General features: G+C 65.4%; 100 protein-coding genes, 1 pseudogene and 1 riboswitch. Of the genes and pseudogenes, 32 read left to right on the forward strand and 69 right to left on the reverse strand.

The features are described 5' to 3' along the window. On the forward strand, positions 1–285 hold a 285-nt coding region (locus tag V6M37_RS03940), incomplete at its 5' end, for a DUF6394 family protein (RefSeq protein ID WP_332671201.1). Between the two features lie 62 nt (positions 286–347). Next, positions 348–2,069: an NAD-binding protein gene (locus tag V6M37_RS03945; RefSeq protein ID WP_332671306.1), complete on the forward strand. Its 1,722-nt coding sequence runs from the start codon at positions 348–350 to the stop codon at positions 2,067–2,069. A gap of 46 nt (positions 2,070–2,115) precedes the next feature. Here the strand turns inward: V6M37_RS03945 and V6M37_RS03950 are convergent, their stop codons facing one another. Then, the gene (locus tag V6M37_RS03950; RefSeq protein WP_332671202.1) at positions 2,116–2,334 is read right to left on the reverse strand and encodes an RNA-binding S4 domain-containing protein; all 219 of its coding nucleotides are present in this window, start codon (positions 2,332–2,334) and stop codon (positions 2,116–2,118) included. A gap of 100 nt (positions 2,335–2,434) precedes the next feature. Between V6M37_RS03950 and V6M37_RS03955 the strand changes: the two genes are divergently transcribed. Beyond that, positions 2,435–3,304, forward strand: coding sequence for an ATP adenylyltransferase family protein (locus tag V6M37_RS03955; RefSeq protein WP_332671204.1), 870 nt, complete (start codon positions 2,435–2,437; stop codon positions 3,302–3,304). 16 nt (positions 3,305–3,320) lie between these two features. On the opposite strand, the gene V6M37_RS03960 is transcribed toward V6M37_RS03955, so the two are convergent. The 5 genes from V6M37_RS03960 to V6M37_RS03980 form a co-directional block, all read right to left on the reverse strand. Beyond that, positions 3,321–3,683, reverse strand: a complete 363-nt coding sequence (locus V6M37_RS03960) for a YkgJ family cysteine cluster protein (RefSeq protein ID WP_332671205.1) — start codon at positions 3,681–3,683, stop codon at positions 3,321–3,323. 50 nt (positions 3,684–3,733) lie between these two features. After that, positions 3,734–4,063: a YkgJ family cysteine cluster protein gene (locus V6M37_RS03965; protein ID WP_332671206.1), complete on the reverse strand. Its 330-nt coding sequence runs from the start codon at positions 4,061–4,063 to the stop codon at positions 3,734–3,736. Positions 4,064–4,174: 111 nt separating this feature from the next. Further along, entirely contained in the window at positions 4,175–4,900 is a 726-nt protein-coding gene (locus V6M37_RS03970; RefSeq protein ID WP_332671208.1) for a UPF0149 family protein, read from the reverse strand. A gap of 13 nt (positions 4,901–4,913) precedes the next feature. Next, complete coding sequence (gene trmB / locus V6M37_RS03975) at positions 4,914–5,627, reverse strand: tRNA (guanine(46)-N(7))-methyltransferase TrmB (protein WP_332671209.1); 714 nt, start codon at positions 5,625–5,627, stop codon at positions 4,914–4,916. 4 nt (positions 5,628–5,631) lie between these two features. Beyond that, positions 5,632–6,630, reverse strand: a complete 999-nt coding sequence (locus tag V6M37_RS03980; RefSeq protein ID WP_332671211.1) for a tRNA dihydrouridine synthase — start codon at positions 6,628–6,630, stop codon at positions 5,632–5,634. Positions 6,631–6,782: 152 nt separating this feature from the next. Between V6M37_RS03980 and rpmE the strand changes: the two genes are divergently transcribed. The 3 genes from rpmE to pgi all read left to right on the forward strand — a co-directional run bounded on the left by rpmE (position 6,783) and on the right by pgi (position 10,470). Continuing rightward, positions 6,783–6,998 carry a 50S ribosomal protein L31 gene (rpmE, locus tag V6M37_RS03985; protein WP_332671212.1) on the forward strand — a complete coding sequence of 72 codons (216 nt, stop codon included), beginning with the start codon at positions 6,783–6,785 and terminating at the stop codon, positions 6,996–6,998. Positions 6,999–7,205: 207 nt separating this feature from the next. Continuing rightward, positions 7,206–8,846 (forward strand): ArnT family glycosyltransferase, encoded by a 1,641-nt coding sequence (locus V6M37_RS03990; protein WP_332671213.1) that lies wholly within the window; start codon positions 7,206–7,208, stop codon positions 8,844–8,846. Then, on the forward strand, positions 8,839–10,470 hold the full coding sequence (gene pgi / locus V6M37_RS03995) for a glucose-6-phosphate isomerase (protein WP_332671215.1): 1,632 nt from the start codon (positions 8,839–8,841) through the stop codon (positions 10,468–10,470). The genes V6M37_RS03990 and pgi overlap by 8 nt, the downstream gene beginning before the upstream one ends. 31 nt (positions 10,471–10,501) lie before the next feature. Here pgi and orn read toward each other — a convergent pair whose 3' ends face one another. Then, complete coding sequence (gene orn / locus V6M37_RS04000) at positions 10,502–11,053, reverse strand: oligoribonuclease (RefSeq protein ID WP_332671216.1); 552 nt, start codon at positions 11,051–11,053, stop codon at positions 10,502–10,504. Between the two features lie 73 nt (positions 11,054–11,126). Between orn and V6M37_RS04005 the strand changes: the two genes are divergently transcribed. Together V6M37_RS04005 and rsgA are read left to right on the forward strand one after the other, a co-directional pair. Further along, positions 11,127–12,401 carry a M48 family metallopeptidase gene (locus V6M37_RS04005; RefSeq protein WP_332671307.1) on the forward strand — a complete coding sequence of 425 codons (1,275 nt, stop codon included), beginning with the start codon at positions 11,127–11,129 and terminating at the stop codon, positions 12,399–12,401. Further along, entirely contained in the window at positions 12,398–13,342 is a 945-nt protein-coding gene (gene rsgA / locus V6M37_RS04010) for a ribosome small subunit-dependent GTPase A (RefSeq protein ID WP_332671217.1), read from the forward strand. The genes V6M37_RS04005 and rsgA overlap by 4 nt, the downstream gene beginning before the upstream one ends. Positions 13,343–13,511: 169 nt before the next feature. On the opposite strand, the gene V6M37_RS04015 is transcribed toward rsgA, so the two are convergent. Together V6M37_RS04015 and V6M37_RS04020 are read right to left on the reverse strand one after the other, a co-directional pair. Beyond that, positions 13,512–14,693 (reverse strand): acetyl-CoA C-acyltransferase family protein, encoded by a 1,182-nt coding sequence (locus V6M37_RS04015; RefSeq protein WP_332671219.1) that lies wholly within the window; start codon positions 14,691–14,693, stop codon positions 13,512–13,514. Between the two features lie 24 nt (positions 14,694–14,717). After that, positions 14,718–15,644: a CobD/CbiB family protein gene (locus V6M37_RS04020; RefSeq protein WP_332671308.1), complete on the reverse strand. Its 927-nt coding sequence runs from the start codon at positions 15,642–15,644 to the stop codon at positions 14,718–14,720. Positions 15,645–16,033: 389 nt separating this feature from the next. On the opposite strand from V6M37_RS04020, the gene V6M37_RS04025 reads away from it, so the two are divergent. After that, positions 16,034–16,813, forward strand: a complete 780-nt coding sequence (locus V6M37_RS04025; protein WP_332671221.1) for a DODA-type extradiol aromatic ring-opening family dioxygenase — start codon at positions 16,034–16,036, stop codon at positions 16,811–16,813. Between the two features lie 187 nt (positions 16,814–17,000). Here the strand turns inward: V6M37_RS04025 and V6M37_RS04030 are convergent, their stop codons facing one another. The 14 genes from V6M37_RS04030 to V6M37_RS04095 all read right to left on the reverse strand — a co-directional run bounded on the left by V6M37_RS04030 (position 17,001) and on the right by V6M37_RS04095 (position 36,017). Continuing rightward, complete coding sequence (locus tag V6M37_RS04030; RefSeq protein ID WP_332671222.1) at positions 17,001–18,932, reverse strand: ATP-dependent metallopeptidase FtsH/Yme1/Tma family protein; 1,932 nt, start codon at positions 18,930–18,932, stop codon at positions 17,001–17,003. A 468-nt stretch (positions 18,933–19,400) separates the two neighbouring features. Beyond that, positions 19,401–20,309 carry an NAD(P)/FAD-dependent oxidoreductase gene (locus V6M37_RS04035; RefSeq protein ID WP_332671224.1) on the reverse strand — a complete coding sequence of 303 codons (909 nt, stop codon included), beginning with the start codon at positions 20,307–20,309 and terminating at the stop codon, positions 19,401–19,403. A 120-nt stretch (positions 20,310–20,429) separates the two neighbouring features. Then, positions 20,430–21,488 carry a U32 family peptidase gene (locus tag V6M37_RS04040; protein WP_332671225.1) on the reverse strand — a complete coding sequence of 353 codons (1,059 nt, stop codon included), beginning with the start codon at positions 21,486–21,488 and terminating at the stop codon, positions 20,430–20,432. Between the two features lie 128 nt (positions 21,489–21,616). Continuing rightward, positions 21,617–22,684, reverse strand: coding sequence for a hypothetical protein (locus V6M37_RS04045; RefSeq protein ID WP_332671227.1), 1,068 nt, complete (start codon positions 22,682–22,684; stop codon positions 21,617–21,619). An 80-nt stretch (positions 22,685–22,764) separates the two neighbouring features. Beyond that, entirely contained in the window at positions 22,765–23,862 is a 1,098-nt protein-coding gene (gene peaD / locus V6M37_RS04050; protein WP_332671229.1) for a quinohemoprotein amine dehydrogenase subunit beta, read from the reverse strand. 3 nt (positions 23,863–23,865) lie between these two features. Beyond that, positions 23,866–24,186, reverse strand: a complete 321-nt coding sequence (gene qhpC / locus V6M37_RS04055; RefSeq protein ID WP_332671230.1) for a quinohemoprotein amine dehydrogenase subunit gamma — start codon at positions 24,184–24,186, stop codon at positions 23,866–23,868. Then, positions 24,183–25,610, reverse strand: a complete 1,428-nt coding sequence (gene peaB / locus V6M37_RS04060) for a quinohemoprotein amine dehydrogenase maturation protein (RefSeq protein WP_332671232.1) — start codon at positions 25,608–25,610, stop codon at positions 24,183–24,185. The genes qhpC and peaB overlap by 4 nt, the downstream gene beginning before the upstream one ends. Positions 25,611–25,623: 13 nt before the next feature. Continuing rightward, entirely contained in the window at positions 25,624–27,195 is a 1,572-nt protein-coding gene (peaA, locus tag V6M37_RS04065; RefSeq protein ID WP_332671234.1) for a quinohemoprotein amine dehydrogenase subunit alpha, read from the reverse strand. Between the two features lie 98 nt (positions 27,196–27,293). Next, the gene (locus tag V6M37_RS04070) at positions 27,294–28,796 is read right to left on the reverse strand and encodes an aldehyde dehydrogenase family protein (RefSeq protein WP_332671236.1); all 1,503 of its coding nucleotides are present in this window, start codon (positions 28,794–28,796) and stop codon (positions 27,294–27,296) included. 80 nt (positions 28,797–28,876) lie between these two features. Beyond that, positions 28,877–29,386 (reverse strand): tellurite resistance TerB family protein, encoded by a 510-nt coding sequence (locus V6M37_RS04075; RefSeq protein WP_332671238.1) that lies wholly within the window; start codon positions 29,384–29,386, stop codon positions 28,877–28,879. Next, positions 29,383–30,357 carry a WD40/YVTN/BNR-like repeat-containing protein gene (locus V6M37_RS04080; protein WP_332671240.1) on the reverse strand — a complete coding sequence of 325 codons (975 nt, stop codon included), beginning with the start codon at positions 30,355–30,357 and terminating at the stop codon, positions 29,383–29,385. Before V6M37_RS04080 ends, V6M37_RS04075 begins: the two co-directional genes overlap by 4 nt. Before the next feature lie 13 nt (positions 30,358–30,370). Further along, on the reverse strand, positions 30,371–32,734 hold the full coding sequence (locus V6M37_RS04085) for an efflux RND transporter permease subunit (protein WP_332671241.1): 2,364 nt from the start codon (positions 32,732–32,734) through the stop codon (positions 30,371–30,373). Positions 32,735–32,794: 60 nt separating this feature from the next. Next, positions 32,795–34,612 carry a DUF1302 domain-containing protein gene (locus V6M37_RS04090; RefSeq protein ID WP_332671243.1) on the reverse strand — a complete coding sequence of 606 codons (1,818 nt, stop codon included), beginning with the start codon at positions 34,610–34,612 and terminating at the stop codon, positions 32,795–32,797. A 25-nt stretch (positions 34,613–34,637) separates the two neighbouring features. After that, the gene (locus V6M37_RS04095; protein WP_332671244.1) at positions 34,638–36,017 is read right to left on the reverse strand and encodes a DUF1329 domain-containing protein; all 1,380 of its coding nucleotides are present in this window, start codon (positions 36,015–36,017) and stop codon (positions 34,638–34,640) included. Positions 36,018–36,727: 710 nt separating this feature from the next. Between V6M37_RS04095 and V6M37_RS04100 the strand changes: the two genes are divergently transcribed. Next, positions 36,728–37,771 (forward strand): helix-turn-helix domain-containing protein, encoded by a 1,044-nt coding sequence (locus V6M37_RS04100; protein WP_332671245.1) that lies wholly within the window; start codon positions 36,728–36,730, stop codon positions 37,769–37,771. Positions 37,772–37,800: 29 nt separating this feature from the next. Here V6M37_RS04100 and V6M37_RS04105 read toward each other — a convergent pair whose 3' ends face one another. Then, on the reverse strand, positions 37,801–39,819 hold the full coding sequence (locus V6M37_RS04105; RefSeq protein ID WP_332671246.1) for a methyl-accepting chemotaxis protein: 2,019 nt from the start codon (positions 39,817–39,819) through the stop codon (positions 37,801–37,803). Positions 39,820–40,163: 344 nt separating this feature from the next. Next, a riboswitch (cobalamin riboswitch) is annotated at positions 40,164–40,300 on the forward strand. A gap of 249 nt (positions 40,301–40,549) precedes the next feature. Between V6M37_RS04105 and V6M37_RS04110 the strand changes: the two genes are divergently transcribed. Further along, complete coding sequence (locus V6M37_RS04110) at positions 40,550–41,293, forward strand: energy transducer TonB (protein WP_332671247.1); 744 nt, start codon at positions 40,550–40,552, stop codon at positions 41,291–41,293. Positions 41,294–41,308: 15 nt separating this feature from the next. On the opposite strand, the gene V6M37_RS04115 is transcribed toward V6M37_RS04110, so the two are convergent. Continuing rightward, positions 41,309–41,518, reverse strand: coding sequence for a heavy-metal-associated domain-containing protein (locus V6M37_RS04115; protein WP_332671248.1), 210 nt, complete (start codon positions 41,516–41,518; stop codon positions 41,309–41,311). Positions 41,519–41,545: 27 nt separating this feature from the next. Continuing rightward, positions 41,546–43,957 carry a heavy metal translocating P-type ATPase gene (locus V6M37_RS04120; protein ID WP_332671249.1) on the reverse strand — a complete coding sequence of 804 codons (2,412 nt, stop codon included), beginning with the start codon at positions 43,955–43,957 and terminating at the stop codon, positions 41,546–41,548. A 125-nt stretch (positions 43,958–44,082) separates the two neighbouring features. Here V6M37_RS04120 and V6M37_RS04125 point away from each other — a divergent pair, with 125 nt between their 5' ends. Further along, a complete protein-coding gene (locus V6M37_RS04125) occupies positions 44,083–44,562 on the forward strand; it encodes a MerR family transcriptional regulator (RefSeq protein ID WP_332671250.1) in 480 nt (159 codons plus the stop codon). A 152-nt stretch (positions 44,563–44,714) separates the two neighbouring features. On the opposite strand, the gene V6M37_RS04130 is transcribed toward V6M37_RS04125, so the two are convergent. Beyond that, a complete protein-coding gene (locus V6M37_RS04130; protein ID WP_332671251.1) occupies positions 44,715–45,428 on the reverse strand; it encodes a sulfite exporter TauE/SafE family protein in 714 nt (237 codons plus the stop codon). Positions 45,429–45,553: 125 nt separating this feature from the next. Then, a complete protein-coding gene (gene hemN / locus V6M37_RS04135; protein ID WP_332671252.1) occupies positions 45,554–46,945 on the reverse strand; it encodes an oxygen-independent coproporphyrinogen III oxidase in 1,392 nt (463 codons plus the stop codon). 123 nt (positions 46,946–47,068) lie between these two features. On the opposite strand from hemN, the gene fnr reads away from it, so the two are divergent. Further along, positions 47,069–47,809 carry a fumarate/nitrate reduction transcriptional regulator Fnr gene (gene fnr / locus V6M37_RS04140; protein ID WP_332671309.1) on the forward strand — a complete coding sequence of 247 codons (741 nt, stop codon included), beginning with the start codon at positions 47,069–47,071 and terminating at the stop codon, positions 47,807–47,809. 130 nt (positions 47,810–47,939) lie between these two features. On the opposite strand, the gene V6M37_RS04145 is transcribed toward fnr, so the two are convergent. From V6M37_RS04145 to V6M37_RS04155, 3 genes are read right to left on the reverse strand one after another with little or no spacing between them, the layout of a single operon-like run. Continuing rightward, entirely contained in the window at positions 47,940–48,491 is a 552-nt protein-coding gene (locus V6M37_RS04145; protein ID WP_332671253.1) for a hemerythrin domain-containing protein, read from the reverse strand. Further along, positions 48,491–48,886 carry a SirB2 family protein gene (locus V6M37_RS04150; RefSeq protein ID WP_332671310.1) on the reverse strand — a complete coding sequence of 132 codons (396 nt, stop codon included), beginning with the start codon at positions 48,884–48,886 and terminating at the stop codon, positions 48,491–48,493. The genes V6M37_RS04145 and V6M37_RS04150 overlap by 1 nt, the downstream gene beginning before the upstream one ends. Before the next feature lie 5 nt (positions 48,887–48,891). Then, positions 48,892–50,130: an NnrS family protein gene (locus V6M37_RS04155; RefSeq protein ID WP_332671254.1), complete on the reverse strand. Its 1,239-nt coding sequence runs from the start codon at positions 50,128–50,130 to the stop codon at positions 48,892–48,894. Between the two features lie 86 nt (positions 50,131–50,216). Between V6M37_RS04155 and V6M37_RS04160 the strand changes: the two genes are divergently transcribed. Then, positions 50,217–50,906, forward strand: a complete 690-nt coding sequence (locus tag V6M37_RS04160; RefSeq protein WP_332671311.1) for a Crp/Fnr family transcriptional regulator — start codon at positions 50,217–50,219, stop codon at positions 50,904–50,906. A 178-nt stretch (positions 50,907–51,084) separates the two neighbouring features. Here the strand turns inward: V6M37_RS04160 and V6M37_RS04165 are convergent, their stop codons facing one another. Then, on the reverse strand, positions 51,085–52,722 hold the full coding sequence (locus tag V6M37_RS04165; protein WP_332671312.1) for a PHA/PHB synthase family protein: 1,638 nt from the start codon (positions 52,720–52,722) through the stop codon (positions 51,085–51,087). Positions 52,723–53,182: 460 nt separating this feature from the next. Between V6M37_RS04165 and V6M37_RS04170 the strand changes: the two genes are divergently transcribed. After that, positions 53,183–53,626, forward strand: coding sequence for a universal stress protein (locus V6M37_RS04170; RefSeq protein WP_332671255.1), 444 nt, complete (start codon positions 53,183–53,185; stop codon positions 53,624–53,626). 64 nt (positions 53,627–53,690) lie between these two features. On the opposite strand, the gene V6M37_RS04175 is transcribed toward V6M37_RS04170, so the two are convergent. From V6M37_RS04175 to V6M37_RS04235, 13 genes are all read right to left on the reverse strand, one after another. Next, positions 53,691–53,927 carry a hypothetical protein gene (locus tag V6M37_RS04175; protein ID WP_332671256.1) on the reverse strand — a complete coding sequence of 79 codons (237 nt, stop codon included), beginning with the start codon at positions 53,925–53,927 and terminating at the stop codon, positions 53,691–53,693. 32 nt (positions 53,928–53,959) lie between these two features. Continuing rightward, the gene (locus tag V6M37_RS04180) at positions 53,960–54,187 is read right to left on the reverse strand and encodes a DUF3149 domain-containing protein (RefSeq protein ID WP_332671257.1); all 228 of its coding nucleotides are present in this window, start codon (positions 54,185–54,187) and stop codon (positions 53,960–53,962) included. After that, complete coding sequence (locus V6M37_RS04185) at positions 54,118–54,627, reverse strand: FixH family protein (RefSeq protein ID WP_332671258.1); 510 nt, start codon at positions 54,625–54,627, stop codon at positions 54,118–54,120. Before V6M37_RS04185 ends, V6M37_RS04180 begins: the two co-directional genes overlap by 70 nt. Positions 54,628–54,642: 15 nt before the next feature. Further along, the gene (gene ccoG / locus V6M37_RS04190) at positions 54,643–56,073 is read right to left on the reverse strand and encodes a cytochrome c oxidase accessory protein CcoG (protein WP_332671259.1); all 1,431 of its coding nucleotides are present in this window, start codon (positions 56,071–56,073) and stop codon (positions 54,643–54,645) included. 81 nt (positions 56,074–56,154) lie between these two features. Beyond that, on the reverse strand, positions 56,155–57,057 hold the full coding sequence (gene ccoP, locus V6M37_RS04195; protein ID WP_332671260.1) for a cytochrome-c oxidase, cbb3-type subunit III: 903 nt from the start codon (positions 57,055–57,057) through the stop codon (positions 56,155–56,157). Between the two features lie 3 nt (positions 57,058–57,060). Further along, positions 57,061–57,240 carry a cbb3-type cytochrome oxidase subunit 3 gene (locus V6M37_RS04200; protein WP_332671261.1) on the reverse strand — a complete coding sequence of 60 codons (180 nt, stop codon included), beginning with the start codon at positions 57,238–57,240 and terminating at the stop codon, positions 57,061–57,063. A gap of 18 nt (positions 57,241–57,258) precedes the next feature. Next, positions 57,259–57,891, reverse strand: coding sequence for a cytochrome-c oxidase, cbb3-type subunit II (gene ccoO, locus V6M37_RS04205; RefSeq protein WP_332671262.1), 633 nt, complete (start codon positions 57,889–57,891; stop codon positions 57,259–57,261). A gap of 15 nt (positions 57,892–57,906) precedes the next feature. Then, positions 57,907–59,331: a cytochrome-c oxidase, cbb3-type subunit I gene (gene ccoN, locus V6M37_RS04210; protein WP_332671263.1), complete on the reverse strand. Its 1,425-nt coding sequence runs from the start codon at positions 59,329–59,331 to the stop codon at positions 57,907–57,909. A gap of 389 nt (positions 59,332–59,720) precedes the next feature. Then, entirely contained in the window at positions 59,721–59,918 is a 198-nt protein-coding gene (gene ccoS, locus V6M37_RS04215; protein WP_332671264.1) for a cbb3-type cytochrome oxidase assembly protein CcoS, read from the reverse strand. 8 nt (positions 59,919–59,926) lie between these two features. Further along, on the reverse strand, positions 59,927–62,407 hold the full coding sequence (locus V6M37_RS04220; protein ID WP_332671265.1) for a heavy metal translocating P-type ATPase: 2,481 nt from the start codon (positions 62,405–62,407) through the stop codon (positions 59,927–59,929). A 183-nt stretch (positions 62,408–62,590) separates the two neighbouring features. Further along, entirely contained in the window at positions 62,591–63,358 is a 768-nt protein-coding gene (locus tag V6M37_RS04225) for a 3-hydroxyacyl-CoA dehydrogenase (RefSeq protein WP_332671266.1), read from the reverse strand. 72 nt (positions 63,359–63,430) lie between these two features. After that, positions 63,431–64,033, reverse strand: a complete 603-nt coding sequence (locus tag V6M37_RS04230; protein WP_332671267.1) for a CoA pyrophosphatase — start codon at positions 64,031–64,033, stop codon at positions 63,431–63,433. Positions 64,034–64,068: 35 nt separating this feature from the next. Further along, positions 64,069–64,677 (reverse strand): retropepsin-like aspartic protease family protein, encoded by a 609-nt coding sequence (locus tag V6M37_RS04235; protein ID WP_332671268.1) that lies wholly within the window; start codon positions 64,675–64,677, stop codon positions 64,069–64,071. Positions 64,678–64,933: 256 nt separating this feature from the next. On the opposite strand from V6M37_RS04235, the gene V6M37_RS04240 reads away from it, so the two are divergent. The 6 genes from V6M37_RS04240 to V6M37_RS04265 are packed head-to-tail and all read left to right on the forward strand — an operon-like array spanning position 64,934 to position 71,465. Then, positions 64,934–65,371: a type IV pilin protein gene (locus tag V6M37_RS04240; protein WP_332671269.1), complete on the forward strand. Its 438-nt coding sequence runs from the start codon at positions 64,934–64,936 to the stop codon at positions 65,369–65,371. Further along, positions 65,371–65,841, forward strand: a complete 471-nt coding sequence (locus V6M37_RS04245) for a GspH/FimT family pseudopilin (protein ID WP_332671270.1) — start codon at positions 65,371–65,373, stop codon at positions 65,839–65,841. The genes V6M37_RS04240 and V6M37_RS04245 overlap by 1 nt, the downstream gene beginning before the upstream one ends. A 2-nt stretch (positions 65,842–65,843) precedes the next feature. After that, positions 65,844–66,431 (forward strand): type IV pilus modification protein PilV, encoded by a 588-nt coding sequence (gene pilV, locus V6M37_RS04250; RefSeq protein WP_332671271.1) that lies wholly within the window; start codon positions 65,844–65,846, stop codon positions 66,429–66,431. A gap of 5 nt (positions 66,432–66,436) precedes the next feature. Then, positions 66,437–67,474, forward strand: coding sequence for a PilW family protein (locus V6M37_RS04255; protein ID WP_332671272.1), 1,038 nt, complete (start codon positions 66,437–66,439; stop codon positions 67,472–67,474). Then, positions 67,471–68,043 (forward strand): hypothetical protein, encoded by a 573-nt coding sequence (locus V6M37_RS04260; protein ID WP_332671273.1) that lies wholly within the window; start codon positions 67,471–67,473, stop codon positions 68,041–68,043. The genes V6M37_RS04255 and V6M37_RS04260 overlap by 4 nt, the downstream gene beginning before the upstream one ends. A gap of 29 nt (positions 68,044–68,072) precedes the next feature. Continuing rightward, the gene (locus tag V6M37_RS04265; RefSeq protein WP_332671274.1) at positions 68,073–71,465 is read left to right on the forward strand and encodes a pilus assembly protein; all 3,393 of its coding nucleotides are present in this window, start codon (positions 68,073–68,075) and stop codon (positions 71,463–71,465) included. 63 nt (positions 71,466–71,528) lie between these two features. On the opposite strand, the gene V6M37_RS04270 is transcribed toward V6M37_RS04265, so the two are convergent. The 7 genes from V6M37_RS04270 to V6M37_RS04300 form a co-directional block, all read right to left on the reverse strand. Continuing rightward, a complete protein-coding gene (locus V6M37_RS04270) occupies positions 71,529–72,185 on the reverse strand; it encodes a GspH/FimT family pseudopilin (RefSeq protein ID WP_332671275.1) in 657 nt (218 codons plus the stop codon). A 147-nt stretch (positions 72,186–72,332) separates the two neighbouring features. Continuing rightward, the gene (locus tag V6M37_RS04275) at positions 72,333–72,818 is read right to left on the reverse strand and encodes a YajQ family cyclic di-GMP-binding protein (protein WP_332671276.1); all 486 of its coding nucleotides are present in this window, start codon (positions 72,816–72,818) and stop codon (positions 72,333–72,335) included. A 12-nt stretch (positions 72,819–72,830) separates the two neighbouring features. Beyond that, positions 72,831–73,154: a pyrimidine/purine nucleoside phosphorylase gene (ppnP, locus tag V6M37_RS04280; RefSeq protein WP_332671277.1), complete on the reverse strand. Its 324-nt coding sequence runs from the start codon at positions 73,152–73,154 to the stop codon at positions 72,831–72,833. A gap of 13 nt (positions 73,155–73,167) precedes the next feature. Beyond that, a complete protein-coding gene (locus V6M37_RS04285; protein ID WP_332671278.1) occupies positions 73,168–73,398 on the reverse strand; it encodes a DUF2788 domain-containing protein in 231 nt (76 codons plus the stop codon). Between the two features lie 12 nt (positions 73,399–73,410). Beyond that, positions 73,411–74,640 (reverse strand): argininosuccinate synthase, encoded by a 1,230-nt coding sequence (locus V6M37_RS04290; RefSeq protein ID WP_332671279.1) that lies wholly within the window; start codon positions 74,638–74,640, stop codon positions 73,411–73,413. Positions 74,641–74,709: 69 nt separating this feature from the next. Continuing rightward, complete coding sequence (gene argF / locus V6M37_RS04295; protein WP_332671280.1) at positions 74,710–75,633, reverse strand: ornithine carbamoyltransferase; 924 nt, start codon at positions 75,631–75,633, stop codon at positions 74,710–74,712. 10 nt (positions 75,634–75,643) lie between these two features. After that, a complete protein-coding gene (locus V6M37_RS04300) occupies positions 75,644–76,816 on the reverse strand; it encodes an aspartate aminotransferase family protein (protein WP_332671281.1) in 1,173 nt (390 codons plus the stop codon). A gap of 282 nt (positions 76,817–77,098) precedes the next feature. On the opposite strand from V6M37_RS04300, the gene V6M37_RS04305 reads away from it, so the two are divergent. After that, entirely contained in the window at positions 77,099–77,383 is a 285-nt protein-coding gene (locus V6M37_RS04305) for a DUF3579 domain-containing protein (protein WP_332671282.1), read from the forward strand. 95 nt (positions 77,384–77,478) lie between these two features. On the opposite strand, the gene rpsT is transcribed toward V6M37_RS04305, so the two are convergent. Further along, positions 77,479–77,745: a 30S ribosomal protein S20 gene (gene rpsT, locus V6M37_RS04310; RefSeq protein WP_076601256.1), complete on the reverse strand. Its 267-nt coding sequence runs from the start codon at positions 77,743–77,745 to the stop codon at positions 77,479–77,481. Between the two features lie 177 nt (positions 77,746–77,922). On the opposite strand from rpsT, the gene murJ reads away from it, so the two are divergent. Together murJ and V6M37_RS04320 are read left to right on the forward strand one after the other, a co-directional pair. Beyond that, positions 77,923–79,461, forward strand: a complete 1,539-nt coding sequence (gene murJ / locus V6M37_RS04315; RefSeq protein ID WP_332671283.1) for a murein biosynthesis integral membrane protein MurJ — start codon at positions 77,923–77,925, stop codon at positions 79,459–79,461. 100 nt (positions 79,462–79,561) lie between these two features. Further along, a complete protein-coding gene (locus V6M37_RS04320) occupies positions 79,562–80,188 on the forward strand; it encodes a YbhB/YbcL family Raf kinase inhibitor-like protein (RefSeq protein ID WP_332671284.1) in 627 nt (208 codons plus the stop codon). A gap of 29 nt (positions 80,189–80,217) precedes the next feature. On the opposite strand, the gene V6M37_RS04325 is transcribed toward V6M37_RS04320, so the two are convergent. The 7 genes from V6M37_RS04325 to V6M37_RS04355 form a co-directional block, all read right to left on the reverse strand. Beyond that, positions 80,218–81,474, reverse strand: a complete 1,257-nt coding sequence (locus tag V6M37_RS04325) for a 6-phosphofructokinase (protein ID WP_332671285.1) — start codon at positions 81,472–81,474, stop codon at positions 80,218–80,220. Positions 81,475–81,542: 68 nt separating this feature from the next. After that, entirely contained in the window at positions 81,543–82,196 is a 654-nt protein-coding gene (gene adk / locus V6M37_RS04330; RefSeq protein ID WP_332671286.1) for an adenylate kinase, read from the reverse strand. Positions 82,197–82,260: 64 nt separating this feature from the next. Beyond that, complete coding sequence (kdsB, locus tag V6M37_RS04335) at positions 82,261–83,037, reverse strand: 3-deoxy-manno-octulosonate cytidylyltransferase (RefSeq protein ID WP_332671287.1); 777 nt, start codon at positions 83,035–83,037, stop codon at positions 82,261–82,263. Positions 83,038–83,039: 2 nt separating this feature from the next. Next, positions 83,040–83,231 (reverse strand): Trm112 family protein, encoded by a 192-nt coding sequence (locus V6M37_RS04340; RefSeq protein ID WP_332671288.1) that lies wholly within the window; start codon positions 83,229–83,231, stop codon positions 83,040–83,042. After that, positions 83,212–84,225: a tetraacyldisaccharide 4'-kinase gene (gene lpxK / locus V6M37_RS04345; RefSeq protein WP_332671289.1), complete on the reverse strand. Its 1,014-nt coding sequence runs from the start codon at positions 84,223–84,225 to the stop codon at positions 83,212–83,214. Before lpxK ends, V6M37_RS04340 begins: the two co-directional genes overlap by 20 nt. A gap of 44 nt (positions 84,226–84,269) precedes the next feature. Continuing rightward, complete coding sequence (locus V6M37_RS04350; protein WP_332671290.1) at positions 84,270–84,689, reverse strand: ExbD/TolR family protein; 420 nt, start codon at positions 84,687–84,689, stop codon at positions 84,270–84,272. Positions 84,690–84,696: 7 nt separating this feature from the next. After that, positions 84,697–85,305: a MotA/TolQ/ExbB proton channel family protein gene (locus tag V6M37_RS04355; RefSeq protein ID WP_332671291.1), complete on the reverse strand. Its 609-nt coding sequence runs from the start codon at positions 85,303–85,305 to the stop codon at positions 84,697–84,699. A 315-nt stretch (positions 85,306–85,620) separates the two neighbouring features. Between V6M37_RS04355 and xseA the strand changes: the two genes are divergently transcribed. Next, positions 85,621–87,078, forward strand: a complete 1,458-nt coding sequence (gene xseA, locus V6M37_RS04360) for an exodeoxyribonuclease VII large subunit (protein ID WP_442880991.1) — start codon at positions 85,621–85,623, stop codon at positions 87,076–87,078. Between the two features lie 46 nt (positions 87,079–87,124). Then, positions 87,125–87,709: a superoxide dismutase gene (locus tag V6M37_RS04365; protein WP_332671292.1), complete on the forward strand. Its 585-nt coding sequence runs from the start codon at positions 87,125–87,127 to the stop codon at positions 87,707–87,709. Between the two features lie 129 nt (positions 87,710–87,838). Here the strand turns inward: V6M37_RS04365 and V6M37_RS18710 are convergent. The 4 genes and pseudogenes from V6M37_RS18710 to V6M37_RS04385 all read right to left on the reverse strand — a co-directional run bounded on the left by V6M37_RS18710 (position 87,839) and on the right by V6M37_RS04385 (position 89,353). Then, positions 87,839–88,293, reverse strand: a pseudogene (locus tag V6M37_RS18710) (PAS domain-containing protein). Then, positions 88,221–88,670, reverse strand: coding sequence for a PAS domain S-box protein (locus V6M37_RS04375; RefSeq protein ID WP_332671294.1), 450 nt, complete (start codon positions 88,668–88,670; stop codon positions 88,221–88,223). The pseudogene V6M37_RS18710 and the gene V6M37_RS04375 overlap by 73 nt, the downstream one beginning before the upstream one ends. 40 nt (positions 88,671–88,710) lie before the next feature. Continuing rightward, a complete protein-coding gene (locus V6M37_RS04380; RefSeq protein WP_332671295.1) occupies positions 88,711–89,070 on the reverse strand; it encodes a response regulator in 360 nt (119 codons plus the stop codon). An 82-nt stretch (positions 89,071–89,152) separates the two neighbouring features. Beyond that, positions 89,153–89,353, reverse strand: a complete 201-nt coding sequence (locus V6M37_RS04385; RefSeq protein ID WP_332671296.1) for a hypothetical protein — start codon at positions 89,351–89,353, stop codon at positions 89,153–89,155. A gap of 175 nt (positions 89,354–89,528) precedes the next feature. Between V6M37_RS04385 and V6M37_RS04390 the strand changes: the two genes are divergently transcribed. The 6 genes from V6M37_RS04390 to tal all read left to right on the forward strand — a co-directional run bounded on the left by V6M37_RS04390 (position 89,529) and on the right by tal (position 94,016). Then, the gene (locus tag V6M37_RS04390; RefSeq protein ID WP_332671297.1) at positions 89,529–89,927 is read left to right on the forward strand and encodes a hypothetical protein; all 399 of its coding nucleotides are present in this window, start codon (positions 89,529–89,531) and stop codon (positions 89,925–89,927) included. A gap of 211 nt (positions 89,928–90,138) precedes the next feature. Beyond that, positions 90,139–90,405 (forward strand): PepSY domain-containing protein, encoded by a 267-nt coding sequence (locus V6M37_RS04395; RefSeq protein ID WP_332671314.1) that lies wholly within the window; start codon positions 90,139–90,141, stop codon positions 90,403–90,405. A gap of 26 nt (positions 90,406–90,431) precedes the next feature. Continuing rightward, positions 90,432–90,953 carry a cytochrome b/b6 domain-containing protein gene (locus V6M37_RS04400; RefSeq protein WP_332671298.1) on the forward strand — a complete coding sequence of 174 codons (522 nt, stop codon included), beginning with the start codon at positions 90,432–90,434 and terminating at the stop codon, positions 90,951–90,953. A 55-nt stretch (positions 90,954–91,008) separates the two neighbouring features. Further along, on the forward strand, positions 91,009–91,986 hold the full coding sequence (gene cysK, locus V6M37_RS04405) for a cysteine synthase A (RefSeq protein ID WP_332671299.1): 978 nt from the start codon (positions 91,009–91,011) through the stop codon (positions 91,984–91,986). 153 nt (positions 91,987–92,139) lie between these two features. After that, a complete protein-coding gene (locus V6M37_RS04410) occupies positions 92,140–92,868 on the forward strand; it encodes a pseudouridine synthase (protein ID WP_332671300.1) in 729 nt (242 codons plus the stop codon). 71 nt (positions 92,869–92,939) lie between these two features. Next, the gene (gene tal / locus V6M37_RS04415) at positions 92,940–94,016 is read left to right on the forward strand and encodes a transaldolase (protein WP_332671301.1); all 1,077 of its coding nucleotides are present in this window, start codon (positions 92,940–92,942) and stop codon (positions 94,014–94,016) included. 62 nt (positions 94,017–94,078) lie between these two features. Here tal and V6M37_RS04420 read toward each other — a convergent pair whose 3' ends face one another. From V6M37_RS04420 to V6M37_RS04440, 5 genes are all read right to left on the reverse strand, one after another. Beyond that, positions 94,079–95,989, reverse strand: coding sequence for a chemotaxis protein CheA (locus V6M37_RS04420; protein ID WP_332671302.1), 1,911 nt, complete (start codon positions 95,987–95,989; stop codon positions 94,079–94,081). A gap of 66 nt (positions 95,990–96,055) precedes the next feature. Beyond that, positions 96,056–96,925 carry a protein phosphatase CheZ gene (cheZ, locus tag V6M37_RS04425; protein WP_332671303.1) on the reverse strand — a complete coding sequence of 290 codons (870 nt, stop codon included), beginning with the start codon at positions 96,923–96,925 and terminating at the stop codon, positions 96,056–96,058. Positions 96,926–96,961: 36 nt separating this feature from the next. Continuing rightward, a complete protein-coding gene (cheY, locus tag V6M37_RS04430) occupies positions 96,962–97,363 on the reverse strand; it encodes a chemotaxis response regulator CheY (protein WP_312657411.1) in 402 nt (133 codons plus the stop codon). A 37-nt stretch (positions 97,364–97,400) separates the two neighbouring features. Then, positions 97,401–98,351: a chemotaxis protein gene (locus tag V6M37_RS04435; RefSeq protein WP_332671304.1), complete on the reverse strand. Its 951-nt coding sequence runs from the start codon at positions 98,349–98,351 to the stop codon at positions 97,401–97,403. A gap of 11 nt (positions 98,352–98,362) precedes the next feature. Then, the coding region (locus V6M37_RS04440) for a response regulator (RefSeq protein WP_332671305.1) at positions 98,363–98,960 on the reverse strand (598 nt) is incomplete at its 5' end.

Below are 98,960 nucleotides of genomic sequence, written 5' to 3' on the forward strand. Positions count from 1 at the left end.
GATATCTATGAGCTCTTCGCCGCGATCGTCGTCAGCCTGATCGCCACGGTTCTGAAGTTCGGGGACCGCACGCAGATCGGCGCGGTGCACCTGTCGACGAGCCTCGTCGCGGACCTCCAGCTGCTCGCCGCAGCGATGGTGTGGGGCTATGCCGCTCACGTGTCGAGCCAAGGCGTCACGACGGACATGGTCGCCCGGATCGTGTCGCTGTCCGGCGGCGCGCTGTTCGCGAACGTCGTGTCGGTCATTATCCTGATCGCCGAAACGATCATGCAGCGGCGCTGAACGCCCGAAGCGCTCCGGGAGACCCGCCCGTGCTGCGGCATCACAGCAGTATCTTCCTGATCATGCGCCGCCTGCGGGCGCCGCTGATCCTGCTCATCAGCATCATCGCGATCTCCGTGCTCGGGCTCACGCTCACGCCCGGCGAGGACGCGGACGGCAATCGCACGTACCTGAGCTTCTTCCACGCGCTCTACGTGATGAGCTACACGGCGACGACGATCGGGTTCGGCGAGATCCCATACGCGTTCTCCGACCAGCAGCGCCTGTGGGTGACGCTGTGCATCTACCTGTCCGTCGTCGGCTGGGCCTACACGCTGGGGACGGTGTTCGCGCTGCTGTCCGACCGCAGCCTGCAACAGGCGATTCGCACGCAGACCTTCCTCGGCACCGTCCATCGCCTGCGCGAACCTTTCCTGCTCGTCTGCGGCTACGGTGAAACCGGGCGGCTGCTGTGCGCGGGGCTGGACCACCTCGGCTACCGTGCCGTCGTCGTCGAGGCCGATGAGGTGAAGGTCGGGGAAATCGAGCTGCACAGCTACCACGCCGACATTCCCGCCCTCACCGCCGATGCGCGCAATCCCGAGATCCTCAAGTTCGCGGGCCTCGATCACCCGTCCTGCATCGGCGTCGTCGCGCTGACCGATGACGACAGCGCGAACCTCGCGATCGCGATCGCCGCGCGCCTCCTGGCGCCGAAAATTCCGGCGCTGTGCCGCGCGTCGGCCCCGGAAGTCGCCGCGAACATGGCCTCGTTCGGCACGCGCCACATCATCAACCCGTTCGAGAAATTCGCGGAATATCTCGCGCTCGCGCTGCATGCGCCCGCGGCCTGGCAGCTGCTGATCTGGCTCACCGGCCTGCCGGGTTCGACCGTCGAGCAGCAGCGGGATCCGCCGAAGGGTGAATGGATCGTCTGCGGGCACGGGCGTTTCGGGCAGATGCTGGTGCACGCGATGGAACGCGAATCGGTGCCGCTGACGATCATCGACCGCTTGCCACCGGACGACCTCACCCACCGCTGGGTGCAGGGCGACGGCACGGGTGCGCCCGCGCTGGAGCAGGCCCGGGTCCGCCACGCGGTCGGCATCGTCGCGGCGACCGGCAACGACGTCGACAACCTGTCGATCGCCGTGACCGCGCGCGAACTCAACCCGGCCCTGTTCGTGATCCTGCGTCAGAACCACTACGCGAATCGCGCGCTGTTCGAAGCCTACGACTCCGACGTCGACGTCGTGCCGAGCAAGATCATCGCGCACGAATGCCTCGCGATCCTGACGACGCCGCTGCTCGTCCCGTTTCTCGACGAAGTGAAGCGACGCGACGAAGCATGGTGCGACAAGTGGCTCACGGCGCTGACCGGCCGCTTCGGCTGGCAGGTGCCCGCGGTGTGGAGCGAGCGGCTGAACATCTCCCAAACCCCCGCGCTGTACCGCGCACTGATGGACGGCACCGAAGTCGAACTCGCGCAGATTCTCCGCTCGCCGGCGAACCGCGTCGACCCGCTCGGCTGCGTCGCGCTATTCCTGCGTCGCGACGACGGCGATCACCTGATGATGCCCCCGGCCGACACGCGACTGCGCGCCGGCGACGAACTGCTGTTCATCGGCACGCCTGAGGCCAGAAGCGAACTGAAGCTGACTCTCTCCCACGAGCACGTGCTGGCGTATGTCCTGACCGGCCGCGAACAGCCCGGCGGCTGGGTGTGGGAGAAGCTCGCGCGCAGGAAAGAAGCGAAGGCCACTCGGGCCGCAGACTCCGCGGCCCCGCGCCACGTTCCGCGCTAGCCGATTCCGGCGAACGTCGGCGGGCCGCGGCCGGGTCGGGCCGCAGTCAGGCCGCCGGAATGAGCACGACGGTCTCGCCGCCAAAACTCACCGTCTGGCCCGGTCTCAGCTTCGCGCGCTTGCGCGACTCCGCCCGCCCGTCGACGCGCACCAGTCCGGCTTCGACCGCCGAGTGCGCAGCGCCGCCCGTCCCCGTGAGGCCCGTCGCCTTGAGAAGCTGATCGAGCTGGATATATTCGCCGCGCACGGCAAACGAAATCGTCATTGCATCCTCCGGCGCGCCTCGTTCCGGGCGCGCAATCGACATTGATCGAAGCGAAGCCGTCAGCCTACACTCGCAGCTCACTTTCCGCGGCGATTCCCACATGACGGCTCTTCTTCTGCCCCGAATCGACCAGACCCACGACGCGGCCAACGCGTCCGGCGCGCTCCAGCCGATCCGGACCGAGCGCGAGATCATGCAGGACGGCGGCATCGATTTCACGATCCGCTGGGTTTCCTCGCTCGAGCGCAAGGACTCGGACCGGCTTTCGGCCGCGCTGCGCCGCGACCCCGATTTCGACCCGTTCCTGCCGCCCGACCCGGACCTGACGGTGGGCCCGCTCGGCGACAAACATCTCGCCGTGCTCAACAAGTTTCCCGTGATCGCCCGCCATCTCCTGATCGTCACGCGCGACTTCGTGTCCCAGACGCTGCCGCTCGACGTCGCCGACTTCACCGCTCTCGCGCAGGTGATGAGCGAGCTCGGCGGGCTCGGCTTCTACAACGGCGGAACCGAAGCCGGCGCGAGCCAGCGGCACAAGCACCTGCAATGGATTCCCGAAGCCGCGAGAGGCGCGAAACTGAGCGCGTTTACCCACGGACTGCCCGAGGAACTTCCTCCCGGCAGTACGACCGTTCGCGACGATCTGCCGTGGCGACACTGCTTCGCCCGTCTTCCGACCGCCGTCGGCAGTAATGCCGAGGACCTCGGGATCGCGTTCCACACCGCTTTCGTCCGCGCATGCGACGCGCTCGGCCTGCCGAGCGCCCGCGACCCGATGCCGCCCTACAACCTGCTCACCGGCAACGGCTGGCTGGTCGTGATCCCGCGCAGCCGCGAGCATTGCGAGAAGATTTCGGTCAATGCCCTCGGCTTCGCAGGCGGACTGTTCGTGCCGCGACCCGAACTCATCGACACGATCCGGACGATCGGCCCGCTGAAACTGCTGACGTCGGTCGGCCTCGCGCGGTAGCGGACCCGAGCGGCGCTCAGGCGGCGCATAACGACGGAGCGAGCGGAAACAGCGCCCGCAACCCGTTCGCCGCGCGCAGTTCGTCGCACTTCGGGTTCGGCATGCCGTCCTCGAGGTGCGACGGAAACTCGCGGCACGGCGTGGGCCGGTTCTCGTAGATCGTGCACGCGACGCGCTCGCCGGGCTGCCCCGCCAGCGCCGAGCAGCGGCGCGGGGTTTGATTCGTGCCTTTCATGCACCGCAGATGATGACCGAGCTTCTCGGTCATGCCGGCGGGCACGAATCCTTCCGGCCCGTCGTCGGCCTCACCCCAGTAGAAGGACACGCGGAAGTGAACGCAGCACAGGCCGCAGTCGAGACATGGATTCGGGTCGCTCATTTGTGAGGCCGGGACAAGCAGTGGTTGCAGGTTCGAGGTGCGGCTCCGGATCAGAGCGGAGGCAGGCCGTGACGCGATCGCGCGCGGTCGCAAGCGTCCTCGCCGATGCCGAGGGCTGCGTATGGGGCGAAATCACGGCATGGCGACGGACGGGACGCGTACAGGGTGCAACGCACCCGCTCGCCGATCTGCCCTTCGAGCGCGATGCAGCGCGCGGCCGCCGCGTCTGTCCCGCGCATGCGCACGAGATTCGCCGTGACCGCGACGGCGAGCGCATCCGGTACGCCGCCGGGCGTCGTGCTCGCGAGTTCGGACTGATGGAAGTCGACGCGGAACGCGGCGCAGCAGGCGCCGCAACGGGTGCAGTGATCGTCGTTCATTCGTGAGGAAACGCGGTATCGGGTGCGGACCGGGCGCATCGGCCGCGACGCGGCCTTCGTCGCGTCGCGGTCCGCATCCGGCGTATGCCTTCGGTGCCGTACCCTTCAGTGCTAGACGGCGGCTCCGCAGCATTTCTTGTACTTCTTTCCGCTGCCGCACGGGCACGCGTCGTTGCGCCCCGCGGCCGCGGGAGACGGAGCAGCCGGCGCGTCGGTCGGGAGCAGTTCGACCTGCCACATTTCCAGCGCTTGCCACCGGCCGATGATCACGCCGAGTCCAGCGACGGCGACTTCCAGCCACTTCAGACGCGTTTCGTCGTCCGCTTCGGCGGCCGAGTCGTCCGCCCACGGCGCGAGGATCGTCTCGATCATCTCGCCGACCGCTTTCGCCGCGTCCTCGGGAACCGTCTTCTCCCAGCCTTCGGGCCAGAGTTCGAGACCCTGCGCGAAGCCCTCGACCCATTCCTCGCCGATGCCGAGCGTGTCGCCTTCGCTTGCCGCGTAGCAGAACGGCTCCCAGCCTTCGGGGTCGCCGAGCGCCGTCGCCAGTTCGTTGTAATAGCGGCGGACGAGCCTTATGGCCTGCTGCATCTGACTGCCGGAGCCGAACGACACGTCCTCGCCGTGTGCCGACCAGACGTCCGGGAGCCATTGCTCGGGCGCGACGCGCGTCGGCGACGCGAGCACCGCCGCGAGGAAGCCGTCGAGCATCTCGAGGTCCATGCAGTCTTCCGGCACCGCGTCGGAGGTCAGCAATTCCTCGAGCGCCTCGAACTCCGCGTCGTCGAGCAGATGGGGATCAGGCGCGTCGGCCGCGCCAGCTACGTCAGCAGTCATGGGTCGTTCTCCGTCAGGTCCGCGAGAGTGAGCCATCGCGCGCCGCCGCGCAAGCGTCTTCATTCAGGTCGCGGATGAGACGATACAGCGGCTGCCCCGAGTCGCGATACTTGCGTTCGAACGGGGTAAGCGGCACGGGCGCCTCGAAAATTTCCCACGCGGTTTCGCGCCCGGTCGCGAGCGACAGCGCGCACGCGAATTCCTCGATGTACACGCGCCAGTTCGTGCGGCACTCAAGCACGCCGCCGAGGCGCGGGATGAATGGAAACACCGGATGGGCGTGCCAGCGCCGCGCGAGGTGGCCGATCTTCGGCCACGGATTCGGATAAAGGATGTAGTGCCGCGCGAGCTTCAGGCTCGCGTCGCAGCAGAGCCGCCAGTAATCGACGAGATCGGCGCGGACGAACACCATGTTGGTCGGCAGCAACGCGTCCGGGTAGGGCTTGCGTCGCTCGAGCCTGTCCTGCGACTGGTCGACGCCGATGACCCAGTGATCCGGAAAGCTGCGCGCGAGCTGGATCGTGCTGTGGCCGACGCCGCAGCCGGCGTCGAGGATCAGCGGCGCGCGGCTGTCCCAGCCTTCGAGGCTCGCGACGAACGCGGCGCGGTTGTATTCCGCGTAGGGCTTGCGGAACGGCTCGACGAGGTGGCGCTCGACACGGCGCACGAGTTGCTCGTGGATGCCGGACTGGGCGCTCGCGGGGATGCGGGAATTCGCGTAACTCATGGCTTCAGGCGGCCTGCGCAACGTCATCGCGAACGATGCCGTGGCGCAGCAGGACTTGGTCGATTTCGGCGGGCCGGCGCAGCGGTCGCAGTTCCTGGTAAAGGGTTTCGGCGCGCGGAAAATTCCGTCGCAGCAGGTTCAGCCACTGCTTGACGCGGCCGGGCGCGTGGGTCGGCTGCACCTTCTGTTGCACCTGTTGCCAGAACAGCGCGAGCAGCGGACGCAACTCGTGCCACTCGACCTCCCGCCCCGGGGGGGCTTCAGTGTGCACGGGCACGCCTGCCGCACTCTCGCGGATGCGCCGCGCGAGAAAGGGATCGGCGACCGCGCCGCGTCCGATCATGACGTCGCGGACGCCGCTTCCGGCACGGCAGCGCCGCCAGTCGGGTTCCGTCCACACCTCGCCGTTCGCAATCACCGGAATCGACACGGCGTCGGCGACGCGCCCCACCCATTCCCAATGCGCCGGGGGGCGATAGCCGTCGAGTTTCGTTCGTGCATGAACGACGAGCTCCTCGACTCCGCCGTCCGCGAGCGCCCGCGCGCAGTCGAGCGCCCGGCTCGCGTCGGCGACACCGAGCCGCATCTTCGCGGTGAATGGCGTCCCTTGCGGCACCGCCTGCCGGACGGCGGTCGCGATCGCGAACAGCAGTTCCGGCTCGTCGAGCAACACGGCGCCGCCGCGATGGCGGTTTACCGTCGGCGCCGGGCAGCCGAAATTCAGATCGATCCCCGGCGGAGCGAGGGCCGCGAGATGCGCCGCGTTGTCGGCAAGACAGGCCGGATCCGAGCCGAGAAGCTGCACGCGCACCGGCGTGCCCGCGCGGGTCGCACCGCCGAGCACGAGTTCCGGACAGATCCGCTTAAAGACGCGGTGCGGCAGCAGCGAGTCCGAAACGCGGACGAACTCGGCGACTGCCCAGTCGTAGCCCTCCACGCGTGTGAGCACGTCGCGCAGCACTGCATCGAGCAAACCTTCCATCGGCGCCAGGACGAGCCGCACGCGAACCCCCTTCGGAAACCGCGCATTGTAAGAGCAAATGCGCCGGCGGACGCGGCCTTCGCTTGCTTTCGCTCCTCCCATCCTCGATAATCCCCGGTTTCCACCGTTTCACAGGGCGGCCACATTCACCGCCCGCTGCTCGAGGATCTACCATGAAAGCGGACATCCATCCGAACTACAAAGAGGTCGAAGTGACCTGCTCCTGCGGCAACATCTTCACGACGCGCTCCACGCTCGGCAAGCCGGCCCTGCACGTCGAAGTGTGCGCCGCGTGCCACCCGTTCTACACCGGCAAGCAGAAGATCGTCGACACGGCGGGTCGCGTCGAGCGCTTCCGCCAGAAGTACGGCAACGTCCAGCGCGGCTGAGAGCACCCGGGTTTCGTCAAAAGGCAGCTTCGGCTGCCTTTTTTGTTCGCCCGGCCGCTTTTGCCGCCATCACGCGCCCGGCCCGTCGTTCGGCATATGCCGCCCATGCAGGGCGGTTGGCGACTAGAATTCCATCCCGGGCGGCTCATCCACCCGCTACGACATCCGCACGCTTTCCGGAACGGCCCGATCCACGACCGATATCGAATGACCGGCGACCCACGCTCTCCTTCCCTTATGCAGCAGCGAATCTACGGCGCGGTCGGGCTCGCGCTGCTCGTCGCGCTGTATCTGCTTTCCGGCCTTGTCGGGCATGACCCGTGGCGAGGCGCCGATGCGCGCCACTTCGGTCCGATCTTCGAGATCCTCAACGGCAACGGACTGCTGTTTCCTTCGATCGCGGGCGAACCCTCGACAAGCTTTCCGCCGCTCTATTACTGGACCGGCGCGGTTTTCGCGGCGCTCTTCGGCTGGCTGCTGCCCTTGCATGATGGCGCCCGGCTCGCGACCGCGCTCTACACGGCGCTCGCGATCTTCTGGGTCGCGCGCGCCGCGTCCCGGCTCTACGGCAAGCACACCGGCACTCCCGCCGCGCTGCTGATGCTCGGCACGCTGGGGCTGGTGCTGCACGCGCACGAAACGCAGCCGCTGATCGCGTTGATGGCGACGCAGGCGATGACGCTCGCGGGGCTGTCGCTGATACCGACGCGCCCTGCCCTCGGCAGCGTCCAGGCCGGGAGCGGCGCGGCGCTAGCGTTCCTCGCCGCGGGGCCGGAAGGAATGGCGCTGACGCTGCCGCTCTTCCTCTCGATCGTGATCTGCTCGCCGGAATGCCGGAACCCCCGCGCGACCGGCGGCTTGATCCTCGGCCTGAGCCTCGCCCTCGGCGCGGCGGCCGTATGGCCGCTGGTCTTGCACTACGATGCGCCCGAATTGCTGACGCTGTGGTGGCGCGCGGAATGGGCGCCGCTCGGTTCAGGGATGCTCCCGGCCGCGGAACTCCCCGAACTCGTCGAGCTTTTCGGCTGGTTCGCGTGGCCACTGTGGCCGATCGCGCTGTGGTCCGTGTGGCGGATGCGGCGGCAGCTGCTACGCATCTCGTGGATGCTCCCGATCACCGCATTTCTTCTGTCGCTCGGTTGGATCATCATCGCCGGCAACGTGCGGCAGGCGACGATGCTGCCGCTGATACCGCCGCTGGCGCTGCTCGCCGCCGCCGGTGTTCCGATGCTTCGACGCGGCGCCGCGAGCGCCTTCGACTGGTTCGCGGTGATGACCTTCATCGTGTTCGCAGTGCTGGTCTGGATCGCGTGGACGGCGCAGGTGTTCTCCTGGCCGCCCGGACTCGCGCGCCATGTGGAACGGGTCGCCCCGGGCTTCGAACTGACCGGAACGTTCAAGCAGGGCTTCGTCGCGGTTTGCATCGTCGTCGCGTGGATCGCGCTGATCTGGCGACTGCCGCGCGGAGCGAGCCGCGGCCCGGCGAATTGGGCGATGGGGATGACGATGCTGTGGTGCCTGGCCGTCGTGCTGCTGATGCCGTGGTTCAACCATGACCGCAGCTACCGCCCTGTCGCCGACTCGCTTGCGGTCGCGCTCGCCGGCGAGCGCCCGGATTGCGTCGCCGCGATCGGCCTTTCGCCGAGTCATCGTGCTTCGTTCCACTACTTCGCCGCCCTGCGGCCCGTCTCCGTCTCCGGTAACGAAACTTCTTGTCCTTTCCTGCTCGTCTATGATGAGCGCAGCCCCGCGACGATCCGCCCAGCGGCCGAATGGCAGCAGATATGGCAGGACAGCCGCGGGGGCGGCAAACAACTCGAGATCTTCCGCCTCTACCGCCGTGACTGAATCCTTTATCCCGCCGCAGCACCTGCCCGCCTGGACCTCGCTCGAGCGCCACGCGGCCCGGCTCGGCCAGACGCGCCGTATCGTGCTTTTCGAACGCGATCCGGCACGCTTCGACACGCTGTCTTTCCGCCACGACGGCCTGCTGCTCGACCTGTCGAAGCAGGCGCTTGACCTTCCCGCGCTCGCTACGCTCGTGGAGCTTGCCGAGCAGTCGGGACTGCGGACCGGCATCGGCGAACTGTTCGCCGGCCGACCGCTCAATTTCACCGAACGCCGCGCCGCGCTCCACATGGCGCTGCGCGGCAGCTGCCCGGCGCCGGACAACGGCGCGGCGGAGCTGTCGCACACGCACGAGCGGGTGCGCGAGTTCGTCGCGGCACTGCGCGCAGGCCGCTTGAACGGCGCCACGGGCGAGCGCGTCCGGCTCGTCGTCAACCTCGGCATCGGCGGCTCCGACCTCGGCCCGCGGATGGCCGTCGAAGCGCTTGCCGGTCCCCGCAACCGGAACGATCCCGAAGTCCGGTTCGTCGCGAACGTCGATCCGCGCGACCTCGACGAAGCGCTCGCCGACGCCGACCCCGCCAGTACGCTCTTCATCGTCTCGTCGAAGAGCTTCTCGACCGCGGAAACGCTCGCGAACGCCGCCGGCGCGCGCGCATGGCTGCAAGCAGCGCTGGGAGCCAGCGTCGACCTCGGGCCACATTTCGCTGCCGTGAGCAACGCGACCGACGCGGCCGTGGCGTTCGGCATCCCGCCCGAGCGCGTGTTCCCGCTTCCCGAATGGGTCGGCGGGCGCTATTCCGTCTGGTCGGCGATCGGCATGCCGCTGATGCTCGCGATCGGCGAAGATGGATTCGACGAGTTCCTCGCCGGCGGACGATCGGTGGACGAGCATTTCCGCGACGCTCCGCTCGCGCACAACCTTCCCGCGCTGATGGGCCTCACCGGCCTGTGGAACACGGACTTCCTCGGCATCGAGACCCTCGCGCTGCTGCCCTACGCGCACGGTCTGCGCAGTTTCGCCGCGTGGCTGCAGCAACTGGAAATGGAAAGCAACGGCAAGCGCTGTCTGCGCGACGGCTCGGCGAGTGCGGTCCCGACATCGCCGATCGTCTGGGGCGGAGTCGGCACGGTCGGCCAGCACGCCTTTCATCAGCTCTTCTATCAAGGCACCCGCAAGGTCGCGCTCGACTTCCTCGTTCCGGTCGGCGACGACGATCCGCGGGAACGCGCCCTCGTGGACAACGCGCTCGCCCAGGCGGCCGCGCTGATGACCGGGCGCGATCATGACGCGGCGTTTGCGGGCTTGCGCGACAAGGGGCTTGCGGAAGCCGAGGCGGCGCGCCTCGCACCGCACCTCGTCTGCCCCGGCGACCAGCCGGGCACGACGCTGCTGCTGCCGGAACTGACTCCGTACACGCTCGGCCAGCTAATGGCGCTGTATGAACACAAGGTGTTCGTGCAGGGGTGGATATGGGGCATCGACAGCTTCGACCAGTACGGCGTCGAGCTCGGGAAAGAGATGGCGCGGCAGGTCGCCGCGGGCGGCAGCCGCGAGCAGGATTCCTCGACCGCCGGCTTGCTCGCGGCGGCCGCGTCGATGCGCAAAGGGCGCGCCAGCTGAGCGTCGTTTCATCCCGCCAAGGCGGGGACGCTCAAGCCGTCAGGCGCAGGAAGTTGTCGCGGTAATGGCGCAGTTCGCCGATCGATTCGTGGATGTCGGCGAGCGCCTCGTGCTTGCCTTTCTTGTCGACGCCCTTGTACACCTCCGGCCGCCAGCGCTTCGCCAGTTCCTTCAGCGTCGAAACGTCGAGGTTGCGGTAATGGAACCACGCCTCGAGCGCCGGCATGTAACGCGCGAGGAAACGCCGATCCTGGCAGATCGAGTTGCCGCACATCGGAGACGTGCGCGCGGGAACGTATTGCTGCAGGAACGCGAGCATCTGCGCCTCGGCGTCCGCCTCGCCGATCGTCGACGCCTTCACGCGATCGACGAGTCCGGATTTGCCGTGCGTGTTGCGGTTCCACTCGTCCATGCCGTCGAGCACGTGATTGGGCTGGTGCACCGCGATCACCGGTGCTTCGGCGACAACGTTCAGTTGCGAGTCGGTAATCACGATCGCGATCTCGATGATCCGGTCGCGATCCGGCTCCAGCCCGGTCATCTCCATGTCGAGCCAGATGAGGTGGTTCTGATCCTGTGCCATAATCTTTTCGGCCCGGTTAAGCAAACCGGGATTGTGGCATAGAAGCATGCGCCACACCCTCCAGGGCTCCCGGATGTCTTCTCAAGTGTTTTCCGTCCTGTTCGTCGTCGCTGTACTGCTGACGCTGCTCGTCAAGCTCGCGCTGATGCGCCGGCAGATCCGTCACGTCCGCGCCCGGCGCGACGCCGTGCCCGCCCCGTTCGCCGAAGCGATCGGACTCGAATCACACCGCCGCGCCGCCGACTACACCGCCGCGCGAATGCGGCTCGCGATCGTGGAAGTCGTCGTCAACGCCGGCTTCGTGCTCGTGCTCACCCTCGGCGGCGGGCTGCAGCGGATTTACGGCCTTGCGGGAACGTGGTTCGACGCGGGCGGCATCGCCCACGGTGTCGCGCTGCTCGCCACCGTCGCGGTGCTCGGCTGGGTCGTCGACCTGCCGTTGTCGCTCGCGCGCACCTTCGGGATCGAGAAGCGGTTCGGCTTCAACCGCATGACGCCGCAGCTCTTCGTCGCCGACCTTGTGCGCGAAGGGCTGCTCGCCGCGGTGATCGGCCTGCCGGTGCTCGCTGCGGTGCTGTGGCTGATGGGCGCGATGGGCGACCGCTGGTGGCTGTGGGTGTGGCTGTTCTGGATCGGCTTCAACCTGCTCGCACTGTTTGCGTGGCCGGCATTCATCGCGCCGATGTTCAACAAGTTCACGCCGCTCGCCGACGAAGCGCTGAAAGCGCGGGTCGAAGGTTTGCTCGACCGCTGCGGCTTCCGTTCGCGTGGGCTGTTCGTGATGGACGGCTCGCGCCGCTCGGCCCACGGCAATGCGTATTTCACCGGCTTCGGGGCCGCGAAGCGCATCGTCTTTTTCGACACGCTACTCGAGAAGCTGCTACCGGAGGAAGTCGAAGCCGTGCTCGCGCACGAGCTCGGGCATTTCCATCACCGGCACATCTGGAAACGGTTTTCGGTGATCGCGGCGGCGAGTCTCGGGCTGCTGTGGCTCCTCGGCTGGCTGATGGAGCGGCCGTGGTTCTTCACCGGGCTCGGGATGGACGGCGCGACGGGCGGAACAGCGGTCGCGCTCGCCCTGTTCGCCCTCGCGTTGCCGGCGTTCACGTTTCCGTTCGGTCCGCTAATGAGCCATTGGTCGCGCAAGCACGAGTTCGAGGCCGACGCCTACGCGGCGCGTCACGCGCACCCCGGGGATCTTGCGAGCGCGCTCGTGAAGCTCTACCGCGACAACGCGTCCACGCTGACGCCCGATCCGATGTACTCCCGCGTCTTCGACTCCCATCCGCCCGCGTTGGTGCGCGTCTCGCGCCTGCGGCCGGACTTCCGCGAGCCGTCGCCGACGTGACTTCCTCTGTCCGACGCCCTGGGGACGGTCGGCTCGACGGCGTGATCACCGCCGCGTTCGGCCGTCATTACGAAGTCGAAGTCCCGCCTTCCTCCGGCGCCGGAAACGGCGAGACGGCAGCGCTGAAATGCTATCCGCGCGGCAAGAAGAGCGTGTTCGCATGCGGTGACGAAGTCGAAGTCACGCAGACCGCGGGCGACCAGGGGGTGATCGACCAGCTGCGCCCTCGGCGCAACCTCCTGTGGCGCTCCGACGCCTTCCGCGAAAAGCTCATCGCCGCGAACCTGACGCAGGTCGTCATCGTCGTCGCGACCGAACCGGGTTTCTCGGACATGCTGATTTCGCGCTGCCTCGCCGCGGCCGAGAGCCAGCAGATCAAGACCCTGATCGTGCTGAACAAGGCAGACCTGCAGGAGCAGCTCCCTACGGCGAGAACGCTGCTCGCCCCTTTCGAACGGCTCGGCTATCCCGTGCTCGAGTTAAGCGCACGCCAGGGCGCCGACGCGCTACGGCCCAAGCTCGCCGGGGAGCGCAGCATCCTCGTCGGCCAGTCGGGCATGGGTAAATCGACGCTGACGAACGCACTGATTCCCGCCGCGCGCGCCGCAACCCGCGAGATTTCCGAAGCGCTGAACAGCGGAAAACACACGACGACCTTCGCCCGCCTCTACCCGATCTACAACGGCTGGCTGATCGACAGCCCCGGACTGCAGGCTTTCGGGCTTGCACACCTCGGCGCAGACGAGTTGGCGGATAGCTTCATCGAATTCCATCCCTACCTCGGCCAATGCCGCTTCCGCGACTGCCTGCATGAAGCGGAACCCGGATGCGCGCTGCGGGCGGCGATCGCGGCGGGCGCGATCGATGCGCGTCGCTTCGAGCACTACCGCCAGATCCGCGACGAAATCGCCGTCGCGAAGCGGCAGTCGCAAGGCTGGTAGCTTTTCTTTCCGAACCGGGCGAAGTCCCGTCCCGCCGCCGGAGCCGCGCATATGTGCGCGGCGGTTTTCGAATGTTGTCGTGCCCCCGCGCCCGCAACATTCCGGCTCGCGGAAGCCGGACGAAAAAAAACCCCGCCGGAGCGGGGTTTCGTTTCGCCGACTTGCGGGATCAGACGCGTTCCCAGATCGTCGTGATGCCCTGGCCACCGCCGATGCACATCGTCGCCATGCCGTAACGGCCGTTCGTGCGAATCAGCTCGTGCAGCAACTTGGTGATGATGACCGCGCCGGTCGCGCCGACCGGGTGACCGAGCGCGATCGCGCCACCGTTCGGGTTGGTCTTGGCCGGGTCGAGTTCGAGACCCTTATTGACCGCGATCGACTGCGCAGCGAACGCTTCGTTCGACTCGATGACGTCGATCTTGTCGAGCGACAGGCCGGCGCGTTGCAGCGCCAGCTTCGACGCCGGGATCGGGCCTTCGCCCATCACGTCGTTCGGCACGCCAGCGATCGCGTAGGCGACCAAGCGGGCGATCGGCTTGTGGCCGCCGGCCGCGGCTTTCGCCGCATCGGCGAGCACCAGGAACGACGCGGCGTCGTTGATGCCCGACGCGTTGCCGGCGGTCACCGAACCGTCCTTCTTGAACGCCGGCTTCATCTTGCCGAGCGCTTCCATCGTCGTCATGCGCGGATGCTCGTCGGTGTCGAACACGACCGGGCCCTTGCGCGTCTCGAACGTAATCGGAACGATCTGGCTCTTGAAACGGCCATCGGCTAGCGCGGCCGAGGCGCGGTTTTGCGACTCGAGCGCGAATGCGTCCTGCTCTTCGCGGCTGATGTTCCACTTCTGCGTCAGATTTTCAGCCGTGATGCCCATGTGGCCGACGCCGAACGGGTCGGTCAGCACGGCGACCATCGCGTCGATCGCCTTCGTGTCGCCCATGCGCGCGCCGGTACGCAGCGCCGGCATCAGGTAGGTGCCGCGCGACATCACTTCGACGCCGCCGCCGATCGCGAAATCGGCGTCACCGAGCATGATCGCTTGGGCGGAGTTGACGATCGCCTGCTGCGCCGAACCGCACAGACGGTTCACGGCGAATGCGACCGAATCCATCGACATGCCGCCCTGGATGGTCGCGACGCGCGCGACGTACGGATAGCGCGATTCGGTCGGGATGCAGTTACCGACGGTCGCAAACGTGACCTGCTTCGGGTCGACACCGGCACGGGCGATCGCTTCCTTGACGATGACACCGCCCAACTCCGCGGGCTCCATGTCCTTCAGCGAACCGCCGAATCCGCCGACTGCCGAACGCACTGCACTCAGAACCACTACTTCACGATTTGCCATCTCTATACTCCCTCCTCGAAACAGTTAGCGACCTACCCAGCCGGCGATCACGACCAACGCCAGCATTAACAGGCAAAGCACGAGCGCCCGCCATACCAGACCGACGGTACTCTGCATGTAGTCCGCGTCAGCCTCCTCTCCCACGCCCATTTCGGGCCGCTCGATAATTTCGCCGGATTGATGCACCGGCATTCCGAGCCGCACGCCGAGCGCGCCCGCGCCCGCCGCGATCAGGATCCCGGAGGCCCTTTCGCCCCAGAGCATCGCCTGCGTGCGCCAGCAGAAAATCGCGTCCTCGAAGTCGCCGACGACCGAAAACGACGCGGCCGTCAGTCGCGCGGGGACCCAGTCGATGACCTCGAAAGCCTTTCTGGCGAAACGGCCGAAGTCACCGAGTTCGACATCGCGCCGCGCGCCCCATTCCTCACCGAGAAAACGTGCGAGCCGATACAGCACCGCGCCGCTCGGCCCGGGCATCACGATGAACCAGAACACGACACCGAAAACGTTGCGGTGCGCGCCTATCAGCGCCTGCTCGATCGCCAGCCGCGCCACTTCGCTCGAACTCGCGGTGAAGTACTGGCCGCCGCGCCATTCGCCGAGCAGCGCGCGGGCCCGGTCGATCTCGCCCATACGGAGCGCGAGATGGATGTCGGTAAAGAAGTGGCTTTCCTGCCGGAAACCCATCGTCAGGTACAGCGCGCCCACGTTGAACGCGAACGCGAACAGCGGATGAACCGTCCACAGCAACAGGAAGATCGCGACGCTGCCGATCACCCCGGTCAGCATGATCAGCCACCACGCGACCGTGCCGTTTCGGGCCTGACCGTCATTGAAGCGATCAAGGACGTGCGCGGACAGCCGGTGGAGGGGGTCCAGAACGAGTTGCCGGGCCCGCAACGGGCGAACCTGCTCGATGAGCAGCGCGACGATCAACGAAAAAAGGGTCATTCCGGTCGGGGTGGGTAAAAAATGCCTGCTAGTCGTTTGTTTTTGGGCAAGATACCACAAAAGACAGGCCTTATTGCGCACTGCGGCATCGGCGGCGGCGATCATGTATTCATGTTCCGGGAGTCGCACCCGCTGCAGTACGGGGTTCCAACCCGAGGCACCGCAACATGGTACGCATGCCATCGGTTTACCGGTGGACGAACACAACCCCTCGCGCGTACGACCCCTTGATCCCGGAGGTGTCCACACGCGTTCCGACAGGAGCAATACGGAAGCGCGATTGTTGCGGTTCTCGAAACAGTAAGCGCGCGCGGGTCGTGTTCATCGCGCTCCGAACGGGGCTAGACTGAATCCCTCTTGCTTCGTATGTAACCTGTGGAGGAACCTCCATGTCGATGCCCACCCTCTTCGTCTCGCATGGTGCGCCGACCTTCGCGCTCGAACCCGGCGATGCCGGACGGCAACTTCGCACGGCGGCTGCGGATCTGCTGACGCCTCGCGCGATCCTGATTGCGTCGCCCCACTGGATGAGCAACCGGCTGCTGCTGACCACGTCGGCAAACCCGGAAACGATCCACGATTTCGGCGGTTTTCCCGAGGCGCTGTACGAACTCCGCTATCCGGCCCCCGGCGCGCCCGAATGCGCCCGGCGCGCGATCGAACTGCTCGACGCCGCTGGCTTCCCGGCTGACGAGGAGCCGACGCGCGGACTCGACCATGGCGCGTGGGTCCCGCTGATGCACCTTTTCCCCGACGCGACGATCCCCGTCGTCCAGATCTCGCTGAGGCCGCGGGAGTCGGCAGGCTATTTCTTCGACCTCGGGCGCGCGCTCGAACCCCTGTGCCGCGACGGCGTGCTGATCATCGGTTCCGGCAGCATGACGCACAACCTGTACGAGTTCCGCGGACCGCGCGAGACGGTCGAGCCTTACGTCACGGCGTTCACGACCTGGATCGCCAACACTCTCGCGGCGGGCGACGTCGAAGCCCTCCTCGACTACCGCCGCCGCGCCCCCCACGCCGAGCGTGCCCATCCGACCGACGAGCACCTCGTGCCGCTGATGTTCGCGCTCGGCGCCGCCGGTGAAGGGGCGACGATCCGGCGCTTTGCGGAGCAGGACGTGCGCTACGGGATGCTCGCGATGGACTCGTACGCGTTCGGGATGTGAACCGCGTCTGCGGCCAATCGTCTGTCACGCAGCCGGAATAACGGGAAACTACCAGCATTCGCTTCTATTGAACGAATCTGGAGATCCCGATGAACGTCAGCCGCTTCGCGGCCGACAAGCGCTCCACGCTGACGCGATTTCGATCGCAACCTGACCAACCCGCCGTCCGCCCGCCTGATGACGGGCTTCACGCCGGTGCGGATGCGGTTTCCATCGCGACGCGCAGCGCGGCGGCGTCGTTCGCCGCGCCGGCGTGGAAATCATGCACCGGCAGCATTTCGCGCAGCAGCGCGCCGGACACCGTGTCTTCCTTCAGCAGCGCCGTGGTCAGCGCGTGCAGCACATTGCGGTAACGCTCGAGCGTGTCGCGACAGGCCCGCTGCGCGGTTTCTAGCATCGCGCGGGCCTCGCCGAGCGCGCGTTCCTGAATGTGCGGGCCGACGAGCGCTTCGGGCACACCCTGCAGGCTCAGCAGGCCGAACTCGTGCGAGAACCCCATCGCGCTGACCATCTCGATCGCGAGTTCGGACGCGCGCTTGAGGTCGTCAGAGGCGCCCGACGTCGTATTGCCGTAGCTCATCAATTCCGCCTCGCGGCCGGCGAGCAGCATCGACAGGCGCGCCTTCAGCTCGCGCTCGCCGTACAGCGGCACCTCGTCTTCGCGGCTGACGAACGTCACGCCCAGCGCCTGACCCCGCGGCTCGATGCTGATCCGTTCGACCCGCCCCGCCTTGAGCACGTGGGCGACCAGCGCATGGCCGGCCTCGTGGACCGCGATCCGTTCGCGGTGCGTCTCGGTGAACACCGCTTTCAGGCTCGACACTTCGCCGCCGAGCTGGTGGCTCTCGAGTGCGCGGTGCACGTGGCCCTGGGTGACTGCGTCCGCGCCCGTTTCTGCGGCAAGCACGGTCGCGCGGTTCACGATGTTCGTGATGTCGGCGTGCGACAGGCCGCTGCTCGCGCGAGCGAGGCCTTCGGTGTCGATCCGACCCGCATCAGACTTGACGCGACTGAGGCAGAGCTCGAAGAGCTCGCGCCGGTCAGTCACAGTTGGCAGGGCGACGCGGGCGACCAGATCGAAGCGCCCCGGCCGCTTCAGCGCATCGTCGACGTTACCGACGTGGTTCGTCGCGCCGATCACGACGATGTTGTCGGACGCCGAGAAGCCGTCCATCTCGACGAGGAGCTTGTTGATGATGCGATTCTCTTCGGACTGTCCGCCCTCGACCTTCGCGCCGCTCGCACGCTTGCCGATGCCGTCGAACTCGTCGATGAAGATGATGCACGGCGAATTCTTGCGCGCGGTCGCGAACAGCTCACGCACCTTCGAGATGCCCTGGCCGTAGAACATGCTCGAAAAATGTGAGCCGTCGACGGCGATGAAGTTCGCCTTGCATTCGCCGGCGAGCGCGCGGGCGAGCAGGGTCTTGCCGGTTCCCGGCGGACCTTCGAGCAGCACGCCGCGCGGCGGCTTGGCGCCGAGCGCGAGATATTTCTGCGGGTCGCGCATGAACGCGGTGACCTGCTGGAGCGACGTCTTCGCGTCCGAGGCGCCGACCACATCGGCGAAAGTCGTGTCGGGCTTCTCGGCGAGCTTCGCCTTCGCACCGCCACCCATCGCGCCCTGGCGCACCAGATACACGCCCAGACCAATCATCGCGGCGACCGTCAGCAGCGTGACGAGGCGTTCGAGCACGCTCCCGGTGCTCGCGGCAAGCCGCTCGCCGACGGTGCGTGGATCGACGGTGACGCTCGTCAGGGCGAAACCCTGTTCGCGGCTGAGCGTTTCGAGACGAGTCAGCAGGCTCTGCTCGCCGCCGACGAGCTCGGTACTGAACCGTTCGCCGCCGCGCGTGGTCGCCAGCACGCGCTGACCATCGACCGCGAGCGCCGCGATCTCGTTGCGTTCGAGCCGTTGCGCGAACGCGGAGGCGTCGAGCGGGTGGTCGAGCCACGCCCGCGGGGCGGCTTCGAATTCCTGCGCCAGCGCGGTCTTGCCGACTAGGCCGGGCGCGTGGCTCCGATAGTCAACGGCGACCCAGGCAGCGACGACGGCAACAAAGGAAAAAACGGCGAACAGGACTTGGACCCAGCGGGGCCAGGCGGAGAAAAGCTTCATCGACGATCCGGGACTCAGCCCCGAATAGGACCGTCGGAAGGTCCAGGCAGGGCCTGCAATATGGCGGCGCGAACCGCCGGGTTCAGCTTCGAGCGCGACGCGTTCGTGTCGGTTCGCGCCCTCGAATGTTCCTACCGCGGAAGCAGTATTTTTGTGCGGTGAAGCATTCTTTCCCAGCCACGCCCAGCCCGCAACCGCTGGGCCGACGTCGCAACGATGACGTTCGCGCACTTCGCCGCGCCGCCCCGGTGGAAGCACCAGATGACGGCCGGCCATACGCGCCTGAGGTATGCGATCGTTTTCACTGGCCAGGCGGACGAACGAAACACATTCTTACAGTTCACCCGCCACGATCCGACGGACTGAGATCACGACCGGTCGCCGCTCCACGCCCACCTGCCCCCATCCTCGGTCGACCGCAGCCCGGCGCCCCGAGCCAGCCATCCTCGGTCCGTCGCCGCGAGCGGCTCACCGGTCGCGATCCTCGCCCCGCCGCAGCGCGAGATGCATCGCCGCGGCAGCGATCGCGGCGTCGCCCATCGCCACCGTGATCTGGTTCAGCCCCTGCAGCACGTCTCCAGCGGCGTACAGCCCCTCGATGTTTGTCTGCCGTCGGCGATCGGTGACGAGGTAGCCGTCCTCGTCGCGCTCGGCGCCGGGTGCGAGTTCCGCGTGAATGCGCATTCCGAGCGCGCTATACACCGAGTCGCAGCGCGTCTCCGCGTCGCCGTGCCGCACGACGATCGCGCCGTCCGACAACCGAACGCTGGCGATTGGATCTTCGACGAGGTGGATCTGCGCCGCGGCGAGCATGTCCCGGTTCGCCTCATCGAGGCAGTTCTCGCCCGACAGCAGGAAAACCGTCAGGTGCGGCGTGAAATGCCGCAGGTAGAGCGCTTCACGCACGCCCGCCGGCCCGTCCGCGATGACGCCGACGTTCCGGTCGATGACTTCGAACGCATCGCAAACCGGGCAGTAGCGCACCGCACCGCTGCGGACCGCTTCGGCGAGGTGGGAGACGGCCGACTCGATGTCGCTCGTCCCGGTCGCGAGCAGAACCACGCGCGCCAGGATCTCGCCGCCCGGCCCGCGCGCGGAAAAGCGGTCCCCGGTCTTCTCGAGCTTCTCGACCCGCCCGTCCGCGAACACGACGCCGTAACGCTCGGCCTGCCGGTGTATCGACGACATCAGGTCGGCCCCGACAACCCCGTCCGGATAGCCCGGCATGTTGTGCGTCCGCGGAATGCGCAGCGCGCGGCTGCGGCCATCGTCGATGACGAGCACGCGGCGGCGAAAGCGCGCGAGATACAGGCCGCCCGTCAGTCCGGCCGGGCCTCCGCCGATGACGAGAGCGTCGAACTTCGCGGGAGCGGACATCGCCATCCATCGGGGAATCGGAATACGCCGGCGATGCAAGATCGGCGCCCGCCCCGGTGGGGAAGATCCGGGACTGGCGTCCGCTTCCCGCTCCCTTTTCCGCTGCCGACGAGTCGCCGCTCAGTCTGCCGACTCGAGCACTGCAGCCGATTGCGGCGAAGCCTCTCCCTCGCACGCCGAACCCCGTTTTTCCGGGTAGTAGCACATGTACCCGCTCGCGCAGTGCCCCGGCGCGTCGCGCAGACCGACGGCGAATTCGCGGACTTCCGCTTCGGACTCGCCGGACTCGATCTGCCGCAGCACCGCGGCGACGAGTTCGACGCTGCGGATTTTGCGTTCGCTCGCGCCTTCGCGGCCGGCGATCTTCACCGAATGCACGCCGGCCTCGTGCATCGCCGGCATCGCGCAGACCCCGCACGGCCCCCACGGGTAGCCGTTCGGCGCGACCGAAAAACCGTTGCCGAAGCGGTACCACAGCCAGCGCTTGTAATCCTGGTCGTTCCGTTCGAGGCGCCGCAACGCGCGGGGGGCCGGGGTGTTGCCCTCGGCCGTGCGGTACTCGAACGCGTAGTTGTCGATGCAGATCGGGCCGCCCTTGCTCATCGGCAGGTGCACGGTGTGGCAGCTGCCTTCCTCGAACACGCAGCCATCGTTGAGGACGAAGGCTTCGATTTCGAGTTCGGGGAGCGCGGCCGAAATCGCCGAGATTTCGCCGACGGTGACATCCCGCGGCAGGATGATGCGGCGCGCGCCGAGCCCGGCGAAAAAGCGCGCCGATTCGACGTTGCGGCAGGTCGCGACCGAACTGACGTGGATCGCGAGGTCCGGCACGTTCGCGGCGAGCGACGCGATCAGCGAAACGTCGGCGACGATCGCGGCCTCGCCGCCGATGCTGCGAAAGCGTTCGGCGATCCCGGTCAGCGCATCGAGATGCTGTTCGCCGTACTGCTGCGCATTGAGGACGAGGAAGACGGCCGCGTCGAGCGCATGCGCCTTCTCGACAACGCGTTCGAGATCCGCATAGCCGTTGAGGTTGCCGAACACGCGGCGATTGACGCCCGACGTGTTGAAGCGCTGGACCCAGTCGGGCGGCACTACGCCGCAGTAAAGCTCGGTCGCGCCCGCGCGGACGAGCGGTTCGACTTCCGCATGGCTGCTGATCGGGGCGGTAATCTTCATGTCAGGCCTCCCGTCGCGCCTCGGCGGCGCCCGGCGCGGCCTCGCTCCGACGAAGTTTGTGGTTCACGCCGCCCTGCGAACTGCTCACCAAACGGCCCTGCACGAATAAAAGGACGCAAAGTGTCATCTCAGGCTCCCGAAAGAACGATCCGGTTGACCCAGCCGTTCGCGACCGCGTCGGCGAGCGCCGCGGCCATGCCCGCGGCGTGGCGGTAATACATCGTGTTGCCGCGCTGCGACGTGTGAAGTTCATGCGTGCCCGGCCGCGCGCCGACTTCGGAAAAGCCCAGACATTCGCGCCGGCACTGGTGGCCGACCGAGAACTTCTCGGGCGTGTCGAGGGACAGCGAGCCGAGCTTGCAGAGCCGTCCCTTCGCGATGTAACCGTACGGCGCGCGCACGCCGACCGGGAAATCGATGCCGGCGTACATGTCAGCGGCGCCGAAAGGCGGGAAGTCGAGTTCCAGGCGGCCGATGCCGAGACCGTCGAGAATCTCGCGGAACGGGCCCGCGCGCAGCCCGTTCGGGTACATCCTCGCCCAGGTCGCCGACGGCAGGCGCGGGTCCTTGAGCATCTTGCCGAGCAGCCGCCCGGCGACCGGGCGCAGATCGGGAAACTCGCGCTGCACGAGACGCGCGACGCCCCAGTCGTTGACGGTGACTTCGGCGCCCGCGGGCAGGCGCGCGAGCGCGGCGCGCAGCGGGTCGAACAGGCCGTCGCAGGCGGTCGGCGTGACGAGGCCGAAAGTCAGTCCCCAGCGCTCGCACAGCGCGACCGCGCGGTCGATCGACTCGACGCTTGGCAGCAAGTGCTCGCAGAACTCGCTGCCGAGGAAGAAATGGGTGAGCGCGGCGTCGTCGGGCAGCGCGACGCAGGCGCGCGCCTCCCCCAGCGCCGCGAGGCAATCCTCGCGCGTGAGGCGCTCGTGCAGCGCGAGGGCCGCCAGCTCGCGCTCGTCGACGAGCGCGAAACCGAGCTCGATCGGGCGACGGGCGAGAACCGGGTCCGGATTCGGATTCGGCGTCGGATCCGGATTCGGGCTCGGCGTCGGATCCGGATTCGGGCTCGGCGTCGGATCCGGATTCGGCCGCGGCGTCGGGTCCGGATTCGGCGCGGGAGTCGGGTCCGGGTTCGGCCGCGGCGTCGGATCGCGAGGAGTCGGGGGGGCGGCCGTGGCGGTATCAGTGCTGGTCATGAATCGATCTCCACGATTCTTCGGTTTTCGGCATGCGCCTCCTCTGCCGGCATCCGGCGGAAGGCGCTTCGCTCCTCGCGTCAGCGTTTCACGACCCGCATCCAGCCGATCGACTGGTCGGCGCCGCCCGGCATCATGATCTCGCCGGTTTTCTCGAGCGTCATCGCATCGTGAATCGCGATCTTGTCGAGCGCGCCGCCGATGTACACCTCCTTGCCGTCGCCGGAGATGTTGACCGCATAGAAGGTCTGCTCCACCGGCACGCGCTTGATGACGCGCCCCGACTCCCAATCGACCTTCGTCAGCTGGTTCATCACGAGGAAGGCTTCATTGCGCGCGGCCGGGTTGATCACCGACGAGAACATCGCCGTCTGCGCGTTCTCGAACTCGACCGTCTTCAGCGTCTCGGTATCGAGATCGAACACCGCGAGGCCGGCCTTGAACGCCTCCAGCGAATCCGGCGCGACGTCGGTCCTCGCGACGTAGTACGGCGTCGACAACGCGCGCGCCTGCTCGAACGTGCCCCACATCGCCAGCACGTCGGGCTCGCCGATCCCCGGGCGATCCCAGTGGCGGATCGGGAAAGTCTTCTCGATCGCCCCCGTCTTCGTATTGAAGAGGTACATGTCCCAGCCGAGCGCGAGCAGGTGGTCCGGGTTGCCCGTCGGCGCGAGCAGGCTGATGCGGCGCGGCGCCGGGAAGCTGCGGCGCGGCTTCGCGGTCATGCCATCCGACGTGTCGAACACCGCAATGTAGGTGTCCTCGACCTGGTACTCGGAACGTCCGAGCCGGACCGGCGCCTGGTGCACGTACAGCTCGCGTCCGTCCTCGCTGACGGCCGCGGCGAAGAACCCCTTGACGCGCCGATCGGGCGTCGAGAAGTCGGCACGGAACACCGTCTTGCCGCTGTCGAGATCGACGCCGACGACGCTCTCCATGCGGTTCGTCAGCACGTAGGCCGTCTTGCCGTCCCTCGGCACCGCGATCGCCCCCGGCACACCGTCGCCGGGGAGCGCGATCGAGCGGACGACCGCGCGCTTCGCGGGGTCGACCACGTGGAGGTTGTTCGGGCGGGTGACGGTCAGCAGATACTCGGCGGCGAGGCTGGACGCCGAGGCGGCCGCACAGCACAGCGCGACCAAAGCGATTCGCGCCTTGTTCAGGGCAACGGTTTTCATCGCTCAGTCTCCCGGGAACAGCGTCTGCAGTTCGCGCCAGTCGCGCAGCGCCGAGTTCTTGCCCTCGGTCCAGTCGCGCGCCGTATTCAGGCCGTCGGCGAGTTGCGCCGGCCACCAGCACGGGTCGGTGCAGCCATAGAGGTCCGCTTCCATCGGCTGGCACAGGCTCGCCAGGCCGCCGAAGGCGTCGACTTCCCAGCCGGGGTCGAAGGTCGTCGTGCAGCCGACGACGCTGCTCATCAGCTGCACCTCCTCCTTGTGGCCGTCCTGCGTCGCCTGCTCGAGCAGGTGCGCCTTGTGGTTCAGGGCTCGCAGTCGTTTCATTGCAGGGCACTCCTTTGTTCGATGGCGGCGTTGAAGAACGCCGGATTGGCGAGGGCAATCTCGCCGAAGGCTTCGAGGCCGAATGCCGTCCATTCGCGAATCTGCTCGCAGTACTCGAAGGTCGGCAGGAACGGGTCGCCGGAGCGGGAATACGATTCGTGGTAGCAGCCACCGGCGCACAGGCTGCGCGCGGGGCACGCCTGGCAGGCCGAATGCGGCGCCTGTGCGCGGGTCATGAACACGGACAGCGCGTCGCGCTCGATGCCGCTCGTCACGTCGCCGAACGTCTCGAGATCCGATCCGGTGAAGCGGTGGCACAGCGAGATCTTGCCGCCGGTGCCGACCGCGAGCAGCCCGACGCCGGCGCCGCACGGCAGGACCTTCCTCGTGCCCATCCACAGGTCGGTCATCAGCTGCTGCATGTTGCCGAATCCGTGGCGGCGTCCGCGCTTGGCCTCGGAGACGTACTCGCGGCCGAGCGTCTTGAACGCTTCGAACACGATGTCGAGTTCCTCCCGGCTCAGCCCGACCGGCGAGTCCGGACCGGCGGTCGCCGGCGCGAAGCCGACTTCGAAGAAGCCCAGTTCGTCGTGCAGGTGCTTGTAAATGGCGGAGACATCGAGGTTGCCGGTCGCGAGCGTGACGCGCGCGCCGACCGGTTTCGACTGGTAGCGCTCGAGCAGGCGCTTCACGCGCATCGCGACCGTCTTGTACGTGCCGCCGCCGGCGATCGTGCGCCGGTGGCGGTCGTGCTGAGCCTGGTCGCCGTCGATGCTGACGGTAATGCCGAAGCGGTGCGCGTCGAGGAAGTCGATGATCTCGTCGGTGAGCAGCGTCGCGTTCGTCGTCAGCGAGAACTCGACCGCCTTGCCGACCGCGGCGGATTTCTCCTCCGCGTACTCGACGAGATCGCGGATCACCGCGATGCGCGTCAGCGGTTCGCCGCCGAAGAACACGATCGCGACGCGCTCGTTCTCGCTCGCCTCCTGCATCAGCAGGTCGATCGAGCGCGTGCCGGTCTCGTAGTCCATCACCGCCGAGTGCTTCGGCGAGGTCAGGTCCTCGCGGTAGCAGTAGCTGCAGCCGAGGTTGCAGCCGGTGGTGAGCGTCAGCACGAGCGTCTTCAGCGGCGAGCGCTCGACCACGCGCGCCGGGATCTCGTAGTGCTTCGGCTGCGGCGCGACGATGCCGAGGTCGATGAAGTCGCTGAGGCTGTCGCACAACTCGCCCGGCGAATAACGGCCGTCGAAGCGCGTTTGGATGTCGTCCGGCGCGACCGCGGGCGTCGATTCGAACAGCCCGAGCAGGTCGGACGCCGCCGGGTCGAGTTCGAAGATCGACGTCGTCGGCACGTGCAGCAGCACTTGCCGGCCACCCGAACGGATCGACCGGTAGTTGTGCGGCTGGATCTGAAGTGTCGTCATGTCAGGCTCTCCGTTAGCGCAGCGTGGTCGGGTTCCAGCGCTGCACGGTGACGATCAGCTGGCCCTTGGCGTCGAGCGAGTGCTCGCCGTCCTTGACGGTCGCGACGACCGCGAGGTTGCCGACGTTGTTGACGTTGCCGCGCGCCGGGTTCGGCCCGGCGAACGACGGCACGAAGCGGCCGTGCGGCTCCATGTAGCCGGCGAAGCGCACGTCGTCGTCGTGCTTCGCGCGCTCGTCGAACGGCGCGGTCGACCACTTTGCCGGCACGCTGCCGAGGCGGATGTCGTCGTCCGTGCCGGACTTGCCGTCGGGCCCGTCGAGGAACGCGACCGCGTCGAACTGCGCGCTGACCGGCGCGATCGTGCCGCCGCCGAGCCGCGCGACGCCGTACGCGGGTTCGACGCGGACGCTGTCGAAACTGCGGTAGACCGCGACGGTACGGTCCGACGGGCGGCCACCGACCGCAACTTTGTGAACGCCTACCGGCGCGTTCGGCGCGACCTTCACGCGCAGCCGCAGCTCGTTGGCCGCCTTGTTCAGCCATTCGACGACCTCGACGCCTGCGCCGAAATCGACCGCCGGGTCGAGCCCGGCACCGGTCAGCGTGACGTCGACGACGTCGCCCGCGCGCAGCATCCGCGGCGTGACCGACACGAGCGCGTTCTTCGTCGCCTCGTCGGCGCGCACTGCTTCGAAGCTCGCGCCGATCTCGTCCGCCCCTTTCAGGAACCACCGCCCGCCGATGCGCGAACCGTCCTCGTTCAGCGCGAAGACCGAGCGAGTGTCCTCGTTGCCGAGCTGCGCCGAGCCGCGCCATTCGTAGCCGGTGTAGATGATCGCGTCGCCGTGCCCGCGCACGGTGTTGCCGGCGCGGAAGCGCAGCTCGTAGCGGACGTCGTAGCGGTCCTGCCCCTGCGCGACGACCGTCATCGTGCCGGTGTACGGCCCCCAGCCCGCGCGCTCGCCAGCGACGACCCAGCGTCCCGCGGCGTCCGCGGGCTTTTTGGCGCTCCAGTCGCGCCACGCGTCGGTGTTCTTCGGATAGAGCGCCGCGAGCCTCGAAGGCATCTTGTCGCGCGCTATCTCCCACCAGTTGCGGTCGCGCCCCATCGCCGAATACTCGGCGCTCGGAAACTGGCCGAGATGGGTGTGCATCAGCTTGAGCCATTCCCCCTCGTCGCGACGCTGCAGCGCGACGCGGCCGAAGCTGTGGCAGCGCCCGCACATCTGCGCGAGCTCCTCGTCCGGCGGTGTGTCTTGCATGTTCGGCCGGCGCTCGGTGAGGAAGCGGAACGGCGCGCTCTCGGACGGCGCAAGCCCCTGCCGGTCGGCGAGATATTTCACGACCTGCCGCCGCTCATCCGGGGTCAGCTCGACCTTGTGCCAGATCCCCATCCGCACGACCGTCATGTCCCAGCCTTCGGGCGACTTGCGAATCTCGGGAATGCGGTCGAGCTTGCCGTTGTCGAGGTGACAGGCGCCGCACTTCGACTCGATCAATTTCTGCCCGGCGGCGTCGTCTCCGGTCGCCGCCGTCGCCCCGAACGCGCCGAGCGCCAACGCGAGCGCCCCCGCCTGACGCACACGGCGTCGAATCCATCCGTTCCCCTGCCCTTTCACATCAGCCTCCATTTCCCTGTGTTCCGGTGACGATCCGGGCCGCGCGACGGCGGCCCGCGCGCTCACAGCGCCATGATCACGGACTTGGTTTCGGTATACAGGTCGAGCACCGCGCGACCCATCTCGCGCCCGATCCCCGACTGCTTGAAGCCGCCGAAGGGCATCGCGTTGTCGAGGATGTTGTGGCAGTTCACCCACACCGTGCCGGCCTTGATCTTCGGGATCAGGCGATGCACGCGGGCGAGGTCGTTCGACCAGATGCTCGCGGCGAGGCCGTACGGCGTGTCGTTCGCGCGGCGCGCGACTTCGTCGAGGTCGTCGTACGGCATCGCGACAACGACCGGGCCGAAAATCTCCTCGCGCACGACCTTCATGTCGTCGGTCGTGTCGACAAGCACGGTCGGCTTGACGAAGAAGCCCGCTCCCTCGCCCGCTGCACCGCCGGTCGCCGCGCGCGCCCCTTCGCCGAGTCCGCTCTCGATGTAGCCGAGCACGCGCTTCTGCTGCACCGCGGACACGAGGGGGCCGACCTGCGTCGTCGGGTCGATGCCTGCCCCGAGCTTCATGCCCGCGGCGATGCCGGCGAGCCCTTGGACGACCTCGTCGAAGCGGCTCTTGTGCACGAAGAGGCGCGAACCGGCGGTACACACCTGCCCCTGGTTGAAGAAGATGGCCTGCGCGGCGCCCGCCGCGGCCGCCGAGACGTCGGCGTCGTCGAGCACGATCACCGGGCTCTTGCCGCCGAGTTCGAGCGACATCCGCGTCATGTTGTCGAGCGCGGCCTTGCCGACGAGCTTGCCGATTTCGGTCGAACCGGTGAAGGCGACCTTGTCGATGCCCTTGTGCGACGAGAGCGCGGCGCCGGCCGTGTGGCCGAGGCCGGTCACGACGTTCAGCACGCCCGCGGGATAGCCGGCTTCGAGCGCGAGTTCGGCGAAGCGCAGCGCCGAAAGCGGGGTTTCCTCGGCGGGCTTGAGCACCATCGTGCAACCAGTCGCCAGCGCCGGGGCGACCTTCCATGCGGCCATCAGCAGCGGAAAATTCCACGGGATGATCGCGCCGACGACGCCGACCGGCTCACGCCGCGTGAAGCCGAAGAACTCGCTGTCGCGCATCAGCGGCACCGACAGGTCCATCGTCGAGCCTTCGATCTTCGTCGCCCAGCCCGCCATGTAGCGCAGGAAGTCGACGACCAGCGCGACGTCGACGTGACGGGCCATGACGATCGACTTGCCGTTGTCGAGCGACTCGATCTCGGCGAGTTCTTGCGCGTTCGATTCGACGAGGTCGGCGAACTTCAGCAGCAGGCGCTCACGATCGACCGGGCGCATCTTCGGCCAATCGCCGGATTCGAACGCGCGACGCGCGGCGGCGACCGCGCGGTCGATGTCGACCGCGCCACCGGCCGGCACGGTGGCGAAGGGCTCCCCGCTCGCGGGGTCGATGACCTTCAGCGTCTCGCCGGTAGCCGAGTCGACCCAGTCGGCGCCGATCAGCATCCGCCGCGGCTGCGCGAGGAATCGCCGCGTCGCGTCGCTCAACAGTTGTCCGGGGTACCGCTCCATATGTTCGTCTCCTGTGGTCTTGTCGTTGTATTCGCCGCCATCGCCGCGGCCGGGGCAGCCGGGCGCTGGCGGGATTTTTTTCAGTTGCCGGCTGCGCCGTCGATCAGCAGGCCGGCGCGGGCGACGGCGGTCGCGCGGGCGGCATCGGACGCCTCCGCGTCGAGTTCGAGCTGCTCGGCGAGCCGGTTCAGCAGCCGGTCCTCGAGCACCACGAGGTTGCCGTCGGCGTACGCGACTTCCCATAGCATCGTCAGCACTTCCTGGCGCTCGGCCGGAGCGAAGCCGGCGCGCACCGCCTCGGCGAACTCCCAGTCGTCGAGCACTTCGGCGTAGCGCTCGTCGGCGACCGCGATCAGCTCCCGCACCGTCTCTTCGGGCAGGTTGAATCGCTCGCGCAGCAGTCGGTTCACCGCGGCATGCTCGCGCTCGCTCGCGCGGTGATCGACGTACATCGCTTCGAGCAGCAACGCCGCGACCGCGACGTGGCGGCGCTCGAACGGGCCGGTCTCGGTGCTGCGCGCTTCGAGGTCGCCCGTCAGCAGGGCCATCAGTCTTGTCAGCACATGGGGCTCCGGTTTCTTGTGGTTCATCGGGTGCGCTCCAGCCGCTCGACGCCGAGCTGGCCCGCGAGGACGACGTTGCCGGCCGGCGCGGCGGCGACCGCGGCGAGGTTCTGCCGATCGGCGCGAATCTCGAGTTCGAACGGACTCCCCGCCCTGCTCCGCAGCATGACGCCGCCGGCACCGACGACGAGCAGTCCGCCGTCGGCAAGCACGACCCCGGCGGTCAGCGACTGCTCGGTGCCGGTCTCGCGGGATTTCCAGGTCTCTCCGCGGTCGCGGCTCGCGATGACCTTGCCGGTCATCCCGAGCAGCACGACCTCGCCGTCGGCGCTTTCGAATCCGCTCCACAGCGAGCCGGAAACGTCGGTCGCGAGCTTCGTCCAGCTCGCGCCCTGGTCGTCCGAGCGGAATGCGAGGCCCGCCTCCGCGGCAATGAAGAGCGCGCCGCCGCGCGTCGAAAAGAGGTGGTTAAGGTGCATGTCGGCGTCGTTGCCCTCGCCGACCGCCATCGGCTCCCAGGTCGCGCCGCCGTCGTCGCTGCGGAATGCGGCGCCGTACGCACCAACCGCGTAGCCGCGGCGCTCGTCCACGAAATGCACCGACAGCAGCACCGGGCGCTCGTCGAGGACCGTCTGAAGTTGCCACGTCGCGCCGCCGTCGGAGCTTGCGAGGATCACCCCGCCGTGCCCGACTGCCCAGCCGCGGCGCTCGTCGACGAAATGCACCGACGTCAGCGGCGAGCTGACGGGGACGCGCGCCTGCTGCCAGGTCCTGCCGTCGTCGGTCGAGCGGATCACCGTGCCGTAATCACCGACCGCGACGAGCGCGGCGCCCGCCCGTACCAGCGCCGTAAGCGGCAGCTTCGCGGCGAGCCGCGCCGTCATCGCCGGAATCGGCGTGACCGGATTCGCCGCGAGCGCGGCCGGGGCGCCGACGAGCATCGCGGCGAGCGCGGCGCCGAGGATCGGCAGAGGATGTCCGAAAGGCTTCGTTCTCATCACCGGCATCTCCTCAGTGCGCCATCAGCGGCGCGCGGACCGGGCCGCGGCGCGGAATCAGCATGTCGATCGTCACCGCGAGCGCGGGCAGCAGCGTGATCGCCATGATCATGTTCATCATGAACATGAAGGTCAGCAGCATCCCCATGTCGGCCTGGAACTTGAGCGCCGAGAACGACCAGGTCGCGACGCCGATCGACAGCGTCACCGCGGTGAAGACCGTCGCGACGCCGACTTCGCGCAGCGCCTGCTTGAACGCGGTGACGATGTCCTCGCCGTGCGCCATGTGCATCTGCAGCCGGTTGTAGATGTAGAACGCGTAATCGACGCCGATCCCGACCGCGAGCACCATCACCGGCAGCGTCGCGACCGTCAGGCCGATGTCGAGCTCCTTCATGAACCAGTAGCCGAGGAAGGTCGCGAGCGTCAGCGGCACGCAGCACGCGACCATCGCGCGCCAGTCGCGATACACCGCGAACACCAGCGCGAGGATCGTCGCGTAGACGTAGAGCATCATCGGCAGCTCGGAGTGTTCGACGACTTCGTTCGTGGCGGCCTGCACGCCGGCGTTGCCGCTCGCGAGACGCACCGTGACGCCGGGGAACGGCTGCGTGTCGCGGAAGTGCTTCACCGCGGCGACGACGTCCTTGATCGTCGAAGCCTTGTGGTCGGCGAGATAGAGGTTCACCGGCAGCAGCGTGCAGTCCGGGTTGTAGAGCCGCATCCCCTCCGGCACCTGGCGCACCGCCTCGCCGAGTGTCAGCTCCTCCTGCGGCAGCGCGGCCCACTTCGGGTTGCCTTCATTGACGCCGGACGCGGCGAGCTTCGTCATGCCCGGCAGCGACTGCGCGGACAGCACGCCCGGCACGTTCGCGAGATACCAGCTCAGGCGGTCGAGGTAGCTCATCACGTCGTGGCGGTAGCAGCCGTCGGCGGGCGTTTCGACGACGACGGTCAGCATGTCCAGGCCGAGCGCATAGCGCGCGACGACCGCCTCGACGTCCTGGTTGTAGCGCGAATCGTCGTGCAGCTCCGGCGCGCCCGGCAGCACGTGGCCGACGTGCCGCCCCTGGCTCTGCCACACCGCGACCGCCATCAGCGCGACGCAGACGAGCGTGCCGATCGCGGCATTGCGCGGGTTCGCGATGTGCACGCCGAGGGACGCCATCGCGCGATTGCGCAGCGCCTCGACTTTCGCCGCGCGTTCGACGAAGGCGTCGTCGAAACGGAAGTAGCTCGCGACGATGGGCAGCATGATCAGGTTCGTGACGATCTTGTACGCAACGCCGACCGACGCGGTAATCGCGAGCTCGCGGATCATCGGGATGGGCACGAGCACCAGTGTCGCGAAGCCGACGAACGCGGTGATCAGCGCGAGCGTGCCCGGCACGAGGAGCCCGGTGAAGCTGCGGCTCGCGGCGGTGTAGCCGTCGGCGCCGTTGATGACTTCCTTCGCGATGTAGTTCACCTGCTGGATGCCGTGCGACACGCCGATGGCGAACACGAGGAAGGGCACGAGGATCGCGAGCGGGTCGAGGCCGAAACCGAGCAGCGTGATGGTGCCGAACTGCCAGACGACTGACACCAGCGAGCACGCGAGCGGGAGGAAGGTCAGCAGCCACGAGCGGGTGTACCAATAGACCGCGGCGGCCGTCAGCAGGAACGCGAGCGCGAAGAACTCGATGACGCTCGTCGCGCCTTCCGAGATGTCGCCCATCTGCTTCGCGAAACCGATGATGCGGATGCGGATGTCGTCGTCGGTAAAGGCGGCGCGCACTTCGCGCTCGAGCCGCTGGCTGAATTCCGTGTAGTCGAGCCGCTCGCCGGTCTGCGGGTCGGGGTCGGCGAGCTCGGCGACGACCATCGCCGACGACGAGTCGTTCGCGACGAGGCTGCCGATGAAGCCGCCGATCACCGTGCGCTCGCGCACCGCGGCGATCTTTTCCGGCGTCAGCGTCTTCACCGTGACGTCGCCGCCGATGACGTCCTCGGCCTTCATGCCCTCTTCGGTGATCTGCACGGCGCGGGTGTTCGGTGTCCATAGCGACGTCACCGTGCGCCGGTCGACGCCCTTCATGAAGAACAGCGCCTGCGTGACGTCGTACAGCTTGGTCAGCGCCTTCTCGTTCCAGATGTCACCGTTTTTCGCTTCGACGGTGACGATGATGCGGTTCGCGCCGAACAGCACGTCGCGGTACTGGTTGAAGGTGCGGATGTATTCGTGGTTTTGCGGCAACTGCTTGTCGAAGCCGGCGCTCATTTCGAGGCGCGACGCGAAAACCGCCATGACCGCGGTAAAGCCGAGCAGCGCGACGAGGATCGGCAGGCGGTGCCGGAAGCACATCCGCTGCAGGGCGACTACGAGTGTCTCAATCATGTCGGGAATCCGGTCGGCCGGCGCGCACGGGGAAGGCTCCCCGCCGCGCCGGCGCTCTCATCAGAATGAACGCGAAATGCTTGCGGCCAGGAAGTCGCGGTCGCGCATCAGGTTGTTCGCGCCGCCACCGGAGAAGTTGACCCACTGGATCGCCCCCTTCCAGTTGTCGCGGTAGTTCGCGAACAGCGACAGCGTCAGCGCCTTGCGGCCCTCGACGAACGGCAAGCCGTTCGGCGTCGTGCCGTCGACGTCGTGGTACCAGTCGATCTGCGGCGTCAGCGTCACGCCCGAGTCCCAGACGTTCGGATAGTTCAGCGCCGCCTCGACGACGTAGCCCCACGAGGTCTTGTCCGGGATGTCGTAGTTCGGCAGGAAGTACGGCGTCACGCCGCTCGTGTCGAGCCCCGGGTAATGCGCGACCGCAGCCTCCGCGAGGATGAAGCCGTCGGTCGCGCCGAGCGCCTTCGCGACGCCGCCGAGCGGGTCGTTGTGCGAGAAGGTGTAGAAGCCGGTCAGGTGGAACTGATACTTCTCCTCCTCGACGAAGCCGGGGTTGCTGCCGTGCTCGTAAATGCTGAACTTGCTCGACGCACCGCCGAAGATGTTCCCGAACGGCACGGTCGGGTCGATGCCGACGCTGTCGTCCGGGCGGTACGACAGCTCGGCGCCGATCGCGATGTTCATCAGCTTCGTGTTCGCCGAGATCGCGTACAGGTCCTTGTCCTCGCCGTAAGCGAGGAAGTAGCCGGTGACCGCGCCCGCGGTGTTGCCGGTGAAGCCGAGGAACGGCAGCTTGTCGTGGTAGCGCTGGTACGTGAAGGCGAACTCGGTGTCGATTTCTTCAGCGTTGTAGCGGAAGTTGACGCCGTACTGACCGTCTTTCTTCGGTTCACGCTGGCCGAGATACGGCGTAGCGACGCCGAGATTGACGAGAGCAGCGTCGGGCAGTCCCGCGTCGTCGCCGCAACGACCGTTGGGCAGCGCCTCACATGTGCCAAGGGGAAATGCACCGACGGCTTCAAAGTCATGAACAATGCTGGTGGGCACATAGGCGACTCGGCGCCCCTTGCCCAGCACGTCCGCGACCGAGAAGAACGTGCCCGACGGGTCGAACTTGAAGCCGTTCCAGCGCCACTGGTAATACGCCTCGACGCCGAGCTTTTCGGTGAGGTCCATCGAACCCGAAATCATCTGCGCCGGGATGAAGATCTCCTTCAGCTGTGTGCCCGGCACGTGGAACTTCTGCAGGTCGATCGCGTTGATCTGGTTGACGCCGCCGACGATGAAGATGTCCTCGCCCCACGAGATCACCTGGTTGCCGAGCTTCACCTTGCCGCGGCGATCGCCGACGCTGAACGTCTTCGCGACCCACAGGTCGAGCAGCGTCGCGTCGTCGGTCGCCTCGCTCGCGACGTCGGTGCGTTGCGTGTCGTCGGCCTTCCAGTCGTGGAACCAGTTCACCCGCGCCAGCGCACTCCAGCCGCCGGGGTATTTCAGCGACAGGTCGTGCGTCCCCTTCAGCGCCGCCGACACGATGTCGTTCTTATCGTAGTTCAGCGTGCCGTCGTCGAAGTTCGTGTAGTTGAAGTCGGCGTTCGCGTAGCCGGTGAGCGCGTCGAGGTTGTAGACGCGCGACAGCTCGTTGTTGGTGCCGTTGTTGCAGCCGCCGCTGTCGTTGCTGATCGTCCGGCAACTCGGCGACTGCAGACGCTTCGCGACGCCGAACGAGATCGTGCTGTCGAAGTTGCCCGACAGCCCGTCCTCGGAGCCGAAGCGGAACGCGTGGGCGGCCGGCGACCAGCAGGCCGCCGCGACCGAGAGTGCGAGGATCGAAGGCGCGAGCGTGCCCCGACGATTCTGGATCGTCTTTGTTTTCATTGGGTTTCTCCCTGAGATCGGTCGGTCAGCGCTCGCCGCGGCGGCGCATTTCGTCCTGCGTGAAGTTCGCGGCCGTGATCCGGCCATCCTTCGCCGCGGTCAGGTCGAGCACTTCGCCTTCGGCGGTCCAGTTGTCGACGACGTAGCGGCGCGCGACGAGGTCGTACATCTGCGTCTCGTACGTGATGCACGCGCCGACGTCCGGAGCGGCCCACAGGCTGCCTTCCTGAGCGCGCCACAGGTTGCCCTTCGCGTCGTACATGTCGACCTGCAACAGCGCCCACGAGTCCTCGTCGAAGTGGAACACGCGCTTCGCAAACGAATGGCGCTTGTCCGCCTTCACCGTCGCCTCGACGACCCACACGCGGTGCGGCTCGTAGCGCATCAGGTCGCGGTTAACGTACTCGGCCCCGAGCATGTCCTTGAACTTGCGGGTCTTGTCGATCAGCTTGTAGGAGTTGTACGGCACGTACATCTCCTTCTTGCCGACGAGCTTGTAGTCGTAGCGGTCGAGCGCGCCGGTGAACATGTTGATCTGGTCGACGAAGTACAGGTTGTCGAAACCGGCGACGGGGTTGTCATACGCGAAGGTCGGCGAGCGGCGCACGCGGCGCTGGCCGGGGAAGTAGATCCACGCGTCCTGCGGCTTGTCGATGTACGTGTGCATCAGGTACCCCTCGCCGGCGCGCGACGGCGGCGACATCACGTCGTACAGCAGCTTCGACTCGACGCTGCCGACGTCCGCGGGCCCGGTCACCTTCGGGTCGTTGAACGGGTACATCTCGTACGCCCACTGCTTGTTCTCGACGTAGCTGCCGTCCTTCTCGGGCATCAGCGCGGAGATCTGCGCGCGGCGGCCGAGGCCGGTATAGCGCAGCTTGTAGTTCCACATCGCCTCGGCGCCGGATTTCGGCACCGGGAACGGCACGCCGGCGCCGAACACCTGCTCGAGTTGCCAGCCGTCGCCGCCGAGCTTCGCAGCGGTCGCGTTCTTCTTCGTCTGCGTCGCGACGAAGTCCGGCACGGGACAGGTGCGGCGGCTCGGATACACGTCCATCCGGTAGCCCTTGTAAGTCTTGATCAGCGCGATCTGCCCCGCCGACAGCTTGTCGGTGTACTTGTCGAGGTTCGAGGCGTCGATCGAGTACAGCGGCTTGTCGTCCTTGAACGGATCGAGATGGCCTGGTTTCCATCCGCCCGGCACCTGGGTCATTCCGCCGCTCCATGTCGGAATCGCACCGTCCTTGCTCGCTGCGGCCTCCGCGCCGATCGGGGTCAGGGCCTTGCCCAGACTGGCGGCCTCTGCCTCGGTTGCGACGGCCCGCGCCGCCGGACTGGCGGCAACCGCCGCCACGGCGAAACAGATGAGGCCGATGCGGGGCAGTTTGCTAGTTGTTCTGGTCACTTTCGTCTCCTCGCTCTGGTTGTGTTCCCTGCAGCTTCTGTGTTGCACGCGCGTCTCCGCGGGTCTGCGCACACCGATGGCCGGCACGCTGGAGCGGCTCGATCGGCAATGCGCGAGCTGCCGCGGCCGGCCGTGGACGATCAGGACGACCGACGGTTCGAGGGGTGGGGGTACTGGAAGGAGACGGTGAAGGGCGCGCCGCGGCGTGCGGGGCTTTGTGCCGGGGCCGGCGGCACCGGGCTGCGGGATGCGGACTGCGTGGCAAAGCCGGAAAGCGTTGCTTCGTGCCGAGTCATTTGTCGACCTCCTCCTCCGCCGGAATGCGGACGCTGTGGTCCGCTTCCGTTGTCTCCTCGTCCGCTCGCTGTATCCGCGGCGGCTGCTTTTGTCCGATTGCAGCGTGGTGCCGGCTGCATCGGTGAGGCGGATTGTAGGAACGCGTTTCGCGGATGCGTTATCCGAAATCGGCAAATGCTCCGGGCGCCGACGTCTTCGCCGCGCTTCTCGGGGGTCGAATGGATTGCTGCATCCGGAATTGCTCCTAGTCAAACTACCATGACGACAGTAGCCCTTTCGGTCGCGTTATGAGAGCCGCCTTGAATCCCCGACCGGCCGGTCAATAAAGGCTTGTTCGCGGTAAGGATTTGGTATTACCCTGAAGAACATAAAGAAAGCATCAACACAAACTTTCCGGTCAGGAGACAGGCCGAATGGAAGCTCTTTCAGCGGCAACGGCTAACGCGGTTGCGGCATCCGGCGGCGACGATGCTTTTTCCGTCGTGCGGCTCGACACCCGCGACGCGGACGACCACGCGTCCTGCCTGCAGCATTGGCGGCAGCGCTACGACCAGCTCTCGGCGGGCGCTTTCGCGGGCAAGTTCGGCGAGTTCTGGTTCGACAACATCCAGATTTTTCGCGAGCGCACGAACCAGGTGGTTCACGAGATCGGTTACGCGTGGGAAGGCTCGCGCACCGTGGGCGTGCCCGTCGAAGTCGACGGCAACGGCTGGTACTGCGGCGAAGCCTGCACACTCGACTCGCTGATCACGCTGCGCGGCGGCGACGAGCTCGATTACCGCACGCCGAGGGTCCACGACGTCGTCGCGGTCACGACTGACGCCCGGATGTTCAACGACTACGCGGCGAGGGTCGAGCATCGGGACATCGAAGCCGAAATGGGCAAGCGGCGCGTGCTCGCCGCCACGCCCGAACAGGTCTCGACGCTGCGTTCCTTCCTGCTGACGGTGATGGCGAGCCTCGAGGCCACGCCCGCGCTGCTGCGTCACGCGCAGACGCGCAAGGGGCTCGAGCAGGCGATCTATGGCAGTCTGATCGCCGCGATCAACGAAGCCTCCGACTCTGGCAGCCGCTGCACGGGCGCCGGACGCGGACGGCAGCAGATCGTCGACCGCGCTCGCGAATACATGCGCGCGCACATCGACGAACCCATCACAGTCGCGGACCTGTGCACCGAATTGAAGGTCTCGCGCCGCACCTTGCAATACAGTTTCCAGGACATCCTCAACCTGAATCCGGTCAGCTTCCTGCGCGCGATGCGCCTGAACGGGGTGCGGCGGGCGCTGAAGAATGCGGCATACGGGCAGGAGTCGGTCGCCGACATCGCGGCGCGCTGGGGCTTCTGGCATTTGTCGCACTTCGCCGCCGATTACAAAATGATGTTCGGCGAACTCCCGTCCGACACGCTGCGCCACGCAGTGCAGCCTCATCCGGCGTCAGCGTTCCCGGTCGCGTAATCCGGCCGGGCCCCGATACGCGGTTCGCGTCACGTCACCTTGAAGCGGCCGACGTCCTGCAACAGGCCGCCGGCGAGGGTTTCGAGGCGGTCGGCGACACGATGGCTCTCGGCAGCGACCGACGTGTTCTCGTCGGTCATCTGCGCGATCGTCTCGACGTTGCGCGCGATCTCGGCCGACGCGGCGCTTTGCTCGCGCAGCGCGTCCGAGATTTCCGCGACGGTTTCCACCACGCGCCCGGCCTCGTCCTGGATTCGTGCCATCGCCTCCCCGGCGCGCTCCGCTCGCACGACCCCGGCATTGACTCGCTCGACCCCGAGCTGCATGCCCTCGACCGCGTCGCGCGAACCCTTCTGGATCGCCTCCACCGTCTGCGCGATCTGCAGCGTCGATTGCGTCGTCCGCTCGGCGAGCTTGCGCACTTCGTCGGCGACGACAGCGAATCCCCGCCCCTGCTCGCCGGCCCGCGCGGCTTCGATCGCCGCATTCAGCGCGAGCAGGTTCGTCTGGTCGGCGATCTCCTTGATCACCGCGACGATCGACGAAATCTGCCCCGAACTGCGGCCCAGCTCCTCGATCGTCTGCGCCGACTGCGCGACCGACGCGGCGATTTCTCGGATTTCCGCGACGACCGCAGCGACGATCTCGCCTCCTTCACGGGAGAGCGTGCCCGATCGGCGCGCAAGCTCATCGGCGCTGCCGGCATTGCCGGCGATATGGCTGATGCCCACGGTCATCTGCTCGACCGCGGCGGCCATGCTTGCCGCGGCTTCGCTCTGATTCTGCGATGCGGCATCGATCTGCTTCGACGACGACGCCATGCCGCGCGCCGCGTCGGCAACTTCGCCGGAGTTGCCCTGGATCTTGGCGATCAGCGCACACATCTCGCCCGCCATGCCGTTGAAGCTGTCCGCAACCTGGCGCAGTTCGTCCCGCGCCTTCAGCTCGATCCGCGTCGTGAGGTCTCCCCCGGCGAAACGTTCGCTGCCTCGCGACAGGCCGCGGATGCTCGCGATGATCGACGCGTAGGCGCCGATCGCCAGGTAGACGATCGCCGCGACGACGAAGGCAACGACCGCGATGTTGAAGCGCAGCACGTCCTCGGCGCGCTCGATGCGCTGATGCAGGAGCTCGTCGAGGGTCGGCAGCAGCACGTCGTACATCTGCGCGTAACCGACGTCGATCGCAGCGGTCGCCATGTCGAAGTACGTGCTCGACAGCGTGCTGTAGAGATCGCCTGCCCCGATTTCGTCGACGACTTGCTGGACGGCGCCCAGTTTCTCGTTCAAGGCGGCGAGCGTCGCTTCCAGCCTCGGCCGCAGCTCCGGACGCTGCGCGACGATCTTCGCCGTGTTCACTTCGACTTCACGTACCGCGGCGCGCACTTCCGCCGACGACACGCGCAAATCGAAGCGCGCGTTTTCGTCGGCCTCCGATCCCGCCAGAAGGGACGATCCCCGCGCCCGCAGGCGGCCGATGCGCTCGAGGAGATAGGGCATGCGCGCGATCGCCGTGGACATCAGGTAGAAGCTCTCCTGCTCCGGATCGAAGCTGAGCCCGTACGCGTCTGCGAATGCAATCTGGAAGGACAGCAGGCGCTCGATCATCTGCGTGTGCGCGGCGATACTTTCAGACGCCGTCCAGTCGAGGCCATCGCGCTTGATCCGGTCCCACTCGGTGCGGATCGAACTCCACGTTTCGCCGCTACGGTCGACGGTCGGCAACTTCGCCTCGAGCGCCGCCATCGCCGCGTCCACCTCGCGCTCCTTCGCCGCGCGCTGGTCGGTTATCACCTTCATGCCGCCGAGCAGTGACGCGGACATGCCGCGATGTTGCTGGGTAAGCTCGGCGACCTTCGACAACGGCCGCGACAGCGCCGACGCGACCAACTCGCGCCGCGTGCGGTCTATCGTGTCGTTGAGTTCGTTCGCCAGCGCCAGCATCAGGCTCGCGAACGCGATGAGGGTGCCGAGGCCGAGCAGACCGAACTTCATCGGATAACTCAGCCGATTCATCATCGCTGCGGCTGGCGCAAGGAATGTTTTCATCATCGGTTCCAGGTCAGGACAGTCGAGCGTCGCACGGCTTGTCGCCGCGACAAGTCGCGAACACGCCCGTGCGGGCGCACCGGAAGGTATAGAGAACGTAACCGTATGTAAGTGATCTAAATCAAGTCGCCGCCGAACATTGCGACGCCGTCATAGTGGGCGTCTCATTCCGCGGTGGACGACGCGCTGGCCAGAGGAAGCGGCAATCGCACTTTCGCGCAGCGTGCGGACGCGGGGCAGGCACCGGAGGCAGCCGTGGAGCCGTACTTTCGCACACGAGGACGGACGTTCTCGGCTTTGCCACTTCGCCCCGCAGCTCGGCCGAGATCGCCCCGCAAGGCTTATAATCGCGCTCTCTCGAAGGTGCCGCGGCAGATGCGCGCGGAGAATCGGGAAGCAGGTGAAACTCCTGCGCTGCCCCCGCAACGGTAGATGCGCGCTCGCGCAAAGCCCGGAGACCGGCCTTCGAACCACAAAGTGACTGCGTTGCGGGTGAGCCGCGCAGCACGCGCCTCGTGCCCGTGCCCGCCCGCGTTCGACGAACTTTCCGCGGATTTTGATCGGCTTGGCGGCTTCTCGATTCTTCTCGTTCGACAGCACACGCAGGGCGTCCTGGTTCCCCCGTCTGCATTGGGGATGGCTGGTCGCGGTCGCCGGCGCTCACGCCGCGGGTCTGTTCGCGCTGTCCACGCTCGGAAGCGGCACGCCGGCTCACCCGGCCGAGCCCGTCATGGTCGTCCGCCTGCTTGCGCCCGCGGGCCCTGCTCAGGTTCCGTCGCAGACCGACGCGGGCGTGAGCGAGCCCGATCGCGTGGCGCCCCCGGCGCACGACGACATTCCGTCGCCCCTGCCCCCCACACCCGCGCCGGATGCTTTCCCACCCGCTCGCGCTGCCTCTGCCCACGCCGCGCCGAAGTCCCCGAATCCGGCGCCCGCCAAGCTCGCGCCCCCCCCGACGCAGGCTCGCCGCCCCGATCCGCGGCGGGACAGACCGGCGCCGGTTGCCGTCGAAGAGAAGGCCAGTGACTCGCGCGATGACGGCCCGACGGCGGAGCCCGCTCCGGTCGCCCCAAGTCCTTCGGCAGCCGAGTCGGCCACGGTATCGGCCAGTCACAGTCCAAGGCACTCTGCCGCAGAGGCAGCCGCTTCTGCGCCCGTCGCCCGTGCATCGCAGGGCGCTTCGCTGCCGATTACGGAAGCGCGTTTCGACGCCGCCTACCTCAGCAACCCCGCGCCTACCTACCCGCGAATCTCGCGTCGCCGGGGAGAGGAAGGGCGCGTACTGCTGAGAGTCCGGGTGCTCGCCGATGGCGCCGCCGGGGTGGTGGAAATCGCCGAAGGGAGCGGACATCCACGTCTCGACGATGCGGCCCGCGAAACGGTGAAGAACTGGCGCTTCGTGCCCGCGAGCAAGGGCGAGGTGAAGATGGAGAGCTGGCTCAACGTGCCGATCGTCTTCCGCCTCGAAGACTGATTCGACCCCCGGCGCTCAGGCGGGCGAGTCGAACCCCGCGTCCTCGACCGCCTGCCGAAGTTGCGCGACCGATACGAGCGCCGGGTCGTAGTCGATCCGCGCCTGCCCCGTCTCAAGCGTCACCTCGGCGTCGCCGACCCCGGGTTGCGCCTTCAACGCTTCGGTGACGCTGCGCACGCAGCCGCCGCAGCTCATCCCCTCGACCTTGATCGTCGCTTCAGCCATCTCTCGAACCTCCTTCGAAGAAAACATTTATCGCCCCGGTTGCCACCGCTTCAGCAGCAAGGAATTGCCGAGCACCGACACCGAACTCATCGCCATCGCCGCAGCCGCGATCACCGGATTGAGTAAGCCGAACGCAGCGAGCGGGATGCCGAGCACGTTATAGATGAACGCGAAAAACAGGTTCTGCCGGATCTTCGCGAGCGTTGCCCGCGACAGGTCGATCGCGTCCGCGACGCCGTTGAGACTGTTTTTCACCAGCGTGATGTCGGCCGCCTCGACCGCGACGTCGGCACCGACGCCGATCGCGAACGACACATCGGCTGCAGCGAGCGCCGGCGCGTCATTGATGCCGTCGCCGGCCATGCCGACGCGCTCGCCGTTCGCCGCGAGCTTCTGGACGGCCGCCGCCTTGTCCCCCGGCAACACGCCCGCGCGCCAGTCGCGGATGCCGGTCTGTGTCGCGATCGCCGCCGCGGTCGCCTCGTGGTCTCCGGTCAGCATGACGACACGGAGCCCGCGCCCGTACAGTCGCGCGACCGCAGCAGCCGAATCGGGACGGACGCGGTCGGCGATGCCGATCAAGCCCGCGAACTGCCCGTCGACCGCGACGGCGACGAGCGTCTTCCCGGCAGCGGCGAGTTCAGGCGCGGCACCCGGGGGCACCGCTACCCCGCGTTCGGCGAGAAAAGCCGGCGTACCGAGCAGGATATCCCGGTTTTCGACCGCACCGCTCAGCCCCTTACCGGGAATAGCCGAAACCGCGTCCGCGGCCGCGATCGGCGCGCCGAGGCGCCGCGCCTCGGCGACGATCGCTGTCGCGATTGGGTGCCCGCTCGTCTGCTCGAGCGCGGCGGCAATCCCGAGGAGCGCGTCGCCACTCCAGCCGCAGGCGGAAACCACGTCGCTCACCGCCGGACTTCCTTCGGTCAGCGTACCCGTCTTGTCGATCGCGAGGACGCGGATCTTCTCGGCGAGTTCGAGCGCTTGCGCATTCTTGATCAGCATTCCGGCCAGCGCGCCCTGCCCCGTGCCGACCATGATCGCGGTCGGGGTCGCGAGGCCGAGCGCGCAGGGGCACGCGATCACGAGCACCGCGACAGCGCTCGTCAGCGCCTGCCCGAAATCCCCCGCGAACCACCACCACAGTACGAACGTCACGAATGCGATCCCGACGACGACCGGCACGAACACGGCGGATATCCGGTCGGCAAGCCTCTGGACCGGGGCCTTCGACCCCTGCGCCTGCTCGACCATCCGGATGATGCCCGCCAACAGCGTGTGTGCGCCGACACCCGTCGCGCGACACCGCAACACGCCTTCGCCGTTCAGCGTCGCGGCGAACACCGGCTCGCCATCGTGCTTATCGACCGGCATGCTCTCGCCAGTCAGCATCGCTTCGTTGAGCGCCGACCTTCCGGAAACGATCTCGCCGTCGACCGGCACCGAATCGCCCGGTCGGACGACGAATACGTCGCCCGGCTGCAGCGTTTCGACGGGCACCGCCACGATGTCTCCGTAGCGTTCCACGAAAGCCTGCCGCGGCTGCAGACGCAACAGCGCGTCGAGTGCCGCCGTCGTCCGCGCCTTGGCACGTGCCTCCATCAGCTTGCCGAGCAGGATCAGCGTGACGATCATGGCGGACGCCTCGAAATAGACGTGCAGATCGTGCCGACCGAGCAAGGTGACTACCGCGCTGTAGCCCCAGGCCATGCTCGTGCCGAGCACGATCAGCACGTCCATGTTCGCTCCGCCGCCCCGCAGCGCCGACCACGCGCCGCGATAAAACCGCGCGCCGATCCAGAACTGCACCGGCGACGCGAGGATCAGTTGCAGCCAGCGCGGAATGATTTCGTGCGGTGCGTCGGCAGTCCATCCCGCGCCGAACATCGCTGGCATCTGGGCCGCGAGCGGCAGCGTCAGCAGCGCGGCGATCCAGAAGCGGTGGAGTTCCGCCTTCCAACTCGCGGCCTGCCGCTGGCGCTGCTGTTCCCGGGCCGCGATACCCGTTTCCGCGGCGCCGAACCCGGCCCGTTGCACTGCCTGCTTGATCGCGTCGGGCACGGAAAGACCGGGCCGGTAACGCAAGCTCGCCCGCTCCGTCGCGAAATTCACCGTCGCCTCGACGCCCGGCAAGCGGTTCAGTAATTTCTCGAGACGCGTGGCGCACGCCGCACACGTCATCCCCGAGACCGCGAGTTCCAGCGACACGGTCGGGACCTCGAATCCCGCCCGCTCGATCGCCGCGACCGCTGCCCCCGGGCCGCCGCTCCCCTCGGAAAAACTGACACGCGCCTTCTCGGCAGCGAGGTTCACCGTCGCACTGACGCCCGGAAGGCGGTTCAACACCTTCTCGATGCGAGTCGCGCACGCAGCGCAGGTCATGCCTGAAATAGGCAATTCGACCGGAACCGGCACGGCCTTCGTCGCAACACTCGTCATCTGCGGCCTCCCGGAGACTGTTACTGGGACAAACGTCGCGGTGAGGCATTCCGCCGGACGCGACTTGCGAACCTTCCAAGATCAGGGCAGTCTAGACTCTGTACTCAAGTACGGAGTCAACCCCAATGAACGGCATCACGATTGGCACTCTCGCTCGGTCCGCCGGTGTCGGAGTCGAAACCGTCCGCTACTACCAGCGGCGCGGCCTTCTGCCCGAATCGGCCGGCAGGAAAGGCGCATTCCGCGTTTACGGTGACGCCGAGCTCGCCCGCCTGCGATCCATCCGTCGTGCGCAAACCCTCGGATTCAGCCTCGACGAAATCGCCGATCTCCTGGCCCTCGATCACGAACGCGACCGCGAAAACGCGCGGGCCCTCGCGAGATCGAAAATCGCCAGCGTCGAGGAACGGATCCGGCAACTGGAAGACGTGCGCAGCGCGCTGCAAGAGCTCGTCGACTGCTGCGGACACACCGAGGCACCCGCGCCCTGCCCCATCCTGCGCGCGCTCGGCGGCGAACCCCGCGAGAGCGAATCGGATTCAAACCCGGCATCAACGAGACCGACGCTCCGAAAGCAACCCGCCTCCACCGCACGGGCCGGATAGCGAGGACGGGCGGTTCCATCCGCGAAGTCAAGAGCGCCGGTTCGAACCTGAGCTCCTTCGGCTCGGGCGGAACGCGCTGACGCGCGCCTGTTCACCGCTCTCCAGCCCCGTCTCGGTCCAAGCTCTTGGCAAGCGCTATTGGCTTGCCCGGCTCAGACGACGCATACCACGCCGCTCCACAGGTGACCGCCGAGCGTCGGCGCCTGGACGAGTCCGAACACGCCGAAACCGAGCACGAGCAAACCTGCGACGAAGCGCACGCGGTAGTTTCGCGTGATATCTCGAAAGCGCTTGAACAGCATTCCGGCGAGCATCAGGTTCGGCAGCGTTCCGAGTCCGAAAGCGAGCATCAGTCCGGCACCGCGGACCGACGATCCGGTAACCAGCGCCGTCGTAAGCGCACTGTAGACCAGCCCGCAGGGCAGAAAACCCCACAGCAGTCCGAGCGGCAAAGCCTGTTTCAACGAGCGCGCGGGGAGGAACCGAGCCGTGATCGGCTGCACGCGCCGCCATAAATGCAGGCCCGCCCGCTCGACGGGCGCCAGCAGTTGCGTGAAACCCGTGAGGTAGAGCCCGAGCGCGACGAGCATGAGGTTCGCGAGGACATAGAGCACGAGCTGGATCGGCAATACGTCGTTGAACAGCAGGCCGACGCCGCCCAGCGCGCCGAGGACGCCGCCCAGGGCAGTGTAAGTACCGATCCTGCCGAGGTTGTAAGCGAGATGGATCGGCCACTGGCGCCCGGTTTTTCCGGGCACCTGAACGCCAGCGGTCAACGCGCCCACGATGCCGCCACACATGCTCACGCAATGCGTGCCGCCGAGCAGACCGATCAGGAAGACGGCGAAATAGCCGGTTTCGGGCATGAAGAGATACGGGGGAGCGGGAAGCCGGAAGCGTCACCGCTGCGACGTGTGGGACGTCGCTATTGTAACACTTCGATCCAACCCCGAACGGGCAGGGCGTCGAGCAAGCTCGACGCCGGCAGCCGTCAGATGACTTTCGAGTAGCGGGCGCGTTCGCGATCCGCACGCAGGTAGCGGTCGAAGACCATCGCGATACCCCGGACCAGGAGGCGTCCCGGAGGCTGCACGCTGATCCACTTGTCAGTGACTTTCAGCAGCCCCGCCTCCTCCATCGCCTTCAGGTCCTTCAGTTCCTCGGCGAAGTATTCGTCGAACTTGATCAGGTGGGCGATCTCGATGGAATCGATCGAAAGCTCGAAATGGCACATCAGCGCCTGGATGATCGAACGGCGCAACAGGTCGTCGGCGGTCAACTCGATGCCGCGGAGCACCGGCAGCTCGTCGCGATCGAGCGCATCGTAGTACTCGTCGAGCGACTTCACGTTCTGCGAGTACACGGGACCGATCTTGCCGATGGCCGAGACGCCGAAAGCGAGGAGGTCGCATTCGGCCTGGGTCGAATACCCCTGGAAATTCCGGTGCAGCCGCCCCTGTTGCTGCGCGATCGTCAGTTCGTCGTCGGGTTTTGCGAAGTGATCCATGCCGATATAGACGTAACCCGCTTCGGTAAGCCTGCGGATCGCGAGTTGCAGGATCTGCAGCTTCGTGTCCGACGTCGGCATGTCGACGACCGCAATGCGGCGCTGCGGTTTGAAGAGCCCCGGCAGATGCGCGTAGCTGTACAGTGAGATGCGGTCGGGTGACAGCTCGAGCACCTGTTCGAGCGTGCGGTTGAAGCTGATAATGTTCTGCTTTGGCAACCCGTAGATCAGGTCGAGACTGATCGACTTGAAGCCCGTCGCACGCGCGGAATCGATGACGAGCTTTGTCTCATCGAACGACTGGACACGGTTGACCGCGACCTGCACATCCTCGTTGAAGTCCTGGACGCCGACGCTCATTCGGTTGAATCCGAGCTCGGCGAGCAGCTTCACTGTCTCGAAGTCGACCTTGCGCGGGTCGACCTCGATCGAATATTCGCCATTCGGAACCAATGTGAAGCGCGAGCGGACCGAATCCATGAGCTGGCGCAATTCGTCGTGCGACAGAAAGGTCGGCGTCCCCCCTCCGAGATGCAGCTGCGTGACCTGATGGCTGCCGCCGAGGGCGTCCGCCTGCATCCCGATTTCCTTGTCGAGGTACTTCAGATATTTGGCCGACCGCGCGTGGTCCTTCGTGATGATCTTGTTGCACGCGCAGTAATAGCAAATCGTGTTACAGAAGGGGATGTGGAAGTATAATGAAAGAGGTTTACTTACCCCGCCCACCGCGCGCTGGGCTAGCCAATCCTGCAGCGCACGCGCGTCGAACGCCTCGACGAACCGATCAGCGGTCGGATAAGAGGTGTAACGCGGCCCGTTGATGTCGAAACGACGAATCAGCTGCGGGTCGAAGACAAGATCGTTCTGGCTGGTCATGGTTGTATCGCTTGAGTGCATTTCGTACGATCGCAAAAAGCCGTACTTTTGTGGTTGACGTGGATCAACGGAGCATCCCGGCGGTCGTGGTCGTACCTGAAGAGGGACGTTATTATCGTGCAAATGAAGGCGGCGGTGCCGATTACTATAGCCAGTCTCAAAGTCGCATGTGCCCAGTGCAACCTGCTGGAGCTTTGCTTGCCCTTCGGGATGTCGGAAAACGAAATCGACCGCCTGGACGAACTCGTCGGCGCTCGCCGCAAGATCAAGCGGCAGCAACACCTGTACCGGGCGGGAGATCCGTTCGAGGCGATCTACGCAATCCGCGCCGGCTCGTTCAAGACGGACGTGCTGCTCGAGGACGGACGCGAGCAGGTGACCGGGTTCCAGATGACCGGCGAGATGCTGGGACTCGACGGTATCAGCACGGAAACCCACACTTGCAACGCGATTGCGCTCGAGGACAGCGAAGTCTGCGTGATCGCCTACGACAAGCTCGAGGAACTCGCGCGCGCCGTCGACGGGCTCCAGCACCAGTTCCACAAGGTGATGAGCCGCGAGATCGTCCGCGACCACGGTGTGATGACGCTGCTCGGCTCGATGCGGGCCGAAGAACGCCTTGCGGCGTTCCTGCTGAACATGTCACAGCGCTTCACTGCCCGGGGATTTTCAGCTGCGGAATTTCACTTGCGCATGACGCGCGAAGAAATCGGATCCTACCTTGGATTGAAGCTCGAAACGGTCTCGCGGGCGTTCTCGAAATTCCAGGATGAGGGCCTCATCGCCGTCCAGCAGAAGCACATTCGCATTCTCGACATCGCGGGCCTGAAGAAGCTGATCCAGCACCAACCGTCGCGCTGTTAGGCGGCAGATGCCGAACGGGGTCCCGCTCGCGGCGCGGACCCCGGACCTGCATCGTTCGGCTCGAAAAGTCGCGTTTCTGCCGGCCCGACCGGGAGCGTCTGCGCGGCGTTCCGATATGCGCCTCAGCCGTTCACGAGCTTCGCCGTTCCCCGTCCTGACGGCGCCGGCCGGTCATCGCGCTACTCATCGCCGCGATGTCCTCCTCTTTCAGCAGTTCGCGCGCGAGGGGCAGGACCTCTCCTTCCTCACGTTCGATATGGCGACGGTAGCGCTCGGCGAACCGTTCGACTTCGTCGGCGGGGAGCTCCGCCTCTGCCCCGCGCGAAATCGGTTCCAGCCTCGCGCGCATCGCGGCCCACACCGCGAACATCTCCTGATGGTCGGCGAGGATCGACTCGATCAGCGCCTGCAGGGCGTCGCGTCTGCCGGAGTCGATTCTCGCCTTCAGTGCCGGCAACAAGTCCTCTTCCTCGTCGAGGTGATGATTGACCGCTGCGATGTCGAAATAGCGCATGACGTTCGTCGCGGCCTGCTGCGCCTGACGATCCGATCCATGTTCCAGATGCCAGGCGGCAAGGCGCCCGAGCGTGGCGAGCTGGGCCTGGAGCCGCTCATGGCAGGCCTCGAGCATTTCGATCGGCGTCTCCATTCCGGGCGCGACGGGAATAAGCGAATCAGCCATCAGAAGTCTCCGACAAAAGCAATGAATCCCGCGGGGTTCTTAGTCAGCGCAACCGACACGATCCACGCGAAGGTGACGAGCGCCGCGACCAGAGCCGACGCCCGGATCGGCATCGTCGGTCCGAGTCGCAGGGCGACCGCGCCGAAAAGGACATAGACGATCAACCCGACGACTTTCGCGGTGACCCACGGCGCGACGAACGGCAACTGGCCGCTCGTCACGGCCAAGGTGATCGCACTACCGAGAAAGATCGTGTCGATCACATGGGGCACCACGCGCGTCAGGCGATGGTTGAGCAGTGGACTGCGTACCGTCATCCAGATTCCCTGGAGCGCGAATCCGAAACCGCTGAGCACCGCACAAAGGACGTGCAGGTGCTTGATGCCCAGGTACATCTCACTCACCCCGGACGGCCGTCACTACGCGGGCGTAGGTAGACCGGCAGATATCGCACCGCCCACGCCCCGAACACCGCGAGCCATCCGAGTACCGCGATCAGCATCACGACGCGTGACGATGAGGGCGGAACGATCTCGGCCGCAATCCGCATCAAGGCGACGAACTCGAGTCCGAGAAACAGGCCCCAGGTCAGGCGATCAGCGACGAGTTTGTTGCCGGAATGACCGAGCGTCACGCGCGACACCATCGCGAGGAGCACCGAGGCGAAGAATCCGATACCGAGCGCATGGAGTGGCGCCAAACCGAACAAGGCCTTGCCGGAGAGCGCCGCCACACTTTGGACCGCCGACATCGCGAACCCCACGCCGAGCCACGCGAAGCCGATGTGCAGCATGCCGAGCAACGGCACGCGCAAGGACGGAAGCAGCCGCCATTTCCATGACAGCCACAATGCGGTAGCAGCCGCCGGCGCGTCGACGATCCACGTGAGCGCGTTTGCGCCGGCGATCGAAAGCGCACCGTGCAGAACGGAAGCGCCGATGATGACCGCGATGACCCAGCGCGGGCGAACCATCATGTACCCTTCGATGATGTTGCTCGAAAAGAACGGGATCATCCGGTGACACACGGTGAAGAATACGGGCAGCATGAACCACCAGACCCCGATGTCGATTGCAACGCGCCCGAAAATCCCGTTGCCGCTGATTGCGAAGCCCAGCCAGGCGGCTACGGCGAGGCCACCTGACGCGATCGCGCACCACACGAGCCGGGCATGCAACGACTCGGGATTGTCGTTGTACGCGACTCGTCTCAGGACTCGACCGACTCCCCACCACCCGACCAGCACGAGCAGCAATCCGACGACCAACAATCCCGGAACCAAGGTTCCCGCAACGACGACTGCCCATCCCGCGACGAGGAACCGCCACGGCCACAGCCACACGGACTGCGTGACATCGTGCTCGCCTTGCCAGCGCGGCATCGCGGTGAGGAGAAAACCGAACATGAAGGGCGGAAACACGCCGCCGAGGACGAGCATCGCATGCATCCATCCGGGCGGCAACGCCCAAGGTAATACGGGCGTGAGTCCGACTCGCGACGCGAGTTCCAGCGTCCAAAGAATGAACGCCACAAGCAGCATCACGCCTCCGAGGAAGAACATGGAGCGATGCGGTGCGGCAAACAGGATCGATTGGGCCCCGGGGGCGGGTTGAGTCGGCATCTTTCGAACTTCCTTCATGTCTTGTCGGACCACGCGCGTCCGCGTGAAGCCGGGCGATAGTCGCCGGCAGGTTAGAATGTCGGGGTTTTCAGTTGGAGGCCCAGATGCCTACGTCCCAGGTCGACATCCCCACCCTGCTGCGACAGGTTTCGTTTTTCAGCGAGCTATCGAGCGACGACATCGAACGGGTGGTGCGTTACACGCGCGAGCGGCAGCTGGAGAAAGGCGAAGTCCTGTTCCAGCGCGGCGACGCGGTGCACGGCTTCTATTTCGTCGTTTCCGGACAAGTGAAACTCGCCGTTTCGTCCGCTCAAGGCAATGAGAAGGTCGTCGAGATCATCAGTCCGATGCACAGCTTCGGTGAAGCGGTGATGTTTCTCAATCGTCCGTACCCGGTATTCGCCGAGGCGCTCGTCGCAACACATCTCCTGCATATCGGCCAGGCCGTGGTCTCGGACTTGATCGACCAGGACTCGACCTTTGCCCGCAAACTCCTCGCCGGCATGGCTATTCGCCTTCACAGCATGGTCCAGGACGTCGAAACCTATTCGCTGCGCTCGAGCATGCAACGGGTGATCGGCTATTTGCTGCAACTGGTCGAGAACGAGGAGCGCGCTGGCGTGCTCGACATCGAGCTGCCCACGAGCAAGCAGGTAATCGCCTCGCGCCTGAACCTCACGCCCGAAACGCTTTCCCGGATCTTCCATGATCTCGTCAATGCCGGACTGATTACCGTCCATGGCAAACATATCTCCCTGCATGACCCGGCCCGCCTCGCCCGTTATCAGGGATGACTGCAGCTCGCGGTGCTCATCGGAGCCATTCTCGCCACTGGCGACAGCACCGGCCTTGACTCGGGTCAAATCGCACATAGCGCACCCGCGCGGAATAGTAAGCCGTCGGATACGATCGCATACGCGTGGCCGGATATTGGGAAGAAGCGCCGCCCCGCGACAGCGTCGCGCCCGGCGCTCAATGCTCGAGAACGTAGGTTCCGGGCGCCGGCACAAGCTCCGAAAACTCGTTCGATTGCGCCGGACGGGCTTCGACCACTTCGCCGCAGCGCGGCTTCAGCCAGTCCATCCAGTCGCCCCACCAGCTACCGTCCTGCTGCTCGACGCTGTTATGCCAGGCTTCCGCGTCGTCCGATCGGTGTGCATCACCCGCCCGGTACTTGCGCTTCGGCGGGTCCACCGGGGGATTGATGATTCCGAGGATATGTCCGGAGGTGGATAATACGTAGCGCTTCGGCCCGGTGGTGAAATTATTCACGCGATAAGTTTGCCGCCAGGGAGCGATGTGGTCGTCTTCGGCGGCGACGGCATAGAGGGGCTGGGTGATCCGTGCAAGGTCCAGCGGTTCGCCCGCTACGGTCAAGGCATCGGGTTCGATCAGGCGGTTCTGGAGGTAAAGTTCCTTCAGATACCACGAATGCATCGCGTACGGCATACGGGTCGTGTCCATGTTCCAGTACAGCACATCGAACGTGGGCGGCGCGTCGCCGTACAACCACCCCTGCACGACGTAATGCCAGATCAGGCTATTCGAACGGAGAAGCCGGAACCCTGAAGCCATCTCCTTCCCGTCGAGAAAACCGCGTCGTGCCATGTTCGCGGTGATGTACCGGACGCTCGCTTCGTCGACGAAAACCTCAATGTCGCCGGGCGCGTGAAAATCGACGAGCGTCGTCAGCAGCGTCCAATCGCGAACCGGCACGTCCTCGGGCATGAAGCGACGGTTAGCCCACGCCATATACATGGCGAGGGCCGTGCCCCCGATGCAGTAGCCGACCGCATGAACCTTTGCCGAACCGGTAAACCGGCGGGCGGTTTCGATAATTTCGTGGACACCATCCTGCAGGTAGGCATCGAACGTGACGTCGCGCATCGACGCATCGGGGTTTTTCCAGCTCGTAATGAAGACGTCCAGGCCCTGGCCGAGCAGAAACCGGATCATGCTCTTCTTCGGCGCGAGGTCGAGAACGTAGAACTTGTTAATCCACGGCGTGATGATGACAACCGGTTCGGCGTGCACCCGTTCGCGACGCGGCGCGTAATGGATTACTTCCAGCAGGTCATTGCGAAAGATCACCGATCCCGGGGTCGTCGCGAGGTTCTCGCCCACCCGGAAGTCGTCCGGATTCGTCATCCGCACATTGCCGGCCTGCAAGTCGCCGAGCATGTTCCGAAACCCCTGGACGAGACTCTCTCCGTTGCTCTGGAGCGCCTTTCTTATCGCGACAGGGTTCGTCCACAAGAAATTCGTCGGCGCGACGGCATTGAGCCACTTCCGCCACCAGAACGCAGCCTTCCGACGCTCCGTGCCGGACATTCCCGGCGTGTCGTAGAGCATGTCCTGCATGTGACGCGTAAACGCCAGGTACCACTCCTTGAGGAGGTCCCACGTCGGTGCCTCCGTCCAGATCGGATCGGCAAAACGCGCGTCGTCCTCGTTCGGCCGGACCGGATCCACGCTTGCCAACCCGAGCGCGCGATGCCACGAATACTCCTGAAGGCGCCAAAGGTCGCTCGACAGTTTTAACAGCCGTTCGGCAAGTTCCTGCGGATGAGCGAGCCATGCGAGTTGTGCATGCACGATCGGCGCCATCATTCCCAGGGGGTCGACATGCCCTTCGACGGTGTCGTGGATCTCGCGCAGAGTGCGACGGAGTACCTGCGGCGGCGTCAATCTCGCCGCGCTTTGCCAACCATTTGATGACTTCACGAGTATTCCTTCCTTCGTTACGGTTGAAGATCAGGTCGTGCCCCGCCCCGAATCGGATTGTGATCAGGTCTCTCTGCTCGTACCTGCGGTATCGTAACCGCCGCCGAGCGACCAGGGAATCAGCTGCCGCTCGCGGGCTGAGGATGATGGCCCCCCGACCCCGCCCTTCGCCCTCGGCGAAAGCACGCGTATGCGTTATTCATCGAAATGTCGCAGCGCAGCAAGAATGTCCATTTCGCCGTCGGCCCGATTGACGTGGATCAACCTCGATTCAGCCCCAAGCACCCCCTTCGGACTGGCCGGCTCGCTATAATCAGTTGTCAATGCGACGATAGGGAGCAGCAAAATGTTCAAGCACATTCTCGTCCCGACCGACGGATCCCCACTCTCCGAGGGAACCGTTTCCCGCGCGGTTTCGTTTGCGAAGGACGCCGGGGCCCGGATAACGTTCTTCTATGCGCAACCCGACTTCCCGATGCCCATCTACGGCGAAGGCGCCTTGATCGATCCGACAACGCCGGAGCAGTTCTCCAAATCGGCAGAGGCTGAAGCCAGGAAGATCCTGAACAGCGCGAAATCGGAGGCCGACGCCGCCGGGGTCGCGGCCGACACGGACACTGTCGTGAACGAAGTACCCTACGAGGCGGTCATCGATGCTGCGGAGCGGCACGGTTGCGACCTGATTTTCATGGCGTCGCACGGGCGCCGCGGCATCGCCGGACTACTGCTGGGAAGTGAGACCCAGAAAGTCCTCACGCACAGCAAGGTCCCGGTCCTGGTTTACCGCTGAAAGGCTGCAGCACGGTCGAGGCGCCGGCCGTCGCGCGGCTGCCGGCGACTCGATTCCTCCTGGATCAATGAGGAGCGTTGATGTCTTTCGCGGTCCGCTGGAAGAACAACGTCGAAAGACTCGACGCGGCGCAGGCGAGCCAGAAACCGAAAAATCCGATCGAATAGGTCGCCGTTTCCGAGAGGTGAACAGGCTCGCCAAGGAGATAGAGCTCCTGCGGATCGATGAGCGTGAAGAAGACGATTTCGGCAATGCCGGCGACTAGAAACGAAGGCCACAGCACCTGAATCCATTTCGACATCTCACGTCTCCTTCACGTCCGGGTTGAAGCTTCTAGCGACCCGTCTTGCGTTCCTCTTCCCTCATGTGCCGGACGGCAAAGCGACTCAGATATATCGCGGTCACGAGGATGATCCGATCGGTGAGCATGCTGTGAAGCCCGATATGGGTCGTAAACACCTCTTTCCGAGCCACGATACGCCTCCTACAGGCTATGAAATGCCAGGCAACATCCTGAGTCGGGTCTCCGTAGGGAGGTATACGGTCCCGTTCAAACGCCACGTACGGGACTCATCTTCTAGCTGAATCAACCAGCGACCGACTGCCAGGGGTTCAAGCGGACCAGCAAACGCACCGTCGTCCAGCTTCAACAGCAGGACTTGGTCGTGACCGCTGCGGGTGGGGTGCGCGATCGTCAGCACGACGGTGGGTGGCAACGTGGTGCCCGGCTTGGCAGCAAGTTGCAGGCGGACTTCTTCCGCTCGGATCGTCAGGTCCGCCGCAAGACCCATCTCATTTGCCCGTTCGGTGCGTGCGATCGTCGTTTGTATGGTCTTGCCCTGCTGATAGTAGTCATCCACCACCAGGCCGTCCCAGCTTTGAACCGCAAGCCACAACGTAACCGCACCCGCGACGACTGCGGTCGCCGGTATCGCGATGAGGAACCAGGGCCATCCCTGCCGGTACCAGGGATCGAGGTTTTTCGAGGACTGCGCCTGCATGCAAACGGTCTCCACTTAACGCGGCATCAGGAAGGTCGTTTCTTCCTGAACAGAAACGCCGGAAACATCCGCGGCCGAAACGTCGAAGGCGATTTCATGAGAACCCGGCTTTCCGGCGTCGGCCGGCACCCTCACTTGAACCGTCACCGATCGGGTCGATGCCGGCGGAATTTCGATCGACTTCACGCCTTCGATACGAGCCCCTTCGAGGCCGGAGACGCCGAGATCGAAGGCGCGCGCCGTCTCGCGCATGTTCATGATCTGCAACTGGTAGACGTTCTCGATGAGCCCGCCCTCGACTTCGCGTGCAAGGGTGGCACGATCTCGAATGACATCGACCCGCAGGTCGGACCGCCCGGCGAGCCCAAGGATCATCGCCACACACGCAAGCGCGAGAATCCCGCCGTAGATCAGCGTTCTCGGACGCATCACGTGTCCGATGATCTCGCGTCGTCCCCAGCGCTTCTTCACCGCATTTTCAGTCGAATAGCGGATCAGCCCCCTCGGGTATCCCATCTTGTCCATGACTTGGTCACAACCGTCGATGCACGCCGCACAACCGATGCATTCGTACTGCAACCCGTCGCGGATATCGATCCCGGTAGGACATACCTGCACGCAGATGCCGCAGTCGACGCAGTCGCCCTTGCCCTGGCTGCGTGGATCGATCCCCTTCTTGCGCGGCCCCCGCGCCTCGCCCCGCTCCTGGTCGTAGGTGACGACCAATGTATCCGGGTCGAACATCACGCCTTGGAATCGCGCGTAGGGGCACATGTACAGGCACACTTGCTCGCGCATCACGCCGGCAAAAAGATAGGTGAATCCGCCGTAGAACAGGATCCAGAACAACTCCCAGGGACCGAAGCTCAACGTCGCCGCCGACTGCAGCAGTTCGTCGAGCGGAGAAAAATACGCAACGAAAGTGAAGCCGGTCCACAAACCGGCCACGGCCCATGCTCCGTACTTTGCGGAGCGCACCGCCAGTTTGTGCGCACTCATCGATGCGTTCTCGAGCTTCTTGCGCTGTTTGTGGTCCCCTTCGATCTTTTCCTCGATCCACATGAAGATCTCGGTGTAGACCGTCTGCGGACAGGCATATCCGCACCACAAGCGGCCGGCGATCGCGGTGAAGAAGAAAAGCGCATACGCCGCGATGATCAGCAGGATCGCAAGATAAAACACGTCCTGAGGCCAGAAAACCCAGCCGAAGATGTAGAACTTGCGTTCGGCAAGATGAAAGAGGACCGCCTGCCGGTCATTCCAGGTCAGCCAGGGAAGGCCATAGAACAGGATCTGGGTAAACCAGACTAGCGCCCACCGCCAGGTAGCAAACATGCCACTGACCGAGCGCAAGTGGATCTTTTGTCGAACGGCGTAGAGATCATCCGACTGCGCTGCCTGATCCTGCGGCGAGGGCGCTCTTCTGAGTGGAACCGGATCACTCATTATGACTATATCCGTAATTACTAATTTGTGAGGCTTGATTTCCCCGAGCCGAGGCCCGGGGAACCTTACTGCTGAAACGAATTACTGCGCGGGCTGATTCGAAAGGCCGTAGACGTACGCCGCTAGCAGGTGAACCTTGGCGTCGCCGAGGAACTCACCGAATCCCGGCATGCGGTTCGTCCGGCCGTTCGTGATCGTCTCCATGATGGTCATCTCCGACGAGCCATAGAGCCACGCACTGTCGGTCAGGTCGGGAGCTCCCATGGCCGGCGTTCCCTTGGCCTCCGGACCGTGGCATGCGACGCAGTTCTGCTTGAAGAGTTCCGCACCGCGCTGAGCCCGCAACGAGTCGTGAGCCAGACCAGCCAGCGAACGTACGTAATTCGCGGCGTCCTTCACGCCATCGGCACCCAGGGTCGGTCCGAACGGAGTCATTACGCCGATTCTCCCGGTCGTGATAGTCGCCTTGATCGTCTCCGGCTCACCGCCCCAATGCCACGCCTTGTCCGTGAGGTTCGGAAAACCCTTCGCGCCGCGCGCATCGGAACCGTGACATTGCGCGCAATACGTCACGAACAGACGCTGCCCCATCGCGCGCGCTTCCGTGTCGGCCGCCACCGCGGCCACATCCATACCCTCGTACTTGGCGAAAATCGGAGCATACCGCTCGTCCGCCTTCCTCGTCTCCGCCTGGTACTGGCCGACCGACGCCCAACCGAGGATCCCTTTGAAGTTGCCGAAACCCGGGTAAAGGATCAGATAGACAACAGCAAAAACCAGCGTCAGCCAGAAAAGGTACAGCCACCAACGCGGAAGCGGATTGTTGTACTCGGCGAGATTCTCGTCCCAGACATGACCGTGCAACTCGACCGGTCCAGTTTCCCGCTTGTTGTTGGACATCAGCACGAACAGGCAGAACAGCAAGCTCAGGGCCACGAGGCCCATCACATACATGTTCCAGAAACCGCTAACAAAGTCAGCCATTTTTTATCCTTCCTGAGCCTGCCGGCGGCCATGCGGCGCCGGCGCATCGTCGTCGATGAAGGGAAGTTTCGCCGCTTCTTCAAACCCCGCCCGAGCACGCCTGCTATAAGCCCAGAAACAGATGCCCAGGAAACAGAACAAGCTGAGCACGGTGATAAGGGATCGCAAATCGTTGATATCCACGGCGCTTCTCCAACTCAATTACTTGAAGTTCGAAAGTGCGGTGCCAAGACCCTGCAGGTACGCGATCAGCGCCTGCATCTCGGTCTTGCCGTCGAGGGCCGCCTTGGCACCGGCGATCTCTTCGTCGGTGTAGGGATGGCCCAGCGTACGCAGCACCTTCATTTTTTGCTCGATGTCATCAGCCTTGACGGGGCGCTCCAGCCATGGGAAGGCCGGCATGTTGGACTCGGGCACGACGTCCCGCGGGTTGTTCAGGTGCACGCGGTGCCATTCATCGGAATATCGCCCGCCAACACGGTGAAGGTCAGGCCCGGTGCGCTTGGATCCCCACTGGAACGGCCGGTCATAAATGAACTCGCCGGCTACCGAATAATGGCCGTAGCGCTCGGTTTCCGCTCGGAACGGGCGAATCATCTGTGAGTGGCAGTTGTAGCAACCTTCACGGACATAGATGTCCCGACCGGCAAGTCGAACCGCGTCGTAGGGTTTGACATCGAGCGGATTACCGTCGCGGTTGATTGGCGTCGTCGTCGACTTCTGGAAGAACAGCGGAACGATCTCGACGAGGCCACCGACGCTCACAGTCAGCAGCGTCAGCACGATCAGCCAGCCTACGCTGCGTTCGATCGCATCATGTTTCGTTTGAGCCATGTCACTTCTCTCCGATTAGGCGTGCGCAGTGGCGGGAATCACAACGGGCGCGTCGTAGGCCCGGTGACCGGCAATCGTTTTCAACATGTTGTAGAACATGATGACCATGCCGGTTAGGAAGAGCACTCCGCCTGCCAGACGAATCGACCAGAATGGATAGCTGGCCTTGACGCTTTCAACGAACGAGTAGGTCAGGGTGCCGTCCGCGTTCGTTGCGCGCCACATCAACCCCTGCATCACACCGGCGATCCACATCGACGCGATATAGAGCACGATGCCGATCGTCGCGATCCAGAAGTGAGCGTTGATCAGCCGGGTGGAATACATCTCGGTCCGGCCGTACATGCGCGGGAGCAGGTAGTACATCGAACCGATCGTGATCATCGCAACCCAACCGAGTGCACCGGAATGGACGTGACCGACGGTCCAGTCCGTATAGTGCGACAGGGCATTCACGGTCTTGATGGACATCATCGGGCCTTCGAACGTCGACATGCCGTAGAAGGAAAGCGCGGTGATCAGGAACTTCAGGATCGGGTCGGTGCGCAGCTTGTGCCAGGCGCCCGACAGCGTCATGATGCCATTGATCATGCCGCCCCACGACGGAGCGAGGAGGATCAGCGAGAAGATCATGCCGACGGACTGGGTCCAGTCGGGGAGCGCCGTGTAGTGCAGATGGTGCGGACCCGCCCACATGTACGTGAAGATCAGCGCCCAGAAGTGCACCACCGACAGGCGGTACGAATAAACGGGGCGCTCGGCCTGCTTGGGAACGAAGTAGTACATCATTCCGAGGAAGCCGGCGGTCAGGAAAAAGCCGACCGCGTTGTGGCCGTACCACCACTGCACCATCGCGTCCTGAACGCCCGCATAGGCCGAGTACGACTTGGTCAGCGTGACCGGAAGCGCTGCGCTATTGACAATATGCAGCAGTGCGACCGTCAGGATGAAGGCGCCGAAAAACCAGTTCGCGACGTAGATATGCGACGTCTTCCGCTTCGCGATGGTGCCGAAGAACACGACCGCGTACGAGACCCAGACAACCGCGATCAGGATATCGATCGGCCACTCGAGTTCGGCGTACTCCTTGCTCGTGGTGAACCCCAGCGGCAACGTCACCGCGGCGAGCACGATGACCAGCTGCCAACCCCAGAACGTGAAGGCGGCCAGCTTGGGAGCAAACAGCGTGGTATGACAGGTGCGCTGCACCACGAAGTACGACGTGGCGAACAGCGCACAGCCTCCGAACGCGAAGATCACCGCGTTCGTGTGAAGCGGACGCAACCTGCCGAAGTGAAACCACTCACCGACGTTTAGTTCCGGCCATACGAGCTGAGCCGCAACGATCACGCCGACCAACATGCCGACAATCCCCCACACGACTGTCATGATGGAGAACTGGCGCACGACTTTGTAGTTGTAAGTCGCTTGCGATTGCATGTAACTGCCCCCTTGATGAAAAAACCATTACGCCGTACTGGTTATTTGGCCGATCTCAGGGCCATCAAGTCAATGAAAACCTGCATTTCCCAGCACCACGCGTTGACCTAGGTCAAAATTATATTGCAGCGCGGGAGCAGATGAAAGGGTTTACGGGGTTTCGGGTAGGGGGAAACGCGGAGGACGCGAAACGCGTGGACGAAAAAAAAGGGTGCGCATCACACGCACCCCCAACCCCAACAGAGAGACAAAAATACCGTTGCCCGGCTTGCCGCGAGAACACGCTGCGTCAAGCGCGAAAACCATGAACAGAGTATGCTCATACCCGCGGGACGGGACTTTGACGAAGATCAACAAAGCTGCGCAAGCTCCACTCGAAGAAATCCGCCTCAGTCCCGGAGGGCACTTCCTCCGCCCGACGGAGCGTCTTCGTCACACGGAGGAGCGTCCTTGTCATCGAGAAGCATCCTGTACGCCGGCCCTTCCATGTCGTCATACTGACCGGATCTCAGCGACCACCAGAAGACGGCGCCGATGATGAACACCAGGACCACGGACAGCGGGACAAGAATGTATAGGCTTTCCATGCGTGAGCTCACCTCGCTTCGGGAACGCGCTGAAGCCGCAGCGCGTTGAGCACGACCAGCAGGGAACTCCCCGCCATGCCGATCCCCGCCATCCACGGCGTGACCAGCCCCGCCATCGCCAGGGGCACCGACGTAAAGTTGTAGACGAACGACCACCACAGGTTCTGCCGGATGATATTCAGGGTCCGGCGCGAGAGGTCGATTCCTCGTCCGAGTCCCGCGAGATTTTCGCTCAGCAGGACGATGTCGGCTTGGTTCCGCGCCAACTCCGTCCCGCCCCCCATCGCAATCGACACGTGCGCCTGTGCGAGAACCGGAGCGTCGTTCACCCCGTCGCCGATCATCGCAACGACCGCTCCCGGCTCCTGTTGCATCGACGCGATGCAGGTCTGCTTGCCCTGCGGCGTCATCCCACCCCGTGCATCCGCGATTCCCAGCCCCGAAGCAACAGCTTCAACCGCCGCCGCCGAATCGCCGCTCAGCACGGTTAGTTGATGGTGGTCGTTCGCGAGCCTGGTTGCCAGTCCCGCCGCCTCGCGACGAGGCACATCTCCGAGACGGAACAGGCCGAGCCAACCCGTCTGCCCGCCCAACACCACGACCGAACCGCCGCGCGCCTCGAGTCCGCTCACATTCGGCGGCGAAGGACTTCCCACCTGCGCTGCGACAAAATCAGGCCGCCCGATCCACAGTCGTTGCCCGTTGACACGCCCCTCGACCCCCTGGCCGGTCTGTGCGACCGCGTCCTCCGCGGCGGGCAGTCTTCGCCCTTCCGCCGCCCGGCGCAGCCCCTCGGCGATCGGATGTTCCGACCCCTGCTCGAGCGCGGCCGCCAGTGTCACGAGTTCATCCCGGCCGAGCCCGCCGAGCGCGTGGACCTCCTCCAGGCTCATGCGCCCGTACGTCAGCGTCCCCGTCTTGTCGAAAACGAATCGATTCGCGCGCGCCAGCGTCTCGATCGCGTGCCCGCGGGTCACCAGCACGCCGATCCGCGCCAGCGTATCGGTCGCGACGGTTAGAGCCGTGGGTGTGGCAAGAGACAGCGCGCAAGGACACGCGACAACCAGGACCGAAACGAACACCCACAGCGCGCGCGCGGGATCGAGGAAATACCATGCCACGCCGGTAATCGCGGCAAGCAGCAGCAGGACAACGATGAAGACGACCGCCACGCGATCGGATTGTTGCGCGATCACCGGCTTCTCGCTCGCGGCCCGCTCCATCAGCCGCTGGATTGCGGCGAGACGCGTCGAATCACCGACGTGCTCGACCCGGATGATCAGCGGACTCGAAATATTGATGCTGCCGCCGGTCACCGGACTGTCCTTCACCTTCGGTACCGGCAGACTCTCGCCGGTCAGCAGGGCCTCGTTCGCCTCGCTGCGCCCGTCGATCACAGTGCCGTCGGCCGGGACGACTTCACCGGGACGCACCCGCAGCAAATCGCCTCGCGCGAGCCGCGACACCGGCACCCGCTCGCTCTCCGGCGCGGGCCAAGCCACGATGCGTTCCGCGAATGCGGGAATCACCTTGCCCAACTCCTCGACCCCGCGCACCGCCTTCTGCCGCGCGACCATCTCGAGGTAGCGGCCGCATAACAAGAAGAACACGAACATCGTCACCGAGTCGAAGTACACCTCGCCGCCGCCCGAGAGCGTCGCCCAGACGCTCGCGCCGAAAGCGCTGCCGATGCCCAGCGCCACCGGCACGTCCATGCCGAGACGGCGCAGCTTGACGTCGCGCAGCGCGCGGTGGAAGAAAGGCGCCGCCGAGTACAGGACGACCGGCAGCGTGAGCAGCAGACTCGCCCACCGCATCAACGCTTCGATGTCGCCGGTCAGCTCTCCAGCCTTCGCGATGTACGACGGGAACGCGTACATCATCACCTGCATCATCCCGAAGCCCGCGACGAAGACCCGCCAGAGCATCGACCGGCGCTCGCGCTGGCCGATCTGCTCGGAGCGCTCCGCATCATACGGATAGGCGCGATAGCCGACCGCCTGGACCGCGGCGAGGATTTCGGACAGCTTGATGCGTCGCTCGTCCCACCGTACCCGCGCGCGTCGCGTCGCATAGTTCACCGCCGCGACGGATACGCCCGGCAGCCGGGCGACGTGCTGTTCGTTCAGCCAGACACAGGCGGCACACGTGATCCCTTCGAGGATCAGCGACGCTTCACGCTCGTGCTCGCCCACCGGCTGGACGAAGCCTTTCTGGAAATCGGGATGATCGAACAGTCCGAGTTCCTGCAGTTCGGCCGGCAAAGCCTCCTTCCGCGGCTCGGGCATCGCATCCCGATGGCGGTAATAATCGGTCAGCCCGTTGTCCACGATCGACTGCGCGACCGCTTCGCACCCGATGCAGCACATCCGCCGGGGCGTGCCGTCGACCATCACGTAGTGGCGCGTCTGTTCCGGGACGGGGAGGCCGCAGTGATAGCACTCCTGCTCGTCTCGGATCGTCTCTGCTGCGATTTCAGGAGAACTCATCGGGATGGAAGGTATGGGACCGGAGGTCCGCGGAGGTCACCCTCCTGCCTGGAGGGAAAAACCTTTTAGCACAGTTTTCGGGTGGACATGTGCACTGCAACAAATGTTCGCCATCAAAACGAAAACGGGACGCCCCGATCACCGGTGCGTCCCGCTCCGAGCGTCGCTCCATGCCGTACGGTCTTACTTCGCGGTCATGCGAATCGCGCCATCGAGACGGATCGTCTCACCGTTCAGGTACACGTTCTCGACGATGTGGCGAACCAGCGCCGCGTATTCTGCCGGCCGCCCCATCCGCGACGGGAACGGCACCGTCTTCCCGAGGGAATCCTGCACTTCCTGAGGCATGCCCATCAGCATTGGCGTTTCCATGATGCCCGGCGCGATCGTCATTACGCGCACGCCGAAACGCGCCATCTCGCGCGCAACCGGCAGCGTCAGTCCGACGACCCCGGCCTTCGATGCGGCGTAAGCAGCCTGCCCGATCTGACCATCGTAGGCGGCGACCGAAGCGGTGCTGATGATCACCCCGCGCTCGCCCTCTTCGTTCGGTGCGCCTTTGCTCATGACGTCGGCGGCCAACCGCATCATGTTGAAGCTGCCGATCAGGTTAACGCCGATCGTCCGCGCGAACGACTCGAGCCGATGCGCGCCTTCGCGCCCGACCACCTTCTCGGCCGGCGCAATGCCAGCGCAGTTGACGAGCCCGTGCAACCCGCCGAAGCCGGACACCGCGTGGTCGATCGCCGCCTTCGCGCTCGCCTCGTCGGTCACGTCCGTCGTGACGAATGCCGCTGCATCGCCGAGTTCGCGCGCCATCGTCTCGCCCGCGTCGCGGTTCACGTCGGCAAGAACCACCTTGCCCCCGGCCGCGACGAGCATCCTCGCCGTCGCCGCCCCCAGGCCCGATCCGGCACCCGTCACCACAAAAACGCTGTTTTCGATCTTCATCGTCAAGTCTCTCCCGATAGCATCCGTACGCGAACGTATGGGGCCGCAAGATAACGGCAGTTGACGTGAACGTCAACGTAAAGCGGGAGTATCCTCGCGCCCGAGAAAACGATACAGGGAGACGAGAATTCCCGCCGTCGCGCCCCAGACGAAATAGTCGCCGTACGGCATCGCGTAATACTCGCGCAAGCGCCCCTTGTATTCGCTGCGGTGTCGCTGATGGTTGGCCGGATCGAGAAAGTGCGCGAGCGGCACCTCGAAGGCCTCCGCGACTTCGAAGGTATCGAGTTGGAGTTCGAACGGCGGATGCACGAGGCCAACCACCGGAGTGATCCTGAACCCGGTCCCCGTGAAGTACTCCGGCAATTCGCCCAGCAACTCGACCCGGTCCGGATCGAGGCCGATCTCCTCTTCGGTCTCGCGCAGGGCGGTCATCACCGGCGACGTATCCGCCTTTTCGACCCGCCCTCCGGGGAAGCTGATCTGGCCGGGGTGGTGATGGAGGTGGTCGGTGCGACGGGTCAGCAGGACCGAGAGCGCGTCGGTCCGCGCGACGACCGGCACGAGCACTGCGGCGGGCCGGAACTCCCCTTCGTGTCCGGCGTCCTCGCGCACCGGCTCGAGCGCCGGCGCCCCGACGAAGATCTGCCGCAATCGGTTCGCATCGTATTCCATACTCCAGGGCGCCTCCTTCGCCACCTGGCTCATCCTCAATAACGCTTGCGCAGCACAAGCCGGTCACCGTCCCGCTGCATATCCATGCGGTTGAGGAAACTCATGCCGAGCAGGACGAATGGAAGTTCGTTTTCGTGCACTAGGCCGTCGACGCCATGCAGGGTGATGGGCCCCACACGGACGCCGTCCAGTCGAACTTTCCACACTCGCGCGGGCCCGCTGGCGGTTTGGGTCAGGACAGGGTTGCCGCGACGAAAATCCACCCCGGCGCGGCGCGCATCAGATGCCCCCAGCGACACCATACTCGCTCCGGTATCCACCAGAAAACGCACCGGCGCTTCGTTAATGCTTCCATCGGCAAAGTGGTGCCCGCGTGAGTCCGCGAAAAGACTGAGAGCGCCAGAGGCTGATGTTGCGTGATTGGCAGCTCGGACCGGCGCTTCGCCGAGCGCGAGGATGCGCGTACGCCCCTCGACATCGACGATCGTAGCGTTCTCACCTGCAACCTGCATCAGCCGGACGCCTTCCCGCGTGCGTCCGCCGCGCCGGAGGATCTGAGGCGCCCCTCCGTTGACGACGACGACAGCGCGATCGGCGGATACGCCGACGAGCTCGATTTCCGTGCCAAACGCAAAACCTGCCAAGCTGAGTGAAGTGCTACCGCACAACGCTCGAAGGACTGTTCTGCTCCGATGAAATCGCACTCGATTGTCTTCCTTATTCGGTTGCGAAATTGTGCCACACGCGGGGCGCGCGCCCCGGCGCTCGAATCGCCACTCGTACCCCTAAAGCAAACGCCCATCGGATTCGTGTTCCCACCCACGTTACAACCCCGCTACTCTCCATCCTAGCTTCGCATCTTCAATCAATCGGCATAACCACTTAATCCGGACATCGGCCGTGCGCTCGACAATGCTCTCCCCATCGGTTCCCGCCCACGGATTCACGCTGATCGAGCTGATGATCGCAGTCGCGATCATCGCAATCCTGTCCTCGGTCGCCTATCCGTCATATCAGGCGTATGTCGTGCGCAACAACCGCAGCGTCGCCGCGGCCTACCTCGTCGAGGTCGCGAGCCGCCAACATCAATACCGGCTCGACGCACGGACTTTCGGCACTGCCGGCGATCTAGGGATAAGTACCCCCGCGGAAGTGGGCAAGCACTACACGATCAGCTTCGCCGCGACGCCGACCGCCACAACCTTCACTGCCCAGGCGGTGCCGAAGGGGAGTCAGGCGACCGGCGATGCCAAATGCGGGACGCTCAAGCTTGATCAAACAGGAACCAAGACCATATCCGGGACCGATAGCGCCGCCGACTGCTGGGGGGCACGCTGATGGCCGCGAGGGCGATCTCCGGCGCTCTCACCGCACGCGCGCCCGGCTTCTCGCTCGTCGAACTCATGGTGACGGTCGCGGTGATCGGTATCCTCGCCGGGGTTGGATACCCATCATTCCAGGAACTCCTGGCCTCCCAGCGAGTACGCGTGGCCACGTCCGCGCTCTACGACTCGCTTCTGATCGCACGCAGCGAGGCGCTCAAGCGGAATATCGCCACGCAATTCGTCACTGACAATCTCGCGGAGGGCTGGTCGATCGACGCCGGGGGGCGGGACGTTCATTCCCAAGGTCCGCTGACTGCACTTACATTTGAGCCCCACGCACCCGCGATTCAGTACGGGCCGACGGGCCGCCTCGCCGTCGGCGCCGCCACCGAAATCGAAGTCACCGCCGCCGGCACCTCGGCCGTGCGCTGCATACGCCTCGACACCACCGGGCGGCCGCGGCTCGCGGAGGGGAGTTGCTAACAATGCGCCACGCGGATTCGTCAGAATTCAATCAGTCGGGCTTCAGCCTGCTCGAAGTGCTCGTCTCGATCGTCATTCTCGCGATCGGGCTGCTCGGGCTCGCCGGTCTGCAGACGAAGGCCAACGTCGTCGAGATGGAGGCGTATCAGCGCTCGGTCGCGCTGATGCTCGTGCAGGACATGGCGAACCGGGTAGCCGCCGGCCGCGAATATATCGCCGACTTCAATGCGGCGAGCCTGACCCCGTTCGGTGTCGGCAATGCGCAGCCCGCAGGCTGCGCCGGGAAGGCGGAAGCGCAGCTGCAGCTGTGCGAATGGAGCGATGCGCTGAAGGGCGTCGCTGAAAAGACATCTGCGGGCAGCATCGGCGCGCCGCTTGACATGCGAGGCTGCCTGATTGCGGTGACGCCGCCGACCGAAGACGCGCTGGCCGAATATTTCGTCGTCGGCGTCTGGCAGGGGCTGACACCCACCGCGTCGCCGCCCGAAAACACGCCGGGGGACCGCTGTGCCGACGCCGTCGCGTATGGCGACGGACTGCGCCGCGCGGTCGTCACGCGTGTCCTGATACCGAAGCTCACCGCCGACTGATGGCCATGCCCACACGAAAACAAGCGTCTCAGTCGCTCCCCCACTTTGCCGCACACCAGCGTGGCGTGTCGCTCGTCGAGCTGATGATCTCCATGACGCTCGGGCTGCTTGTTATCGGCGCGATGACGACGATCTTTCTGAACAACAGCCAGTCGCGGCGGGAGCTCGACAAGTCGGCCCAGCAACTCGAAAACGGACGATATGCCATCCAGATGCTGCGCGACGAGATCTCGCTCGCCGGATATTTCGACGCGCTCTCGAGTCCGCCCGCGGGGGGGGCGGTCACGGCGAGCCCTTGCTCGACCGACCTTGCCGAGTGGAGCGCATCGCTCGACGTTGTGGTCGAGGGAATGAACGACGGAAAGTTCCCGTGCATCGGCTCGGCGAAGCCCGACACCGGGACGGTGTTCGTGCAGCGGGCTGCGACCGCAGAAACACCTGCGCCGGGCCTCGCCGCCAACGTCGCCTATTTTCAGGTATCGCTCTGTGGCGAGGACTACGCGGGAACACCGGCTCCCCCACCGAGCCCAGTTGCGCAGTTTCGGCTGGCGACTCCCGCAACCGGAGCATTCAGCCTCCGGCAGATCGACTGCGCCGCCGCGATTGCGCCAATCCGGCGGTACATCCGCAGGATCTTCTTTATCGATTCGAACAACGTCGCGGGCGACGGCATCCCGACGCTCAAACGCGCGGACTTTGGGGCGAACCAGACGCTCTCGGCACCCGTCGCGCTTGTCGAGGGCATCGAGCACCTGCATTTCGAATACGCGCTCGACACGAACGGCGACGCGACACCGGACGAATTCAGGGAGCCGGACGAATTCGCGACGGCACCCGCGGTGAAATGGTCAGACGTCGTGGGCGTGCGGGTGTGGCTGATCGCGCGGGCGATCGAGTCGTCGCCCGGGTATGTCGACGAAAAGACCTACCAATTAGGCGGAAAGGACCCGTTTGTGCCTGAGGATTCCGTCAAGCGATTCAAGCGGCATGTCTTTAACACCTATATCGAGCTGACCCACCCGACAGGGCGGCGAACAAAATGATCCTTCGCGACGCTTACACAAGGCAGACCGGCGCAGTGCTGTTCGTCGGGCTGATCATGCTGATCCTGATAACGCTTCTGTCCGTATCGGCGATGCGGCTGGCGAACGTCAACCTTCTCGCGGTCGGAAACGAGCAATACCAGAAGGAGGCCGAGGACGCGGCGAACTACCACCTCGACCTCGCCCTGAACGCGAACGATTTTACGAGCCGCAACGTTGACCGCAGCGCACAGCTGCCCGCTTTCGCCGGAGCTACTGCGCGCGACGCGACGAGCTACACGGTGAAAATTCCGCCGCCCGACTGCAAGCGCTACCGCTATCTGAAGAAATCCGAACTCGTCGATGCGACGAACAGCGTGCCGCTCGAGAACCTCGCCTGCTTCGGCGGCTCTTCGGGCTCAGCAATCACGATCGTCACGTCATCCCTGAACGAGAACTCCCTGTGCGCGACGTCGCTGTGGGAAATGACCGCGGACGTCGAACTACCCGATACCGGCGCCCGCACACGCGTCGTACAGGGTGTGGAAATGCGGATCAGCCACGCGGAAGCCGAGGACCAATGCAAATGATCCCCTCGTCGGACTTTTGGATCGAAGCGATGAAGCCCTGGAAAAAACTCGCACTCGCATTGGTTTGCGCCGCAGCCGTTCTCCCGCTCAAGGCAAGCGCCGAGGACATCGACATCTATACGCAGTCCACCGCGGCATCGGCCCCAAACGTGCTCCTGTTCATCGATAACTCGGCCAACTGGTCCGCGGCGAATCAAGCCTGGAGCAAGGCGAGCGTCATCACGAAGTGCGGCGGCGATCCGACGTGCCTGTCCTACGCCGAAAAGGTCTTCGGATCCGAAAGCAGCCTCGTCCAGGGGCAGGTCGAAATACGCGCGCTCAAGGCCGTACTCGAAGAGCTCGCATGTGGAACGAGCGCGCCGTTCAACATCAATGTCGGCCTGATGCTCTACAACACGGCCGGGACCCTCGATAGCAACAGCGCAGTCTCCGGCTACATCCGTAGGCGCATCCAACCGCTCGCGCCGACGTTGAGCGGGTGCACCGATCTGCTCGCAGACCTGACCGAAATCGACAGCAAGATCACCGCGAACGAATTCAAAGGTCCGTCATCGACCGACTACGGAACGGCGCTGTTCGAGGCGTTCAAATATTTCGGCGGCTACGCGAAGACGAACGATGCCGCGGCAACCGCGATGAGCTCGCCCGCGGGGGAACGAGGCTTCGGTCCGTTGCGATACTCGAAGCCGCTTGATCTCGAAGACCCGGCGGCGTTCGAGACGAGTGCGAAGAACAAGTACAAGAGCCCGATCGGCGAGGACTCGTGCGGCAAGAACTACATCCTGCTGATCGGGAACCAGTTCCCGAATCAGGAATACGGCACCGATCAGAACGCGAGCCCTGCGACGAACGCGGTGATGAGCTACCTCGGACTCGCGCCCGGACAGCTCTACGATGCGAAAAACAAGTCCGACATCCGCTTTGCGGACGAATGGACACAGTTCCTTGCACACACCGACGTGAGCGCCGTTTCCGGTCACCAGCCGATCAAGACTTTCACGATCAACGTCTTCAACAAGTCGGAGGACCTGAAGCAGACTGCCCTGCTGAACAGTATGGCTATTTACGGCGGCTCGGGCGTCGGCGGCGCGTTCAAGGTCGATGGCGACCTCGGCGCGCTCGTGAAGGCGCTTCGGAACGTGTTCACGCAAATTGCCGCCGTCAATAGCGCGTTCGCATCGGCGGCATTGCCAATCAGCGTAAATACGCAGGGCACGTATCTGAACCAGGTGTTCATCGGCATGTTCCGGCCGGACGCGAACCAGCGCCCGCGGTGGGCCGGCAACCTGAAACAGTACCAGTTCAAGCTGCAGAAGACGGTCATCGGAGACACCGTCAAGCGGACGCTGTATCTCGCGGATGCGGATGGTGAGCCGGCGGTCGACAACGCGAATACCGGCTTCCTCCAGAGCTGCGCGCGCAGCTTCTGGACGTCGGACTCGGGCGACTATTGGCAGAGCGTGACCGAGCCGCCGACGCCGGACTACGACTTTCCGCGTGCTAGTTGCACCGACTTTCCGCACAACGACAGGCCGGACGGAAGCATCGTCGAGCGCGGCGGCGCGGGCCAGAAACTGCGCGTGATGACGCCGTCGGCGCGCGTGATCCGTACTTGCGCAGCCGCCCCCGCGAACTGCAACGCCCTGACGTCGTTCGACGTGGGAACTGACACGCTCAGGCAATGGATTCGCGGCGACAACGTCGGTGACGGATACAACACTGCCGAGGTGACTGCGGACGACGAGCGGTACCAGAAGGCCGCGACCAAGATGCGCCCGACAGTACACGGCGGGGTTATCCATTCACGTCCGCTCGCGATCAACTACGGCACCTCGGACGTGGAAAACGTCGTCGTCTTCTACGGCGCGGATGACGGTTTGCTGCGCGCGATCGACGGCAACCGGGACGAAGGAGACGGAGCCGTCAGTGGCTCGGAACTGTGGGCCTTCCTTCCACCCGAGTTCTTTCCCCGCCTCGCCCGGAACCGCAACAACTTTCCGCTGGTAAGTTTCTTCGACGACCCGACGTCGCCGAAGGATTATTTCTTCGACGGCTCGCTCGGTGCCTACGTCGGCCCGGAGAATGCAGACGGGACCGGCAGCCCCGTCAAGTATCTTTACGCGTCGATGCGCCGCGGCGGCCGGATGGTCTACGCGTTCGACGCGACCACCCACCCGGGCACCTCGGATCCCGTGCCGCTGTGGCGCTTCGGATGCCCGATGGATGCGAATACCGACTGCGATGGCGGGACGGGCGTAACGAAGATCGGCCAGACCTGGTCGACACCGAAGGTCGTCCGCGTCAAAGGCCAGGACACGCTCTACACAGTGTTCGGGGCCGGCTATGACAAATGCGAGGACACCGAGCTGCGCAACTGCTCGTCGTCGACGACCGGCAAAGGCATCTACGTCCTCGACGCCGCGACAGGCGCGCTTTTACGTTTCATCGATTTCGGCGCGGCCGCCGGTCACGTCGTTGCCGACCTCGTGCCCCTCGACACAAACGTCGACGGGTACTCCGACGTGCTCTATGCCGCCGACACGATTGGCAACCTTTGGCGGATTAACTTGACCGACCCGACCGCTGCCGACGCCCAGGACCAGAACGACTGGATCGTGACGAAGGTCGCGAAGATCGGCGATTGGACCAACGAACAGCGCCGCCGGAAGTTTCTCTACGCGCCCGACGTCATCACGATCGGAAATTACAACGTCGTGCTGATCGGGTCTGGCAACCGCGAGAAGCCGCTCGACACGTCTGCCGCCGCGAAAGTCCGGAACCGCTTCTACGGCTTCTGGGACGAATATTCACGTACGTCCGGTTCAGCTTCGCCGTTCGTCACGATCGACGACAGCAACGACTGCGACGCGCCGGGGAACGCAGCGCTCAGTTCGACGAGTTGTCACCTGATGAACACGACCGACACGACCGTCGACTACCTTGCGGTCTTCTCGGATCCGGACAAAAGGCCCCGCGGCTGGGTGATCGATCTCGACCAGATGAGTGTCGGCGGCCCGAAGGAGCAGATCGTGACGAGCGCCGCAACGATCGGGGGGCTCGTCAACTTCAGCACTTTCCAGGCGAAGAACCCCGACAACTGCTCCGCGCTCGGCACAGCACGGGGCTACGCGGCCTGCTTCCTGCATGGCGGGGCGACGTGTGACGGGCCGTCGTCGTCGCCGATCGCCCGATCGGCGACGTTCACCGGAGGGGGCCTTCCTCCGTCGGCGGTCGTCGGACTCGTCGAGGTCGACGGCGAGATCGTCCCGTTTATGATGGGCGGAAAGCCGAGCGGAGGCGAGGGAGGCGGCGCTTCCGGCGACGAAAACTCGCTTGGCGGCTCACCGCTGGAGGGCCAGCTTCCGCCGATTCCAATCAAGAACCACCGAATGAAGGTGTATCGGTACAAGACGATCGACTAGCGTCGTCGGCATGCGGGGGGAAAGGACGGAATTGACTCCCTCCGGGCGTCCTCCATCCCTGCCTCAACACGCCGTCCGACGTACCCGGGGGCGGCCGGCGTAGTTGATGATCAGCTGGCGGCCGAATGGCGCCTCGCAGATCGTGATCGTGCCCATTTGAAGACCGCCGCTGAGGAGCTGCGAGCGGCCGGTCGCGACGTACGACACGTATTCGGACACGGGCGCGTTCCCAGTAACACTGATCGTAGCTGGCCGCGCCGGCGCCGACGCGATCAGCGCCTCTCCGACGTCCCGGTTTCCGTTTTCGTCGGCATCTTCGAACACGAGCCATCCTTCGTGCCAGCCCCCTCCCCCGCCGCAGCTCGACGCGTCCCTGCTCACGCACATAGTCACGCGCCGCCGGCGCTTGAGTGCCTCGGACCGCGTCAGCAAGATTGTGCCGAGGAAATCGTTCGACGCATCGACAACCCGGTTTTCGGAAACGAGACCAGAGAACGAAGGCGCCGCACGAGACACGAGAAGCGCGAGAATCGCGATAACGACGAGAAGCTCAACGAGACTGAAACCCGCGGAGGTACTCGCACGAACGCTCCCCGCGTTGACGCGCGGCAATGCGCTTCTGTTTTTGGCTTCGGACCCCGTACGTCCCATTGTCCCTCCCCGCTGCATTCGACCCGGAGCGGCAATTCTATTTGCATTGTCTGAATACTCCAAAAGCATATTTCAATGCGAATTTCGACACGCTCGCCGGCTTGCTCAATGCAGGCCCGCGTCGCGCGTCCAGAAAACAAAAAGGGCGCTGCTCGATCCAGAGCAGCGCCCTTCCGTGGGGAAACTGGCGACGCGATTGCGCCGGCCCTTCGAACCCTAGTCCCTGAAATTCCCGAACTGCAACGGAAAATCCGTGATTTCCTTCTTCACCAACGCGATCGCGTCCTGCAACACGTCGCGCTTCGCCCCGCTCACGCGCACAGCGTCGCCCTGGATCGACGCCTGGACCTTCAGCTTGCTGTCTTTCAGCAGCTTGACGATTTTCTTGGAAACGTCCTGCTCGACGCCGACGCGGACCTTCAGTTCCTGTTTGAGCTTGTTACCGCCGATCTTTTGCGGATCGCCGTGTTCGAGGCAGCGGACGTCGATCTTCTTGGCGGTCATTTCTGGCAGCAGGATTTGCCGCATCTGGTCGAGCTGAAAGTCGCTGTCGCCGAAGAGAGTGAGCAATTTCTCGCTCTGCTCAACGCGGGCGTCGGTGCCTTTGAAGTCGTAGCGGCCGGTGATCTTTCGGTTCGCCACGTCCACCGCATTCTTCAGTGATGGCATGTCGACTTCGGACATGATGTCGAAAGATGGCATGGCCGCTTTCCCTCACCCGAAATGGCAGATGTAGTGGTAGGGCTCGCCGTCGACTTCGATGTCGAAACTGGAGTTGCCCGGTACGTTGAACGATTGGCCGGCGCCGTAGATCTTCCACTCGTTCTCGCCTTTCAGGCGGACCCGGCAGCTGCCGGCGACCCCTTCCATGATTTCGGCGACGCCGGTGTTGAACGTCAAGGTCGACGGCAGGATCACGCCGACCGACTTCTTCGTGCCGTCGGCGAGCACGATGCCGTGGCTCACGCACTTGCCGTCGAAATAGACATTGGCCTTGGTCGTGACGGAGACGCCGTCGTACTTGTCGGTCAAGCTCATGCTTGGGTAATCCTTATTCGATGCCCAGAAATTTCTGAATGAAGCTCTTGGAGATGAAGCCGACGAACCCGAGCCCGAGCGCGATGAACAACCACACGGTGCCGTACCGGCCGGCTTTCGATTCCTTTGCGAGGTTGCCGATGATGAACAGCATGTAGAGGATCAGCGCAGTCAGGAGGATCTTGAGCGAGTAATCCTCGAACTCCGCGATCGTCAGCCCGAAGATGATCGGGTCGCCGTCCATCGATCGGTCTCCTTAGCCGCGCTTGGTCTTCGCGTTCGCGGCGATGCGCATGCGCAGCGCATTGAGGCGGATGAAGCCGTGCGCGTCCTTCTGGTTGTACGCGCCCTGGTCGTCCTCGAACGTCGCAATGGTCGGATCGAACAGCGAGTCGGTCTTCGAATCGCGGCCGGTGACGATGACGTTGCCCTTGTACAGCTTCACGCGCACCCACCCGTTGACGGTCTGCTGCGTGTGGTCGATCAGCGCCTGCAGCGCGTGGCGCTCGGGGCTCCACCAGTAGCCGTTGTAGATCAGACTGGCGTAACGCGGCATCAGGTCGTCCTTGAGGTGGGCGACTTCGCGGTCGAGCGTGACGGATTCGATCGCGCGGTGCGCGCGCAGCAGGATCGTGCCTCCCGGGGTCTCGTAGCAGCCGCGGCTCTTCATGCCGACATAGCGGTTCTCGACGAGATCGAGCCGGCCGATGCCGTGCTTGCCGCCGAGCTCGTTGAGCTTCGCGAGCAGTTCGTGCGCCTTCATCCGCGTGCCGTTGATCGCGACGAGGTCGCCGCGCTCGAACTCGAGATCGACGTACTCGGCCGCGTCGGGCGCGGATTCCGGCGACACCGTCCAGCGCCACATGTCTTCCTCGGCCTCGGCGGCCGGATTCTCGAGATGGCGACCTTCGAACGAAATGTGCAGCAGGTTCGCATCCATCGAGTATGGCGAGCCGCCTTGCTTGTGCTTCATCTCGATCGGGATGCCGGCGCGCTCGGCGTACGCGAGGAGCTTTTCCCGCGACAGCAGATCCCATTCGCGCCACGGCGCGATGACTTTCACGCCGGGCATCAGCGCGTAATAGCCGAGTTCGAAACGGACCTGGTCGTTGCCCTTGCCGGTCGCGCCGTGCGAGACGGCGTCGGCGCCGGCGGCCTGGGCGATCTCGATCTGGCGCTTCGCGATCAGCGGGCGGGCGATCGAGGTGCCGAGCAGGTATTCGCCTTCGTAGACGGTATTGCAGCGGAACATCGGGAACACGAAGTCGCGGACGAACTCCTCGCGCAGATCGTCGATGAAGATGTTCTCGGGTTTGATGCCGAACTTCAGCGCCTTCTGACGGGCGGGCTCGAGCTCCTCGCCCTGGCCGAGGTCGGCGGTGAAGGTCACCACCTCGCACTGATAGGTGTCCTGCAGCCACTTCAGGATCACCGAGGTGTCCAGGCCGCCCGAATAGGCGAGCACCGCTTTCTTCACGTCACTCATGATTTCCGCTCTTCCGATTTCCGCTCAACAGGCTGGCCGCAACGCGACCCGGTTCTCAACGTGCGGGCGTCAGTCTTCGACCTTGCCCAGCACGAGGTATTCCATCAGTGCTTTCTGCACATGCAGGCGATTTTCCGCCTCGTCCCAGACGACCGATTGCGGTCCGTCGATGACATCTGCCGTGACTTCCTCGCCCCGGTGGGCGGGCAGGCAGTGCATGAACACGGCATCGGCGCGCGCATTGCCCATCATCTCGGCATCGACACACCAGTCCGCGAAATCCTTCATCCGCTCGTCGTTCTCGGCCTCGAAGCCCATCGAGGTCCAGACGTCGGTCGTGACGAGATCCGCACCCTTGCACGCCTGCATCGGGTCCTCGAACTGCTCGAAGTGCCCGGTGCCGTACAGCCCGGCGCGCTCGGGTTCGACCTCGTAGCCCGGCGGCGTCGACACGTGGACGTTGAAGTCGAGCAACTCGGCGGCCTGCAGCCAGGTGTTGCACATGTTGTTCGAGTCGCCGACCCACGCGACGGTCTTGCCCCGGATCGAGCCGCGATGCTCGATGAACGTGTAGATGTCCGCGAGGATCTGGCAGGGGTGATATTCGTTCGTCAGCCCGTTTATGACCGGCACGCGCGAATGCGCGGCGAAGCGTTCGATGATGTCCTGCTCGAAGGTGCGGATCATCACGAGGTCGCTCATGCGCGAGATCACCTGCGCCGCATCCTCGACGGGTTCCCCGCGACCGAGCTGCGAATCGCGCGTATTCAGGTAGATCGCCGACCCGCCGAGCTGCTGCATCCCTGCCTCGAACGACAAGCGGGTGCGCGTGCTGGCCTTCTCGAAGATCATCACGAGCGAGCGGTCGAATAGCGGGTGATAGGGTTCATAGCGCTTGAACTTGTCCTTGATCCAGCGCGTCCGGGCGAAGACCTGTTCGTAGTCTTCCCGGGTGAAATCCTTGAATTGCAGGTAGTGGCGCGGTTGCTTCATCGGGCCGCCCTCATTGTTCGAGATGCTGCCGCACGAGCGGCGCGAGCCGCTCGACGAGCGTCTGCGCGTCCTGCTCGGTGAAGACGAGCGCAGGCAACAGGCGGATCACGCGCTCCGCGGTGACGTTGATCAGCAGGCCGGCCTCGAGCGCCTGCGAGACGAGTCCGCCGCATGGCCGGTCGAGCTCGATGCCGATCATCAGGCCCTGTCCGCGGATGTCGACGACGCCCGAAACGCCGGCGAGCGCTTCGTGCATGCCGGCCCGCATCGCTTCGCCGACGCGGACGGCGTTCGCCATCAGGCCGTCGTCCTCGATCGTCGCGAGCGTTTCGAGTCCGGCGGCGCACGCAAGGGGGTTGCCGCCGAAAGTCGAACCGTGGTTACCGGGACCGAACAAGCCGGCCGCGAGACCGGTCGTGACGCAGGCGCCGATCGGGACGCCCGAGCCGAGCCCCTTCGCCAGCGTCATCATGTCCGGCTTGACCCCGGCATGCTGCCAGCCGAACCACTTGCCGGTGCGCCCCATGCCGCACTGCACTTCGTCGCAGATCATCATCCAGCCGCGTTCGTCGCACACCTGCCGCAGTTCGCGCTGGAACGCCTCGTCGGCGATATTGATGCCGCCTTCGCCTTGCACCATCTCCAGCATCACGGCGACGACGTTGTGATTGTGCTCGCCGACGGTGCGGATCGCGCCGATGTCCTTGTATGGCACGCGCACGAAGCCGGATACCAGCGGCTCAAAGCCGGCTTGGGTTTTGCGGTTCCCCGTCGCGGACAGCGTCGCCAGCGTGCGGCCGTGGAACGCGTTTTCCATAACGATGATCGTCGGCTGCTCGATGCCCTTCTTGTGACCGTAGAACCGTGCGAGCTTGATTGCCGCTTCGTTGGCCTCGCAGCCGGAGTTGCAGAAAAACACTTCGTCCATGCCTGACAGAGCGGCGAGACGATCGGAGAGTTCTTCCTGAAGCGGGATGCGATAGAGGTTCGATGTATGCAGGACGCGTCCAGCCTGGGCGGCGATCGTGCGGACGAGACGCGGATGATTATGGCCGAGGGTCGACACGGCGATGCCCGAGAGCGCGTCGAGATAACGTTTTCCCGTCTCATCAAAGAGCCAGACGCCCTCGCCATGCGTGAACGCGACAGGCAATCTGGCGTAAGTGTTCATGAGATGCGACATGGATGACCCCGATCAGGATAACCAGAAATGCACACGGCGGCAGGGCGCCGCCGTGTGAAGTCGAAGCGGCGATGTTAAGCGAAAGGCTCCGGATTGTATAGTTTGCGGACCGCCCGGGGAGCGTTCGCACGCGGCCTCCGAGCACCGTCGACAGGTGCCTTTCGATCGCGCCGGCGACTCAGTCGCGGCCTTCTTTCTGATAGAATCCGCCCCGTTTTCGAGGCGCCGCAGAATCGGCGAAAGCCGGAGCGCCGACTCCCCCCAGCCGCCATGGCGTGACATATGAATCAAGCAAACAACAGCTTCGTCATCATCGGGGTCACCAAAGAAGGAAAGAAATTCCGCCCTAGCGACTGGGCCGACCGCTTGTGCGGCATCATGTCGGCGTTCGGCGCCGACAATCGCATGACGTACTCGCCTTACGTGCGCCCCGGCTGCACTCTCAAAGGAGACAAAACGGTTCTGGTCGACGCCCGCCTCTACGCGGTCGAACCCCTCGCGTACAAATTCCTGATCAACTTCGCGAACGACAACGACCTGCAGATGGAGCCGATCGAGGGCGTGTGACTACGGCCTGCGCCATAGCCCGCTCCAGCCGCACGCTGACGCAAAAACGGCGACCCGAAGTCGCCGTTTCTATTTTGCAGCCGGGGATGCGCAGATCAGGCAGCCATCGCCTTGATCGCGGCCGACAGACGGCTCTTGTGACGCGCGGCCTTGTTCTTGTGGATGATCTTCTTGTCGGCGATGCTGTCGATCGTGCTCGTCGAGGTGCGGAACACGGCTTGCGCAGCGGCCTTGTCGCCACCCACGACGGCCTTTTGCACAGCCTTGATCGCGGTACGCAGACGCGAACGCAGGCTGCCATTGTGAGCGCGGGCCACGACCGCCTGACGGGCGCGCTTGCGGGCTTGTGCCGAATTGGCCATAAATGTGTTCTTCCGTTGGTTGGTTCGTGAAAGCGCGCGAGTTTACCGCCCAACGAGCTGCCGCGCAAGCCTGCGGCGCTGCCGACCTCGTTGCCCGGGGAAATACATCGTCGTTTCAATCGAACGCCTGCGGCGTTGCGGCTGCCGCTATCATCTCGGCTTTTCCCGGAATTCCGCATGAATCTGTTGCGTGCGCTCGCGACCGTGAGCGGCATGACGCTGCTGTCGCGCATTCTCGGCTTTGTCCGCGACTTCGTGATCGCCCGTGCGTTCGGTGCCGGCATTGCGACCGACGCGTTCTTCGTCGCATTCCGCTTGCCGAACCTGCTGCGGCGGATGTTCGCCGAGGGCGCATTCTCGCAGGCCTTCGTGCCGATCCTCGCCGAATACAAGAACCGGCAGGGACCGGAGGAAACGCACCGGCTCGTGAATCGCGTCGCCACCGCGCTCGGGCTCACCGTCACGGCCGTCGCGGCCCTCGGGATCCTCGCCGCGCCGCTCATCATCGCGATCTCGGCGCCGGGCTTCGCGGCGGAGCCCGACAAGTTCGCGCTGACGGTCGAACTTACCCGCATCACCTTCCCGTACATCCTGTTCATGTCGCTGGTCGCGCTCGCCGGGGGCGTGCTGAACACCTGGAGCCGTTTCGCGATTCCCGCCTTCACGCCGGTACTACTGAACCTCTCGTTCATCGCGATGGCGTTGTTCGCCGCGCCGTATTTCGATCCGCCGGTGCTTGCGCTCGCGTGGGCTGTGTTCATCGGCGGCGTGCTGCAGTTGGCGCTGCAGCTGCGTCCGCTGTCGCGCATCGGCTTGCTGCCGCGATTCGACCTGAACCTGTCCGACCCCGGCGTGCGGCGCACCGCGAAGCTGATGGCTCCGGCGATCCTCGGCGTGTCGGTCAGCCAGATCTCGCTGCTGATCAACACGATCTTTGCGTCCTTCCTCGAAAGCGGCAGCGTGTCGTGGCTGTACTACGCGGACCGGCTGATGGAGTTTCCGGCGGGGCTGCTCGGCGCCGCGCTCGGCACGATCCTGCTGCCTAGCCTGTCGAAGCTCCACGCGGATGAACAGCCGCAGGCGTTCTCGTCGTTGCTCGACTGGGGCCTGCGACTGACGCTGCTGCTGACACTTCCCGCCGCGCTCGCGCTCGCGCTGCTCGCGGTGCCGCTGATTTCGACGCTGTTCCAGCACGGGGCGTTCACTGCGGCAGACGTGATGCAAACGCGGCTCGCGCTGATCGCCTACAGCGTCGGACTGACCGGGCTGATTCTCGTCAAGATCCTCGCGCCCGGTTTCTACGCACGCCAGGACATCCGCACGCCGGTGAAGATCGCGATCCTGACGCTCGTCGCGACGCAACTGATGAATCTCGCATTCATCGTGCCGCTGAAGCATGCCGGACTCGCGTTGTCCATCGGACTCGCGTCCCTGCTCAATGCCGGACTGCTGTTTCGCGGCCTGCGCCGCCGCGACGTCTATCAGCCGCAACCGGGATGGGGTCGATTCTCGCTGCGCATGGCCGCCGCGCTGGTCGCACTTGGCGCCGTGTTGTGGTTCGGTGCCGGCGAAGAGGCTTCGTGGCTGGTACAGGGCGGTGTGGCTCGCATGCTGCGGCTTGCGGTGCTCGTGAGCGCCGGCGGCGCCGCTTATCTTGCAACGCTGTTCGCGCTCGGTTTCCGGCTCCGCGACTTCAGGCGGCGCGGTGCAGCGTGAGCGCCCGCAAGCGGTGCGGTCCGCGGCCCGAATCGCGCACTACAATGGATCGAAGCCGTTTCCGCGTTCCGGCCCGATGAACCCAAAGGAGTCCAGCGGCATGAAACTCACCAGCCAGAGCTTCGCCGACGGCGAGCGCATTCCTCGCGAGTTCGCATTCTGCGTTCCCGCAGTTGACGGCCACGTCCGCCTCGGCAACAACCTCAACCCGCAGCTCGAGTGGCCCAGCGCGCCGGCGGGGACGCGCTCGTTCGCGTTGATCTGTCATGATCCGGACGTGCCGAGCAAGGGCGACGACGTAAATCAGGAGGGGAAAGTCGTCCCCGCCACGCTTGCCCGCGTCGATTTCTTCCACTGGGTACTGGCAGATCTGCCGGCTGATCTGCGCGAAATTCCGGCCGGAAGCTTTTCGAACGAAGTGACCCCGGGCGGAAAACCGGGACCCGATGCGCCGTACGGAAAGCATGGAATCAACGACTATACCGCGTGGTTCGCAGGCGACGACGCGATGCGCGGCGACTATCACGGTTACGACGGACCGTGCCCGCCATGGAACGACGAGCTGGTGCACCGCTACGTATTCACGCTCTACGCGCTCGACATCGACGGCTGCGTACCGGAGGGCCGATTTGGCGGCACGGAGCTGCGCAACGCGATCGCCGGCCATATCCTCGCCGAAGCGAAACTCACCGGAACCTACACGCTGAACCCTGCCGCCGCCGATTAGCCATCAGCCGGTCCGGACTGGACGTAGGGTCAGGGCCGGTAAGGCGGGAGCACCGGCGCCACAACCGGAAGGACGAAGCGCGGATAGTCGGGCAACCCGTCCGAGAATGGCGGAGACAACTCGCCTTCGATCAGGGGGCGGAGGTACCGGCGCGCCGCATCGGTGACGTGCAGACCGTCCGCGCGGATGAAGGACGCGGGAACCCGGCGTTCGAGGTTCGCGATCGCCGCCACGTCGACGGGTTCGACTTCCCAGCGGTAGGGGGCATCGGCGACGCGGCGAATCGCGGGCATCACGCGATCCCGCCCGGAAACGGCATAGTCGACCGCCGCATGGCCGACCGCCCGCGCCTGCGCGTGGTCGGTCCCCGAGACGAGATGACCGGCGGCCCGCTGGAGATAATCGGGAATCGCCCAGTGATGCTTGTAGCCTAACCGACGATAAATCATGCGCGCGATGCACTGGCCGGCGCCGCCGAGTTGGATGTGGCCTTTCGCGTCCTTGCTCTGCTCCATCAGCAGCGTTCCGTTCGAACGGCGAATGCCCTCGGACACGGTGATCGCACAATAGCCGAGCCGCGCGACGGTCGCCTCGACCGCAGCAAGGAAGGGCTCCTCGTCGAACGGCACTTCGGGCATCAGGATGATGTGCGGCGGCTCGTCGCCGCCGCGGGATGCCAGCGCGGTAGCGGCCGCGATCCAGCCGGCGTTGCGCCCCATGACTTCGAGCACGAATGCGCGCCCGACGCGACTCGCCATCGACATGAGGTCGAGTCCCGCTTCGAGCATCGCCGTCGCCGCGTATTTCGCCGCTGAACCGAAGCCCGGCGAGCAGTCCGTCCCTTCCAAGTCGTTGTCGACCGTCTTCGGCACGCCGATGCAGACGAGCGGATAACCCCGCTGTCGCGCCGCAAGCGAGACTTTCGCGACCGTGTCCATCGACCCGTTGCCGCCGTTGTAGAGGAAATAGCCTATCCCGTGCGCCGCGAAGACGTCGAACAGCCGGTCGTACTGCGCCGGATTCGCGTCGGGGGCGTCGACATCGAAGCGGCACGAGCCAAACGTGCCGCCGGGCGTATGCGAAAGCCTCTCGAGGTCCGCCGCCGAGAGCGGCGAGGTGTCGACCAGGTCTTCGCCGAGAATGCCGAGAATGCCGTGCCGGGCGGCAAGGATATTGCCGACCGCGTCGGGCCGTCCGCGGGCGGCGTAGATGACGCTCGCCGCGGTCGCGTTGATGACGGCGGTGACGCCGCCGGACTGTGCGTAAAGGAGATTCGCTTTCTTCATCGGCTCGTTAACGGAAACGCGGCGAAGGGGCGTCCGCCGCTCGCCGCGTTCAGCGCGAAAAATGATACTTACTTCAGCGCTTCGAATGCGCGCGCGGTGATCTCGTCGACGGCGCCGAGGCCCGCGATCTTGCGAACTTTCGGCGCTCCGGGCGCACCGGAATCGGCCCACTTCGTGTAGTACGCGACGAGCGGCTTGGTCTGGGAATGATAGACCTCGAGACGCTTCTTGACGGTTTCCTCGCGGTCGTCGTCACGCTGGATCAGATCCTCGCCGGTCACGTCGTCCTTGCCCGCGACCTTCGGCGGGTTGTATTTGACGTGGTAGGTACGGCCGGACGCCAGATGCGCGCGGCGGCCGCTCATGCGTTCGACGATCTCGCTGTCCGGGACGTCGATTTCGAGCACGAAGTCGATCGGCACGCCAGCATCCTTCATCGCGTCGGCTTGCGGAATCGTCCGCGGGAAGCCGTCGAACATATAACCGGCCTTGCAGTCGTCTTCCTTGAGACGATCCTTCACCAGCCCGATGATAATGTCATCGGACACGAGCCCGCCGGCGTCCATGACCTTCTTGGCTTCGATCCCGAGCGGCGTTCCCGCCTTGACGGCGGCACGCAGCATGTCGCCGGTGGAAATCTGCGGAATGTCGAACCTCTCCTTGATGAAGTTCGCCTGTGTGCCCTTGCCCGCTCCCGGGGGTCCCAACAGAATCAAACGCATGCTCCCTCCCTGTCATGCGGCCGTACCGCGCCGCGTCGTTATGCAAAAAAAAAGACTTCGAAACTTACTCGACTCCCTCCAGCCGGTCAAACACGGCCCTCACCCGCTCCAGATCCTCCGGCGTATCGACTCCGGCGGCCGGCGCGGCGGCGATCCGCAGCACGCGGATCGGGTACCCGTGCCAGAGCGCGCGCAGCTGTTCGAGCGCTTCCCACTGTTCGAGCGGCGAGATCGCGAGGCTCGCGTACCGGCGCAGGAACGCGGCGCGGTACGCGTAGATCCCGACATGGCGCAGCGCCGGAAGCCCGGCCGGAAGCGGGTCGCCCGCGGTCGCGAACGCGTCGCGCGCCCACGGCATCGGCGCGCGGGAGAAATACAGCGCCCGCTCGCGCGCGTCGCAGACGACTTTCACGACGTTCGGATTGAAGAACTCGGCCGCCTCCTGCAGCGGGTGGGCTGCGGTGGCGATCGCGGCGGCCGGGTCATCGGCGAGCGCCTCGGCGACCGCGGCGATCAGCGCCGGGTCGATCAGCGGTTCGTCGCCCTGCACGTTGACGACGATGTCGTCCGCATCCCAGCCGAGCACATCGACGACCTCGGCCAGGCGATCGGTGCCGCTCGGATGGTCCGCACGCGTCACCAGCGCGTCGCCGCCGGCCGCGACGACGGCGTCGCGGACGGCCTCGTTGTCAGTCGCGACCCATACCGACGCAGCGCCCGTCCTGCGGACACGTTCGAGCACCCTCACGATCATCGGCTTTCCGCCGATGTCGGCGAGCGGTTTACCCGGGAGACGGGTCGATGCGAACCTGGCCGGAATGACGACGTGGAACGCGGGCATCGTCAGCGACGCAGCGCGTCGACCTCTTCGGCGCCCATTTGCCGCGCTTCTTCCTCGAGCATCACCGGAATTCCGTCCCGGATCGGAAACGCCACCCGATCGGCCTTGCAGACGAGTTCCTGCTTGTCCCTGACGAAATCGAGAGGGCCCTTGCAGATCGGGCATACGAGGATTTCAAGCAGTCTGGCGTCCATGCGTCAGTTTCTCCAGGATTCGTTCGGCGGCGCCCGCGGCAATCCGTGCCGTCACCGGGAATTCCCAAGTGTCCGCGGGGGCGAAGGACGCGCATTTTACCGCATCCTTGCTGGTGAGAATTTTGGCTTCGCCGGGCGCGAAGTCGAGATCGGCCGGCGCGAAGCGGTGATGGTCGGGGAACGGATGGCCGACGACATCGAGTCCCATCGCCGCCAGCTGCGCGAAAAAGCGCTCGGGCCGGCCGATGCCGGCAACCGCGTGCACCCGTCGTCCGCGAAACGCCTCGGCACTGCGGCGCTCGCGCGGGTCGCGAAGAGAAACGAATTCAGTGCCTTCGAGCCCCATCGCAAACACTACCTGCCGCTGCAGGCGCCGGACAAGGAGGTCCGACAGCGCCCCGTGGGCGAGAATCAGATCGACCGAGTCGAGCCGCCCGACCGGCTCGCGCAGCGGCCCGGCCGGGAGGAGCCAGCCATTGCCGAGCATCCGCTCATCGACGACCGCGACTTCGAGGTCGCGTTTAAGCGGGTAGTGCTGCAAGCCGTCGTCGGAGACGATGACGTCGCATTGGGGATGGGCGCGCAGCAGGGCGCGCGCCGCTTCCGGCCGGTCGGCCCCGACCGCGACCGGGCAGCGCGCGAGCCGCGCGAGCAGCACCGGCTCGTCCCCGAATGACGCCGGATCGCCGTTTTCGGGCACGACTGCGACGCCTTCAACGCTGCCGCCATAACCGCGACTGATGATTCCCGGCCGGAAGCCCGCTTCGCGGAGAATGCGGACGAGCCATTCGACGACGGGCGTCTTGCCGCTACCGCCGACCGCGATGTTGCCGACGACGACGACGGGAACGGGAACCCGGACTGCCTTCAGCACGCCTGCGCGGAACAGCAGCCGGCGCAGGCCCGACAGCAGGGCGAAGAGCCCGGACAGCGGCAGCAGCGCGAGGGCGATGAGCGACCGCGACTGCCAGAACGCCGGCGCTTTGCGCGGCATCGTTCAGTGCGGTTCGCGGAGTGACCCCCGCGGCGCGGCGTCAGTCACTGCGGCAGGGCCTGGACCGCGAACGTGACGCGGAGCAGCCCTACCCGCTGCGCAGCCTGTATCGCGTTGATGACGTTCTGGTGCTCGGCCTTCGCGTCCGCATTGATGACGACGACCGGCTCGGCCCCTGCGGGCGTCGCGCGGCCCAGCGCTTCCGCGATCGCCGCGACGTCCTGTCCGCCGACCGGCTGGCGGTTAACCAGAATGTCCCCGGCGGCACTCACCGCGACGACGATTTCGTTCGGCGCGCTATCCGACGGCGCCGACTCGCCGGTCGGCAGGTTGATCTCGAGGCCGGAAACCTTCGAGAACGTCGTCGTCAGCACGAGGAAGATGATCAAGACCAACATCACGTCGATCAACGGGATGAGGTTGATTTCCGGCTCTTCCTGGCGCCGGCCGCGCTGAAAGTTCATCACTATCTCAGCTGCGGCGGTCGCCGTGGACGACTTCGACGAGCTTGATCGCCTGCTGCTCCATCTCGATGACGAAGCCGTCGATCAGTGCCCGGTAGTGACGCCAGAAAATTGTCGCCGGAATCGCGATGACCAGTCCCATTCCGGTGGTATTCAGCGCGATCGAAATACCCTGCGCGAGTTGTTGCGGATTCGTGCCGCTGGCGCTTTGCGACGCGAAGATGTCGATCATGCCGACGATCGTGCCGAACAGCCCCATCAGCGGGCTGATCGAGGCGATCGTGCCGAGCGTCGTCAGGAAGCGCTCGAGCTCGTGCGCGACGGCGCGGCCCGTCTCCTCGATCGCTTCCTTCATCACCTCCCGGGAACTGTTGACGTTCCGCAGGCCGGCGCCGAGCACCTGGCCAAGAGCGGAATGCGCCGACACCCGGTTGATCATTTCCGGCGAAACGCCCTTGTGGCGCAGATCGGCGAGCACTTTTTCGAGCAAACCCGGCGGCACGATCTTCGCGCGACGCAGGCTTACCGAACGTTCGATGATCAATGCGACGGCGATCACCGAGGCCAGCAGCAGGGGCCAAATCGGCCAGCCCGTAGCCTGAATGAGGGCGAACACGCGAGGGAGCTCCCGGAGGAAAAGGCGGAACTCTAGCGTTCGGCGGGACGCAGGGCAAGTTCGTATTCCACGCAGTCCTCGACGCAGCAGGAACAAACGCAAGAATCCACAAAACCTGTGGATAACTGTGTGGATTTTTGTCTGGCAGCGGCGGAAATCGCTGTCGGCTCAAGCCCTTCGACACTTCGCTGAAAAATTGTGCAACACAATACTCTTTTAAAAACAAAGAATTAAAAATACGCGCTTGAATGGAAAGGGTTTTGAAGTGCGCCCTTGACAACCAGGATGGCTTGTGGATTCCGCTACAATCCGCGCATGCAAACAATGCTCCCGCCAGGTTCCGACGGCCCTGGCTCCTTCCGTCTCTCCGACCGGATTTTCGGCGTCAGCGAACTCAACCGCCTCGCCCGCGAAGCGCTCGAAACGCGCTTTCCCCTGCTGTGGGTCGGCGGCGAAATCTCGAACCTGACCCGCGCCCCGTCGGGCCATTTGTATTTCACGCTCAAGGACGCGCAGGCGCAGGTGCGCTGCACGATGTGGCGCAATCGCGCCCAGTTGCTGCCGTTTCGGCCCGAAAATGGCATGCGGGTGGAGGCGCGGGCGCTCGTCACGCTGTATGAGGCGCGCGGCGATTTCCAGCTCGGGGTCGAAGCGTTGCGCCAGGCAGGCGTCGGCAACCTGTTCGAGGCCTTCGTCCGGCTCAAGGACAGGCTCGCAGCCGAAGGACTGTTCGCGCCGGCCGCAAAGCGCGCCCTCCCGCACTATCCGCGCCGCATCGGCGTCGTGACCTCACCGGCGGCGGCCGCATGGCACGACGTCCTCGCGGCCCTGCGGCGACGTGCGCCGCGGCTCGAAGTCATACTCTATCCGGCGCCGGTGCAGGGAAGCGGTGCCGGAAGCCGGCTGGCCGATACGGTCCGACTGGCGTCGGCGCGAGCGAAGGACGACGGCATCGACGCGCTGCTGCTCGTGCGCGGCGGGGGAAGCATCGAAGACTTGTGGGCGTTCAACGACGAGTCGCTCGCCCGCGCGCTGCGGACCTGCCCGATTCCGGTCGTCAGCGGGGTCGGCCACGAGACCGATTTCACGATCGCCGATTTTGCCGCCGATGTCCGTGCCGCGACGCCGACCGGCGCCGCCGAGCTTGTCACCGCGGACCTGTACGAAGCGGGACATCGTCTCGCGAAGCTGGAGCGGGCGCTCGGCGACGCGCTGCAGTTCCGTCTGAACACGCTCGCCCAGCGGCTCGACCGCGCCGCGCTGCGCCTCGTTCACCCGCGCGACCGGATCGCCGCCGCGCACGAGCGTGCGGAGCACCTGGGGCTGCGCCTCACGGCAGCGCTCGCGCGGCGCATCGAACGCATGCAGAGCGCGACCCACCTGCTCCAGTTCCGGCTCGACAGCTTCCGTCCCGAGTTCGCGCGCGAATGGGAGCGATGCATGCGCGCGGGTGCGCGACTCGCGCTCGCCCGTGAAACCCTCATCCGTGCCCGGGCGGACCGGCTTTCGACGCTTGCCGCCCACCTCCAGCATCTCGCGCCGCAAGCCGTCCTTGCACGCGGTTACAGCATCACTCGCGACGCCGAAGGGCACATCCTGCGTTCCGCCGCGGCAGCCCGGGCCGGCGACGACATTTCCGTCGAACTCGCGATCGGTCGGCTACGTGCTACGGTGAACAGCACCGATGGCATCGTCGAGACGGATGCCCCGCAATGCGTTTCAGCTGAACCCCGCAATCATCCGGGATTGCCACCCTGCTCAAAGCCCGACTAGAATCGTCGGGCTTTAATCCCAACAAACCTGATGACAGGAGAGACAAATGGAACATACGCTGCCCCAACTGCCCTACGCGAAGGACGCCCTGGTCCCGCACATTTCGGCCGAGACGCTGGAGTTCCACCACGGCAAGCATCACCAGGCCTATGTGACGAACCTGAACAACCTCATCAAGGGCACGGAGTTCGAGAACCTGGATCTCGAAGCGATCGTCAAGAAGGCGCCCGCCGGTGGCATCTACAACAACTCTGCGCAGGTCTGGAACCACACCTTCTTCTGGAACTGTCTGACCCCGAACGGCGGCGGTGAGCCGACCGGCACGCTCGCGGACGCGATCAAGGCGAAATGGGGCTCGTTCGAGGACTTCAAGAAGGCCTTCACGACGTCCGCGGTCGGTAATTTCGGCTCCGGCTGGACCTGGCTCGTGAAGAAAGCCGACGGCAGCGTCGATATCGTCAACATGGGCGCCGCCGGCACGCCGCTGACGACCGGGGACAAGGCACTCCTCTGCATCGACGTGTGGGAGCATGCCTACTACATCGACTACCGCAACCGTCGTCCGGACTTCGTCGCCGCCTTCCTGAACAGCCTCGCGAACTGGGACTTCGCCGCGCGCAACTTCGCGTGATCGATCCCGCCCGCTGAGGCGATTGCCTGCGCGAGCGGCCGACCCCGCCCGCGCGCATGTCGCAGAACGGCCGTGCCCCGAACCCTCTCGGCTTCGGCGCACGGCCGTTCCGCTTTGGACCACCGCCGGTCAGTATGAAAAACGGCCTTCGTCGGTCGCGTGAATCAGCGTCTCGTTGCCGCGGCTGAGCGTATGCAGGAAGCGGTTGCTGCGCTTGAGCCCTTGCTCGGCCGCCTTCCGCCTCGTGATGTCGCGCGCGATCGTCGACACCCCGACCGAAGCGCCGTCGACGCTGCGGATCGGTGACAGCGTCAGCGCCACGTCGATCGGAGAACCCTTCCTGCACCGGCAGACGAGTTCCTGCCGGACACCGCGGCCCTTGCGGAGCTGTTCGAGCATCGATCCATCTCGCTGCGCGCGGCGTCGGCGGCAAGCATCGTAATCGGCTGCCCGAGCGCTTCCTCCGCGCGATAACCGAACATTTTCTCGGCGCCGCGATTCCAGCTCGTGATCACCCCGTCGAGGTTCTTGCCGATGACCGCATCGTCGGAGGATTCGACGATCGCGTCGAGTTCCGCGCGCATCGCATCCGCGTGCCGGCGGTCGGAGATGTCGCGGATGCTGGCGATCGCATACCAGCTGTTGTTGATCGGCGCAGACGACACGACAACTCGACCGGCAGTTCGTTGCCCTCCTTGCGGCGCAGCGGCAGTTCGAGCCGCGGGCCCGCGTCGGATTCGACATTTCGAAGCCGTTCCCACCAGTGTTCGAATGCGGTCCGCCTCGACGGCACGACCAGCAATGCATCGAATTGCCGGCCCAGCGCTTTGTCGGACGGATAGCCGAACATACGCTCAGCGGCATGATTCCAGTGGCTGATCGCGGCGTGGCGGTCGGCAATGATCAACGCGTCCTGCATCGGCTCGGCGATCTTACGAAAGCGCTCTTCGCTCTCGGCCAACCCGGCTTCGGCCCCCCTGCGGCAGTTCCGCTCCCTCGCTTCATCGAGAGCACGGGGTGACCGCAAGCGCCAGTTTGCCGAGGTGGTCCTTGAGCACGTAATCGGCGGCCCCCCGATGGAGCGACTCGATCGCGCGCTCTTCGCCCATCGCGCCGGAAACGAAGATGAACGGAACATCGGGTGCATGCTCGCGGGCGATTGCCAGTGCGGCCTGACCGTCGAATGACGGCAGCTGGTAATCGGCGAGAATGATGTCGGGATTGAACTGACGCAGCGCGTGGATGAACGGCTCACGCGCGTCGACCCGAAACGCGAGCCCCGCGCGCTTCAGTTCGCGCAACGCGACCTCCGCATCGGCCGGCTCGTCCTCGAGCTGGAGAACCCTGAGTTCGTCGCTCATCGCCTCGTTACCCATTCGGGATGCAGTCGAGCGACAGCCCGTAGCCCCCATCCGACGACCGCGAGGAAATTGTCGGCCCGCTTCAGCGTTCTCCGCCCGGCCTCGGCGGGCGGGCCCGTGACGAGTAGGATTTCCACCGCGCGATTCGGGTTGTCATTCCGTCGTTCGTTTCAACGGCACGCGGCAGCGCGCTGATCACGAGGCGCAGGTCGCGTTCGGGCGCGGCGACGGGCTGCCCGCCGAACACCGCCAGCGCGAGGGCGGCGACATCGATGTCGCCCATCTCCAGGCCCCGTCGTCCCATTCGCGAGAATTCGAGGATGTCGGTGCCCCATCCGCGCCGTGTTGTCCCGTACCAAGCCGATCAGCCGCTTGCCCTCGTCTTCGATCCGGCGGCCGTAGTCCTCGACGAGGATGCGCGAGGAGCCCTCGATCGCGCGTAGCGGAGCGCGCAAATCGTGGGACACGGAGAACGCGAAGGCTTCGAGTTCACGGTTCGCCGCTTCGAGTTCGGCGGTTCGCGAAGCGACCCGCGGTTCCAGTTCGCGATTGATCTGGCGAACCGTCTCCTCGGCGCGCTTGTTGACGATGTCGAGATCCCAACTCCCGACGTGGGCGATGCGCTGCGCTTCGGCGAGCGCGGATTCGCTGCGCCGCAGCGTCGTCTCGGCCCGCTCGCACGGCCCGTCGGCGGACGGCCGGCACCCGACGCCGGCGCAACGGCGGGCAGCGCCCGATCTTCCCGTACCTTCATCGATGAGACCCCGACCAGCGAAATTCGGCGCGCCTGCAGAAATCCGGCGCCGGCTCAGCATCCTGTATGTCATTTTCCTGCAGGCCGGGCCGCTGATCCATGACGGACTTCAAGACAGGGGCATTCGAACGACGGGTTTGTCAGGAATCCGCCCTGCACCCGGGGACGTCGTCTCGACGACCGGGTCAACCGCCAGGACGCCCGCGCAGCATGGGGCATCCGCACTCCCGTTAAGCGTCTGTTCAGCTGTCGGGCCACAGAATGGCCTCCGTGCCGATCGGGCATGAGAAGAACTCTGGAGGGCAGTCATGAAAATGCGTTATCCGCTCTTAACGGTGTTGATCCTTGCGCTCAACGCCTCCGCGTTCGCCGGGCCGGAGTGTACGAAAGCGCCGAAATCGGAATGGATGTCCGAGAACGCCATGAAGCAGAAGATCGCCGACGAGGGCTATGTCGTCGACAAGTTCAAGACGACGAGCGGAAATTGCTACGAGATCTACGGCAAGGACAAGGACGGCCGGAAGGTCGAGATCTATTTCAGCCCCATCGACGGCGGCATCGTCAAGGAAAAGCGGGCCTGAGGCCCCGGGGCAAGGAGGACGTCGTCATGGCGACAGGCAAGGTGAAGGTATGGGATTTCCCGGTTCGGCTCTTCCACTGGAGTCTCGTGACGATGTTCGCCACTGCCTATTTCACCTCCGGTGACGCGGAGGCCCCGCACCAGTGGGCGGGCTACGTCGCGCTCGCGCTCGTGGCCTTTCGCATCGTCTGGGGCTTCATCGGCACCCCGCATGCGCGCTTCGCGGATTTCGTGCCCCGGCCCGCGACGCTCGCGACTTATTTCGGTCTGCTCGTGCGCGGCCGCGAGCCGCGGCATGTCGGGCATAACCCTGTGGCCGCGGTGATGATCGTGTTTCTGCTCGCAATGGTCGCCATGATCGGCTCGACGGGGTGGTTGATGACGACCGACTGGGGCTGGGGAAATGAAGCGGTCGAGACGCTGCACGCGGGTGCGGTGAAGCTTGCGCTGGCCGCGATCGCGTTCCACGTCGCCGCCGCGGTGTTCGAAAGCGTGCGCCACCGGGAGAATCTCGTTCTGTCGATGTTGACCGGGTACAAGCGGAGGTAGTAGACCTGCTCCACCGGCTGGTATCCTCTCAGCCATCTCTCGTGGAGCCTCGATCATGTCAAACTGGTTTTCCGATAATGCTTTGTCCATCGGCCGCACGCCGCTCGTCCGGCTCAATCGCATCATGCAAGGCGCGGCGGCAACCGTGCTGGCGAAAATCGAGGGCCGCAACCCGGCGTACTCGGTGAAGTGCCGGATCGGCGCGGCGATGATCTGGGACGCGGAAAAGCGCGGCCTGCTCGGACCGGGCAAGGAAATCGTCGAGCCGACCAGCGGCAACACGGGCATCGCACTCGCTTTCGTCGCGGCGGCGCGCGGCATCCCGATCACGCTGACGATGCCGGAGACGATGAGCGTCGAGCGGCGCAAGCTGCTCGTCGCTTACGGCGCGAAGCTCGTGCTGACCGAAGGCGCGAAGGGCATGAACGGCGCGATCGCGAAAGCGGAGGAAATTGCCGCGTCCGACCCGGGCCGCTATGTCCTTCTGCAGCAGTTCAAGAACCCGGCGAACCCGGCGATCCATGAATCGACGACGGGCCCCGAAATCTGGAACGATACGGACGGCAACGTCGACATCCTCGTGTCCGGTGTCGGCACCGGCGGGACGATTACCGGCGTTTCGCGCTATTTCGAGAAGACCCGCGGCAAGCCCCTGCTGTCGATCGCGGTCGAGCCGGTCGCGAGCCCCGTGATCACGCAGACCCTTGCCGGCGAGCCGCTGAAGCCGAGTCCGCACAAGATCCAGGGCCTCGGCGCGGGCTTCATCCCGGAGGTGCTCGACATGTCGCTCGTCGACGGGGTCGAGACCGTCAGCAACGAAGACGCGATCGAGTACGCGCGCCGCCTCGCCCGCGAGGAAGGCATTCTGTCCGGCATCTCTTCGGGGGCGGCCGTAGCCGCCGCGGTGAGGGTCGCGCAGCGTACAGAAAACGCCGGCAAGACGATCGTCGTCATCCTGCCCGACTCGGGCGAACGCTACCTGAGCACGGTGCTGTTCGAAGGTTTCTTCGACGCGTCGGGCATCGCGATCTGACCGCTCCGCGTGCCGCCGGCGTCCCCGGCGGTCTCGGCATTCGTTCAGCAGGCGCCGAACCCTTGTCGCGCTGACCGAGCGGCCTCCGCTCGCTGCGCCGCGACTTTCGCTGCCGGCAGCGCACGCTCGCCGGCGCGTCACGACGACTCGACCATGCTTCCGATCCTCTACCGCGACGAGACCCTGGTCGCGATCCACAAGCCGTCCGGGCTGCTGGTGCACCGCTCGATCATCGACGCGCACGAGGAACGTTTCGCGGTGCAGATGCTGCGTGACCAGATCGGGCAACAGGTGCACCCGGTGCACCGGCTCGACAAGGGTACCTCGGGCGTCCTGCTGTTCGCACTCGACCGGAACACCGCCGCGTACGTCGGGCGCGCATTCGAACGGCAGGAGGTGACGAAGACGTACGTCGCGGTCGTACGCGGTCAACCGGCCGAAGCGGGCGTCATCGACCATCCGCTGGCGCGGCGTTTCGACGATTTCGAGCGCCGTTCCGAACACGCCGAAACCGCAGCGCAAGCCGCGCTGACACGCTTTCGCCGCCTCGCGGTCGCTGAACTGCCTTATTGCGTCGACCGCTATCCGACGAGCCGGTACGCGCTGCTTGAACTCGAACCGGAAACCGGGCGACGGCACCAGTTGCGCCGGCACCTGAAGCACGTGTCGCATCCGATCATCGGCGATGCGACCTATGGCAAGGGGCGGCACAACCGCCACTTCACGACGCTTTTCGGCACCCCTCGCCTGCTGCTCGCCTGCACGCGGCTGCGGCTCGCGCATCCGCACACGGGGAAGATGCTGGATCTTCGCGCGCCGCTCGCCGAGGATTTCGCCTCGGTCCTGGAGGGCCTCGGCTGGACCGGCGTCATCCACGGATGACGCTCCCCGTCTTTCGACCGCTTCCGATTGCGGGCACAATGAAGAGCCCCAACCAACCAACCGCTCCGCCGATGAATCCGCTGCTTCAAGTCCGCGACCAGGGCCAGCAGATCTGGCTCGACAACCTTTCCCGAACACTGCTGAACGAGTGCCGCCTCGAGCGCATGATCGCCGACGATGGCGTCGCCGGCGTGACGACCAACCCGGCAATCTTTCACAAGGCGATCGCCGGCGGGCGCTATTACGAAGACGATCTCGCAGCGCTGAAGACGCAGCCGCTCGATGCCGAGGCGCGCTACGAGAAGCTCGTCATCCCCGACGTCCAGCGCGCTTGCGATCTGCTGCGGCCGACGTACGACCGGACCGCGGGCAACGCCGGCTACGTCAGTCTCGAAGTCTCGCCGGCGCTCGCCCACGATGCGGGCGCCACAGTCGCCGCGGGGAAGCGGCTGTCGACCGCCGTCGTCCGCGACAACCTCCTGATTAAGGTGCCGGCGACGCCGGCCGGAATCGAAGCGATCGAAGAGCTGATCGCAAAGGGAATCAGCGTCAACGTCACGCTGATGTTCTCGCTCGCGCACGTCGACGCTGTCGCCGAAGCCTATCTCCGCGGCCTCACGCGACTCCAGCGCACCGGCGGCAATCCGGCGCGCGTGATGTCCGTCGCGAGCCTCTTCCTCAGCCGCGTCGACACGCTGATCGACAAGCAACTCGACGAGTTCGGCGGAGAAGCGCTGACGCTGCGCGGAAAATCCGCGGTCGCGATGGCGAAACTCGCATACCGGCGGTATGTCGAGCGCTTTCACGGCGCCGCCTTCGAGCCGCTCGCGGCGGCAGGCGCACGACCGCAGCAGATGCTGTGGGCGAGCACCGGCACGAAGAACCCCGCCTACAGCGATCTGCTCTATGTCGAGCCGCTGATCGGGCCCGAAACCGTCAATACGCTCCCCGACGCGACGCTCGCCGCGCTGCTCGATCACGGCAAAGTGAGTCGCACGCTCGATCGCGACGTCGATGAAGCGCAAGCGCAGTTCGACGCGCTGGCCGCACTGGGGATCGACATGGACGCCGCCGGTCGGCGCCTGCAGGAAGAGGGGCTCGCGCAGTTCGAGGACGCATTCGCGGCCTTGCTGAAGCTCACCACCTGAGGGAGGAGCACCGGATCCCGTTCGTCCGATCCAGTCCCGCGCGAGGCGGGAACTGGATCGCGTCACGCGGCGACAGGCTCCTTCGGGATCAGCGCAAGGCGCGGCATGCCGCGGTGGTCGCCGGCGCTGCCGAGCAATTCCTTCATGTCGAGGATCAGGACGATCTGGCCGTTCGACAGCGTCGTCACCCCTGCGACCCCCTTCGGCCGGAAATCGTCGAGGGACTTGATGACCGCGTCCTCGCGCCCGGCGAACGTGTCCACCGCGAGGATGAACGACAGTTCGGCCACCTGCATCAGCACGCCATACTGCGGCACGCGCTCGAGCGGCCAGCCGAGAAGCCCGACGAGCGGCAGGATCGGGAGCACTTCGCCGCGCACGACCATCGTCGCGCGCCCGCCGACTTCCTGCACTTCCCGGATGTCGATCGGCAGGATCTCCCGGACCATCGACAGCGGAACGGCGAACGGCTGATCGCCGATGCGCACGAGTAGGACCGGCAGGATCGCGAGCGTCAGCGGCAGGCTGATCACGAAAGTCGTGCCCTTGCCCATCTGCGACTGGATCTCGATGCTGCCGTTGAGCTTCTGGATGTTCGTGCGCACGACATCCATCCCGACGCCGCGGCCGGAGACGTCCGAGACCTGCGCCGCGAGCGAGAAACCGGGCAGGAACACCAGGTTGAAGCTCTGGCGCTCGTCCATCGCGTTGGACTCCTCGTCGGTGATGAGCCCCTTTTCGATCGCCTTCGCGCGCAGCCGCTCGGGGTTCATCCCGCGTCCGTCGTCGGCGACGACGATGATGATGTGGTCGCCCTCCTGGCGAGCCTCGAGCCGCACCATCGACTTTTCCGGCTTGCCGGCGGCGACGCGTTCGGCGGCATCCTCGACGCCGTGATCGACCGCGTTGCGGATCAGGTGGATGATCGGATCGCCGAGATCCTCGATCATCGTCTTGTCGATCTCGGTTTCCTCGCCCGCGAGCACGAGTTCAACGTCCTTCCCGAGGTTGCGCGCGAGGTCGCGCGCGATTCGCGGGTACTTCTGGAAGAGCCGGCCGATCGGCTGCATCCGCGTCTTCATCACCGCGTTCTGCAGGTCGGAGACGAGCAGGTCGAGCTGGCTCACCGCGAGGTCGAGCGAATGCAGCGTTTCGGTGTCGTTGCGCCCGCTGAGGATTTCGCTGCGCAGCGCATTGAGGCGGTTCTTCGTCAGGCCGATTTCGCCCGACAGGTTCAGGACCTGGTCGAGGCGGGTCGTGTCGACGCGGATCGAGTTGTCGCGCTGCCGCTCCGTTTCGCGGCGTCCGGTGGGTGCATTGGCGCCCGGCTTGTCGCCGACACGGCGACCGACCGCGGCCTTGATGACCTCCTCGGGCGCACGAGCGGGCGCACGAGCGGGCGCGGGAACCGGAGCGCCGGGCGCCGGTTTTGCGACCGCTCCGGTGACGGCGCCGTGCAGCAGCTCCCAGTCCGGCCCGGGGGGGATCGCCGCGGGCGCAGCCAGCGGTGCCGCGGCTACCAGGCCCGGACGACGCGCCGCGGCAGCTGCGACCGCTTCCGCTGCGGCGACGACGACGAGTTCGCCCGCGATCGCCTGCTTCAGCCGCGCGATGAGCGTGGGATCGGCGGCCGACGGCTGGGTGCCGCGCTCGAGCGTGGAAAACATCTCGCGCACGGTGCCGGTCGCCTCGAGAATCACGTCCATGACTTCGGGGGTAACGTCCAGCTGGCCGTTTCGCAAGTTGTCGAAGAGATTCTCGGTCAGGTGGCACAACGTGACCAGTTCGGTCGCGTTGAGGAAGCCGGCGCCGCCCTTGATCGTGTGAAAGCCGCGGAAGATCTCGTTCAGCAGGCCCCGGTCGTCGGGCGCCCGCTCGAGGTCCACCAGCTTGTTATCGACCCCCGACAGCAGATCTCCCGCTTCGATCAGGAAATCCTGAAGGAGGTCTTCCATTCCGGCGAAATCACTCATGGCGTACTCGCTTTATCGTTCCTGGCCGCCGGGCGCGCGTGCCCCCGGCCGCCGATGCCCGGACGTTCAGAATCCGAGGCTGCCGAGCAGATCGTCGACCTGCTCCTGGGTTGTCACGACGTCGTCGCGCCCTTCCGAGGTGATGACCGGGCCGTTCATCAGTCCGGTGTGCTTGTCGCCGCGCATCTCCGGCGGCGTGACTTCGAGCAGGACTTCTAGCAGTTCGGTCTCCAGCCTCTGCGCGAGATCGACGACCTTCTTGATGACTTGGCCGGTGAGATCCTGGAAATCCTGCGCCATCATGATTTCCATCAACTGCTCGTTGGTCGCGCGGCTTCCCTGCACGACCTCGCCGAGGAAACCGCGCGTCTCGTTCGACAGCGCCTTGAACTCCTCGACGGAAAGCTGGTTCGCGTAGAGCTTGTCCCACCGCGCCTGCAACCCCTGCGCGTCGGTCTGGATCCGGTTTTGGATCGGCTGCGCGATGTCGGTCGCGTTCAGCACGCGGCTCGCGGCCTGTTCGGTCATCTGCGCGATATACGTCAGCCGCTGGCGCGCGTCCGGAATCGCCTGCACCGCATCCTGCAGAACGTCGTCGGTTCCGAGCGCGCGCAACGTGTTGTGAACCTGGCGAGTCATCTGCCCGATCCGCGTGAAGACGGCTTCGCAACTATGCTCGGACGGCGCGGACCCGCCGTCGCCTTCCCGAGTCGCGCACGCGCCGAATTCGCTCGTAGGCTCCGCGCCGAAGCCGGTGTCGAATTCGGCCGCGACGGCGTCGAACAGCGATTGCAGTTCATCGTCATCCCCGCCCGCGGTTTCGGGCTTCGCGACGACCTTGAGTTCCGATTTCGCCGGACTGGCCGCGATGCTGTCGAACAGGGCCTGGAGTTCGTCCGAATCCCCTGCCTCGTCGAGTTTCAGCTTTTTAGCCATCATCGGCCTCCCTCTACGTTTTCCGATGCCGCCACGTCAGGCGGCTGCCTTCTTGCCGATTTTTTCGAAGATCTTTTCGAGCTTTTCCGACATCGTCGCCGCGGTGAAGGGCTTCACGATGTAGCCGCTCGCGCCGGCCTGCGCAGCGGCGATGATGTTTTCCTTCTTGGCCTCGGCCGTGACCATCAGCACCGGAAGGTGCCGCAGATGCGGCGTCTGGCGGATCGTCTGCAGCAGCGTCAGCCCGTCCATGTTCGGCATGTTCCAGTCGGTGACGACGAAGTCGAACTGCGCGCTGTTGAGCTTCTGCAGCGCGACCGCGCCGTCCTCTGCCTCGTCGACGTTCGTGAATCCGAGTTCCTTCAGCAGGTTGCGCACGATCCGGCGCATCGTCGAAAAATCGTCGACAACGAGAAATTTCATTTTGGGGTCGGACATGTCGTTCTCCGTAATCGTCTGGCGGTCCGGTCCGCGCCTAGTGACCCTTGTTCAGCAAGGGCCGCAAGCTCTCGGCCAGCGCGTCCGCGTCGAATTTTGCCACGTACGCATCCACACCGACGCGCTTCCCCATCGCACGGTTGGCCTCGGATGACAGCGAGGAATGCATCACCACCGGAATGCCGTCGAAGCGCGGGTCCGCCTTGATGTTGCGTGTCAGCACGTAGCCGTCCATCTCGGGCATCTCCGCATCGACGAGGATCACGTCCACCTCGTCCGACACCTGATTGCCGCACTGCCGGGCGTGGTTCGCGATCCCTTGCAGCCGGGTCCAGGCCTCGAGGCCGTTCACCGCGTGCTTGTGCTTGACGCCGAGTTTCTCCAGCACCTCCGCGATCTTGCGCCGCGCCACCGCGGAGTCGTCGACGTAGAAGATGTCGTAGTCCTGCCCGTCCGGGATCGGGGCGATATTGCCGACGACCGCGTCGCCGAAGGTCGTCGCCAGGACGCTCTCGACGTCGACGATCGAGACGAGCTTGCCGTCCGGAAGCTCGGTGATCGCGGAGATGTAGCTCTGGCCGGACGCCGCCACGTTGTCCGGTGCCCGCACCTTGTCCCATTCGACGCGGATGATGCGGTCCACGCCCTCGACGAGAAATCCAAGGGTCCGCTTGCTGTATTCGGTAACCATCATCGACCCGCCGAGCGGCTGCCCGGGACGGGAAAGACCGAGGATCTTCGCCAGCGAGAGCACCGGAATGACGTTGCCGCGCAGCGAGATCAGCCCTTCCACGCCGACGGGCATGTTCGGCGCCCGCGTGATGAACGGCGCGCTCGAGACTTCGCGGACCTTGAACACGTTGATGCCGAAGGTCTCGCTCGTGCCGAGCGAGAACAGGAGGATCTCCATGCAATTGGAACCGGCGAGACTGGTGCGGCCGTCCACGACGTTGAACAACGCGCCTTCTTCGGGAATCAGGTTCGACATGCCGTACTCCATCACGAGGCCTCCGCCGGCGAGACCTGGCGGTCGAGCAGGCGGCGCAGCGTCGCGGCCAGACGCTGCGGCTCGAATTTCGGCACGTATTCATCGACGCCGACGGACTGGCCGAGCTGCTGGTTCGACATGCCCGACAGCGACGAATGCATGATCACCGGGATCCCGGCGAAACGCGGATCGGACTTGATCGCCCGCGTCAGCATGTAGCCGTCCATTTCGGGCATCTCGACGTCCGTCAGCACGAGACTCACCAGCTCGTTGACCCTGCGCCCGGTGACCTGCGCGTGATGGGCGGCTTTCTGCAACTCGTCCCATGCCATGCGCCCATTGAGCGAGCCCACGAAAGGCACGCCGAGCACATCGAGCGTGCGCTCGATCTGCTTGCGGGCGACGGACGAGTCGTCCGCGAAGTACACCGTGTGCTGGGAGCCTTCGAGCGGTTCGATGCCCTTGAACAGATGCTGGTCGTCCTGCGTCGTGGTCTCCGACAGCACCTTCTCGACGTCGAGCATCATCACGAGCTTCTTGTCGGCCAGTTCGGTCACTGCGGTGACGAGTCCGCCGAGCTTCGCGGTGAGCATGTCCGGCGGCACTCTC

It is taken from the genome of Aromatoleum sp. (assembly GCF_036675785.1).
Taxonomy (GTDB): Bacteria; Pseudomonadota; Gammaproteobacteria; order Burkholderiales; family Rhodocyclaceae; genus Aromatoleum.

Coding starts and splice junctions, on each gene's coding strand:
- V6M37_RS03945 (WP_332671306.1), top strand. CDS start 348: ATGCGCCGCCTGCGGGCGCCGCTGATCCTGCTCATCAGCATCATCGCG.
- V6M37_RS03950 (WP_332671202.1), bottom strand. CDS start 2,334: ATGACGATTTCGTTTGCCGTGCGCGGCGAATATATCCAGCTCGATCAG.
- V6M37_RS03955 (WP_332671204.1), top strand. CDS start 2,435: ATGACGGCTCTTCTTCTGCCCCGAATCGACCAGACCCACGACGCGGCC.
- V6M37_RS03960 (WP_332671205.1), bottom strand. CDS start 3,683: ATGAGCGACCCGAATCCATGTCTCGACTGCGGCCTGTGCTGCGTTCAC.
- V6M37_RS03965 (WP_332671206.1), bottom strand. CDS start 4,063: ATGAACGACGATCACTGCACCCGTTGCGGCGCCTGCTGCGCCGCGTTC.
- V6M37_RS03970 (WP_332671208.1), bottom strand. CDS start 4,900: ATGACTGCTGACGTAGCTGGCGCGGCCGACGCGCCTGATCCCCATCTG.
- trmB (WP_332671209.1), bottom strand. CDS start 5,627: ATGAGTTACGCGAATTCCCGCATCCCCGCGAGCGCCCAGTCCGGCATC.
- rpmE (WP_332671212.1), top strand. CDS start 6,783: ATGAAAGCGGACATCCATCCGAACTACAAAGAGGTCGAAGTGACCTGC.
- V6M37_RS03990 (WP_332671213.1), top strand. CDS start 7,206: ATGACCGGCGACCCACGCTCTCCTTCCCTTATGCAGCAGCGAATCTAC.
- orn (WP_332671216.1), bottom strand. CDS start 11,053: ATGGCACAGGATCAGAACCACCTCATCTGGCTCGACATGGAGATGACC.
- V6M37_RS04005 (WP_332671307.1), top strand. CDS start 11,127: ATGTCTTCTCAAGTGTTTTCCGTCCTGTTCGTCGTCGCTGTACTGCTG.
- V6M37_RS04015 (WP_332671219.1), bottom strand. CDS start 14,693: ATGGCAAATCGTGAAGTAGTGGTTCTGAGTGCAGTGCGTTCGGCAGTC.
- V6M37_RS04020 (WP_332671308.1), bottom strand. CDS start 15,644: ATGACCCTTTTTTCGTTGATCGTCGCGCTGCTCATCGAGCAGGTTCGC.
- V6M37_RS04025 (WP_332671221.1), top strand. CDS start 16,034: ATGTCGATGCCCACCCTCTTCGTCTCGCATGGTGCGCCGACCTTCGCG.
- V6M37_RS04030 (WP_332671222.1), bottom strand. CDS start 18,932: ATGAAGCTTTTCTCCGCCTGGCCCCGCTGGGTCCAAGTCCTGTTCGCC.
- V6M37_RS04035 (WP_332671224.1), bottom strand. CDS start 20,309: ATGTCCGCTCCCGCGAAGTTCGACGCTCTCGTCATCGGCGGAGGCCCG.
- V6M37_RS04040 (WP_332671225.1), bottom strand. CDS start 21,488: ATGAAGATTACCGCCCCGATCAGCAGCCATGCGGAAGTCGAACCGCTC.
- V6M37_RS04045 (WP_332671227.1), bottom strand. CDS start 22,684: ATGACCAGCACTGATACCGCCACGGCCGCCCCCCCGACTCCTCGCGAT.
- peaD (WP_332671229.1), bottom strand. CDS start 23,862: ATGAAAACCGTTGCCCTGAACAAGGCGCGAATCGCTTTGGTCGCGCTG.
- qhpC (WP_332671230.1), bottom strand. CDS start 24,186: ATGAAACGACTGCGAGCCCTGAACCACAAGGCGCACCTGCTCGAGCAG.
- peaB (WP_332671232.1), bottom strand. CDS start 25,610: ATGACGACACTTCAGATCCAGCCGCACAACTACCGGTCGATCCGTTCG.
- V6M37_RS04070 (WP_332671236.1), bottom strand. CDS start 28,796: ATGGAGCGGTACCCCGGACAACTGTTGAGCGACGCGACGCGGCGATTC.
- V6M37_RS04075 (WP_332671238.1), bottom strand. CDS start 29,386: ATGAACCACAAGAAACCGGAGCCCCATGTGCTGACAAGACTGATGGCC.
- V6M37_RS04080 (WP_332671240.1), bottom strand. CDS start 30,357: ATGAGAACGAAGCCTTTCGGACATCCTCTGCCGATCCTCGGCGCCGCG.
- V6M37_RS04085 (WP_332671241.1), bottom strand. CDS start 32,734: ATGATTGAGACACTCGTAGTCGCCCTGCAGCGGATGTGCTTCCGGCAC.
- V6M37_RS04090 (WP_332671243.1), bottom strand. CDS start 34,612: ATGAAAACAAAGACGATCCAGAATCGTCGGGGCACGCTCGCGCCTTCG.
- V6M37_RS04100 (WP_332671245.1), top strand. CDS start 36,728: ATGGAAGCTCTTTCAGCGGCAACGGCTAACGCGGTTGCGGCATCCGGC.
- V6M37_RS04105 (WP_332671246.1), bottom strand. CDS start 39,819: ATGAAAACATTCCTTGCGCCAGCCGCAGCGATGATGAATCGGCTGAGT.
- V6M37_RS04110 (WP_332671247.1), top strand. CDS start 40,550: ATGGTCGTCCGCCTGCTTGCGCCCGCGGGCCCTGCTCAGGTTCCGTCG.
- V6M37_RS04115 (WP_332671248.1), bottom strand. CDS start 41,518: ATGGCTGAAGCGACGATCAAGGTCGAGGGGATGAGCTGCGGCGGCTGC.
- V6M37_RS04120 (WP_332671249.1), bottom strand. CDS start 43,957: ATGACGAGTGTTGCGACGAAGGCCGTGCCGGTTCCGGTCGAATTGCCT.
- V6M37_RS04125 (WP_332671250.1), top strand. CDS start 44,083: ATGAACGGCATCACGATTGGCACTCTCGCTCGGTCCGCCGGTGTCGGA.
- V6M37_RS04130 (WP_332671251.1), bottom strand. CDS start 45,428: ATGCCCGAAACCGGCTATTTCGCCGTCTTCCTGATCGGTCTGCTCGGC.
- hemN (WP_332671252.1), bottom strand. CDS start 46,945: ATGACCAGCCAGAACGATCTTGTCTTCGACCCGCAGCTGATTCGTCGT.
- fnr (WP_332671309.1), top strand. CDS start 47,069: ATGAAGGCGGCGGTGCCGATTACTATAGCCAGTCTCAAAGTCGCATGT.
- V6M37_RS04145 (WP_332671253.1), bottom strand. CDS start 48,491: ATGGCTGATTCGCTTATTCCCGTCGCGCCCGGAATGGAGACGCCGATC.
- V6M37_RS04150 (WP_332671310.1), bottom strand. CDS start 48,886: ATGTACCTGGGCATCAAGCACCTGCACGTCCTTTGTGCGGTGCTCAGC.
- V6M37_RS04155 (WP_332671254.1), bottom strand. CDS start 50,130: ATGAAGGAAGTTCGAAAGATGCCGACTCAACCCGCCCCCGGGGCCCAA.
- V6M37_RS04160 (WP_332671311.1), top strand. CDS start 50,217: ATGCCTACGTCCCAGGTCGACATCCCCACCCTGCTGCGACAGGTTTCG.
- V6M37_RS04165 (WP_332671312.1), bottom strand. CDS start 52,722: ATGATGGCGCCGATCGTGCATGCACAACTCGCATGGCTCGCTCATCCG.
- V6M37_RS04170 (WP_332671255.1), top strand. CDS start 53,183: ATGTTCAAGCACATTCTCGTCCCGACCGACGGATCCCCACTCTCCGAG.
- V6M37_RS04175 (WP_332671256.1), bottom strand. CDS start 53,927: ATGTCGAAATGGATTCAGGTGCTGTGGCCTTCGTTTCTAGTCGCCGGC.
- V6M37_RS04185 (WP_332671258.1), bottom strand. CDS start 54,627: ATGCAGGCGCAGTCCTCGAAAAACCTCGATCCCTGGTACCGGCAGGGA.
- ccoG (WP_332671259.1), bottom strand. CDS start 56,073: ATGAGTGATCCGGTTCCACTCAGAAGAGCGCCCTCGCCGCAGGATCAG.
- ccoP (WP_332671260.1), bottom strand. CDS start 57,057: ATGGCTGACTTTGTTAGCGGTTTCTGGAACATGTATGTGATGGGCCTC.
- ccoO (WP_332671262.1), bottom strand. CDS start 57,891: ATGGCTCAAACGAAACATGATGCGATCGAACGCAGCGTAGGCTGGCTG.
- ccoN (WP_332671263.1), bottom strand. CDS start 59,331: ATGCAATCGCAAGCGACTTACAACTACAAAGTCGTGCGCCAGTTCTCC.
- ccoS (WP_332671264.1), bottom strand. CDS start 59,918: ATGGAAAGCCTATACATTCTTGTCCCGCTGTCCGTGGTCCTGGTGTTC.
- V6M37_RS04220 (WP_332671265.1), bottom strand. CDS start 62,407: ATGAGTTCTCCTGAAATCGCAGCAGAGACGATCCGAGACGAGCAGGAG.
- V6M37_RS04225 (WP_332671266.1), bottom strand. CDS start 63,358: ATGAAGATCGAAAACAGCGTTTTTGTGGTGACGGGTGCCGGATCGGGC.
- V6M37_RS04230 (WP_332671267.1), bottom strand. CDS start 64,033: ATGGAATACGATGCGAACCGATTGCGGCAGATCTTCGTCGGGGCGCCG.
- V6M37_RS04245 (WP_332671270.1), top strand. CDS start 65,371: ATGGCCGCGAGGGCGATCTCCGGCGCTCTCACCGCACGCGCGCCCGGC.
- pilV (WP_332671271.1), top strand. CDS start 65,844: ATGCGCCACGCGGATTCGTCAGAATTCAATCAGTCGGGCTTCAGCCTG.
- V6M37_RS04255 (WP_332671272.1), top strand. CDS start 66,437: ATGCCCACACGAAAACAAGCGTCTCAGTCGCTCCCCCACTTTGCCGCA.
- V6M37_RS04260 (WP_332671273.1), top strand. CDS start 67,471: ATGATCCTTCGCGACGCTTACACAAGGCAGACCGGCGCAGTGCTGTTC.
- V6M37_RS04265 (WP_332671274.1), top strand. CDS start 68,073: ATGAAGCCCTGGAAAAAACTCGCACTCGCATTGGTTTGCGCCGCAGCC.
- V6M37_RS04270 (WP_332671275.1), bottom strand. CDS start 72,185: ATGCTTTTGGAGTATTCAGACAATGCAAATAGAATTGCCGCTCCGGGT.
- V6M37_RS04275 (WP_332671276.1), bottom strand. CDS start 72,818: ATGCCATCTTTCGACATCATGTCCGAAGTCGACATGCCATCACTGAAG.
- ppnP (WP_332671277.1), bottom strand. CDS start 73,154: ATGAGCTTGACCGACAAGTACGACGGCGTCTCCGTCACGACCAAGGCC.
- V6M37_RS04285 (WP_332671278.1), bottom strand. CDS start 73,398: ATGGACGGCGACCCGATCATCTTCGGGCTGACGATCGCGGAGTTCGAG.
- V6M37_RS04290 (WP_332671279.1), bottom strand. CDS start 74,640: ATGAGTGACGTGAAGAAAGCGGTGCTCGCCTATTCGGGCGGCCTGGAC.
- argF (WP_332671280.1), bottom strand. CDS start 75,633: ATGAAGCAACCGCGCCACTACCTGCAATTCAAGGATTTCACCCGGGAA.
- V6M37_RS04300 (WP_332671281.1), bottom strand. CDS start 76,816: ATGTCGCATCTCATGAACACTTACGCCAGATTGCCTGTCGCGTTCACG.
- V6M37_RS04305 (WP_332671282.1), top strand. CDS start 77,099: ATGAATCAAGCAAACAACAGCTTCGTCATCATCGGGGTCACCAAAGAA.
- rpsT (WP_076601256.1), bottom strand. CDS start 77,745: ATGGCCAATTCGGCACAAGCCCGCAAGCGCGCCCGTCAGGCGGTCGTG.
- murJ (WP_332671283.1), top strand. CDS start 77,923: ATGAATCTGTTGCGTGCGCTCGCGACCGTGAGCGGCATGACGCTGCTG.
- V6M37_RS04320 (WP_332671284.1), top strand. CDS start 79,562: ATGAAACTCACCAGCCAGAGCTTCGCCGACGGCGAGCGCATTCCTCGC.
- V6M37_RS04325 (WP_332671285.1), bottom strand. CDS start 81,474: ATGAAGAAAGCGAATCTCCTTTACGCACAGTCCGGCGGCGTCACCGCC.
- adk (WP_332671286.1), bottom strand. CDS start 82,196: ATGCGTTTGATTCTGTTGGGACCCCCGGGAGCGGGCAAGGGCACACAG.
- kdsB (WP_332671287.1), bottom strand. CDS start 83,037: ATGCCCGCGTTCCACGTCGTCATTCCGGCCAGGTTCGCATCGACCCGT.
- V6M37_RS04340 (WP_332671288.1), bottom strand. CDS start 83,231: ATGGACGCCAGACTGCTTGAAATCCTCGTATGCCCGATCTGCAAGGGC.
- lpxK (WP_332671289.1), bottom strand. CDS start 84,225: ATGCCGCGCAAAGCGCCGGCGTTCTGGCAGTCGCGGTCGCTCATCGCC.
- V6M37_RS04350 (WP_332671290.1), bottom strand. CDS start 84,689: ATGAACTTTCAGCGCGGCCGGCGCCAGGAAGAGCCGGAAATCAACCTC.
- xseA (WP_442880991.1), top strand. CDS start 85,621: ATGCAAACAATGCTCCCGCCAGGTTCCGACGGCCCTGGCTCCTTCCGT.
- V6M37_RS04365 (WP_332671292.1), top strand. CDS start 87,125: ATGGAACATACGCTGCCCCAACTGCCCTACGCGAAGGACGCCCTGGTC.
- V6M37_RS04380 (WP_332671295.1), bottom strand. CDS start 89,070: ATGAGCGACGAACTCAGGGTTCTCCAGCTCGAGGACGAGCCGGCCGAT.
- V6M37_RS04385 (WP_332671296.1), bottom strand. CDS start 89,353: ATGGGCGACATCGATGTCGCCGCCCTCGCGCTGGCGGTGTTCGGCGGG.
- V6M37_RS04395 (WP_332671314.1), top strand. CDS start 90,139: ATGCGTTATCCGCTCTTAACGGTGTTGATCCTTGCGCTCAACGCCTCC.
- V6M37_RS04400 (WP_332671298.1), top strand. CDS start 90,432: ATGGCGACAGGCAAGGTGAAGGTATGGGATTTCCCGGTTCGGCTCTTC.
- cysK (WP_332671299.1), top strand. CDS start 91,009: ATGTCAAACTGGTTTTCCGATAATGCTTTGTCCATCGGCCGCACGCCG.
- V6M37_RS04410 (WP_332671300.1), top strand. CDS start 92,140: ATGCTTCCGATCCTCTACCGCGACGAGACCCTGGTCGCGATCCACAAG.
- tal (WP_332671301.1), top strand. CDS start 92,940: ATGAATCCGCTGCTTCAAGTCCGCGACCAGGGCCAGCAGATCTGGCTC.
- V6M37_RS04420 (WP_332671302.1), bottom strand. CDS start 95,989: ATGAGTGATTTCGCCGGAATGGAAGACCTCCTTCAGGATTTCCTGATC.
- cheZ (WP_332671303.1), bottom strand. CDS start 96,925: ATGGCTAAAAAGCTGAAACTCGACGAGGCAGGGGATTCGGACGAACTC.
- cheY (WP_312657411.1), bottom strand. CDS start 97,363: ATGTCCGACCCCAAAATGAAATTTCTCGTTGTCGACGATTTTTCGACG.
- V6M37_RS04435 (WP_332671304.1), bottom strand. CDS start 98,351: ATGTCGAACCTGATTCCCGAAGAAGGCGCGTTGTTCAACGTCGTGGAC.